The organism is Hyphobacterium lacteum (assembly GCF_036330345.1).
GTDB lineage: Bacteria > Pseudomonadota > Alphaproteobacteria > Caulobacterales > Maricaulaceae > Hyphobacterium > Hyphobacterium lacteum.
On sequence record NZ_JAZDRP010000004.1, the window covers coordinates 56,974 to 168,180 of the forward strand.

General features: G+C 61.2%; 114 protein-coding genes, 1 tRNA gene, 1 other RNA gene and 1 CRISPR repeat array (2 of these 117 cut by a window edge). Of the genes, 42 read left to right on the forward strand and 74 right to left on the reverse strand.

Annotation, left to right across the window (positions count from 1 at the left end; all coding sequences use genetic code 11):
• The 4 genes from flgG to V0U79_RS07415 all read left to right on the forward strand — a co-directional run.
• Positions 1-737, forward strand: the 3' portion of a protein-coding gene (gene flgG, locus V0U79_RS07400) for a flagellar basal-body rod protein FlgG (protein ID WP_330198851.1). 49 nt of this gene lie to the left of the window's left edge; the window shows 737 of its 786 coding nt (coding positions 50-786); its start codon lies off the left edge, out of view; its stop codon occupies positions 735-737.
• 8 nt (positions 738-745) lie between these two features.
• Complete coding sequence (flgA, locus tag V0U79_RS07405) at positions 746-1,672, forward strand: flagellar basal body P-ring formation chaperone FlgA (RefSeq protein WP_330198852.1); 927 nt, start codon at positions 746-748, stop codon at positions 1,670-1,672.
• A 136-nt stretch (positions 1,673-1,808) separates the two neighbouring features.
• Positions 1,809-2,669, forward strand: coding sequence for a flagellar basal body L-ring protein FlgH (gene flgH / locus V0U79_RS07410; protein ID WP_330198853.1), 861 nt, complete (start codon positions 1,809-1,811; stop codon positions 2,667-2,669).
• Positions 2,670-2,860: 191 nt separating this feature from the next.
• Complete coding sequence (locus tag V0U79_RS07415) at positions 2,861-3,160, forward strand: GIY-YIG nuclease family protein (protein WP_330198854.1); 300 nt, start codon at positions 2,861-2,863, stop codon at positions 3,158-3,160.
• Positions 3,161-3,390: 230 nt separating this feature from the next.
• On the opposite strand, the gene V0U79_RS07420 is transcribed toward V0U79_RS07415, so the two are convergent.
• The 3 genes from V0U79_RS07420 to V0U79_RS07430 form a co-directional block, all read right to left on the reverse strand.
• Complete coding sequence (locus V0U79_RS07420; RefSeq protein ID WP_330198855.1) at positions 3,391-3,804, reverse strand: hypothetical protein; 414 nt, start codon at positions 3,802-3,804, stop codon at positions 3,391-3,393.
• Between the two features lie 369 nt (positions 3,805-4,173).
• Complete coding sequence (gene dksA / locus V0U79_RS07425) at positions 4,174-4,617, reverse strand: RNA polymerase-binding protein DksA (protein ID WP_330198856.1); 444 nt, start codon at positions 4,615-4,617, stop codon at positions 4,174-4,176.
• A 146-nt stretch (positions 4,618-4,763) separates the two neighbouring features.
• A complete protein-coding gene (locus V0U79_RS07430) occupies positions 4,764-5,177 on the reverse strand; it encodes a flagellar assembly protein FliX (RefSeq protein ID WP_330198857.1) in 414 nt (137 codons plus the stop codon).
• 239 nt (positions 5,178-5,416) lie between these two features.
• Here V0U79_RS07430 and V0U79_RS07435 point away from each other — a divergent pair, with 239 nt between their 5' ends.
• The 3 genes from V0U79_RS07435 to V0U79_RS07445 are packed head-to-tail and all read left to right on the forward strand — an operon-like array spanning position 5,417 to position 7,312.
• The gene (locus V0U79_RS07435; protein ID WP_330198858.1) at positions 5,417-6,535 is read left to right on the forward strand and encodes a flagellar basal body P-ring protein FlgI; all 1,119 of its coding nucleotides are present in this window, start codon (positions 5,417-5,419) and stop codon (positions 6,533-6,535) included.
• A gap of 1 nt (position 6,536) precedes the next feature.
• Complete coding sequence (locus V0U79_RS07440) at positions 6,537-6,869, forward strand: rod-binding protein (protein ID WP_330198859.1); 333 nt, start codon at positions 6,537-6,539, stop codon at positions 6,867-6,869.
• Positions 6,866-7,312 carry a flagellar basal-body protein FlbY gene (locus V0U79_RS07445; protein ID WP_330198860.1) on the forward strand — a complete coding sequence of 149 codons (447 nt, stop codon included), beginning with the start codon at positions 6,866-6,868 and terminating at the stop codon, positions 7,310-7,312. Before V0U79_RS07440 ends, V0U79_RS07445 begins: the two co-directional genes overlap by 4 nt.
• Before the next feature lie 112 nt (positions 7,313-7,424).
• On the opposite strand, the gene V0U79_RS07450 is transcribed toward V0U79_RS07445, so the two are convergent.
• Together V0U79_RS07450 and V0U79_RS07455 are read right to left on the reverse strand one after the other, a co-directional pair.
• Positions 7,425-10,178 carry a hypothetical protein gene (locus V0U79_RS07450; RefSeq protein WP_330198861.1) on the reverse strand — a complete coding sequence of 918 codons (2,754 nt, stop codon included), beginning with the start codon at positions 10,176-10,178 and terminating at the stop codon, positions 7,425-7,427.
• 82 nt (positions 10,179-10,260) lie between these two features.
• Positions 10,261-11,040: a glycosyltransferase family protein gene (locus tag V0U79_RS07455; protein WP_330198862.1), complete on the reverse strand. Its 780-nt coding sequence runs from the start codon at positions 11,038-11,040 to the stop codon at positions 10,261-10,263.
• A 106-nt stretch (positions 11,041-11,146) separates the two neighbouring features.
• Between V0U79_RS07455 and pseB the strand changes: the two genes are divergently transcribed.
• The 3 genes from pseB to V0U79_RS07470 are packed head-to-tail and all read left to right on the forward strand — an operon-like array spanning position 11,147 to position 14,245.
• The gene (pseB, locus tag V0U79_RS07460; RefSeq protein ID WP_330198863.1) at positions 11,147-12,232 is read left to right on the forward strand and encodes a UDP-N-acetylglucosamine 4,6-dehydratase (inverting); all 1,086 of its coding nucleotides are present in this window, start codon (positions 11,147-11,149) and stop codon (positions 12,230-12,232) included.
• Between the two features lie 2 nt (positions 12,233-12,234).
• Positions 12,235-13,041, forward strand: a complete 807-nt coding sequence (locus V0U79_RS07465; protein WP_330198864.1) for a phytanoyl-CoA dioxygenase family protein — start codon at positions 12,235-12,237, stop codon at positions 13,039-13,041.
• Complete coding sequence (locus V0U79_RS07470; RefSeq protein WP_330198865.1) at positions 13,028-14,245, forward strand: class I SAM-dependent methyltransferase; 1,218 nt, start codon at positions 13,028-13,030, stop codon at positions 14,243-14,245. The genes V0U79_RS07465 and V0U79_RS07470 overlap by 14 nt, the downstream gene beginning before the upstream one ends.
• A 105-nt stretch (positions 14,246-14,350) precedes the next feature.
• On the opposite strand, the gene V0U79_RS07475 is transcribed toward V0U79_RS07470, so the two are convergent.
• The 17 genes from V0U79_RS07475 to V0U79_RS07555 form a co-directional block, all read right to left on the reverse strand.
• Positions 14,351-14,974: a pseudaminic acid biosynthesis-associated methylase gene (locus tag V0U79_RS07475; RefSeq protein ID WP_330198866.1), complete on the reverse strand. Its 624-nt coding sequence runs from the start codon at positions 14,972-14,974 to the stop codon at positions 14,351-14,353.
• On the reverse strand, positions 14,971-15,666 hold the full coding sequence (locus V0U79_RS07480) for an acylneuraminate cytidylyltransferase family protein (protein WP_330198867.1): 696 nt from the start codon (positions 15,664-15,666) through the stop codon (positions 14,971-14,973). Before V0U79_RS07480 ends, V0U79_RS07475 begins: the two co-directional genes overlap by 4 nt.
• Positions 15,663-16,385: a WbqC family protein gene (locus tag V0U79_RS07485; RefSeq protein ID WP_330198868.1), complete on the reverse strand. Its 723-nt coding sequence runs from the start codon at positions 16,383-16,385 to the stop codon at positions 15,663-15,665. Before V0U79_RS07485 ends, V0U79_RS07480 begins: the two co-directional genes overlap by 4 nt.
• Positions 16,382-17,272 carry a glycoside hydrolase family protein gene (locus V0U79_RS07490; RefSeq protein WP_330198869.1) on the reverse strand — a complete coding sequence of 297 codons (891 nt, stop codon included), beginning with the start codon at positions 17,270-17,272 and terminating at the stop codon, positions 16,382-16,384. The genes V0U79_RS07485 and V0U79_RS07490 overlap by 4 nt, the downstream gene beginning before the upstream one ends.
• Positions 17,265-17,963, reverse strand: a complete 699-nt coding sequence (locus V0U79_RS07495) for an acetyltransferase (RefSeq protein WP_330198870.1) — start codon at positions 17,961-17,963, stop codon at positions 17,265-17,267. The genes V0U79_RS07490 and V0U79_RS07495 overlap by 8 nt, the downstream gene beginning before the upstream one ends.
• Positions 17,956-19,029: a pseudaminic acid synthase gene (gene pseI / locus V0U79_RS07500; protein ID WP_330198871.1), complete on the reverse strand. Its 1,074-nt coding sequence runs from the start codon at positions 19,027-19,029 to the stop codon at positions 17,956-17,958. The genes V0U79_RS07495 and pseI overlap by 8 nt, the downstream gene beginning before the upstream one ends.
• Positions 19,030-19,078: 49 nt before the next feature.
• A complete protein-coding gene (locus V0U79_RS07505) occupies positions 19,079-20,068 on the reverse strand; it encodes a hypothetical protein (protein ID WP_330198872.1) in 990 nt (329 codons plus the stop codon).
• Complete coding sequence (gene pseC, locus V0U79_RS07510; protein WP_330198873.1) at positions 20,065-21,231, reverse strand: UDP-4-amino-4,6-dideoxy-N-acetyl-beta-L-altrosamine transaminase; 1,167 nt, start codon at positions 21,229-21,231, stop codon at positions 20,065-20,067. The genes V0U79_RS07505 and pseC overlap by 4 nt, the downstream gene beginning before the upstream one ends.
• A 90-nt stretch (positions 21,232-21,321) precedes the next feature.
• Positions 21,322-22,158 (reverse strand): flagellin, encoded by an 837-nt coding sequence (locus V0U79_RS07515; protein ID WP_330198874.1) that lies wholly within the window; start codon positions 22,156-22,158, stop codon positions 21,322-21,324.
• A gap of 212 nt (positions 22,159-22,370) precedes the next feature.
• Complete coding sequence (locus tag V0U79_RS07520) at positions 22,371-22,730, reverse strand: flagellar protein FlaG (RefSeq protein WP_330198875.1); 360 nt, start codon at positions 22,728-22,730, stop codon at positions 22,371-22,373.
• A 115-nt stretch (positions 22,731-22,845) separates the two neighbouring features.
• Positions 22,846-23,670: a flagellin gene (locus V0U79_RS07525; protein WP_330198876.1), complete on the reverse strand. Its 825-nt coding sequence runs from the start codon at positions 23,668-23,670 to the stop codon at positions 22,846-22,848.
• Between the two features lie 97 nt (positions 23,671-23,767).
• Positions 23,768-24,592: a flagellin gene (locus tag V0U79_RS07530; RefSeq protein WP_330198877.1), complete on the reverse strand. Its 825-nt coding sequence runs from the start codon at positions 24,590-24,592 to the stop codon at positions 23,768-23,770.
• 102 nt (positions 24,593-24,694) lie between these two features.
• The gene (locus V0U79_RS07535; protein WP_330198878.1) at positions 24,695-25,522 is read right to left on the reverse strand and encodes a flagellin; all 828 of its coding nucleotides are present in this window, start codon (positions 25,520-25,522) and stop codon (positions 24,695-24,697) included.
• 312 nt (positions 25,523-25,834) lie between these two features.
• Positions 25,835-26,668, reverse strand: coding sequence for a flagellin (locus V0U79_RS07540; protein WP_330198879.1), 834 nt, complete (start codon positions 26,666-26,668; stop codon positions 25,835-25,837).
• 220 nt (positions 26,669-26,888) lie between these two features.
• A complete protein-coding gene (flaF, locus tag V0U79_RS07545; protein WP_330198880.1) occupies positions 26,889-27,269 on the reverse strand; it encodes a flagellar biosynthesis regulator FlaF in 381 nt (126 codons plus the stop codon).
• Positions 27,259-27,654 carry a flagellar biosynthesis repressor FlbT gene (flbT, locus tag V0U79_RS07550; RefSeq protein ID WP_330198881.1) on the reverse strand — a complete coding sequence of 132 codons (396 nt, stop codon included), beginning with the start codon at positions 27,652-27,654 and terminating at the stop codon, positions 27,259-27,261. Before flbT ends, flaF begins: the two co-directional genes overlap by 11 nt.
• 80 nt (positions 27,655-27,734) lie before the next feature.
• On the reverse strand, positions 27,735-28,469 hold the full coding sequence (locus tag V0U79_RS07555) for an SDR family NAD(P)-dependent oxidoreductase (protein ID WP_330198882.1): 735 nt from the start codon (positions 28,467-28,469) through the stop codon (positions 27,735-27,737).
• A 97-nt stretch (positions 28,470-28,566) separates the two neighbouring features.
• Here V0U79_RS07555 and V0U79_RS07560 point away from each other — a divergent pair, with 97 nt between their 5' ends.
• The 3 genes from V0U79_RS07560 to V0U79_RS07570 all read left to right on the forward strand — a co-directional run bounded on the left by V0U79_RS07560 (position 28,567) and on the right by V0U79_RS07570 (position 31,990).
• Positions 28,567-30,366 (forward strand): tetratricopeptide repeat protein, encoded by a 1,800-nt coding sequence (locus tag V0U79_RS07560; protein WP_330198883.1) that lies wholly within the window; start codon positions 28,567-28,569, stop codon positions 30,364-30,366.
• Positions 30,367-30,463: 97 nt separating this feature from the next.
• Positions 30,464-31,357 carry an AAA family ATPase gene (locus V0U79_RS07565; protein ID WP_330198884.1) on the forward strand — a complete coding sequence of 298 codons (894 nt, stop codon included), beginning with the start codon at positions 30,464-30,466 and terminating at the stop codon, positions 31,355-31,357.
• A 3-nt stretch (positions 31,358-31,360) separates the two neighbouring features.
• Positions 31,361-31,990: a CatB-related O-acetyltransferase gene (locus V0U79_RS07570; protein ID WP_330198885.1), complete on the forward strand. Its 630-nt coding sequence runs from the start codon at positions 31,361-31,363 to the stop codon at positions 31,988-31,990.
• Here the strand turns inward: V0U79_RS07570 and V0U79_RS07575 are convergent.
• Positions 31,987-32,865 carry a tetratricopeptide repeat protein gene (locus V0U79_RS07575; RefSeq protein WP_330198886.1) on the reverse strand — a complete coding sequence of 293 codons (879 nt, stop codon included), beginning with the start codon at positions 32,863-32,865 and terminating at the stop codon, positions 31,987-31,989. The genes V0U79_RS07570 and V0U79_RS07575 overlap by 4 nt on opposite strands.
• Positions 32,866-33,281: 416 nt before the next feature.
• On the opposite strand from V0U79_RS07575, the gene V0U79_RS07580 reads away from it, so the two are divergent.
• Complete coding sequence (locus V0U79_RS07580; protein ID WP_330198887.1) at positions 33,282-34,457, forward strand: vWA domain-containing protein; 1,176 nt, start codon at positions 33,282-33,284, stop codon at positions 34,455-34,457.
• On the opposite strand, the gene V0U79_RS07585 is transcribed toward V0U79_RS07580, so the two are convergent.
• A complete protein-coding gene (locus V0U79_RS07585; RefSeq protein WP_330198888.1) occupies positions 34,454-35,068 on the reverse strand; it encodes a glutathione S-transferase family protein in 615 nt (204 codons plus the stop codon). The genes V0U79_RS07580 and V0U79_RS07585 overlap by 4 nt on opposite strands.
• A gap of 161 nt (positions 35,069-35,229) precedes the next feature.
• Between V0U79_RS07585 and V0U79_RS07590 the strand changes: the two genes are divergently transcribed.
• The gene (locus V0U79_RS07590) at positions 35,230-35,502 is read left to right on the forward strand and encodes a chorismate mutase (protein WP_330198889.1); all 273 of its coding nucleotides are present in this window, start codon (positions 35,230-35,232) and stop codon (positions 35,500-35,502) included.
• Here the strand turns inward: V0U79_RS07590 and V0U79_RS07595 are convergent.
• The gene (locus V0U79_RS07595; protein WP_330198890.1) at positions 35,499-35,813 is read right to left on the reverse strand and encodes an Hpt domain-containing protein; all 315 of its coding nucleotides are present in this window, start codon (positions 35,811-35,813) and stop codon (positions 35,499-35,501) included. The two genes, V0U79_RS07590 and V0U79_RS07595, sit on opposite strands and share 4 nt — an antisense overlap.
• A 146-nt stretch (positions 35,814-35,959) precedes the next feature.
• On the opposite strand from V0U79_RS07595, the gene V0U79_RS07600 reads away from it, so the two are divergent.
• Positions 35,960-36,035, forward strand: a tRNA-Lys gene (locus V0U79_RS07600).
• 215 nt (positions 36,036-36,250) lie between these two features.
• A CRISPR array of direct repeats spans positions 36,251-36,813; the repeat unit is 36 nt; unit sequence GTTGCGGCTGGACCTCGATCTCTAAGCGGCTAAGCT.
• A 74-nt stretch (positions 36,814-36,887) separates the two neighbouring features.
• On the opposite strand, the gene cas2 is transcribed toward V0U79_RS07600, so the two are convergent.
• From cas2 to V0U79_RS07645, 9 genes are all read right to left on the reverse strand, one after another.
• Complete coding sequence (gene cas2 / locus V0U79_RS07605; protein WP_330198891.1) at positions 36,888-37,229, reverse strand: CRISPR-associated endonuclease Cas2; 342 nt, start codon at positions 37,227-37,229, stop codon at positions 36,888-36,890.
• A 1-nt stretch (position 37,230) separates the two neighbouring features.
• A complete protein-coding gene (gene cas1 / locus V0U79_RS07610) occupies positions 37,231-38,130 on the reverse strand; it encodes a type II CRISPR-associated endonuclease Cas1 (RefSeq protein ID WP_330198892.1) in 900 nt (299 codons plus the stop codon).
• Positions 38,130-41,429 (reverse strand): type II CRISPR RNA-guided endonuclease Cas9, encoded by a 3,300-nt coding sequence (gene cas9, locus V0U79_RS07615; RefSeq protein WP_330198893.1) that lies wholly within the window; start codon positions 41,427-41,429, stop codon positions 38,130-38,132. Before cas9 ends, cas1 begins: the two co-directional genes overlap by 1 nt.
• A gap of 384 nt (positions 41,430-41,813) precedes the next feature.
• Positions 41,814-42,032, reverse strand: a complete 219-nt coding sequence (locus tag V0U79_RS07620; protein WP_330198894.1) for a hypothetical protein — start codon at positions 42,030-42,032, stop codon at positions 41,814-41,816.
• 76 nt (positions 42,033-42,108) lie between these two features.
• The gene (locus V0U79_RS07625; RefSeq protein WP_330198895.1) at positions 42,109-42,618 is read right to left on the reverse strand and encodes a DUF5681 domain-containing protein; all 510 of its coding nucleotides are present in this window, start codon (positions 42,616-42,618) and stop codon (positions 42,109-42,111) included.
• The gene (locus V0U79_RS07630; protein ID WP_330198896.1) at positions 42,596-42,841 is read right to left on the reverse strand and encodes a hypothetical protein; all 246 of its coding nucleotides are present in this window, start codon (positions 42,839-42,841) and stop codon (positions 42,596-42,598) included. The genes V0U79_RS07625 and V0U79_RS07630 overlap by 23 nt, the downstream gene beginning before the upstream one ends.
• 323 nt (positions 42,842-43,164) lie before the next feature.
• Positions 43,165-43,356 carry a helix-turn-helix transcriptional regulator gene (locus tag V0U79_RS07635; protein WP_330198897.1) on the reverse strand — a complete coding sequence of 64 codons (192 nt, stop codon included), beginning with the start codon at positions 43,354-43,356 and terminating at the stop codon, positions 43,165-43,167.
• 115 nt (positions 43,357-43,471) lie between these two features.
• Positions 43,472-44,149 (reverse strand): hypothetical protein, encoded by a 678-nt coding sequence (locus V0U79_RS07640; RefSeq protein ID WP_330198898.1) that lies wholly within the window; start codon positions 44,147-44,149, stop codon positions 43,472-43,474.
• Positions 44,149-45,363, reverse strand: a complete 1,215-nt coding sequence (locus V0U79_RS07645; RefSeq protein WP_330198899.1) for a site-specific integrase — start codon at positions 45,361-45,363, stop codon at positions 44,149-44,151. Before V0U79_RS07645 ends, V0U79_RS07640 begins: the two co-directional genes overlap by 1 nt.
• 543 nt (positions 45,364-45,906) lie before the next feature.
• Here V0U79_RS07645 and V0U79_RS07650 point away from each other — a divergent pair.
• The gene (locus V0U79_RS07650; RefSeq protein WP_330198900.1) at positions 45,907-53,766 is read left to right on the forward strand and encodes a YadA-like family protein; all 7,860 of its coding nucleotides are present in this window, start codon (positions 45,907-45,909) and stop codon (positions 53,764-53,766) included.
• A gap of 9 nt (positions 53,767-53,775) precedes the next feature.
• Here the strand turns inward: V0U79_RS07650 and V0U79_RS07655 are convergent, their stop codons facing one another.
• Entirely contained in the window at positions 53,776-56,250 is a 2,475-nt protein-coding gene (locus tag V0U79_RS07655; RefSeq protein WP_330198901.1) for a zinc-dependent metalloprotease, read from the reverse strand.
• 195 nt (positions 56,251-56,445) lie between these two features.
• On the opposite strand from V0U79_RS07655, the gene V0U79_RS07660 reads away from it, so the two are divergent.
• The 3 genes from V0U79_RS07660 to V0U79_RS07670 are packed head-to-tail and all read left to right on the forward strand — an operon-like array spanning position 56,446 to position 58,610.
• Positions 56,446-57,075, forward strand: a complete 630-nt coding sequence (locus V0U79_RS07660; RefSeq protein WP_330198902.1) for an RluA family pseudouridine synthase — start codon at positions 56,446-56,448, stop codon at positions 57,073-57,075.
• Between the two features lie 60 nt (positions 57,076-57,135).
• Positions 57,136-58,158, forward strand: coding sequence for a Vgb family protein (locus tag V0U79_RS07665; protein ID WP_330198903.1), 1,023 nt, complete (start codon positions 57,136-57,138; stop codon positions 58,156-58,158).
• Positions 58,155-58,610, forward strand: coding sequence for a choice-of-anchor V domain-containing protein (locus V0U79_RS07670; protein WP_330198904.1), 456 nt, complete (start codon positions 58,155-58,157; stop codon positions 58,608-58,610). Before V0U79_RS07665 ends, V0U79_RS07670 begins: the two co-directional genes overlap by 4 nt.
• Here the strand turns inward: V0U79_RS07670 and V0U79_RS07675 are convergent.
• Positions 58,607-59,350: a class I SAM-dependent methyltransferase gene (locus V0U79_RS07675; RefSeq protein ID WP_330198905.1), complete on the reverse strand. Its 744-nt coding sequence runs from the start codon at positions 59,348-59,350 to the stop codon at positions 58,607-58,609. The genes V0U79_RS07670 and V0U79_RS07675 overlap by 4 nt on opposite strands.
• A 130-nt stretch (positions 59,351-59,480) precedes the next feature.
• Here V0U79_RS07675 and ppa point away from each other — a divergent pair, with 130 nt between their 5' ends.
• From ppa to V0U79_RS07690, 3 genes are all read left to right on the forward strand, one after another.
• A complete protein-coding gene (ppa, locus tag V0U79_RS07680) occupies positions 59,481-60,011 on the forward strand; it encodes an inorganic diphosphatase (protein WP_330198906.1) in 531 nt (176 codons plus the stop codon).
• Between the two features lie 68 nt (positions 60,012-60,079).
• A complete protein-coding gene (locus V0U79_RS07685; RefSeq protein WP_330198907.1) occupies positions 60,080-60,997 on the forward strand; it encodes a branched-chain amino acid transaminase in 918 nt (305 codons plus the stop codon).
• A 4-nt stretch (positions 60,998-61,001) separates the two neighbouring features.
• Entirely contained in the window at positions 61,002-61,451 is a 450-nt protein-coding gene (locus tag V0U79_RS07690; RefSeq protein WP_330198908.1) for a MaoC family dehydratase, read from the forward strand.
• Here the strand turns inward: V0U79_RS07690 and V0U79_RS07695 are convergent.
• Both V0U79_RS07695 and hppD read right to left on the reverse strand, forming a co-directional pair.
• Complete coding sequence (locus V0U79_RS07695; RefSeq protein WP_330198909.1) at positions 61,448-61,903, reverse strand: MarR family winged helix-turn-helix transcriptional regulator; 456 nt, start codon at positions 61,901-61,903, stop codon at positions 61,448-61,450. The genes V0U79_RS07690 and V0U79_RS07695 overlap by 4 nt on opposite strands.
• Positions 61,904-61,911: 8 nt before the next feature.
• Positions 61,912-62,964 (reverse strand): 4-hydroxyphenylpyruvate dioxygenase, encoded by a 1,053-nt coding sequence (hppD, locus tag V0U79_RS07700; protein WP_330198910.1) that lies wholly within the window; start codon positions 62,962-62,964, stop codon positions 61,912-61,914.
• 145 nt (positions 62,965-63,109) lie between these two features.
• Between hppD and V0U79_RS07705 the strand changes: the two genes are divergently transcribed.
• Positions 63,110-63,760, forward strand: a complete 651-nt coding sequence (locus V0U79_RS07705) for a fumarylacetoacetate hydrolase family protein (RefSeq protein WP_330198911.1) — start codon at positions 63,110-63,112, stop codon at positions 63,758-63,760.
• 4 nt (positions 63,761-63,764) lie between these two features.
• On the forward strand, positions 63,765-64,418 hold the full coding sequence (maiA, locus tag V0U79_RS07710; protein ID WP_330198912.1) for a maleylacetoacetate isomerase: 654 nt from the start codon (positions 63,765-63,767) through the stop codon (positions 64,416-64,418).
• Here the strand turns inward: maiA and V0U79_RS07715 are convergent.
• Positions 64,415-65,641, reverse strand: coding sequence for a DUF418 domain-containing protein (locus V0U79_RS07715; protein ID WP_330198913.1), 1,227 nt, complete (start codon positions 65,639-65,641; stop codon positions 64,415-64,417). The genes maiA and V0U79_RS07715 overlap by 4 nt on opposite strands.
• A gap of 144 nt (positions 65,642-65,785) precedes the next feature.
• On the opposite strand from V0U79_RS07715, the gene V0U79_RS07720 reads away from it, so the two are divergent.
• Both V0U79_RS07720 and V0U79_RS07725 read left to right on the forward strand, forming a co-directional pair.
• The gene (locus tag V0U79_RS07720; RefSeq protein ID WP_330198914.1) at positions 65,786-66,004 is read left to right on the forward strand and encodes a hypothetical protein; all 219 of its coding nucleotides are present in this window, start codon (positions 65,786-65,788) and stop codon (positions 66,002-66,004) included.
• Positions 66,005-66,119: 115 nt separating this feature from the next.
• A complete protein-coding gene (locus tag V0U79_RS07725) occupies positions 66,120-68,033 on the forward strand; it encodes a coiled-coil domain-containing protein (RefSeq protein WP_330198915.1) in 1,914 nt (637 codons plus the stop codon).
• Positions 68,034-68,039: 6 nt separating this feature from the next.
• On the opposite strand, the gene V0U79_RS07730 is transcribed toward V0U79_RS07725, so the two are convergent.
• From V0U79_RS07730 to V0U79_RS07750, 5 genes are read right to left on the reverse strand one after another with little or no spacing between them, the layout of a single operon-like run.
• Entirely contained in the window at positions 68,040-68,678 is a 639-nt protein-coding gene (locus V0U79_RS07730; protein ID WP_330198916.1) for an ABC-type transport auxiliary lipoprotein family protein, read from the reverse strand.
• Entirely contained in the window at positions 68,675-69,631 is a 957-nt protein-coding gene (locus V0U79_RS07735) for an MlaD family protein (protein ID WP_330198917.1), read from the reverse strand. The genes V0U79_RS07730 and V0U79_RS07735 overlap by 4 nt, the downstream gene beginning before the upstream one ends.
• Before the next feature lie 3 nt (positions 69,632-69,634).
• The gene (locus tag V0U79_RS07740; protein WP_330198918.1) at positions 69,635-70,408 is read right to left on the reverse strand and encodes an ABC transporter ATP-binding protein; all 774 of its coding nucleotides are present in this window, start codon (positions 70,406-70,408) and stop codon (positions 69,635-69,637) included.
• Complete coding sequence (locus V0U79_RS07745; RefSeq protein WP_330198919.1) at positions 70,405-71,547, reverse strand: ABC transporter permease; 1,143 nt, start codon at positions 71,545-71,547, stop codon at positions 70,405-70,407. Before V0U79_RS07745 ends, V0U79_RS07740 begins: the two co-directional genes overlap by 4 nt.
• A 41-nt stretch (positions 71,548-71,588) precedes the next feature.
• Positions 71,589-72,743 (reverse strand): MFS transporter, encoded by a 1,155-nt coding sequence (locus V0U79_RS07750; RefSeq protein WP_330198920.1) that lies wholly within the window; start codon positions 72,741-72,743, stop codon positions 71,589-71,591.
• 112 nt (positions 72,744-72,855) lie between these two features.
• Here V0U79_RS07750 and V0U79_RS07755 point away from each other — a divergent pair, with 112 nt between their 5' ends.
• From V0U79_RS07755 to V0U79_RS07765, 3 genes are read left to right on the forward strand one after another with little or no spacing between them, the layout of a single operon-like run.
• Positions 72,856-74,157, forward strand: coding sequence for a glycosyltransferase family 4 protein (locus V0U79_RS07755; RefSeq protein ID WP_330198921.1), 1,302 nt, complete (start codon positions 72,856-72,858; stop codon positions 74,155-74,157).
• Positions 74,151-74,867, forward strand: a complete 717-nt coding sequence (locus tag V0U79_RS07760) for a class I SAM-dependent methyltransferase (RefSeq protein WP_330198922.1) — start codon at positions 74,151-74,153, stop codon at positions 74,865-74,867. The genes V0U79_RS07755 and V0U79_RS07760 overlap by 7 nt, the downstream gene beginning before the upstream one ends.
• Positions 74,864-75,946 carry a prenyltransferase/squalene oxidase repeat-containing protein gene (locus V0U79_RS07765; RefSeq protein ID WP_330198923.1) on the forward strand — a complete coding sequence of 361 codons (1,083 nt, stop codon included), beginning with the start codon at positions 74,864-74,866 and terminating at the stop codon, positions 75,944-75,946. Before V0U79_RS07760 ends, V0U79_RS07765 begins: the two co-directional genes overlap by 4 nt.
• Here the strand turns inward: V0U79_RS07765 and V0U79_RS07770 are convergent.
• Together V0U79_RS07770 and V0U79_RS07775 are read right to left on the reverse strand one after the other, a co-directional pair.
• Positions 75,906-76,517: a class I SAM-dependent methyltransferase gene (locus V0U79_RS07770; RefSeq protein ID WP_330198924.1), complete on the reverse strand. Its 612-nt coding sequence runs from the start codon at positions 76,515-76,517 to the stop codon at positions 75,906-75,908. The two genes, V0U79_RS07765 and V0U79_RS07770, sit on opposite strands and share 41 nt — an antisense overlap.
• Positions 76,518-76,522: 5 nt before the next feature.
• Positions 76,523-77,146 (reverse strand): hypothetical protein, encoded by a 624-nt coding sequence (locus tag V0U79_RS07775; protein WP_330198925.1) that lies wholly within the window; start codon positions 77,144-77,146, stop codon positions 76,523-76,525.
• Between the two features lie 133 nt (positions 77,147-77,279).
• Between V0U79_RS07775 and pip the strand changes: the two genes are divergently transcribed.
• The gene (gene pip, locus V0U79_RS07780) at positions 77,280-78,248 is read left to right on the forward strand and encodes a prolyl aminopeptidase (RefSeq protein WP_330198926.1); all 969 of its coding nucleotides are present in this window, start codon (positions 77,280-77,282) and stop codon (positions 78,246-78,248) included.
• Here the strand turns inward: pip and V0U79_RS07785 are convergent.
• From V0U79_RS07785 to hflK, 14 genes are all read right to left on the reverse strand, one after another.
• Positions 78,245-79,597, reverse strand: a complete 1,353-nt coding sequence (locus tag V0U79_RS07785) for a sodium-dependent transporter (protein WP_330198927.1) — start codon at positions 79,595-79,597, stop codon at positions 78,245-78,247. The genes pip and V0U79_RS07785 overlap by 4 nt on opposite strands.
• Before the next feature lie 92 nt (positions 79,598-79,689).
• Entirely contained in the window at positions 79,690-80,835 is a 1,146-nt protein-coding gene (gene rodA, locus V0U79_RS07790; protein WP_330198928.1) for a rod shape-determining protein RodA, read from the reverse strand.
• Complete coding sequence (gene mrdA, locus V0U79_RS07795) at positions 80,835-82,694, reverse strand: penicillin-binding protein 2 (RefSeq protein ID WP_330198929.1); 1,860 nt, start codon at positions 82,692-82,694, stop codon at positions 80,835-80,837. The genes rodA and mrdA overlap by 1 nt, the downstream gene beginning before the upstream one ends.
• 4 nt (positions 82,695-82,698) lie before the next feature.
• Positions 82,699-83,211: a rod shape-determining protein MreD gene (gene mreD, locus V0U79_RS07800; RefSeq protein ID WP_330198930.1), complete on the reverse strand. Its 513-nt coding sequence runs from the start codon at positions 83,209-83,211 to the stop codon at positions 82,699-82,701.
• Positions 83,208-84,119, reverse strand: a complete 912-nt coding sequence (mreC, locus tag V0U79_RS07805) for a rod shape-determining protein MreC (RefSeq protein WP_330198931.1) — start codon at positions 84,117-84,119, stop codon at positions 83,208-83,210. Before mreC ends, mreD begins: the two co-directional genes overlap by 4 nt.
• A 30-nt stretch (positions 84,120-84,149) precedes the next feature.
• Positions 84,150-85,190, reverse strand: a complete 1,041-nt coding sequence (locus V0U79_RS07810) for a rod shape-determining protein (RefSeq protein ID WP_330198932.1) — start codon at positions 85,188-85,190, stop codon at positions 84,150-84,152.
• 107 nt (positions 85,191-85,297) lie between these two features.
• Positions 85,298-86,014 (reverse strand): TVP38/TMEM64 family protein, encoded by a 717-nt coding sequence (locus V0U79_RS07815; RefSeq protein ID WP_330198933.1) that lies wholly within the window; start codon positions 86,012-86,014, stop codon positions 85,298-85,300.
• A gap of 53 nt (positions 86,015-86,067) precedes the next feature.
• Positions 86,068-86,583, reverse strand: a complete 516-nt coding sequence (locus V0U79_RS07820) for a hypothetical protein (protein ID WP_330198934.1) — start codon at positions 86,581-86,583, stop codon at positions 86,068-86,070.
• A 74-nt stretch (positions 86,584-86,657) separates the two neighbouring features.
• Positions 86,658-87,113, reverse strand: a complete 456-nt coding sequence (locus tag V0U79_RS07825; RefSeq protein ID WP_330198935.1) for a YybH family protein — start codon at positions 87,111-87,113, stop codon at positions 86,658-86,660.
• Between the two features lie 39 nt (positions 87,114-87,152).
• On the reverse strand, positions 87,153-88,076 hold the full coding sequence (gene miaA, locus V0U79_RS07830; protein WP_330198936.1) for a tRNA (adenosine(37)-N6)-dimethylallyltransferase MiaA: 924 nt from the start codon (positions 88,074-88,076) through the stop codon (positions 87,153-87,155).
• The gene (locus V0U79_RS07835; RefSeq protein ID WP_330198937.1) at positions 88,073-89,458 is read right to left on the reverse strand and encodes a Do family serine endopeptidase; all 1,386 of its coding nucleotides are present in this window, start codon (positions 89,456-89,458) and stop codon (positions 88,073-88,075) included. The genes miaA and V0U79_RS07835 overlap by 4 nt, the downstream gene beginning before the upstream one ends.
• A gap of 92 nt (positions 89,459-89,550) precedes the next feature.
• Entirely contained in the window at positions 89,551-89,748 is a 198-nt protein-coding gene (locus V0U79_RS07840; RefSeq protein WP_330198938.1) for a DUF2065 domain-containing protein, read from the reverse strand.
• Positions 89,748-90,647, reverse strand: coding sequence for a protease modulator HflC (gene hflC / locus V0U79_RS07845; protein ID WP_330198939.1), 900 nt, complete (start codon positions 90,645-90,647; stop codon positions 89,748-89,750). The genes V0U79_RS07840 and hflC overlap by 1 nt, the downstream gene beginning before the upstream one ends.
• Entirely contained in the window at positions 90,647-91,792 is a 1,146-nt protein-coding gene (hflK, locus tag V0U79_RS07850; protein ID WP_330198940.1) for an FtsH protease activity modulator HflK, read from the reverse strand. Before hflK ends, hflC begins: the two co-directional genes overlap by 1 nt.
• A gap of 185 nt (positions 91,793-91,977) precedes the next feature.
• Here hflK and V0U79_RS07855 point away from each other — a divergent pair, with 185 nt between their 5' ends.
• Positions 91,978-92,916, forward strand: a complete 939-nt coding sequence (locus V0U79_RS07855; RefSeq protein ID WP_330198941.1) for a carbon-nitrogen hydrolase family protein — start codon at positions 91,978-91,980, stop codon at positions 92,914-92,916.
• A gap of 49 nt (positions 92,917-92,965) precedes the next feature.
• On the opposite strand, the gene V0U79_RS07860 is transcribed toward V0U79_RS07855, so the two are convergent.
• The 7 genes from V0U79_RS07860 to V0U79_RS07890 form a co-directional block, all read right to left on the reverse strand.
• On the reverse strand, positions 92,966-93,391 hold the full coding sequence (locus V0U79_RS07860; RefSeq protein WP_330198942.1) for a hypothetical protein: 426 nt from the start codon (positions 93,389-93,391) through the stop codon (positions 92,966-92,968).
• 728 nt (positions 93,392-94,119) lie between these two features.
• A complete protein-coding gene (locus V0U79_RS07865) occupies positions 94,120-94,449 on the reverse strand; it encodes a hypothetical protein (protein WP_330198943.1) in 330 nt (109 codons plus the stop codon).
• Positions 94,442-94,969 carry a dihydrofolate reductase gene (locus V0U79_RS07870; RefSeq protein ID WP_330198944.1) on the reverse strand — a complete coding sequence of 176 codons (528 nt, stop codon included), beginning with the start codon at positions 94,967-94,969 and terminating at the stop codon, positions 94,442-94,444. Before V0U79_RS07870 ends, V0U79_RS07865 begins: the two co-directional genes overlap by 8 nt.
• Complete coding sequence (locus V0U79_RS07875) at positions 94,969-95,349, reverse strand: hypothetical protein (protein WP_330198945.1); 381 nt, start codon at positions 95,347-95,349, stop codon at positions 94,969-94,971. The genes V0U79_RS07870 and V0U79_RS07875 overlap by 1 nt, the downstream gene beginning before the upstream one ends.
• Positions 95,325-95,741, reverse strand: coding sequence for a HEPN domain-containing protein (locus tag V0U79_RS07880; RefSeq protein WP_330198946.1), 417 nt, complete (start codon positions 95,739-95,741; stop codon positions 95,325-95,327). Before V0U79_RS07880 ends, V0U79_RS07875 begins: the two co-directional genes overlap by 25 nt.
• Before the next feature lie 55 nt (positions 95,742-95,796).
• A complete protein-coding gene (locus V0U79_RS07885; protein ID WP_330198947.1) occupies positions 95,797-96,225 on the reverse strand; it encodes a RipA family octameric membrane protein in 429 nt (142 codons plus the stop codon).
• The gene (locus tag V0U79_RS07890; protein WP_330198948.1) at positions 96,222-97,076 is read right to left on the reverse strand and encodes a thymidylate synthase; all 855 of its coding nucleotides are present in this window, start codon (positions 97,074-97,076) and stop codon (positions 96,222-96,224) included. The genes V0U79_RS07885 and V0U79_RS07890 overlap by 4 nt, the downstream gene beginning before the upstream one ends.
• Positions 97,077-97,228: 152 nt before the next feature.
• Between V0U79_RS07890 and V0U79_RS07895 the strand changes: the two genes are divergently transcribed.
• The gene (locus V0U79_RS07895) at positions 97,229-97,612 is read left to right on the forward strand and encodes a VOC family protein (protein WP_330198949.1); all 384 of its coding nucleotides are present in this window, start codon (positions 97,229-97,231) and stop codon (positions 97,610-97,612) included.
• On the opposite strand, the gene V0U79_RS07900 is transcribed toward V0U79_RS07895, so the two are convergent.
• Entirely contained in the window at positions 97,609-98,094 is a 486-nt protein-coding gene (locus tag V0U79_RS07900; protein ID WP_330198950.1) for a hypothetical protein, read from the reverse strand. The genes V0U79_RS07895 and V0U79_RS07900 overlap by 4 nt on opposite strands.
• The gene (locus tag V0U79_RS07905) at positions 98,091-98,690 is read right to left on the reverse strand and encodes a response regulator (protein WP_330198951.1); all 600 of its coding nucleotides are present in this window, start codon (positions 98,688-98,690) and stop codon (positions 98,091-98,093) included. The genes V0U79_RS07900 and V0U79_RS07905 overlap by 4 nt, the downstream gene beginning before the upstream one ends.
• Before the next feature lie 215 nt (positions 98,691-98,905).
• Between V0U79_RS07905 and V0U79_RS07910 the strand changes: the two genes are divergently transcribed.
• Positions 98,906-99,832, forward strand: coding sequence for a DUF3667 domain-containing protein (locus V0U79_RS07910; RefSeq protein WP_330198952.1), 927 nt, complete (start codon positions 98,906-98,908; stop codon positions 99,830-99,832).
• Positions 99,833-99,847: 15 nt separating this feature from the next.
• Positions 99,848-100,212: a transfer-messenger RNA gene (gene ssrA / locus V0U79_RS07915) on the forward strand.
• Here the strand turns inward: ssrA and V0U79_RS07920 are convergent.
• Complete coding sequence (locus tag V0U79_RS07920) at positions 100,212-101,486, reverse strand: cytochrome P450 (RefSeq protein WP_330198953.1); 1,275 nt, start codon at positions 101,484-101,486, stop codon at positions 100,212-100,214. The genes ssrA and V0U79_RS07920 overlap by 1 nt on opposite strands.
• A 229-nt stretch (positions 101,487-101,715) precedes the next feature.
• On the opposite strand from V0U79_RS07920, the gene V0U79_RS07925 reads away from it, so the two are divergent.
• Genes V0U79_RS07925 through V0U79_RS07935 form a run of 3 tightly spaced genes read left to right on the forward strand, consistent with a single transcriptional unit; the run spans position 101,716 to position 103,881 of the window.
• Complete coding sequence (locus tag V0U79_RS07925) at positions 101,716-102,231, forward strand: SspB family protein (protein WP_373696456.1); 516 nt, start codon at positions 101,716-101,718, stop codon at positions 102,229-102,231.
• A complete protein-coding gene (locus tag V0U79_RS07930; protein WP_330198955.1) occupies positions 102,228-102,704 on the forward strand; it encodes a PaaI family thioesterase in 477 nt (158 codons plus the stop codon). The genes V0U79_RS07925 and V0U79_RS07930 overlap by 4 nt, the downstream gene beginning before the upstream one ends.
• Complete coding sequence (locus V0U79_RS07935; protein ID WP_330198956.1) at positions 102,694-103,881, forward strand: MFS transporter; 1,188 nt, start codon at positions 102,694-102,696, stop codon at positions 103,879-103,881. The genes V0U79_RS07930 and V0U79_RS07935 overlap by 11 nt, the downstream gene beginning before the upstream one ends.
• Here V0U79_RS07935 and V0U79_RS07940 read toward each other — a convergent pair.
• Positions 103,878-104,204 carry a RusA family crossover junction endodeoxyribonuclease gene (locus V0U79_RS07940; RefSeq protein WP_330198957.1) on the reverse strand — a complete coding sequence of 109 codons (327 nt, stop codon included), beginning with the start codon at positions 104,202-104,204 and terminating at the stop codon, positions 103,878-103,880. The two genes, V0U79_RS07935 and V0U79_RS07940, sit on opposite strands and share 4 nt — an antisense overlap.
• A 134-nt stretch (positions 104,205-104,338) precedes the next feature.
• Between V0U79_RS07940 and fumC the strand changes: the two genes are divergently transcribed.
• The gene (gene fumC / locus V0U79_RS07945) at positions 104,339-105,730 is read left to right on the forward strand and encodes a class II fumarate hydratase (RefSeq protein WP_330198958.1); all 1,392 of its coding nucleotides are present in this window, start codon (positions 104,339-104,341) and stop codon (positions 105,728-105,730) included.
• 145 nt (positions 105,731-105,875) lie between these two features.
• On the opposite strand, the gene V0U79_RS07950 is transcribed toward fumC, so the two are convergent.
• From V0U79_RS07950 to V0U79_RS07960, 3 genes are all read right to left on the reverse strand, one after another.
• On the reverse strand, positions 105,876-107,309 hold the full coding sequence (locus V0U79_RS07950; RefSeq protein WP_330198959.1) for a S41 family peptidase: 1,434 nt from the start codon (positions 107,307-107,309) through the stop codon (positions 105,876-105,878).
• A gap of 73 nt (positions 107,310-107,382) precedes the next feature.
• The gene (locus tag V0U79_RS07955) at positions 107,383-108,051 is read right to left on the reverse strand and encodes a DNA-3-methyladenine glycosylase I (RefSeq protein WP_330198960.1); all 669 of its coding nucleotides are present in this window, start codon (positions 108,049-108,051) and stop codon (positions 107,383-107,385) included.
• A gap of 32 nt (positions 108,052-108,083) precedes the next feature.
• A complete protein-coding gene (locus V0U79_RS07960) occupies positions 108,084-108,719 on the reverse strand; it encodes a hypothetical protein (RefSeq protein ID WP_330198961.1) in 636 nt (211 codons plus the stop codon).
• 166 nt (positions 108,720-108,885) lie between these two features.
• Here V0U79_RS07960 and V0U79_RS07965 point away from each other — a divergent pair, with 166 nt between their 5' ends.
• The 3 genes from V0U79_RS07965 to V0U79_RS07975 form a co-directional block, all read left to right on the forward strand.
• Positions 108,886-109,104, forward strand: a complete 219-nt coding sequence (locus V0U79_RS07965) for a ribbon-helix-helix domain-containing protein (protein WP_330198962.1) — start codon at positions 108,886-108,888, stop codon at positions 109,102-109,104.
• Positions 109,105-109,163: 59 nt separating this feature from the next.
• Complete coding sequence (locus tag V0U79_RS07970; RefSeq protein ID WP_330198963.1) at positions 109,164-110,399, forward strand: MFS transporter; 1,236 nt, start codon at positions 109,164-109,166, stop codon at positions 110,397-110,399.
• A 124-nt stretch (positions 110,400-110,523) separates the two neighbouring features.
• On the forward strand, positions 110,524-111,207 hold the 5' end (the start) of the coding sequence (locus V0U79_RS07975) for a chloride channel protein (protein WP_330198964.1). It continues 858 nt past the right edge of the window; only the first 684 of its 1,542 coding nucleotides appear in the window; the start codon lies at positions 110,524-110,526; the stop codon falls past the right edge of the window.

A 111,207-nucleotide genomic window follows, 5' to 3' on the forward strand; every position in this document is an offset into this window, starting at 1 on the left:
ATGTCGAGGTTATCTCGAACAACATCGCCAACATGAACACCACTGCCTTCCAGAGGCAGCGGGCCGAGTTCCAGGACCTGATCTATCAGAGCGTCGAGCGCATGGGCGCCTCGTCATCTGATGCCGGCACGATCGTGCCGACCGGGGTCCAGGTGGGCCTGGGTGTGCAGGCCGCTTCGGTCTACCGCATCACCGAACAGGGCAGCCTGATCCAGACCGGAAACCGCTACGATCTGGCGATTTCGGGCCGCGGATATTTCCGCATCCAGCTGCCCTCGGGCGCTGATGCCTATACCCGCGCCGGCAATTTCGCTGTCAGCCCGGACGGACAGCTGGTGACCACGGACGGCTATACGGTCGCGCCGGGTATCGCCATTCCGCAGGGCGCGCGCGATGTCGCCATCAACCAGCAGGGCCAGGTCCAGGCCCTGATCGATGGCCAGACCGATCCGCAGATTGTCGGCCAGCTGGAATTGTCGACCTTCTTCAATGATGCCGGGCTGGAAGCCATGGGGGATAATCTCTTCATGGAAACCGCCGCGTCAGGCGCCCCCACCACGGGCACGCCGGGCTCGACCGGCTTCGGCGTCGTCCGCCAGGGCTTTGTCGAGGGCGCGAACGTCAACGCGGTCTCGGAAATCACCGCCCTGATCCAGGCCCAGCGTGCATATGAAATGAATGCCCGCGTGATCTCGGCGTCCGACGAGATGCTGGCCGCCAGCTCGAACCTGCGCTGAGGATTGTCATGAGAACCGTCCTCTTCGCCCTCGCCCTCGTCCTCGCCCCGCCGCCGCAGCTGGCCTTCGCGGACGATCCCGTCATGCTGCGCGAAACCCTGCGCGTCGATGGTCCCGTCATCACGCTGGGCGATCTGTTCGCCATCGATGGAGAGGCCGCCAGCGTGGTCATCGCCCGCGCACCCGAGCCAGGCCGCCGCACCTCGATCGATCCGAACTATGTGCGCAACCAGGCGTTCGAACACGGCTTGTCCTGGTCGAACCCGAACCGCCTGCCGCGCATCACGGTGGAACGCGCCAGCCGCATTATCGATACCGACATCATCGCGGAAATGGTGGCCGGCGAGCTCTACTCCCGCGACGGCAATGAATACGATGTCGCCCTGTCCGGCGTCACCGCACTTCATGCCCCGCTGGACAGTTCCGGCCTTCCGCAGATCATCTCCTTCGACCATGCCGCTTCCAGCGGTGTCTTCCAGGCCGAGCTGATCGCCTATGAGGGCGCCGCGCCGATCCGCATCAATGGCCGCGCCTATGCGACCATCGAGGTGCCAGTGCTGACCCGCGCCATTCCCGCCGGTCATGTCATCAGCGATGGCGATCTTGACTGGCAATCGGTCCGCGCCGACCGGCTGCGCGCCGATGCCATCACCTCGCCCGACATGATGATCGGACAGGAAGCCCGCCGTGCCCTGCGCCCCGGTGAGGCGGTCCGCGGATACGATCTGCAATCGCCTGTCGTCGTGCATCGCGGCGACATTGTCAGCCTGGTCTTCAACGTTCCCGGCCTCACCCTCACCGCTCGCGCCCGGGCGCTGGAGGATGCCGGATCGGACGAGATCGCCCGCTTTGTGAACCTTCAGTCCAACCGCACGGTGGACGCGATGGTGGAAGGCCCGGGCCGCGCCCGCGTCGTCACCGCCGGACCGTCCTGACGAGGACAGGACTCCTACTACGGAAGCGATTTCGTCTCCTCCTCCTACTACTACTACTACGACTCCAACCACTCCGACGCTGCCAACCAAGACCAAGAAGAACACGAAAACGCCAAGACAGAACTGGGAAAACGCCATGATCCGCAAAATCGCTCTTGTCGCCGCCGCGCTGTCCCTCGGTGCCTGTTCCACCGCCCAGCGCCTTTCCGAAGTGGGCTCCACACCGGCCCTGTCGCCGATCGAGAACCCGGCGCTCTATGCCACCGGCCCCAATGCCCGCTCGGCCAGTCACAATGCCCAGGGACAATACGGGGGCCAGTCCGGAGGCCAGTATACGCCCCCGCCATCCCATGGCGGACAAAGCACGGCGCAGACACCGCAATATGCCCCGCCGCAATACGCCGCGAACACGCATGCGCCGGCCTATGACAACTCGCCGACCAACTCGCTGTGGACCGCCGGCCGCCAGACCTTCTTCGGCGATCCGCGCGCGGCCAATCCGGGCGATATCCTGACGGTGAATATCAATATTGCCGACAGCGCCAATGTGCAGAATTCCACCAACCGCGCCCGCACCAGCGCGGAAGACAGCGACCTCACCAACTTCCTCGGCGGGGAAGCCGCACTGTCGAGCTTCTTCAATGACGCGATCGATCCCACCTCGATTGCCAGCTTCGGCTCGTCCGGCTCGCACACCGGCAGCGGCGCGGTGACCCGGGCCGAGACCATCAATCTCTCGATTGCCGCCGTCGTCACCGACCGTATGCCGAACGGTAACCTGGCCATTGCCGGGCGCCAGGAAGTGCGCATCAACAACGAGATCCGCGAATTGCTGGTCTCCGGCGTGGTCCGCCCGCAGGACATCGCCTCGGACAATACGATCCGGCACACCCAGATCGCCGAGGCCCGCATCTCCTATGGCGGCCGCGGCCATATTTCCGACGTCCAGCGCCCGCGCATGGGACAGGAAGTCTTCGATATTCTCTGGCCCTTCTGAGGATCAGAGTCACAGCCCACCACCCAGTGGCGCACCTTGGCCCCTGCCGTTTCGACGGCAGGGGTTATTTTTTTGATTTTTTCCTTCTTACCTCATGGTGAGGTGCTTTCCGCCAGGAAAGCCTCGAACCACGCACCAAGTACAACACGCATAAATTGTGCTACTGTGTATCCATGCAGCAGTATCCGAAAATGATCTGGGTCTACATTCTGCGGTGTTCCGATGGCTCCTATTACACCGGTACACATCGCGGCGAGGACATGGAACAGCGCGTTGCCGAACATCAGGCCGGAACGTTTGGCGGCTACACGGCCGCGCGGCGGCCGGTGGAATTGGTGTGGGCAGACTGGAGCTTTCAGCTGGCTGATGCTGTCGCTTTCGAACGCCAGATCAAAGGTTGGTCGCGCGCCAAGAAAGAGGCCTTCATGGCCAGCGACTGGAGGGGGCTCCGCCAGCTATCAAAGCGGCGTGGCGGCAAATCGTCCAGCTAACTGGTTTGGGTCCTTCGAGGCTCCCCCGGATCCAGTCCGGGGTCGCACCTCAGGATGAGGTGAATTGAAAGTTCCTAACCTACCTCATGGTGAGGTGCTGTTTTCGGCAGGCCCAGCCTGCCCAAAGCGCGACTGCGCGTTCGCAGCGAGACCGGCTTGTCCGGTCGGAAGCGAGGAGCGAGGGCCCGGATGGGCCTGAGCACAATAGGGAAACCTCGAACCACCCACCCCTATTCCGGCCTCACATAATCATCCAGATCGCGGCCATTGATCAGATTGACCCGCGCCGGGCATGGATCCTCGATCAGGGTGAAGGTGAAACCGCCCGCGCGGTCGGTGATCTCGTAAACACCATCATTGTCCAGCGCGCAGGCGGCCTGCTCTTCCGGGAAGAAGGCGGGCGGCGAGATATCGCGCAGCGCCATCACGCCCTCGTCGATGGAATAGCGGTAAATGGCCGCCGTCACATTGCTGGAATTGACGACGATGGAGAGATAGCCATCCCCGGTGAAGGTGAAAGTGCCAAAGCCGGCGCGGTAGATGCCCGGAAACCCGTTCAGCTGTTCTTGTCCACGCCCGTGATGGTCGGCCTGCACGCTGGCGGCAAGGCCCAGGGCGATAATGGCGGCGGTGAAGTATTTCATGCGGCGCTCCCCTTTGCTGGCCGGCATTAGGAAGCGGATGCGGGTGGGTGGCAAGACCCCTCACCCTCGCACCCGCCTTCCTGCCGGAAGCCGGGCGCTCTTCCCTCTCCCCTTTCGAAGGGGAGAGGGAAAGGGTGCGAAATCGCATAGCGATGAGCATCCGGGTGAGGGGTTTTGTTTTGCCGTGCCCAGAAAACCTACCTCATGGTGAGGTGCCCGGCGTCAGCCGGGCCTCGAACCACGCAGCGCACTGGACCGGGTCCTTCGAGGCCCACTTCGTGGGCTCCTCAGGATGAGGTGGAATGATGATATTCGATTGCACCCCAGCGCACGGCCGGCATGACGAATTCTACTATAAGTTAGAAGACCCTAATCGTCCCGGTGCACCCGTTCGGAGCGCTCATGGCGTTCCTGGGCTTCGAGCGAGAGTGTTGCGACGGGCCGGGCGTCGAGGCGCTTCAGGCTGATCGGCTCGCCGGTTTCCTCGCAATAGCCGTAAGTGCCTTCATCGATGCGGCGCAGGGCCGAGTCGATCTTGGAGATCAGCTTGCGCTGGCGATCGCGGGCGCGCAGTTCAAGCGAGCGATCGGTTTCCGCCGAGGCGCGGTCGGCAATGTCCGGCTGGGTGCCGACATCGGACTGCAACGTCTCGATGGTCGACTTGCTTTCGCGGATGATCTCTTCTTTCCAGGCTTCCAGCTTGCGTCGGAAGTATTCCTGCTGCCGTTCATTCATGAACGGCTCTTTCGTCGTGGGCTTGTAACCGGCCGGAAGCTCGATGGAAGAGGATGATGCGTCCGTCTTCTTCGCCATAACGCCAACTCCGATGTCTATCTGCCCCTCTCACAGGCGCGCCCGAAATGACTCAAGCCGCCGCTCAAGTCAACGCGCGAGTGCTGTGGGAACCGGTAAAATCCCCGTCATTGTCCACAGCATTTACAGAGGGTTGTCGAGGCCGATCAGGCTTCGAGCTTGGCGAGCTCGACCGCGGCGCGGGTCTCGACCTCGTCCAGCATCTGCTCGAGGCGCGGATCCTGGGTATTGTCCCGGCGCGATTGCAGAAGATCCATCAGCGCTACCAGCTTGGCGCGCGGAATGCCGCCATCGAGCAGGGCCAGCTTCAGGTCATCCAGCACGTCCAGCATGGTGAAGGCACGCTCGGTGGCCTTCTTCTTGGCCTCGGTGAAATCACCGACCGATTGCAGGGCCAGGATGGCATCCACCGAGGTCAGTGCACTGGCACCGCTGGTGGCTGCAACAGAGGCCTGCCCGCCGGCCTGCGGCGTTTCCACGGAAAAGCCCTCGCCGCCGGTCTTGCCGGTGCGGCGCTTGGAAGAAACGGAAGCGGTGGAACCCGGTCCGGTGACTTTCATTTCTGGTCTTTCCCCGATGCGGAACATTGCGTGGGATGAAACTCCGATGCTTCGGCTTAACAAGCATTTAAGGCTGTCGGCGGGCTGGGCAAAACTTGCCGCGGCGGGCGGTTTTGCCGACCAGGGCGGCCGATAGCGTGAATTATTTGCACATGATTTCAATGCGTTGCGCGTTAACCCTGTTGGCACGGTTTTCGCACCTTCGCCTGCGAGAAACAAATTGGGGAGAACCCCGGACCATGCGCCGCGCCACTTACGCCTTTGCCATCCTTACCTTCGTCCTCGGCCTTGCCGTGCTGACGGCCCCGGCCCACGCCAACTCCCGCATCAAGGACATTACCGACGTTGAAGGTGTCCGCGAGAACCAGCTGGTCGGTTATGGCCTGGTGGTCGGTCTCGACGGCTCCGGCGACAGCTTGCGCAACGCCGCTTTCACCCGCCAGTCGCTGTCGGCAATGCTGGAACGCTTCGATGTGAATACGCGCGATGCGACGCTGAACACGCGCAACACCGCCGCGGTCATCGTCACCGCGCATCTGCCGCCCTTTTCCACGCAGGGCACGCGCGTTGACATCACCGTCTCGGCGATTGGCGATGCCTCCTCGCTGCAGGGCGGCACGCTGATTGCCACGCCGCTGATCGGCGCGGACGGACAGGTCTATGCCGTAGGCCAGGGTCAGGTCGCTGTCGGCGGGTTTGCCGCGGAAGGCGATGGCGCCTCGATCACGCGCGGCGTGCCGACCGCCGGCCGCATCGCCAATGGCGCGCTGGTTGAACGCGAAATCGCCTATGACATCGCCAACCGTTCGGCCATTCGCCTCGCCCTGCGCAATCCGGATTTCACCACCGCCCGCCGCACCGCCGAGGCGATCAATAATTATCTCGGCTCAGATGCCGCCCGCGCTGCCGACCCCGCCACGGTCGTTCTTACCCGCCCGGACTATTATGAAGGCGACATGGTCGCCCTCCTGTCCGAGGTGGAGCTTCTGCGCGTCGAGCCGGACCTGCCCGCCCGTGTCATCATCGACGAGGCCACGGGCACGATCGTGATGGGCGAGAATGTGCGCGTCTCCACCGTTGCGATTGCGCAGGGCAATCTGACCATTTCGGTCACCGAGAGCCCGGTTGCCAGTCAGCCCGCCCCCTTCTCCGAGGGCGGCGAGACAGTGGTTCTGCCGCGCACCAATGTCTCGGTGGAAGAGGACATGACGCAGCTGGGCTTGCTGGATGAGGGTGTCTCCCTCTCCGATCTCGTCGACGGGCTGAACGCGCTCGGCGTTAGCCCGCGCGACATGATTGCCATCTTGCAGGCGATTGCCGCTTCCGGCGCGCTGCAGGCCGAGATCGAGGTCCTGTAAAATGGAGAACCTCCTCGCCCCCGACGCCCAGCTGGCGACTGCGCTTTCCGGTGCCTCCGGCGGCCGCGAGCCGCAGCTGCGCCAGGTCTCCAGCGAGGAGGAAGCGCGCCAGGTTGCCGAGGAATTCGAGTCCTTCTTCATCTCGCAGATGATCGAGGCGATGTTCCAGGGCGTGGGCGAGAATAATCCGTTCGGCGGCGGCGCCGGCGAGAGCGCCTTCCGTGGCCTCTTGCACGAGGAATATGCCCGCGTCATGGCCGGCACGGGCGGGCTGGGCCTGGCTGACAATCTGACCGCCGAGATCCTGCGCTATCAGGAAGGGGACGATGCATGAGCCTGCTCGCTGCCAATTCTCCCGCCGAACGCGCCGAGGCGCTGATCCTTCTGACCACGCGCCTGACCGAGCTGATCGAGAAGGAAACCGCCCTGTTTGAATCGCGCCGTCCGCTGGAAGCGCGCACCTTCCAGGACGAGAAGTCCAAGCTGGCCACCATCTACCGGCGCGAGATCGCGGCGGTGAAAGCCGAACCGGCCCGGCTGGAGGCCGCTCCCGAAGCGCTGAAAATCCAGCTGAAGGATGTCACCGCACACTTCACCAACGCGCTGGAGGCCAATGGCCGCGCCGTTGATGCGCTGCGCGTTCTGACCGAGGGCGTCGTCAAATCCGTCGCCGATGAAGCCGCGCGCCTGCGCGACAAGGATGCCGGCTATGGCCCGGGCTCGAAGCTGCGCTCGGGCGCGTCCACGCCCGCGATCGCGGTGAATCAAAGGGCTTAGGCCCCTCACCCTGACCACTCATCGCTGCGCGATTTCGTGCTCTTCCCTCTCCCTCGAGGGAGAGGGAAAGAATGCGAGCCTCGCCGAGGCGAGTATTCGAGGGTGAAGGGGCTTAAAAATACGCCGTTGCGCTTGCGCCGCTACCCGCCTGAAGACGGGCGAGACCGGCGGAATAGTTCGAGATCTGGGCAGTGAGATAGGCCGGCACAGTGCCGTTGCGGTTGCCCTTGCCATCACCGTTGAGCAGATCCTTCAGCGCCTGCGGCGTGGTCAGATCGCGATAGGCGCGCTGGACGATACTCATCGCTTCTTCCAGCGCCTTGGCGGCCAGCGCCGCGCGGTCCTTGCTGGCCAGTGACATGTCATTGCCGAGCTCGAGCGCGAAAACCTTGGGTGCGGCCGACGTCTTGTCCTTGTCGAGGAAGCTTTCCTTGCCGGTCACGGCCCCCGCCGTCAGGCCCAGCCCGGCCAGCGCATCGCGGCCCTCGGTCCCCGAGAACAGCTCCACGGTGACATTCGGCTTGGGCGTGATGCGCAGGACATCACCTTCCTTGGAGCGGCGCACATCGGCCGCGCCATCCAGCACCAGGGCGGCGTTGATCTTGAAGGTCAGGGCGCGCAGCGTGTCATTGGCATCGACGGTAATCTTTTTGCGGCGCCCGCCATCCACCGAGATGTAGAAAAAATCGCCATCACGTACCGAGGTGCGGTCGGTCACAACGCGCGTATCGGCGTAAGCGAGCGTGCCCGAAGGCAGGCCGAGATCATCGAGAATGCTGTCACCCCCGGCGTCCACGGCAATGCCGGCGGCTTCGGAAATCCCGCCGCGTCCGGAAATCTGGGTGGCGAAGTTCACAGTGCCGGTGGTGGCATCAATCGAGGCCGCATAGGCATTGCGGGTGCCGTTCTGGGTGGCGCCGGACAGTTCGCCCGTCGTCTTGCCCGAGATGTAGACCGTTCCGGACACCACCTGCACGGCGGCGGCGCTGTCATCAGCGTTCGAGCCGACGAATTGCGTCCACTGCGTGGCCGGTGTGGCACCGTCGGTGATTTTCACCACCACCGCATCGCGGCCGCCGGCATGGGCGGTCAGCGGGGCGGACGGGGCAAAGCTGGCGCCGGCCGAACCGGCAAAATAGATGTCATTGCCATCGACGGTCAGACCACCGATCGCGCCATTCTCCAGATCGCCCAGATCCATTTCCCAGACTGCGGCGCTGTTGCCGTCGGCGCTGTCATACTTGCGCAGGATGGCCCGGCCATCCTCTTCGCTGGCGACCAGCAATCCGCCATCGCTGGCCACGGCCACGGCTTTGGCGCTTTCCTCTCCGGTGGCGCCGATGCGGCGCGTCCAGGACAGGGTGCCGTTCGTGTCATAGGCGCGGACATAACCGTCCGTCTGGCCACCCTGATGGGTCTGGTTGCCAAAGGGCGACCCCGCCTCGCCAGCGACGAAGATGGTGCCATCCGCGGCGACCGTCACCGAGGTCGGGCTGTCATCATCCGTGCCGCCAAAACGCTTCAGCCATTGCTCGACACCGGCGGTATCGAACTTGGCCACGAAACTGTCCGTACCCCCGACCGCCGTGGTATCGCCCAGCGCGCCCTGAACCGTTCCGGCGACGACGATATCGCCATTGCCATCGACCGCGAGCGAGGCGCCACTGGCCTCGCTGGCCGCGCCCAGCGTGCGGGTCCAGATCACCTTGCCGGTGGAATCCAGCTTTTGCAGGACCAGATCGCTCTCGCCCTTCACGATCCGGCCATCAATATCGGCGCTGGTCTCGCCCAGAACATAGAGCGCGCCATCGGCGCCCAGTACGCTGGCTTTCAGGGTCAGCGGATTGGCCTCGGTGGAAGTTTTCTCCTCGCCATCATCATTGACCGTGGTGACCTCGTCCGCACTGGCTTCCAGGCGGCGGGTAAATTCGGTGGTGGGGGTACCGGAGGCAATATCGGTCAGCTTGACCACCTGCCCGCCGGCATCATCTCCTATGCCGGATGTGCCGGCGATATAGACAGCCGGCTGTGATACCGCAGCGGTGAAGGTCAGAACCTCTGTCGAGGCACCGGAAATCTTGAAGCCGAAATCATTGCCCGGAATGATGCCGTTCTCGTCCTTTTCGCCCAGCTTAACGCGCTCGAAGGTCGAGATCATGCCGGCCGCTTCCAGCTGGGTGTTGATGTGGGCCGCGATGTTATCGAGATTGCGCACTGTCGCGCCCATATCGGCGAGATTGATGTTTATATCCGTCGTTGTGCCGGACTTCTTCACCGAGATGGTGAACTGGACATCGCCGGTCAGGCTGGCCACTTCGGCATCAAAAGTGCCGGAATGGATAACACCGGTCGTGTATTCCGAAAGGCCGCGCTTGATGGCGATATCGGACTCGGCCTTGGACAATTCCTCGCCCTTCAGCACGTTGACGCCCTGCAGATCCATACCCTGGAAGAAACTGTCCAGCTGGCTGACGCCCTCCAGGAAACGGCGATTCAGGAAATCGCGGCGCGAGTCGATCGTGGTCTTGTCGGCGGCCTCATTGGCCAGCGCGAACATGCGGCGCAGGCCCTGATGCATGCCAAACAGCGTCTTGATATCGGTCGAGGCGTCCGTATTCGAAAATTCCGAAAGCTTGCTGTCGAAGAACAGGCCGGAGGCCAGCACCTTGCGGCTGACCTCGTCGAGACCGGTGATTTCCCCGCGCACATCCCAGGGCGGCAGCACGCCATCGCCCTGCCGCGCGGCCGGATTGTCCGTGCCCGCTGTCACGCCCGAGGCTTGCGGCGACAGGCTGGCAAGACGGGCTGCCGTCTTGGCCTGGTACCAGCCGCCCAGGGCGGAAAAATCGAAGGGCAGGATATTCACCCGCGGACACTCCTCTCAGTTGACCCTGGAGTATCCGCTCAATGCATTGGGAAAGTGTTTATTTTGATGGTAAATGCGCCGCTTACGCCGCCACGCTCAATGCCATGGGCGGGGTGGAGAATTCCGGCTCTCCGACCGGCTCCTCGGCATGGGCCAGGGCGGCATTGAGGCGGGTGATGTCCGGACGGCGCAAGCAGAGCGCCGCCAGTTCGGCGGCACTGACCATCGGGGCCCGCTCGGCCAGCTCGGCATAGACCGCCGCGCAAAAATCCAGGTCTTCCGGTTCTTCCAGCGACCAGCGCAGGTTCTCAAGACCATTGCCCGGCCCGGTCAGCGCTACTTTCCTCATTCTGGGATGGGTGCGGATCCAGCTGGTCACCGAAGCCCGGTCGAAAGGCTTCGTCGCATTGCGCTCGGCCTCATGCAGGACCAGCGCCGGAAAAGCCTCGCATTGCAGCCCGTCAGGAAATTTCATCGGCATGTTATTGCAGGCAAAATCGGCATGCGTGTCGTTCAGCAGATGGACCACACGCGAACAGATTTGCGGGTCGATGAAGGGGTGATGACCCGAAACACGCAGAATGGTTTCCGCACTGGCCTCCCGGACAGCGCGGGCCACCCGCGCCAGCACATCATCCTCCGGTCCACGCGTAACCATGTAGCCGGCATCTGTCGCCTCCTCGGCGATCTCGTCATTTTCCGCACCGTCAGGAATGGCGGCGACGACCAGTTCGGCGCCATCGATCTGGCGGCAGCGATCCATGCAGCGCAATAGCGCACTGCGCTCGCCCAGGGATTCCAGCAATTTCAACGGAATTCGGGAGGATGCGGCGCGAGCCTGCACGATGACTGCGAGCGTCATGGCGATCCCCCTTGTGTCATGGAGAAAGAGGATCGCGCTTTCCGCCTAACGGCGCGTTAACCGGAGCACTCAAAGCTTTGACAAAATCGATTCGTCAGGACCTTGCATGGCCACGCTCGCAACACTTTCTTCCGCCGATATTGAAGGCCTGTTTTCGGGCCGCGATTTCCGCCAGCCCCGCATTGATCTGGACGGCCAGACCATACTGGTCACCGGTGGCACGGGATCGTTCGGAAAGCGCTTCGTGAAGACGGTGCTGGACGAGTACAAGCCGAAAAAGCTGATCATCTTTTCCCGTGACGAGCTGAAGCAGTACGAGATGGCGCAGGAGTTTTCTCCGGCCGACTTTCCCTGTCTTCGCTATTTTATCGGTGATGTGCGCGAAGAAACCCGGCTCGACATGGCGATGCGCGATGTCGACATCGTGGTTCACGCCGCCGCGCTGAAGCATGTGCCGATTGCCGAATACAATCCGTTCGAATGCATCAAGACGAACGTGATGGGGGCGGAAAACGTGGTGCGCGCCTGCATCAAGCGCGGTGTGAAGCGCGTTGTGGCCTTGTCCACCGACAAGGCGGCCAGCCCGATCAATCTCTATGGCGCGTCCAAGCTGGCGTCCGACAAGATTTTCACCGCTGCCCAGCATATGGGCGGGCGCAATGGTCCGGTCTTCTGTGTGGTGCGCTATGGCAATGTCATCGGTTCGCGCGGCTCTGTCGTGCCCTTCTTCAAGAAGCTGATCGCTGATGGTGCTACGGAATTGCCGATCACCGATGATCGCATGACGCGTTTCTGGATCACGCTGGACCAGGGCGTGAACTTCGTCCTGTCCAGCCTGGAAATGGCCAAGGGCGGCGAGGTTTTCGTGCCCAAGATCGCCTCCATGTCGATTACCGAGCTGGCCCATGCCATGGCCCCGGACCTGCCGCACAAAATCATCGGCATCCGTCCCGGCGAGAAACTGCACGAAGTGATGGTGCCGATGGATGACAGCCGCCAGACGGTGGAACTGGAAGATCGCTATGCCATCCTGCCCGCTCTGGAAGCCGAGATGCGTGTGCGTTACCTCGCCGAAGGCGCAAAAGCCGTCGCCGAGGACTTCGCCTATGCCTCTGACAGCAATCCGGAAATCATGGATGCCCGCGCACTGCAGGGCCTGGTCGAGCAACGGCTGAAATCCCTGCAGGCCTGATCATGAGCGGCGCGGATCCCTTCGCGAATTTCGAGCGCGACGGGTTTGCGCTGGTCAGACATCCCGACATTGCCGCGGCCAAGGACGCGCTGCGTGATGCCCTGATGGACACCGCGCAATTCATTGCACGGCGGGTCCTGACAGAGGAGGCGTTGGCATCCCTGCCGGCAGATCAGGGTTTTGATGCCTTCCTGGATGCGGTTCATGCCGCCGAGACCGGCAATGCGGTTACCCGCGCTTTATATGAAGTCTTCCCTTCCCTGCCCTCCATCATTTCGATGCTGGATGCGCCTTTCGTGCTGGACCTGGTCAGGCGCGCAGGCGTGGCGCGCCCGGTGGCCGGGACACTACCGCTGATCCGGCTGGACCGCCCAAACGACACGAAGTTCTCGACGCCCGCGCATCAGGACAGCTGGTATTCCATGCTGTCGCCGAATGCGGTGACGTTGTGGACGCCGCTCTGCCACATGGATGCGGATATGGGCCTTCTCGGTGTCGTGCCGGGCAGTCACCGGAAGGGCGTGTGCGGGTTCAAACCCTATGAGGCCGGACATGAATGGTTCGAGACCGCCGAGCCGGTTGGCGAAAATGATCTGACGCCTGTGGCGGTTGGCCATGACGAGATCCTGATCTTCAACCAGTCCCTCATCCACAAGAGCGGGTTCAATGCCTCGCAGCGGGTGCGGATCTCCGTGCAGCTTCGCTATAATGATCTGGCGACGGCGCAATCCCTGACGCGGACCTATACGCCCTCGCTCTCAGCCTGGGTGCTCGACCAGCAAAAGGCGCGGCTTGATGACCTCCACTGACCGCCCGCTCCGCCAGGCCATCTGGTCGACCGCTGCCTGCGATTTGTGCGGCTGCGAGGCGCTGGAGGTGCTGGGCGAACGCCACATCACGGTGCGGGGCCGGTCAGCCGATTTTGCCATGGACTTCACCGATGCGGCCTGTCCGCAATGCGGCTTCGTGCAGGCGCTGAACAGGCCCGATGAAGCCTTCCTGATGGATTATTATCGCGATGCGCATATCGGCCATCGCGGCGGCGAATTGCATTTCAATGCTGAGAAGCGGGTCGCGACGGTGGCCTCACGGGTGCCCGCCGGCGGGCGGATCATCGAGATCGGCGCCAATGACGGCGCCTTCTGTGCGGAACTGGCCAGGGCCGGCTTTGATGCGTTTGGCTTCGATCCGGTCGAGGCCGATGAGGCCGCCAGTGTCGAGAAAGGTTTCCTTGAGGCCGGCGTGGCCTCGGTGGCGCCGAAGTCCGCCGACGCCGTGATTGCCTATTATGTGCTCGAGCATGTCATCAATGCCGGGGAATGGCTGCGCTCGGCCCTCGCCCTGCTCAAAGATGGCGGGGTGCTGGTGCTGGAAGTGCCGGATTATTCAACGCATCCGCAGGATTCGCTGAATGTCGAACATTTGCTCCATTTCACACCGGAGTCCTTGCGGGAGCTATTGGAACAGCACGGGCTGAGCGTCGAACAGGCGGGCGATATCGGTCCGACGGTCGCCTATGGGCAGGCCATTGTGGCGCGGCTGACGGATCGCGCACTGGCGGAAACGCCGAGACCGGCGTCGGCGGGTTTTCTGGCCGGTGGCGCCAAACGGCTGGCGGCGGCCAGGGCATCCTATGCCGAAGCAAAGGCGGATCGCGACCGGCGGCAGCAGGCAGCGGAAGACGCCGCCAGACTGGCCAGCGAGGCCGATCCGTCAGGCGACGCCAGCGTCTTCATCTGGGGCGCGAATGAATACGCCGAGCGGGCCGCGCCTCTGGTGGCGCAGGCTTTCGCCAAGACGTTCGTCGCGGACAAATCACCCAGCAAGATCGGCACGCCCTTCCCGGGCCTGACTGCGCCCATCGTCCATCCGGATGAAGCGGCTCAGGCGGACCAGCGCATCTTCCTGCTCTGCTCTCCGAACTGGAATGCGCAGATCGCCGCGGAGATTTCGGCTGCCGGGTGGGACGCGCTGGCGGTGATTGATGCGGTCAGCGGTGAACGGCTCGCATAGCCTAAAATTTTCGTCTTCATCCGGCTTGACCGGATGATCTCTTGAGGCCCTCCGATCAAGTCGGAGGGAAACGACGTTTTATGTGACGACGAGCGCGGCGGCTGTCTACCGCTTCTCCAGCAGGAACCATGTCCCGTCATCCGACCGTGCAATCGGGTCGCGGTGATAGAAGAAGCCGTAATCCTTAAGCTCCAGCTTTCCGTTGAACCGGTCGAGCATTTCCCCGGCCCAGTCGCGCTTGAACAGGCGGCCCTCATGGCCGCGGTAATTCACTTCGACAGGCGTCGGATTGTAGTATTCGAACAGCAAAATGTGCCGGTTGGAGGCCGAGAACAGCACGTCATAGACCTGCGGTAGAACCTCCGGATTGAGGTGGATCAGAACCCCGCAGATCATGGTGAGGTCATAGGTGCGCTGCGGCAGGTATTCGAGCACGGAAGCGTTCTCGACCTTCGCCACGCCCAGCTCGTTGGCAAGGCGCGCGGATTCGGCGTTGATCTCTATCGCCTCGATCTCGATGGCCGGCGAAACCCGGTTCAGGGCCATCAAATTGAGGCCGATATTGCAGCCGATCTCGAAGGCTGAACCCACGGGCGCAGCCTTTCGGAGCATGTGCGCCATGCAAGTCGTGCGGGCGGCGACCAGCTCGGGTTCCAGCGAGCAGCGCTCGCGGTATTCATCGCCAAACTGCCCGGCCCAGAAGGCTTCCTGCTCGGTCTTGTAGCTCATTGTCTTTTCCTTGCAGCATGCAGGCGTTCGGCAAACGCCCAATCATCTTCAGTGTCGATATCGATGGCCTTCAGCCGGTCCAGAAGGAAGGGCCGGAAGTGCAGCGGCTTCGCGCCATCTTCCTCGGCCAGCAGGCTGGGCGCGGAGAAGATGCCGAACGCACCGGCATCCTGAAAGGCCGGGGTCAGATCCTGCGTGCGGCTGGCGAATTTTGCTTCATCAGCGGTTTTCAGAAGACCGCCCTGCTCGACGAAGAGCTTTTCGATCGCAGTGCCAACCGGCGTAACCGCGAGAACGGGATGGGTGCGGCGGGTCTCAAACTCCCGCACGGCGCCGGCGATATCATCCGGCTCAACGAAGAAGGCGGTGGCGTAGAGTAGCGCCGCCGTCTCGAAGGAGTTCCCGCGCTTTTTATACTCGCGTAGCGTCCAGCCCATGACGGTGCGGATCGGCGTGAAATCATCAGCGATGGCGGCCTCGCGCAGGAAATCCGGCCGATGGCCGGCGGCACCGGCCACCGCAGCGATCTCCGGATCATCCGTCGAGACGTGGATCGTATCAAACAGGCCGGTCGCCTCGGCAGATTTCAGGATATGGGTCAGGGCGGGCTGACCGCCGAAAGGGCGGATATTCTTGCGTGGAATGCGTTTCGAGCCGCCGCGCGCCGGGATGATGGCGATACGCCGGCTCACGTCTTCATCCCCGAGCGAAGGATGGTGCCCGCTTCAGGCCCTGCATTCACCAAGAGGTCGAGCGCGCTCATATAGGGCTCGAACGCGCCGTGAAGCTGCGTGTATTCAGGGTGGTCGTACTCGAAATACTCCAGCGCAATTCCGGCCTTCTCGAACGCATCGCTATCCTCGAGATAGGCTTTCGAGCCCGGCGGTGACAGATAATCTGTGACGCCATGCGCCCGGCAGAGATCAACCAGCCTGTCCGCCTTGGCGCTGCTCACCGGGGATTGCGAGGAGCGGATAGTGGGCGTGGCGATGCCGAGCTCGTGCGCCATCCAGTTGATGATGGCGATGTTCAGTTCACCGACAAGGCTGGTGTGCGCCGCCATGATGTCGTGCAGGGCCGGCAGGTAGCGATCGGCAAAAGGCGCCCTGGCGAAATTCATCTCGATCGTGCGCCACATCGCGTCCGGGAATTTTGCATCGGGCTGGATTTCGGCGTCTGCGATGGTCTGGTCCCGGCGGCCCTTGGTCAGCACCGGCACGGTCAGCCAGACAATCCCGTTGGGCGTCTTGATCCGGTTACGCTGTTGCCAGGAGCGCTTGTCGAACTGGACATCATCCAGGAAGACGAAGAGATCGACCGCCTCCATCAGCGCGAAATAGCCGACCCAGGGCAGGAAGGTCGGCTGCATGATCGCCGCGCGCTTCGGTGCGGTTTCGGCAGCAGGCATCATTCTTCCACCGCGGCGAGCACGCCGCCCTTGCCGTAATCATTGCCATTGTAGAAGACGATGCGCTGGCCCTTATGGGTCAGGACCACGGCGTATTCCACCATGTCGCTGTCCTCGCCCTCGCCCGGTTCCAGCCCCGGCGGATCAAGGCGCGTCCAGTTCAGCCCGTCGGCCGAGACCGCTTCCTGCAGGCGGTAGGCCTCGCCCTTGGAGGCAAACCACATCCGCCACATCTCGCCATCATGCCAGACATAGGGCCGCGCCAGAGCGTTTTCGCCGGGCTCGAAATCGATCGCCACACGGCCATCGCGCTGCCAGTCCAGCCCGTCCCTGGAGGTGGCGATCTGGATGTTGTAGCGCGGCAGATCGGCATGCACCCATTCCACCCCGGCGACATAATACATGCGCCAGCCCATGGGCGTTTTCACTACCCATGGCGCGGTATTGATGAAGGGATTGGCCTTGCAGCGTTCAATGATCGGCGCTTCCGACCAGCGCACGAACCGGTCAGCGCCATCGGGCCTGATGGCCAGCCCGCCATAGAGGTCCATGCGCGTCGTGCCGCCCGGCTTGAAGCCGATATAATAAAGCCGCGTCTCGCCGCCGGTGCGAATGACGCAGGAGGGCAGAACGCCATTATCATCGAAACTGCCAAGGCGGCCCGGCGTCAGCTCCGGCTCTTTCGCGCGTTCCAGTTCAACATCGGGCGTTTCCAGATCGATCAGCGACCAACCAATATGGGACTGGTTCTGATCGTTCCGCCCGCCCCACCAGATCCGCCAGAGCGACCCCTCGACGTTCTCGGGCGCAGGCAGCATGGCGTGCGTGCGCCCCCACCAGGTGTCCGGATCCGGCCGGATGACGATGCCGAGTTTTCTCCAGCTAGTCATCGAGGCCGAAATAATTGTTGCGTATCCTGCGGCCCTTGGGATCGTCCGGCCCGAACACGGTGGCCGGTGCGCCCAGCACGACCGAGCCCGCCTCGACATCCTTTGTCAGGCTGGCATCCATGGCGATGAAGGCCTCATCGCCCACTTTCAGGAAATCCCGCAGCGTGGCGTTGACGCCGAAAAAGCAGCGCTCGCCGATGCGGCAATGTCCGGACACCACGATGTGCGAGGCAAAATAGGTATGGCTGCCGATATGGGTGCCATGGCCGATATGGTTGCCCGACCACAGCATGACATTGTCGCCCAGCTTCACGGTTGGCTGGATGGTCTGGTTTTCCAGGATGAAGCAATTCTCGCCCATCACCAGGTCCGGCCAGGTCGCCGATCGCGAGCAGATATAGCTGGCCAGCGAATAACCTGCCGCCTTGGCCTGCTCGAACTTGGCCTGCCGCAACCGGTTCAGCTTCATATAGGAGAGCGCCACATGCATGCCGTATTGGTCCGGCGGGAAGCGGGTGACGGCTTCCGACCAGGGCACGATGGGCAGGCCGTTGAATGTGTCGCCCTCGACATAGGCGTCATCGACGGTGAAGGCGACGATCTCGTGCTCGCTGTCATGTTTGAAATAGAAGTGCGCCAGCTCGGCGATTTCCGCCGAGCCGAAAATGACGAGCCGTTTCTTGTCACTCATCGACCGCCTCCCAGGTGACGGGTTCATGCGCGGGAATCGCCAAGGCCGCTTTTGTGCCGAACAGACGTTCGAAATCTCGCGCGGCAATGCCCTTGCGGGCGCGGATGGCCTTCACATTGTGCGGGCCGATTTCCTCGCCCGCCGCAATGTCGCGCGTGGCATAGAAATGACGGCGATAGATGGGCGATTTCGTCTCGGCGTCCTTCATGCCGAATTGCGGCCCGCCAAGCGCGGCATGGGCATCGCGCACGGTCTCGCACAGGCGGCGCAATTCATCCGGCTCGATGGCGAAGGAGCTGTCCGGTCCGCCCTCGGAACGGTCGAGGACGAAGTGCTTTTCAATGATGGCTGCTCCCAGAGATGTGGCCACGACAGGCGCGGTAATATCCAGCGTGTGATCGGAAAAGCCGACGGGCACCGGGAAACGTTCTCGCAGCGCCGTGATATTGCGCATATGGGCCGCTTCGATCGGGGCCGGATAAGCACTGACACAGTGCAGCAGGGCGTAATCCGTCACCCCCTCGCGCTCCAGGAACGCTACCGTGTCGTCAATCTCGGCCAGCGTGGCCGTGCCGGTCGACAGGATGAGCGGCTTGCCGGTCTTTGCGGCATATCGGATCAGCGGCCAGTCGGTGAACTCGTTCGAGGCGATCTTGTGCGCGGGCGCATCCAGGCGCTCGAGCAAATCGACCGCATCATTGTCGAAGGGCGAGGAAAACACGGTGATCCCGCGTGCCTTGGCATGGTCGAACAGGGCCGGAAACCATTCGTACGGCGTGGCGGCTTCCTGATAGAGCTGGTGCAGATTGTAGCCGGCCCAGGTGCCGGTGGTGATCTGGAAGTCCGGCTTGTTGCTGGGAAGGGTCAGGCTGTCAGCGGTATAGGTCTGGAATTTGACGGCATCAGCGCCGCATTCGGCGGCCACATCGATCATCTTCAGCGCTTTGGCCAAATCCTTGTTATGATTGCCGGAAACCTCGGCGATCACATAGGGCGCATGACCATCGCCGATCTCTCGTCCGGCAATCGCAAAGGCGGCTCGGGGCGGGTTGGAATGGCTCGTCATTCAACTCTTCCAGCTTTCAGGGAAAGTCTCGCGCGATTCGCCTTAATGATTACTCGCCAAGATATTTCGAGATTACCTGCGCCGCGCGGCCAGCGCCCTGCCCGTCAATGATGGCGGGCCAGCGCGGCACTGTGGTCAGGGCTCGTGCAATCGCGCCTGACAAAGCCTCGGCAAAATCGGGCCGTCCCGAGTTCAGCACTTCGGCGAGGCCGGCATCAATGAAGGCCGACTGCGTCGCCACGAACTGATCGCCGGGGCTGATAATGACGGCGGGTGTCCGGGTGGCCACGGCTTCATACTTGACCAGGCCCGGCCCGATCAGGGCGGCGCGGGATTGCATGAAAAGCGGCTGAAGCGTGGGAGGCGCATGCTCGATGCGGGCGCCAAGATCTTCCGCCATTTTCGAAATCTTCCTGGCCCGGTCCGGCGGGATGCTGCCACCGATCACGACGACAAGCTTCTCACCGAAGGGCTGGCTGACCGCCAGAACCTCTTCGGTCAGGTGCCAGGGATCGGAACCGGACATCATCATCAGGATGGATGACCGGGCCTCGAGATCAGAAGGCGGCGCGGAATACTCGCCGCCCAGAACGGCATAGGCACCACCCCCGATCCAGTTGGTTCCATGATGATCCCGCCGGGCCTCCGCCCCCAGATAAGGCGTGATTACCAGATCCGGCGATGCGGGGCCGGGATAGGCTTCATGATCCAGCCCCTCGATCAGCGCGACCTTGCGGCCGTCTGCCTTCAGCGCCGCGACCAGGTCAGACAGGCCGGACTGGATGGTCGGGTTGGAAAGATCCAGCACGATATTCCCGTCGGGATAGCGCGCAGCTTCCTTTACAAGCGGAATGCCGGGCCGGATCACGACATGATGGAGACCTTCCTCTTCGACGCGGCGGATGAAGCCTCCGGCATCTTCATCGAGGACAAGCCCCACCTCAACACCCTGTTTTTCCAAGGCTTTGGTCAGGGTGAAGCAGCGCGCAGCATGCCCGGTACCGATCTCCAGGCCGAGGCGGCAGCGCAGCCAGATCATAAGGCTTTCAGCCCGAGCACATCGCCAATGGCGCGGACAACGAAGTGCGCGTCCTCGTCACTCATGCCGACAAAGAGCGGGATGGACAGGCAGGTGCGATAGTATTCCGCCGCTCCCGGATAGGCGCCCGGATCATCGTAGATTTTCTGGGTGTGGACCGGGATGTAATGAACCTGCGTGCCAACGCCGCGCTCGCGCAGCCCATTCATAACCTCGATGCGGCTGGTGCCGAGGGCCTCGAAATCGATGCGCAGCACATAGAGGTGCCAGCACGGATTTTGCTCCGGCATCCGGGCGATGGGGCGAACATGGTCATCAAAGCGGGCAAAGCCCTTGTCATAAATCGCGGCGAGTTCGCGCCGGCGGGCCGCGAAGACCTCCAACTTTGACAATTGCGAGCGGACCAGCGCGGCATTGATATCCGGCAGACGGTAATTCCAGCCGAGATCATGGAATTCCTGCCGCCAGGGCTCGCCCGGATTTCCTATAAATTCCTGACGGTTACGGGTGATACCATGCGAGCGAAGACGGCGCATGGTCTCGGCAAGTTCCGGATCATTGGTGGTGACCGCCCCACCCTCGCCCGCCGCAATTGTCTTGACCGGGTGGAAGGAAAACGCTGCGGCGTCGGCAAATTTGCCATCGCCGACCTTGCCGCCCGCGCGTTCGGTGCCGATGGCATGGCAGGAATCCTCAACGATGACCGCGCCGCTTTCGCGCGCCAGATCAGCGATGGCTGCCATGTCACAGCTCTGCCCGCCCAGATGCACCGGCAATATGGCCTTTACCGGACCGCTGGCGCGCGCCATAGCATCGGCCAGCGTGTTGCGCGTCATCAGCCCGGTGTCCGGATCGACATCGGCGAAGACCACCTTGCCGCCGCAATAGCGCACAGCATTCGCGGTCGCCATGAAGGTGATGGTCGGCACGATGCAGCGATCGCCCTCGCCGACGCCCAGCCCGGCCAGTGGCAGGTGCAGCGCCGTGGTTCCATTGGAACAGGCCACGGCTTCGGCCGCGCCAGTGACCTTGGCGAAATCGCGCTCGAAGGCCTCGATCTCCGGACCGGTGGTCAGGAAGTCGGATTTGAGGACGCGGGTGACCGCTTCGATATCGGCCTCGTCGATCAATTGACGGCCATAGGGCAGGAAGCGCTGGCTCATGATGTATCTCTGGCGGGAGTCGCAAAAAAGAAAAAGCGGCGAGCCGGAGCCCGCCGCCTGTTTTCCGCATGAAATCTATGTCTGTAAGGCCTAACCGCCCTGCAGCAGATTGAGGATGATCTGCGGCTGGGAGTTGGCAATCGACAGGGATTGCACGCCCAGCTGCTGTTTCACCTGCAAGGCCTGAAGTCTCGCGCTCTCCTTGGCGAGGTCCGCATCAACCAGATTGCCGACGCCGACAGTGAGCGAGTCCATCAGCTTGCCGACAAAGCCGCGATGCGCCTCCATCTTCTTGGCATCGGAGCCGAGATTGGCGAGCGCCTGGTTCACATTGTCCAGGCTGGTCTGGATGGCCGAAACCGCAGCCGTCGCCAGGGTAACCGTGCCGAGGCTGGCCGTGGTCGCCAGCGTGATGATTGAACCGCCGAGGCTGAGATCCTGCGAGCGCAGCGTGATCGAGCGCGAGGCGTCGGCATCCGCGAGGAAGGCGATACCGCCGGTGATCGAGCCATTGAGAATGTTGGCACCATCGAACTCGGCGTTCTGGAGAATGACCGAGATCTGGTCGATCAGCGCTTTGAAGTCGGCGTCATAGGCCTGGCGCGAGAAGGTATCGATGGACGGGTCCATCGCGGCCGTGGCTTTTTCGCGCATCTCGACCAGCAGGTCGGAGATGGATTCACCGGCCGCCAGGGCGACGTCAGCGATCGACACGGACCGGTCAAGGCTCGACTGGACCGCCGAGAGAGCGCGGATGTCCGAGCGCATGCCCTGCGCCACGGCATAGACGGCAGCATTGTCCTTGGCGCCGCCGACCTTGAGCCCGGTATTCAGCTTGGTCTGGACGTCGGACAGCTCATTGCTGGTCTTGTTGAGGTTTTGCAGCGCGACCATGGCCGCGGCATTGGTATGAATAGAGAGGGTCATGCGGTTCCCCTTTGCAATGTCCTTCGGACGGGCCGGAAGATCAGCCTTCCGGTGTTCGCAGGCGAAGTCGCAAAGGGCGTGCCGAAATGGCCGCAAAAATTGTTCAATGATTTCAATAGTTAATTCAGGGCGCAATTTGCCCGTTCAGCCAATCGGCTAAAATTGCCGGGCTGTTTGACGCCTACTGGTCCGCCTTTGCCGGGCGGAATGCGTCAGACGCGCTGATCGACCAGGCCACCCTGTTTGGTGCGCAGATATTCCCGCAGGGACAGCATGTCCTCGGTGGGCCACTGGCGCACGACGCTGCCATTCTGGCTGTCGACAAGGCGGTAGACGAAGGTGTTTGCGCCTTCGTGCTTTTCTATCGCCAGCTTGGATTCGGCGAAGACTTGCTGGGCCATCCGGTCCACAGAAGCCTTCAACTCCTCGAAGCTCAATGCCGCGGGCGTGTTCTGATCCTTGGCGTCGGTGTCATTTTTTGCAGGCGAGGCTTTCACAGGCGCGGGCGCTGCCCTGAAGCCGACCGCTGCGGCGGATGAGGCTGAATTTATTTTCTGTACCAACTCATTCATTTCAAGCTGATGCCGGGGACGCCGTCATCACCTCCTTGTTCTGAGGATACGCGCTGGCGCGGAATGGGTGACCGGGACGGAACCCCTTCAATCCCGGCCACCCGAAATCCCGCGACTAGCGGAAGTATCCGAGAATCGCGCTCGGTGCGGAATTCGCAATCGAGAGCGCCTGGATGCCCAGCTGCTGCTTGACTTGCAGCGACTGGAGACGGGCGCTTTCCTTGGCGAGATCCGCATCGACGAGATTGCCGATACCCTTCTCAAGGGCGTCTGACAGCTTGCCAACGAACGTCTTGTGGATTTCCAGCGCCTTGGAGCCGGTACCCAGACGGGCCAGCGAGGCACTGAGGTTATCCAGGGATGTGCCGATCTGGCTGGCCAGATTGTCGGCCTGGGTTGCCGTCGTGAACGCCGCATTGGTGGCGATCGTGATGATGGAACCCGAGAGCGACAGGTCTTCGTCAGCAACCGTGATGTTGTTCGAACCGTCAGCATTGGCCAGGGCCGAAATGCCGGTGGTCGAACCATCGATCAGGTTGGTGCCGTTGAACTCGGCATTCGCGATGATCGTCTTGAGTTGATCACGCATAGCCGTGAAGTCAGCGTTCAGGGCGGTCCGCGATGCGGTATCGAGCGAAGAGTCAGCCGCAGCAAGCGCCTTTTCCTTCATCTCGACCAGCATGTCGGACAGCGCTTCACCTGCTGCCAAGGCAACATCAACCGTCGACACAGAGAGGTCGATAGAGTTGCCAACCGCCTTGTAACCCGCGACGTCGGCGCGCATCGACTGGGCAATAGCGAACACGCCGCCATTGTCCTTGGCCGATGCCACGGCGAGACCCGTGTTGATCCGGCTTTGAACCTGTTCCAGCTCCATATTGGTGCGGTTCAGGTTTTGCAGGGCGATCATCGCCCCAGCATTGGTATTGATAGTAGCCATTTTCTTGGCCTTTCCCTTTCTGGTTATGTCGCCGGCTTTTTGCCGGCCTTTATCCAGCGGCTATTTGCGTCCGCTGAATTCCCACCCTTCCGGTCAATTACCGGAAGTATCCGAGGATCGCCGAAGGCGCGGAATTGGCGATCGCCAGCGCCTGGATGCCCAGCTGCTGCTTGACTTGCAGCGACTGGAGACGGGCGCTTTCCTTGGCCAGGTCCGCATCAACGAGATTGCCGATGCCCTTCTCGAGGGCGTCCGACAGCTTGCCAACAAACGTCTTGTGGATTTCCAGCGACTTGGAGCCGGTACCCAGACGCGCCAGCGAAGCGCTCAGATTGTTCAGTGACGTACCGATGGCCGTGGCTTGCGTGGAGGCCGCAGCCGCCGTTGCAAACGAAGCCGTCGCCGCAACCGTGACAACACCGCCGCCCAGAGACAGGTTCTCGTCGAGGACGGTGATCGTGTTCGAGCCGTCAGCATTGGCCAGGGCCGAGATGCTGGTGACCGAGTTGTTGATCAAATTGGTGCCATTGAACTCGGCATTCGAGACGATGGTCGCAATCTGGTCGCGCAAAGCCTTGAAGTCTTCGTTCAGGGCGGTCCGCGATGCAGTGTCGAGCGAGGAATCCGCACCAGCCAGTGCCTTTTCCTTCATCTCGATCAGGATGTCGGAGATCGCCTCGCCTGCTGCCAGGGCAACATCGACGGTCGATACCGCCAGGTCGATGGAGTTTCCGACAGCCTTGTAGCCTGCTACGTCAGCACGCATGGACTGGGCGATCGCGTAAACGCCGCCATTGTCCTTGGCCGACGAAACCGCCAGGCCGGTGTTGATGCGTGTCTGGACCTGCTCCAGCTCCATATTGGTGCGGTTCAGGTTCTGCAGGGCGATCATCGCGCCCGCATTGGTATTGATGGTAGCCATTTCTTGGCCCTTTCCATTACTGGTTTTCAGACCGGCGTTTTGCCGGCCGGGTTATCCAGCGGTGGCAGTATCGCCACCGCCGAATTCTGCTAAACCGCTGAATTAGCGGAAGTATCCGAGGATCGCCCGGGGCGCCGAATTGGCGATGCCCAGTGCCTGGATGCCCAGCTGCTGCTTGACCTGCAGCGACTGGAGGCGGGCACTTTCCTTGGCGAGATCCGCATCGACGAGATTGCCGATGCCCTTTTCGAGGGCATCAGACAGCTTGCCGATAAAGGTGTTGTGGATTTCCAGCGCCTTTGAGCCGGTACCCAGACGGGCCAGCGACGAATTCAGGTTATCCAGGGACGTTCCGATCTGGCTGGCAAGCGTGTCGGCCTGCGTAGCCGTCGCGAACGACGATGTGGCGGAGATGGTCAGCGTCGTACCCGTCAAGGACAGGTCTTCGGCCTGGACCGTGATGGTGTTGGAACCGTCAGCATTGGCCAGCGCAGTGATATTGCCGGCACCGTTGGAGATCAGATTGGTTCCGTTGAACTCGGCATTGGCGACGATCGTGGCGATCTGATCGCGGAGTGCTGTGAAGTCAGCGTTCAGCGCCGTGCGCGACGCTGCATCCAGCGAAGTGTCGGCACCGGCCAGAGCCTTCTCCTTCATCTCGACGAGAATATCGGAAATGGCTTCACCGGCGGCCAGCGCCACATCAACCGTGGACTGGGCCAGGTCGATGGAGTTGGAGACAGCCTTATAGCCCGCCACATCAGCCCGCATGGACTGTGCAATGGCATAAATGCCGCCATTATCTTTTGCCGAGGAAACTGCGAGACCCGTGTTGATCCGGGTTTGAACCTGCTCAAGCTCCATATTGGTCTTGTTGAGGTTCTGCAGGGCGATCATCGCACCCGCATTGGTGTTGATGGTAGCAGCCACTTCTTGGCCCTCCCTTTCTGGTCGTTACGCCAGCGTTTTGCCGGCAGGGACTTCTGTCCCATGGGCGGACTCGCAAGGAGGGGGCCATTTCGCCGCCGCTCAGGCGGGCGGGCGGGCTAAGTTGTTGATTTTGAGCCGAAGATAATTATCCGTCTGAAATTACGTGATTTTTCGCTCGGCAATTCTTGCCGGGAAAATTCTGTTTCTGTCGGCAAAAGCTGCCTATCGGCACAAGATTCCGCCTAACAGGCACTTAAAAAGATTCAAAAAAATGGGGCCGCCCGTGGTGGGAGGCGGCCCCGAATTCTCCTCCTACTGGAAGAAGGACAGAATCGCTTGCGGGCGCTGATTGGCAATGCCCAGAGCCTGGATCCCCAGCTGCTGCTTGACTTGCAGCGACTGGAGCTTGGCGCTTTCTCTTGCCAGGTCGGCATCCACAAGGTTTCCGATCCCGGTTTCCAGCGCATCGGTCAGCTTGGTCACGAAGGTCTGGTGAATACCCAGGGCCTTCGATTGCGTGCCGAGCCGTGCGAGGGCAGCGTTGACATTGTCGAGCGAGGTCCCCAGCTGGCTCGCGATGTTGTCGGCCTGCGTCGCCGTTGAATAGGACGCATTGGACGCGATCGTGATGAGCGAGCTGCCGGCCCCCAGAACGAAATTCTCATCTGCCACCGTGATCGTGTTGGACCCGTCTGCATTCGCCAGCGCCGTGATCGACGTGACGGAGTTGTTGAGCAGGTTGGTGCCGTTGAATTCGGCATTGGTGACAATCGTCTTGATCTGGTCGCGCAAGGCCGTGAAGTCTTCGTTCAGGGCCGTCCGCGATGCCGTATCAAGCGAGGTGTCAGCCGCCGCCAGGGCCTTTTCCTTCATCTCGATGATGAGATCGGAAATGGCTTCACCGGCCGCCAGTGCCACGTCTACAGCCGACTGGGCCCGATTGATCGAGTCCGTTACCGCGCCATAGCCGCTGACCTGGGACCGCATCCGCTGGGCAATGGCATAGATACCGCCATTGTCCTTGGCACCGGCCACTTCAAGGCCGGTATTGATGCGGTTCTGGGTCTGCTCAAGCTGCATGTTGGTCTTGTTCAGATTCTGGAGAGCGATCATCGCTCCCGGATTGGTGTTGACAGAAAGTGTCATTGTTGGGGTTCCTCCGTTCTGGAAGCTGTGGTCCCGCCTTTTGCCGGACCTCCAGGACGTTTTGTCCTGCCCACGGAGGCGCAAGAATCACGCCATGATGGCGCGCCCGCGGCTCGACTTATTCTTTTGATTTTATGGTGGTTTTTATAACAGGCCTGATCCCGGCAAGAAAAGCAGGGTCATTCCGGCGGGCAAAGACTGCCGGGTGGGTGGATTTGGCCTACCCCGCAGCCGGTTGCGGTGCGGCTTCCTGTTGGGGCTGAAGCCCCTGCATGATGGTGCGGTTGATCTCGATCAGGATGTCCATCTCGCCGCCCGACCGCATGATCTCGGAAGACTGCTTGGAAACGAAGATAGAGAGCGAGATGATGGCCGCCCGCAGGCCTTCCGGCAGCTTGTTGCCGGCATCGGCGCAATCAAGCGCAAAGGCACTCCACACACGGCGATTCCAGTCGAGCGCTGCCGAGCGCGTCTTCATGTCGGTGACGTCGGCCTTGTCGGCATCCATCAATGCACGGGTCACCTGGGCAAACAGGCGGTATTCCGTGTTGCGCGGGTCTTCGGCCCGCGTCGCGGCATTCTGGTAAGCGTTAAGAGACACCCTTCAGCCTCTCTTCCTCGTAGGCGATCAGCTTCCGGCAGCGCATCAGCGCCTTGTAGTATTCGCCGGCCATGACATCGCGGGAAATGGTCACGCAATGCTGCAGCATTTCCGGAGCGGAAATGGCATTCATGAATTCCGTCATGCGCAGGACAAATTCGTCATACGCCTTGTCGTCCGTCTTGTCGGACAGATACATCACCATGATCGGGAAGTAGACGCGCTTGGCGGGTGTATCGACCTCATGCTCCTGCATGATGTCCTTCTCGCGCAGCACGGACGCCTTGTTTTGCAGCACCAGCGTCGCGCGGCGGTCGCCATTCTGCATGACGGCGCCGTTGAGAACGAATTTCTCACCGGGCTTTAGCGACAGTTTGAGCGGCATACGCCTTCCCCTCCGATACCGGTTGATCACCGATTCCGGGCGAAGCTAGCCAGAGTTGAGTGAATAAAGGGTTTCAGCCGTTACCAATCGATGCGCTGGCCATCCCAGGCATAGCTGAAACCGCTGTCAGACGGTGTCAGGCCGGAGAGCACATCCAGCAGCTTTCCCGCCGAATGGTCCGGCGTGAACAGCTTTCCGTCCGGCACATTTCGCTGGAAGGGCTGTGACAGGCCGGTATCGACCGTGCCCGGATGCAGCGCCACACAGATCGTCTGCTTGCGCTTGCGGCCCAGCTCGATCGCGAAATTCCGGATCAGCATGTTCAGGGCCGCCTTCGAGGCGCGATAGCTGTGCCAGCCACCGAGGCGGTTATCCCCGATGGAGCCAACCCGTGCCGACAAGGCGGCGAAGATGGCCGGTTCCTCGCGCGGCAGGTGTTCCAGCATGTGTTTGGCAATCAACGCCGGCCCGATGGTGTTCAGTGCGAAAATGTGAGCCATGGTGTCGGGATCCAGCTCACGCCAGGAGCGTTCCGGCCCGAAGCTTTCACCGTGCAGGATACCGGTCGCCACAAAGACCAGATGGACGGGCCCCTGACGGGTGATGTCCTGCGCGGCGCTGGCGATGCTGTTCTCGTCCTGCAGGTCGAAGGTGAAAGGCGTAACCTTGCCCTGCCCCGCTGCGGGCTTTCGAGCGCCCGCCCAGACCCGGCCACAGCGCGGATCACCGGCCAGGCTCTGCGTGATCGCGCGGCCTATGCCGCCGCTGGCACCGAAGACCACGGCGGTGAAGTTATCCGGCAGGTTTTCCAGCATGTCTTGCCTCCTTTTCCGCCAGCTAGTCCGCGTTAACGCGACATCAAGCGAAGCAGTCATCTCTGGCATGAAAGCCGACGACCGGAGCGCCTGCGCAATGACGAAATTGAAGCTTGATGATCTGCTGGCCCAGCCCGAGGAAGCCGCCAAGCGGGACATGCATGATGCGGCTAAGGGAGATCGCGGACCGGATTTCAGGAAAGCGGTTGAAAACGCCAGCCCGGCCGAGCGCAAGAAATTGCGCCGCGCCGCTGATGCACTGCGCCGCGCGGTCAAGCTGGCCCATTCCGGGCATGGCACCCAGGCCGCCAGGCTGGCCATGGGCGTTCTGGAAAAGGACCCCGACAGCGCACTGGCCAATCATGTCATGGGGGTGGCGCTGGAAGAGCTGGGCCGCTTGTCTCTGGCCCTGGAATTCTATCAGCGTTCCTATGAGAAAGATCCCAATTCGCCGGACATCTACCAGTCGCTCTCCATGGTCGCCTGGAAGCTGGACATGCTGCCAGCGGCAGAGAAATTCCTGCGCGTCTTCCTGCAGATGATCCCGGGCAATGTGGACGGCACGATCAATCTGGCCGGCGTGCTGCGCGATCAGGGCAAATATAGCGATGCCATCGATATCCTGCGCAACGCCATCTATGTGCATGCCGAGCATCATGATCTGTGGAATGCGCTGGGCACGGTGCTGATCGAATCCGGCGATCCGGTGCAGGCCGCCACCTTCTATCAGGAGAGCCTGCGGCTGAAGCCGGATTTCGGGCGCGCCTGGAACAACCTGGCCTATGCGCATGACCTTGTCGGCGAGATGGAGCAATCCATCGAAGCCTTCGACAAGGCCATTGATTATGCGGCCCACGCCAAGGACACGGCAACCATGCGCCATGGCCGCGCCCTCTCCTATCTGGGCCTGGGCGATCTGGAGCGCGGCTGGGCAGAGTATGATGTCCGCCTTGATCCGAACTACAAGGATGCCACGCTGTTCGAGATCGGCCTGCCCCGCTGGGACGGCACCGATCCGGCCGAGCTGAAGGGCAAGACCGTGATTATGGTCGGCGAACAGGGCCTGGGCGACGAGATCATGTTCATGAATGCCGCGAAGGACGTGATCGAGGCAGTCGGCCCCGAAGGCGAGGTGCGGATCGCCTGTACCAAGCGGCTGATTCCGCTCTTCCGCCGCTCCTTCCCGGACGTCATGATCGAGCCGCATGCCTCGGCCCAGCTGGAAGGCCGCGACTGGCGCGTGGCCAATGCGGTGACAGACGATCTGCCGCCGGCCGATCTGTGGTTCCCGATGGGCAATGCCTGCCGCGCCTTCCGGTCTTCGCTGGATGCTTTCCCGCAAGAGCCCTTCCTGACCGCTGACGAGGAGGCGGTGGCGCACTGGCGTAACGTGCTGGCCGGCTTCGGTCCGGGTCTGAAAGTCGGCCTGTTGTGGAAGTCGCTGAAGATGACGGCCAAGCGGTCCAAGTATTTCTCGGCCTTCGATGCCTGGAAGCCGGTCCTGCAGACGCCGGGCATCACCTTTGTCAATCTCCAGTATGGCGATGTCGGGGAGGATATCGCCCGCGCCGAAAAGGAATTCGGCATCACCATCCACCTTCCGCCGGAGATTGATCTGCGCAATGACCTCGACGGCGTCGCCGCGCTTGGCAAGGCGCTGGACGTGGTAGTCGGCACGATGAATGCCTCGGTCAATCTGGCCTGCTCGGTGGGCGGTGAAGCGCTGGTCGCCACGCCGACAGCGCGCGGCTGGTCTCGCCTCGGCTCGGACGGCCTGCCCTGGTATCCGGGCGCGAAAGTGTTTGCCTGCGAGCCCTTCGGAAACTGGGATACGCCGATCCGGCAAATCGCCGCCGAGCTGGAAGCCCGCGCGAAAAAGGCGAAGAAAGCGGCCTGATACGCCTTCCGCAACTTGCCGCGAACGTCAACGTCTCCGGCGCTTTACGCCCTGCCTGACCGCCCTATGCTCCCTTTCAAACAGGGAGCAGGCCAAAATGCGTTTTGAAGGCACCGACCATTATGTCGCCGATAGCGAGCTGCAGGCTGCGGTCAACGCTGCCATCGCGCTGGAACGTCCGCTGCTGGTGAAGGGCGAGCCCGGAACCGGCAAGACCGAGCTGGCGCGGCAGGTGGCCCTGGCGACGGGCGCACCGCTGATCGAGTGGCACATCAAGTCGACGACCAAGGCCCAGCAGGGTCTTTATGAGTACGACGCCGTCTCGCGTCTGCGCGACAGCCAGCTGGGCGATGACCGTGTCTCCGACATCGCCAACTACATCAAGAAGGGCAAGCTGTGGCAGGCCTTCGTCGCCGAAGAGCGCCCTGTGCTGCTGATCGACGAGATCGACAAGGCGGATATCGAATTTCCCAACGACCTCCTGCTCGAGCTCGACCGGATGGAGTTCCACGTCTACGAGACCGGCGAGACCATCAAGGCGAAGCAGCGCCCGATCGTCATCATCACCTCGAACAATGAGAAGGAATTGCCGGACGCTTTCCTGCGCCGCTGTTTCTTCCACTACATCGCCTTCCCGGACGAGGAGACGATGCGCGCCATTGTCGAGGTCCACTTCCCCAAGCTGAAAAGCCGCCTGCTGGCCAATGCGCTGAAGACCTTCTTCGAGATCCGCGACGTGCCGGGCCTGAAGAAGAAGCCCTCGACCTCGGAATTGCTGGACTGGCTGAAACTGTTGCTGGTCGAGGATATCGATCCGGATCTTCTCAACGAGAAGGACCCGAACAAGCTGATCCCGCCGCTGCATGGCGCGCTGCTTAAAAACGAGCAGGACGTGATGCTTTTTGAAAAGCTGGCCTTCATGCACCGCCGCCAGCAGCGCGGGCCGCAAGGTCCGGGCGGACCATCGGGACCCACCGGGCCGGTGGCGTAATGCATGCCCCTCTCCCCTGACCTCCTGCGTCCCGTAGAAGCCGCACCGTCCATTGTTTTCCTGAAGCCGTTATTGAAGGACCACCCCAAGGCCGAGGCCGGGGATTATTCCTACTTTCACTCCTTTGATGATCCGGAGAGCTTTCCGGACAACATCAAATACGCCTTCGATTTCATCGAGGACCGGCTGGTCATCGGCAAGTTCTGCTCGATCGCGCACGGGTCGAGCTTTGTCCTCAATGGCGGCAATCACTTTGCCGACCGCTTGTCGACCTTCCCCTTCCCGATCTTCGGCGAGGCATTCGGCGCGCCCGATCCCGGCCCCTGGCCGAACAAGGGCGGGATCACAATCGGCCATGATGTCTGGATCGGCTGGGATGCGACCATTCTGCCCGGCGTCAGCGTCGGCCATGGCGCCATCATCGCCACCAAGGCGGTCGTGGCCTCTGACGTGCCGCCTTACGCAATCGTTGCGGGCAATCCCGCGAAGATCGTGAAGTACCGCCTGCCCAAGGCCGATATCGCCAAGCTGCTGGACATCGCCTGGTGGGACTGGCCTATGGAGAAAATCGCGAAAGCGTCAGACGCGCTGATGCAGCAGGATGTGGCGGCGTTGGAGGGAATGGCGATCTAGTTGCCGTCGTTAGAAACGATGGCTCTCGACGAGTTTATGTCTCTCAATTCTCGACACCAATGTTGGGTTTCGTCGGCTGTAAACACCGCTTCGGGGTCGTCGAATACAAACCATTCCGCGTCACCCAGTACTTCATAGCGATTTTGGCATATGCCTTCGATCGCCAGGAAAAAACCGCGCTCGGCCGAATGCGCCATGTATCGGCGAAAATACTCGATATCCCCAACACTCGGAAGCGGGCGAATCCGCCGCAAAGCAAGCAGATAACCCGCCAGACCATTTCCTTGTGCTGCAGCGAGTTCATAATGGGCGGTGGCAAGTTCTTGCGATTCCTCGACGATATTGCCGCGATCATATTCCCTTGCGAGAAGAAGCGACGCTGATCCCACTCCGGCTTCAAAAGCCGCTCGCAAATATCGCAGCCCGGTCTCAATGCTGGGATCAACACCAATCCCGCCGAGACGTGTGTTTCCTGACAAATGACGTGCTCCGACATCCGCCATCGCAAGCGGCATGGCGTCATCCGCCAAGGCCAACATGTAGCGCAAGGCCGCCTGCTTCGACTCGAATTGAACACCGGGTTGATACAAGAACCAGAATGACAACAGAAAAAGAGCGGCTCTGTCCCCTTGGTCGGCCATGTCAAATACATCTGAACAGCCATCAGGAGCGTGAACTACATTGCAGTCGGAGATCGCCTCTGCGAGATCAGCAGATATCTCCAGCGTGTTCCCGCCCGAAAAGCGGATGATTTCCTGCCCGTTCGCCGCACCCGAAAGAATGGCAATCAGGAACGCCATGATCACGCGCGGAAAATAGCTCAACAAGCAACCTACATGTTGCCTCCTGATACGATGCAACGAGCCGAGGCTCATCTTCGCCTCTTTTAGAATGACCAGAATGCGTCTTTTTCCGGGTCCCTTCCATATGACCACATCAGCAAATTGTAGAACCCATTAGGCCGAAGCAACGCAATCGACAGGACGGACGTGCCGCCAAAAAACAGAAACGCCCACATGTCGTGAATTGGCATATACAGATACGAAAGCAGCCAACCCCCGCATCCCCAGACCATGAAAATAAGGATCACAGCCAGTGTTCTCATCGTCTAACTTCACTATCTTTGGTTACTTTCGGATCCGGCACAATCGATAAACTATCTCCTGGTTGAAAGCCACATTTCGTTGAACCGGAACGAGCACGCGTACATCGGCAAAAGCGAGCGCGAATTCGCCGTGCTTGACCCGTTCGGGGTGCTGGCTACCTTCGGGACAGACCTAGAAAGACGCTAATGCTCCACCAGTTCTTCACCCATCTGCGCGCTGCGAAAATTCCGGTCACGACGCGGGAATACCTGACGCTTCTGGAAGCGCTGGATAAAGGCGCGGTGCGACCTGAGCTGGATCATTTCTATTCGGTCAGCCGCGCCGCCCTGGTGAAGGACGAGCGCAATTACGACAAGTTCGATGCTGTGTTCGGCCACGTCTTCAAGGGTGTCGAGGCGCTGAACATCCTTTTCCAGACCGAGGACATCCCTGCCGAATGGCTGCGCCAGGCGATGGAAAAACTGCTCACCCCCGAAGAGATGGAGGCGATGGAAGCGCTCTCCTTCGAAGAGTTGATGGAGACGCTGAAAAAGCGGCTGGAAGAACAGGATGAGCGTCATGAGGGGGGCTCGAAATGGATCGGCACGGGCGGCACCTCGCCCTTCGGTCATGGCGGCTACAACCCGTCCGGTGTCCGCATTGGCGGAAAATCGAAGCACAAGAAAGGCGCCAAGGTCTGGGAACAGCGGCGCTACAAGGACCTGGACGGCGAGCGGGAGCTGGGCACTCGCAATCTGAAAGTCGCGCTGCGGCGCTTGCGCAAGTTTTCCCGCGACAGTGCGCTGGAAGAGTTCGATTTGGACAACACGATTGACGCCACGGCGCGTCAGGGCTGGCTGGACGTCAGGATGCGCCCGGAAAAGCGCAATGCGATCAAGGTTCTGGCCCTGTTCGATGTCGGTGGATCGATGGATCCCTTCGTGCGCTCGTGCGAGGAATTGTTCTCGGCAGCCCGTTCGACCTTCAAGAATCTCGAATATTATTACTTCCACAATTGCGTCTATGACGGGATGTGGAAGTCCAATCTGCGCCGCCGGTCAGAGACCGTGCCGACGCGGGAAATCCTGCGCACCTATGGCCGGGACTGGAAAGTGGTGGTCGTCGGTGATGCCTCGATGGCGCCCTATGAGATTACCCATGCCGGCGGTTCGGTCGAAGGCTGGAACGAGGAAGCCGGCGCGGTCTGGCTGAACCGGCTGGTCGAACATTATCCGGATCTGGTCTGGCTGAACCCCGAACCCGAGAAATGGTGGCAGCACGCCTATTCCATCCGGCTGGTGCAGGACATTATCGGGGCGCACCGCATGTTCCCGCTGACGCTGGAAGGCGTTGACAATGCGATGAAGGAATTGGGCCGCTAGGCCAGTTCTTCCTCGGCAATCGTATCCAGACCCAGCTCCCGCTCCACCCGGTGCACCCAGGCGCGCACGGCGGGGAAATCCTGCAGATCGAAGCCGCCCTCATGGGCCACACGCGTGTAGGCGACCAGCGCCACATCCGCGAGCGTCAGAGTCTCGCCGACAAAGAAGTCGCGCGCCATCAGCCGCAATTCCATCACGCCCAGCGCGCGGCGGCCTTTCTGCATCAGCATCGGGTCGATATCGTCCTCGGACACGCCCATGAACATTTTCTGCGCCCGGCGCACGGCGATGGCGGGCTCGTGGCTGTATTGCTCCCAGAACATCCATTCCATCATCTTGGCGCGATCAAAGGCGTCGGCGGGAATCAGGTCGGAGCCCTCGGCCAGATACAGCATGATGGCATTGGACTGGGCGAGGATGCGGCCATCGACGCGGACCATACAGGGCACCTGACCGGCCGGGTTGATGGCGAGATATTCGTCGGTTCGTGTGTCGCCCGCGAACACATCCATCTCCACCCAGTCATAGGCAATGCCCATCTTGTCGGCGATCCAGCGCGTCTTGAGGCAATTGCCGCTGGTGGATGCGCCATAAAGGGTGATCTTGGACATGGATGTATTCTCCTCGCTTGCGGCCGAACCTAGCGTGGCCACGCGCCGCAGGCCACAGGCTTGGCGCGGCTGTCACATCGCCATAGAAGGAAGACCTATCAGAAGCGAGCCAATTTTCCGTGACCCAGTCCGAACCCAAGCGCCCCGAAGATTGCCAGGATATGAGCGAGGTCCGCACCGGCGTGGATGCCATCGATCGCGAGCTCGTGCGCCTTCTGGCCACCCGCTCGGCCTATATGGAGGCGGCCGCCCGCATCAAGCCGGATCGCGGCGCGGTGCGCGATGAATGGCGCAAGCAGGACGTGTTGTCGAAAGTGCGTGCCGCGGCAAAGGAAAATGGCGTACCGTTGTCCATCGTCGACACCACCTGGGAGGCCCTGGTGGAAGCCTCGATCGCCTATGAATTCACGGTCTGGGACAAGACAAGAAATTAGGCGGCGAGGGTTTCCTCGATGACCTCGAAGGCGGCATCGGCCGCCCGGCGCACCTCGATGACGGCCACCGGCCAGGCCGCTTGCGGTGCGTCTTCGGCACGCTGACAGGCCTCGCCCAGTTCAAACGCGCCGACACCCCGCGCAGCCCCTTTCAGCGTATGCGCGGCGGCTTTCCAGGCATTGGCATCGCTGGCGGCTTCCATCGCCGCCAGACAGCGCTGGGCCTGCTCTCGCAACAGACCGACCAGTTCGGCTTCAAGAGCCGCATCGCCGGCCGTGTAACGGGCGAGATGATCGCGATCGAATACCATGGGCTTACCCTCTGGATTTTACAGGAAAGACCAGTCCTAGCGCATAGCTGTTATGATTTTCTTGCGGGTATCGCGAAATGTCTTGATTTCGTCATTTTCGGGCGTATGTTCCGCCGCCTTCCCGTGAGGGGCCTCCCCTTGCCGGCGCGCCTATAGCTCAGTTGGTAGAGCAGCTGACTCTTAATCAGCGGGTCCAAGGTTCGAATCCTTGTGGGCGCACCAATTATTGCAATCACTTAGACACGATCTCAGAAAGCCTCGGTTTTAGCATGCTACCGAAATGCTACCTCTCGAGCTGCCTACCCTTGGCCTGCCCCTGTTTAGTGGCCCATGGTTTAGGTTGGGGTCCGACGGGTTATGTGCGGCTTATCTGCCGTCACGGGTTGATCGTAGGGCGGCAGATAAGCCGCTGGCATCGGCGCGCCGAGCGGGAATAAGTTGCGGCTGGACCTCGATCTCTAAGCGGCTAAGCTTAAAGATATGGTTCAGCGGTCGCACGAGATGTTGCGGCTGGACCTCGATCTCTAAGCGGCTAAGCTCGGTCGTATCGCCCGCCGCAAGCGTAAAGCGTTGCGGCTGGACCTCGATCTCTAAGCGGCTAAGCTCGCGCTTCGCTTTCCATGATCGAAGCGCTCGTTGCGGCTGGACCTCGATCTCTAAGCGGCTAAGCTTTGTGCGATTATCTAAGTCAAGTGCGAGACGTTGCGGCTGGACCTCGATCTCTAAGCGGCTAAGCTGACGGCTTCGAGAGACCGGCGCGCCATATAGTTGCGGCTGGACCTCGATCTCTAAGCGGCTAAGCTCCACCTGATAATTGCGCAGCGCTTCATTGGTTGCGGCTGGACCTCGATCTCTAAGCGGCTAAGCTCCATAGCGGATAACCCGCCCAAGCCCGGAGGTTGCGGCTGGACCTCGATCTCTAAGCGGCTAAGCTGAAACGGTTCATGATATGCAATACAGCTATGTTGCGGCTGGACCTCGATCTCTAAGCGGCTAAGCTAGATACTCGACCAAGCCCCAGATTTTACGGGGCTTTTTTTCTTCTCAGGTGCAGAAATGCACCGTTCGCAATCATCAGAAAAGCGCCAGCTGATCGGGATTTTTTGCAGGGCGTTCGCCTTTTCTTCCGGTAAAGATACGCGCATTTCCATACTGCTTGTCGGTCAGGGCGACGATATGCACCTTGCCCTTCTTGGGAAGAGCGTCAGCGACTCGCCGGATATGGGTTTCGGCCGCTCCCTTGCTCTCTGCAAAACGAAGGTAGACAGAAAACTGGGCCATCTCGAAACCCCGATCAAGCAGGAATTTGCGGAATTTCGTGGCCGCCTTGCGTTCACCGGGCGTTCCCACGGGCAGGTCAAACATTACATAGAGCCACATCATCCTGTATCCGCTGAGGGCTGGCCGCTTTTCCATGTCAGGCTTCCAGTGGCAAAATCCGCCGGGGCAGATCAAGACTTCTGGCGTCGCCGGCAAAGCAATTGACGAGAGACTGGGCGGCACGTTGCAGGCATAGCCCAACCGGACTGACACCCTGTGTCGTGCTCATATCGGTAACGAGGATGCGCGCCAGACCGGCCTTGGTTTCCTTGTTAACCTCGTTAGCGCCATTGTTGACCAGATCATGGATCAGAAGATCGGCCAGCGGCCTGAAGGGCTCCATCAGATCATCTGCCAGAGCGAAAGCATTTCCCCGTTGGCGGTGGGCGAGCCCGAAGCTGGGGTGAAGACCAGCCGACATGATGGCTCGCGCCGTTCCCGCTCGTAAAACAGTGTAGGTGTAATTCAGCATGGCGTTGACACCGTCCGATGACCGGTCGCGGCGGAATTTCTTGCCAAACAATAGCGGCCAGTAGCGGCGGGCCGCCTGCGCCTCAACATTATCCGGATCGCCGGACCGGACCTTGCGCGACAGGAGATGAAATCCCTGATGCGGTGCCTTGACGGCTTCCAGCGTCGCGCTTTGGCTTTCGATCTTGGCGGCGACGAGCTGCGCCCAGAGGCGTTTTTTAAGCGGTTTTCCAGCGCCGGCCTGATCGGCCATGCGCCCGGCCTGCTCATGATGGCCTTCCACGCTCCATAGGAAGGCGGCAGGACGATGATTGGCCGCACAGAATACGACCGGTGCGCAGCGTTCGGCGAGGGCGACCAGCAGATTGTTAGAATATGTGATGCCATGCGCCGAAGCGATAACGGCGGTCACATCATCCAGCGGAATGCGGCCGATCTCCGCCCCATCGCCACTGACGGTAAGGAAACCGCGCGATTTCGCTAGATGGCGCCCGTCCTCGGCAATCTCGACAATGCGGCCGATCATCAGGCGTCCCGCACCGGACAGACACGGCCAATGGGGTCGACGCGAACGCGGCGTGCACCGGCTTTTTTCAAGCTCGCATAAGATGGGAATGCCTGACGAAATGGATCATTCGGGTCAGCATGTCTTTGTGCAAAGGTGCCAGATTCACTGTGGGCTGCAATCACAATCAGATTTGCGGATGGCCGCAACTGATATATCCGAAAAATACTTCGGCCATTTCCGAAGTCCGCTTCGACCATGTCGCCATTGTGTACCCGCATGACGAGCCGAGCATAGGGATGGGCCTTCCGCCAAGCTGGCGTGAAATCTGGCTGATTAGCGTCAAATACGGTCACACCTTCACCAGCCCAGCTTCCGTCTGGCAGTTCGTAAATTTCAATACGGTGATTATCGCCGGGCGAATAGGCTTTGGTGAAGCCCCCGCCATGTCTGACTGTCCGCACGGATTTCTCGGTTTTCAGAATCCGCACCCTGTGAATGCCGCGCTTGCTCGCGAATCCGGCCAGTGCCTCGTTCAGCTTTACGCCGTCGCGTTTGGCCTCGTAGGCGAGGGCTTGCAATTCCTCGCGCAAGGCTGCGTCACGTACCCGGCCGATTTCGCCCTCGGTCAGACCCGTCACCGGCTTGCGGGCTACCAGATTATAGCGTTTGCCGTCGATTTCCTCATCAACACGTCCATAGGCCGTTTCCTCATGCAGTTGGCCGGATGTGACATGCACATTGCCCTGCCCCCCCGGCGGAATGCCGTGATCGGGCTTGTGGCTGACAATTAGGGTTTCCAGTCGCTTCCGCAGTTTTTCACGATAGCCATCAAAGGGTTCGGGGAAGCTGTCTTTTGGGAATAGCCGGTCAATGTCGAGATTCCCGGCCTTGCCGGAGGCCTGCGCCAGCCGGTTCAGCAGCCCCCTGTCGGTGCACGCCACGACGAAGGCGTCAATGGCGTGGTGACGGTGATCCTTCCGGTTCTTCGGCTGGTTGGCATCGGCAAAATTATGATCCGGCAAGAGATCGTTCAGCGCCCATTTGTGCCGCAACATGGCCGTCAGCCGGCCCGGTGAAGCCCAAACCTGTTTCGATACCAGTTCCAGATACCTTCTCGCCATGCGGGCCATGTGCTGGGTATCCGTCAATTGCCGGGCCAAAAAACCGCCATCCTCGGCGAAGCGTTCCATGGCACCGGGCTGGAAACGCCAGGCCTTTTTCAGGAAAAGCCGTTCGGCGCGTCCAACGATTTCCTGCAATTCGCTGCCGGACCAGGCTTCGGCGGGTGCCCGGTTGCGTTTGATCCGGTTGGCGGCCGCTGTGCACAGCACCTTGTTCATGAAGCTGTCGTCGAGCGTTTTCGAATAGGGCAGAATATGGTCGATGTCCACCGATCCATCAAACAAGCGTTCGACGTTCAGGGGAGCTCCGGAATAGACACAAACCCTTTCGTCGGCGGGCAGTTCTTCGAATAGGCGCATCCGCAGCCTTGAATCAAACGTGTCAGCAACGCCGAGATTCGCTAACTTAGCCTTGATGTCTTCATTGCGTTTCTGATTCTGGTTGTTCTCGCGCTGGATTTCGTCCTTGCGTTTCTTGTTCAGCTTCAGCTCGCGCGCCAATTCCACGACGATTTCATCCATATCGCCATATTCATCAATCAGCGTATTGACGATTTTGCGAAGCTGGTTGAGCGCGATGTGTACTGTGGGGTTCGGCACTCGCCCGATGGCATCCTGACTGCCAGCGGGGGCGCCCGATTTAGCAATGACATCGCTGGCCATGGCCTCTCCATAATAGGGCAGACGTTTCGCTTCGCCGCCGCGACGTCTGTCCGAGTGATGGAGGCCCAGCTCTGCGACGGCCTCGTCAAAGTTCAGCGGCCGGGCATAGATTTCGCCCGTATCGGGATCGACGGCGTCTTCCTTGCTCCCGGTCTCCATGACCCTAACCAGATCGTTCAGGATACCACGGCCAAAGCGGCCATGACCCTGGGGCAAACGTGCCTTTGACACTGCTTCGGCGGTCTCCTCGTCCATGCCGAAAGTGTCGGTCAGCCAGGCTTTCAGCTCTTCCGGATTTTCGGTTTTGAGAAGCCGCTCCACAATTTCGATTTGGCGTTCGCGGGGAAAATTGCGCCATGCCTTCCCGAACAGTTTTGTTGCTCCGAGTTTCACGGCGGTCTGGTCTGGATCAAACCCCTTGCGGCCGAAATGTTCGTAATTGAATCGGGCGTCGTCCGGCAGTTTCAGCGCGCCGCGCAGCTTTTCGAAAGTGCAGGCAGACGCGCTCTTGCTCATCAGGATGTTGGCCAGCGCATCGCGTTCCTGAATAGTTAGATAGCGGGCCTGTCCCCCTGCGCGGGCAATCCTCAGCTGACACAGATCCTGTAAAATCCTGAAACGCTGGAACAGGGGGTGGGCCTTTGGCGCACGTTCACCAAAATCGACTTCGCCCAGCCGGTCATAAGCAGGGCGTTTATCGGTTTCAGGTTTCAGCGAACAACGCCCGACATCCGGTTTCTTCAGGGGGCGTTGCTCGATAATGATGCGCTTGAGGCGCGCCAGAAGCTCATCCGTCAATTCCGGGTGATGCGGTGACTGCCGTTTCCAGATGGCGTCCAGCTCGTCCGCGACCATCTGCCGTTCGGGATAGAAATTATAGGTGTTTTTGGTGCCTTCCGTGGCAGGCCGGAAGCGGACTTGTTTCGGATGGGCATGGCCTGTTGCTGTTTCCAGCCGTCTCCCATGACGGTCTCGTGCGTGGCGCCGTGCCAGCAATTCGCCCAGTGTCCGCGCATTCTCTTCTGTCATCGCGGCATGAAGCGCCTTCATGCCAGTCTTCATCGCGCCATCTTCCTTGTCATCCCCGTCCGCCAACCGGTTTGATTTGAAGCCACGCCGTTGGTTGAGGTGGAAGATGATGCGGCCGAGTTCATGGAGCGGCAGGGTTTCATCCAGCGCGGCCGCCCTTAGATGATAGGGGTCAAGCGATTCCAGTGCTTTGCGGTCGTCTCTGTCCGCCGGCATCAGCCCTGCCGTGATCAGGGTTTCCATTAGCCTTTTCTGGCGGCGGATAAAGCGGTCGCGCCTGCGGCGTGTGGATCGTGCCTCGCGCCGGTCCGCCGCCAACGAGACTTTCGATTTCGGATCGCGGCCTGCTTCCTCCTTCGGTGTCAGGATGCGGACACCGGCATCTATCACACCGCAAGGGCGGAAGACCGGTGATCCGTCCGGGCGTTTTCCAGTTTCCTCAAGCTCGATCAGACACCAGCCAATCGAGTTTGTTCCCATGTCCAGACCCAGTCTTTGTGGCATGGTTGTCTCCCGTCTCCAGTTTCAGGAAACAGTTGACACCGGGAATTGTATGTTTGACAACCATGGAGGGAGACCAAAGCTTAGCCGCTTAGAGATCGAGGTCCACCCGTTAACAAGCACTCTAGAGTGCACAAAATTCTCTATTTGTAGAGACGAGCGGCGGGCTGCGGCCCGCCGTTTCGTTTTCGGTGCCGGTATTACTCGGCGAAAACCACCACAAATGAATACCTTTGTTATTACATCCAAAACTCTGCAACATCGCGGTTCGGAACAATTCCATGCCGTCCTACAGAGCTTCGCCGCTTGGCTTGCTCTTTTATTTTGAGAGTTCGACCGCTTGCCGGCTGAGCACCCTTCGAGAAGGGAGTTCTGCTCGAGGCGGAGTTAGGACCGCGTTTGATCTCGAAGCCACCAAGCGCGAAGATCCGGCGTTATCTCTCGAAACGACGAAATCGCTGGAAAGGCCAGTTCAATTTCGTCGAGAGCGGCTTCATCGTCTCGAAGTACCGCCCTCACCCAGTTGGAAGCCGGGCTATCTTTAGGGTCGTGATCAAAGCTTCCATTAGAAATCGCGTATCTGGCGATACGGTCAAAACGCTCCATGATCCGCTCCAGCGCGCCATCATCACCGGCTGACGAATTGGCCTCCCTCTGCAGTCGCTCCAGCCGCGAAATTCGATCACGAAGTCGCAATACCCTGCCCCCCAGACTCCAGGCTGATGATGCGGGCCTCCAGTTCCGAAGTTTCCAAAGCGCGGCGGCAAAACTCCACCAGCCGCATAATGCGCTCGCCTTCGGAAGGTGTGATGGTGGCTGTGGCTACCGCCTTCAGGATCGAGGCCGCAACGTCGCTTATATCTGCCGCTGAGGCCATAGGCGGAAGGAAGAATAGAACGGCGTCATCTTTCTTCGGGGGAACGATGCGTTCGAGGCATAACCGTAGGGCGGTTACGTCACCGTCCAGCGCCAATTCAACCGCCTTCCGAGAGAGAGCTTCGGCCTCACCTTCGAGCAGGGTCTGAGCCGCCCGTGTTGCCTTGTGCCGTGCGCCCTTCGGTTTACCTGGGTTGCCCGGTCCGAAGGTACCATCCGAATTGCGGCCGTATTTACGGCGACCAGCTTTCTTGCGACCAAGATCGGATTTTTTGTTTTCCATGAGACCGCCTTCACGTTTCACGGCGCTGTTCATCGGCGAAGGCACCAATCTCACTCGCGCGATGCAAAAGGCGCGTCAGGCTCTCCACATCGCGCGTTGTCATGCGCAGTGGAGCATAAGACGCCGCGCCATCAGGTGTGTGCTGAAAGGTAATGAGTTCGATCGTACCAATTGATCCTGGCCGAACATGAACTTCAACAAAGACCCGCCCGGATAAGCAAACTCGACCAATGCGGCTTTTTGATCTGACTTTCATCTTCAACTCCTGTGAGCGAGCTCATTGGTGAGGTCGCGGATTGGGCCAAGCGGAGCTATCCCAAGGCCTGAAAATTGCCCTGGTGCTCCGCCAGCCCAGATCGTCTTGCCAAGCTCATCGGAGCCGGCCGCTTTCATGGGCACCCCCACTGCTCGCGTACAAACGCGGGGGTCTGCGAGCTACTTCTCGAGGGCTATACGCACCCCCGGCTGGCCATCGGCTCCTCGCTAAAGCGCGCCGTTCTGGTTCATGCCAGCAATCCCACGGTTCCAGTTACAACCTGCGGCGCCGCCGTTTCTCACCGACCACAGCAGGAGGTTTGATCACTTGTCGCTGGTGCTGGCTTGTAGGTGTTGTTCGAACCAGGCCTCGACATCTGACCACCGGTAGAGCACACGGCGTCCAATCTTGATGAAATGAGGGCCGTCACCGGTCAGGCGCCTTTTGGTCCAGGTGCTGGCAGCTATTCCAGTGTGTTCAGCAAGCCTGGACGTATCAACATAAATGTCGCGCATTCCCGCTCCTTCCCAATCAACGCTTGGCCAATTCGCCATGCATTGAGGAAGCTACGAATCCGGAAATGTTTTGCCTATCGGACGCTTTCAGCGCTTTCTTAGGGGTGATAAGCACCTATGACTCAAGCATTTCAAAACCGGACTTTTTTAGGCGCTTTATTCGGGCTGACTGGTTCTTTCTTAGGACAGCAATCTGCTTTTCATACCCATCTTGCGTCGCTAACTCATCGGCCATTTGGCCCAAAATTCTTTCTACGAATCGAGCAAAAATGCTTGTTTCGGTCTGGGTTCTTTGGTCGTAGTAAACGGTCGGCTTGATACCTATCTCATCCGCGACATGAGCGAGACCACAGATTAATCGATCCAGCCAGAAATCTGTCTTGCGCCCGGTCCGTGAATCGCTCGTCGACCTCTTTATCAACTGCCGCCTGACAGCGTCCGCTCGACACCTGAGGTCTTCAAGATAATTTGTTGTATGGACGGCTGAAGGAGAGCTCTGCACATCTGGCAATAAGAAGAGGGCATCGACCAGCTTACCGAGCTCCGCTTCCAATCGTCCGAAATTGTCGATTGATTTATCAAGGCCATCTAGCATCTCGAGCGCTGGCTCGATCGAAAAGGCCTCATTCTCATAGAAGTCGACAAACGTTCGAGCCTGATGGTTCATCATTGCGCGGATGCGCTGATTGATCACGATCTCCAGATCGTTTTGGAGTTCATCTAGAAATTCATCGTCCAAATAAACGCGCTCGTTTGACCAGGCGCCTCCCGGTCGGATCTTGCGGCCTGCCATTATTTCAAAGCCACAATTCGTGCTGATGTACCATCGAGTGCGGCAGCAATGGTTCCGCTGATCCGATCAACCGCCTGGTGAAGAGGATCATTAGCCAAATGAGCATACCGCTCGGTCGTTGCACTCTGCTTGTGACCTAACAATGCACCGATGATGGGCAGGGAATGACCGCCGGCTGCGCCGAAGCTGGCAAAGGTGTGCCGCAAATCGTGCAACCGCACATCCGATAACGCCGCCTTGTCGCGAACTGCGCGCCAAAGCTTACCGAGTCCCTGATAATGCCCATCGCCGCGCATGGCTGGAAAAACCCAAGGCGAACCTTCGATCCGTTTTTCGGTGCTTAAGATCTCCAATGCTGGAGCGGCTAGCGGTATCGACCGTTGCCCCGTCTTTGAGTCCTGCAAATGGATCGCCCGCCGCTCTAAGTCGACCTCATCCCAGCGCAGAGCCTCAATCTCTGAGCGTCGTGCGCCGGTGAACATGAGAAGGCGAATGATCGAAAGCCCGTAGCTATTGTAACCTTCCAACTCCGCGTCAATGAGTGCTTCTCCCAGCGCCTTGACCTCATCCGTTGAGAGATATCGCTTCCGAGCCTTTTCCTTAAACTTGTCCACGTGGCGACAAACAGTCGACCCGTGCGGACAGACCCCCCAGCGCTCTGCCGTCGAGAGCATGTGTGAAATGAGCGCCAGGCAGCGATTGGCCAGATACGGCGTTCCCTGTTTAGATCGATGAAAACGCGCCACGTCTTCGCGTGTGATTTCGCGCAACTTCATATTACCTAACACCGGCAGGATGTGGAGCTTCAGATTGCGCTTCGCCTCCTTGACAGATTTCGGCTTGTTCCTGACCTCTGCATGCTCCGCAATATATCGCTCTGAAAACTGGGCAAGCGTTTCGGCCTCTCGGGCCGTTTTCTTCTCAAGAGCGGGGTCCGCCCCATCACGAACACGCCCCATGAGCCGCAACGCCTCATCCCGCGCAGCGCTCGGCGTCCAGACCGCGCCACGCTTCGCTTGAAGTTCCACGGGCATGGGTTGGCCGTGCTGCCCGAGGGTGATCCATCGTTGCTTGCCGCGCGCCCTATATTTCAGGACATAGCTCCTGGTTCCGCCCGGGGATACCCGAAGGCCAAATCCGCGCAACTCGCCATCCCAAATGGTTTCACCCGGCCTGGCGCCGTCAATGACCCGCTTTGTCAGTTTTCCGCTCATGATGCGACTCCGGTGGTAGCAAATAAGAACGTGCTACCACTTTGCTACACCACTTGAAGAAAGCTAGGGAGACTTGAGAAACGTCAAACCCCTTATTTTATGTGGATTTCCTGCATATCGGCATCTTGGGGAAACGCCAGAAAACCGGCCCCTTCAAACTCTTAATCAGCGGGTCCAAGGTTCGAATCCTTGTGGGCGCACCAATTTCCTGATCCTCCCTCGCATCCGCCCGGTCGGTCCTCGCTGACGCTATGGGTGCAGTCGCGCTTGTAAGCCCTGTGGGCCCGGCACCTCGTCCTTGCGGAAAAGGCCCGCTCGACATCCGTAAATCTCGAATAAATATTGGAAAATACTTGCCTTATGCGGTCCCCGCAAAATAGGGTTAAAAAAGTATTGATACGCTGTTCGGGGGGATAATCGTGCAATCAAGTGAAATCACGGCGAAAAACCGGGCCGGACTACGTTCCGGAGTATCCTCGCTCGCACTTGCCGCTGTCCTGTCGACGGCGGCATTTTTGTCTGTGACGTCTGCGGCAGGGGCTGATGAATATACGCTTCGCACGGCTGCGGCCGAAACAGACAACACCGCCACCGGCACGCCCCCCCTGCCCGGCCTCGGGCCAGGATTCGACAGCGGTTGGCGCTGATTCAACCGCCAGTCAGATAAATTCGACCGCGCTCGGCAGTCTGGCCAGCGCGACCGGTACAAGCTCTCTCGCGGTAGGTGCTTCAGCCGGGGCGTCAGGCAATAGTTCTGTGGCCATTGGACAAAGCAGTTCAGCCAGCGGCCTGGAATCCGTTGCCATCGGCCAGTCGACCACCGCCAATTCATCGGGCGCAACTGCCGTTGGCCAGAACGCCAATGCAGGCTCGTTCGGCGTGGGCATCGGTCAGGATTCCAATGCCTCCGGCTCCAGCGGTGTTGCAGTTGGCAATTCCAGTACGGCGTCAGGTTCCCTCGCTACTGCGCTCGGCACAAACGCCACAGCCTCCGGCGACAATTCCATTGCGTTGGCGAATGCGACCGCAAGTCAGGTGCGGACTATCGCCATAGGCCATGATGCCACCAGTTCCGGCATCAATTCCATTGCCGTTGGCTATCTGGCGAATGTGAACAATCTGGGAGCGGTCGCCATCGGCGAGCTGACCGATAGTACGGGCGATGGCTCAATTGCCATTGGCGGCGACGGCACTGATACCGGCTCTGATGGCGCACAAGCGATCGGAAATGGCGACGTGGCGGTTGGCAGGGACACTCTGGCGGAAGGCGGCAATTCCGTCGCGCTCGGCAATCTAGCCACCGCCAGTGGTGGTTCGGCGATCAGTATCGGCAACAATTCATCTGCGGCCAATCTTGAGTCTATTGCTGTCGGCATCAGTTCCTCCGCGACCAATTCCTATGCTGTCGCCATTGGCCGGCAGGCCGCCGCATCGGGTGTTGCGTCCATTGCCCTTGGTGAAGGAACCTCGGCTGCGGGTATTAACGCCCTGGCTTTGGGCCGCGACGCCGCGACCAATGCCGATGAGGCTATCGCCGTGGGCGAAAATGCATCGGCGACAGGCATCGCCTCCATTGCCATTGGTTCGGACAATAATGGCAACGGCACAGGCGCATCCGCATCCGGCGCTTCTGCTATTGCGATCGGGCGCGATGCTACTTCGGCAGGCGTTTTTGCCTCCAGCCTCGGAGTCAATGCTTCGGCAGGCGGCGTATCCGCCATCGCGATCGGCACGAATGCCAGCGCCAGCCCGGACCAGAGCATTGCCATTGGAGCGACGAGCTCTGTGTCCGGCACCTCCTCAATCGCGATAGGCAGCGACGGCTCTGACGTCGGCACCGATGGCGCGTCTGCGACAGGCTCCTACAGCGTCGCCCTTGGCGCGGATGCCCTGGCCGGCACGACATACACAACGGCCATCGGCTTCGCCGCATCGGCGAGCGGTCTCTATGCCACCGCAATCGGAAGTGAAGCCAGCGCGGCGGCATCGGCTATAGCCCTAGGGCGCAGGGCCGATGCCAGCGGTGGCGGCACCGCGCTTGGCGTGGACAGCGCAGCGGGCGATTTCGCCGTGGGCGTTGGTGGTGCGAGTAACGCATCCGGAACGCAATCTGTTTCGATCGGATTGTTTTCTGACGCGACCGGCACTTCCGGCATCGCGATAGGTGGCGACGGGACGGATGCCGGTGGTGATGGAGCCCAGTCAACCGGGAATTATGCCATTGCCGTGGGCGCTGATGCCGCGTCGTCCGGCACGAGCGCAATTGCAGTCGGCACCCAGTCATCCACCTCCGGCGATTACGGTATCGCCATTGGCAGCGATGGTGCCACCGATGCCGATACCATTGGCGCAACATCGTCTGGCACCGGAGCAATCGCGATTGGGCAGGATTCCGCATCAACCGGCAATGATACAGTGGCGCTCGGGGCACGCGCCACGGTCTCTAATGTTGGCGGGATTGCAATCGGCGGAGATACATCTGCCACCAATTTTGCAGTCGGAATTGGAAACTCCAGCACCGCCTCCGGCAATTCCGCGATCGCAATCGGGGCCTCGAGCGATGCAACGGCTTCGGATTCTATTGCGATAGGCGCCGATGGAGGCGATGCAGGTTCTGACGGCGCCCGGGCAACGCAGATCAACGCGATCGCACTTGGCACGGATACACTCGCTAATGCCACCAATGCCGTCGCGATCGGCAGTAGTGCGTCGGCCGCCGCGGCCGATGCAATGGCGCTTGGTCAGTCCGCTTCGGCCAGCGGCACCAATGCCGTTGCAATTGGCGCTGATACCGTCGCCAGCAATACAAGCACAATCGCGATTGGTGACAGTGCCGATGCGACAGGACTGGAATCCCTGGCGATCGGTGATGGTGCGCAGGCGACGTCCAATTCCACCGTTGCGCTGGGCCGCGGCGCGAATGCCAGCAATTCCTCCGGCACGGCGATCGGTTCCTTCTCCACAGCCAGTGGTGTGGGATCGGGTGCTTTCGCCGGCGGCACGGCATCCGGAACGGATTCCGTTGCCCTGGGTACGAATTCCGATGCCAGCGCCTCCCGGGCGATAGCCGCCGGCCTTCTGGCCGAGGCGTCAGGTGTTGAAGCGGTTGCGCTTGGCTACAATTCCGGCGCAACGGCCGAGAACGCTATTGCCATTGGCGGAGATTACACCGACGGCGACATTCTTGGCGCCCAAGCCACGGCGGATGGCGCAATTGCGCTGGGCGGGGATGCAACCTCCACCCAGATCGGCAATGTCGCATTGGGTACATCGGCGGATGCCACGGGCTCCAACGCCGTGGCCATCGGCCTCTCGGCGCAAGCGGCACAGAATAATGCCACGGCGATTGGTACGACAGCGAACGCGGCCGGTGTCCAGTCGTCTGCCATTGGCTCGCTGGCGAATGCCAGCGCCGCCTCGGCATCGGCCATCGGTTCGCAGGCCAGCGCGACCGGCCTCGCCTCCACAGCGATCGGCCGGGAAGCCACCGCCTCGGCGGACAATGCCACGGCGATCGGAGCCTTTTCTGAAGCCACCACCGCCAATTCGACTGCCATCGGCATCTTCTCGGATGCCACCGGCAATAATGCGTCAGCGATCGGATCGGCTTCCGTCGCCAATGCGGAAAGTGCCACGGCAGCAGGGCGAGCCAGCCGGGCGACCGGCACCTACGCCTCCTCGCTGGGCCGCTCGGCGAATGCCTCGGCCACGGGCAGTTCCGCGCTGGGGGCCTTCTCGGAAGCCACGGCCGGCGATGCCACAGCGGTTGGCTTCCTCGCGGATGCCACGGCAGCCGGATCGACCTCGCTCGGACGTTCGGCGGCGGCCACTGGCATCAACAGCCTGGCGCTCGGACGCAGCGCCAGTGCCGGCTTCGATAATTCCGTTGCCATTGGTGCGAACACCTCCACCACTTTCGCCCACCAGATCCTGCTGGGTCTCTCGACCAGCTTCTACACGCTGCCGGGCCTTGTGGACGGCGCCAACATCATTGGTGCCGGATCGGCCAGCTATGTCGTGGTGACCGATGGCTCGGGCAATCTGAAATCCGTCGATATCAGCGCCTTCTCGCTGGCCCCTGATGGCGGGCCGGCGCCTGCTTTCACACTGGCTTCCGCAGCCGGGCTTGATGGCACATTCGACACGACGCCGGCCTGTAATGAAAACGGAACCGGCGGCACAACCTCCCTCGAATGCGGACGCAATTCGACGGCGAGTGGCTTCAGCGGCGCGACCGCTGTCGGTGCGAACTCCAATGCCACCGGATCCGAGAGCACAGCGCTTGGTGAGGGTGCCGATGCGACGCGCTCCCAGTCCACATCGGTAGGCGAAGATAGCACGGCCACCGAATTTGACGCGACGGCACTTGGAAACAGCGCCGATGCGACAGGAGAGGATGCCACAGCTGTTGGCGCCGATGCTTTCGCCAGCGGGGTCGATTCCACCGCGATCGGCGCCAGCTCGAGCGCGACCGGGGCCCAGTCGGTCGCCGTGGGCAATCTGGCCAATGCCGACTTTACCGACACCACCGCCGTCGGCCACAGCGCGGACGTCGGTGGCACCGGTGCCGTCTCAGTGGGCGCGGATGCCAATGCCGCAGCTGAAAACAGCATCTCCATTGGCGCCCAGTCCGCAGCCAGCGGCACAGCCGCCGTGGCTATCGGCGGGGACAGCAATGACGGCGATACGGTCGGTGCCCAGGCGACGGGCGATTACTCAACTGCACTGGGTAGCGATGCGGTGGCCAGCGGTGCCAGTTCCACATCAGTCGGCGAAGGCGCGGCGGCAACGGCTAGTGCCAGCGTTGCGGTAGGAACAGGAGCCCGTTCGACCGGGGTGCAGGAATCGACAGCGGTTGGCTATGCAGCGAATGCAGGCGCCCGTGATGCGACATCGATCGGCAGCAATTCGGATGCGACCGCTGAAGGGGCGACGGCACTCGGCCAGAACGCCGGCGCGTCGGGCACAGGCGCAATCAGTATTGGCCGCGACGCAGCGGCAAGCGATACCGGCGCCATCAGTCTCGGTCAGGCCGCTGCTGCCGGCGGTAATGGTGCGGTTGCCATTGGCATTAACTCCAATGCGCCCGGCGATGATGCCATCGCGCTCGGCAACCTGACGGACGCAGGAACGCGCAGCATAGCCATTGGTGCAGACGGCACCGACGGAGACAGTCTGGGAGCCCAGGCCACAGGGGCCGACACAATTGCCATCGGTACGGATTCCGAAGCGACCCTGCTCTCCAACGCGCTGGGAACCGGCGCTACGGCGACGGGCAACCGATCCACTGCCATCGGCAATGATTCCAACAGCACCGGCACGTCCAGCGTGGCGATCGGGTCCCTCGTCACGGCCAGTGGCGAACGCGCCATGGCGTTCGGCGTGTCCACCTCTGCAACGCAGGAAGGCAGTATCGCGATTGGCGGCGGTACGTTGGCGACCGGCCTGCGCAGCGTGGCCATCGGTGACGGCGCGGATTCGACCAGCACCGACACCGTGGCCGTGGGCGAGAACGCCCAGGCGACCGGCAGCAATGCGGCGGCTTTTGGTGGTAATGCGACGGCTAGCGGTGGCGGCAGCCTTGCGGTCGGCAACAACACTGTTGCTTCGAATGCCAACGCGACGGCCGTCGGCTTCGGTGCCGACGCCACCCAAGGCCAGTCAAGCGCGCTGGGGTCCAACGCCCAGGCCACAGCCGCGGGTGCCACCGCCGTCGGTGATCAGGCCAATGCTTCAGGTCTGGAGGCCATCTCGATCGGCAATCAAAGCGATGCGACCGGAGCCGGCGCGATCGCCATCGGTGGTGATGACAGCGATGGCGTCTCTGACGGCGCTCAGGCCACGGCAGACGGCGCGATTGCTATTGGCGCCGATGCGAATACGGCAGGGCAGGACGCCATCGTGCTGGGACGCGCATCGACAGCAGACAGCACAGGCAATGTCGCGATTGGCGTGAACTCCAATGCCGGTGGAGACGATTCCACGGCCATCGGTGAAAACGCTGATGCGTCTGCCAGTGCCGGTTCAACCGCCATAGGCGCCAATTCGGATGCCTCCGCGACAGGCGCTACCGCCATTGGCCGGTTGGCAACTGCTACCAATCAGGGGGTCGCACTCGGCGAATTCGCCAATTCCAGTTCGAGTGCGGTCGCCCTTGGACAGTCGGCAAACGCCAGTTCTTCCCGGGCCATCTCGATCGGCCGGAATTCGGCATCCTCCGCTACCGATGCGATTGCCATAGGCTACAGCGCTGGCGCGTCGGGCTTGAATGCGATCTCCATTGGCGAGGAGTCCCTGGCATCCGGGGCCTATTCGGTTGCGATAGGTGGCGATGGCGGTGATGGTGACACTCTTGGTGCGCAGGCCGTCGGCTCACTTTCCGTAGCGATCGGATCGGATGCACAGACCAGCGCGAGTAATACCGTGGCACTGGGGACGCGTTCCATCGCGTCAGGCGGACAATCCGCCGCGCTTGGCCCTTATGCCGTCAGTTCCGGCCTGGAATCACTTGCTGTGGGCTATACGTCGGACGCTACGGGATTGCGCTCCACCGCTGTCGGTTCCTATGCCGAAGCATCGGGCGATGAATCCATAGCCTTTGGCCGTAGTGCCGTCGGCTCTGGAACTTCGGCCATTTCAATTGGTTATTTCTCTAGGGCGAATGCGACTGCCGCCATAGCGTTGGGGCAACGGTCCGATGCGACGGCGAACGGAGCGATTGCGCTGGGCGGAGATTACACCGACGCGAATTTCCTAGGTGCCCAGGCCACGGCGGCCGGCGCCATAGCCCTGGGCGCTGATGCAACCTCCACACAGATCGGCAATGTCGCGCTCGGCACATCAGCGGATGCCACCGGGTCCAATGCCGTGGCCATCGGCCTTTCGGCTCAGGCCGCACAGAATAATGCGACGGCGATCGGTACCACTGCCAATGCTGCGGGAATCCAGTCCTCGGCGATTGGCTCCCTTTCCACTGCCTCGGCAGATTCTGCCTCGGCTATCGGCTCGCAGGCGACAGCGTCCGGTCTGGCATCTACCGCCATAGGGCGTTCAGCTGTCGCTTCAGCTGACAATGCCACGGCGATCGGCGCCTTTTCCGAAGCCACGACCGCCAACTCGACCGCTATCGGAATCTTCTCGGATGCCACCGGCAATAATGCATCGGCTATTGGTTCTTCATCTGTCGCCAGTGCCGAGAGTGCGACGGCCGTTGGCCGCTTAAGCCGAGCGACTGGCAACTATGGAACGTCCGTAGGCCGGTCGGCGAATGCCTCGGCGATCGGCAGCACAGCGCTCGGGGCGATTTCCGAAGCAACGGCCGGCGATTCCACAGCCGTCGGTTTCCTTGCGGACGCTACCGGGGTGGGTTCAACTGCGCTGGGTCGGTCTTCAGTAGCGACCGGCTATTACAGCCTGGCACTCGGACGCAGCGCCAGTGCAGGCTTCGATAATTCCGTTGCCATTGGTGCGAACACCTCCACCACCTTTGCCAACCAGATCCTGCTGGGCCTTTCGACCAGCTTCTACACGCTGCCGGGCCTGTCGAATGCGGCGAATATCATTTCGGCGGGCTCGGCGGATTATGTCATCACCGCTGACGGTTCGGGCAATCTGAAATCTGTCGCCATCAGCGAATTCCAGCTGGCCGGAGCGGATAGTGGCCCTCTGCCGGCGGCGAATGCCGCCGCCAGCACGGCCGCCAGCGCCGAAGTGGCCGCGATGCGCGCCGAAATGGAAGCGATGCGGGCCGAAATGGCCGCTATGCGTGAGGAAATGCGCCGGATGATGACCGGTGAAGTTCCGGACACGACCCAGGTCGCCTCGGCCCGGACGTCGGAAGGCTATGAGGATGACGGCCGCCGCGGCGAAGGCTTCAATGATGGCTCTGACGACCTTGGCGGGGGTGATGGCGGATTGCCGGGTGGCGGCGATGCCGGACTGCCCGGTGGCAATCCGGGCGGCGGCGAAGGCTATACGGGCTGGCGTGGCTCGCCCTCACGCATACCGGCGATCAACCCGAACTATCCCAATGCCACACCGATCGCGCAGAACGCAGCGGCCATTGCCCAGAACACGTCCGACATTGCAGCCCTGCAGCTGGACTTCGCGGAATTCCAGACCGACTTCTCGAGCCTGTCGAACGTGGTCGTGACCAATTCCGGAGACATCAAGACCAATACGGATGGTGTTGCCCTGGCGCTCGCCATGGCGGGCGTGACGAGCCTCAATTCGAACGAGAACTACTCCTTCTCGGCCAATTGGGGCTTCTTCAATGACAGCCATGCCCTCGCCTTCTCAGGCGCGGCGCGTGTGAACGAGACCTTCTCGATCAATGCGGGCTTCGGCTTCGGCGCCGACACGGGAGAAGTCGGCGGCCGCGCAGGCGTGCGCTGGGGCTGGTAAGGGCGGGGGCTAGTCCCCCAGCCCGACCAGCCTGCCGCTGTCGCAATGCCAGCAGCTATCCGCCCCGATGGGGCTGCCCGGCGGAATATCGGTGTCGATGGCTTCGAGATCCTCACCGGCATCGATGCGGGCGAGACCGGCCTCGATCTGACGTGCCAGCCAGAAGAAGTGATTGTTCGATCGGTTGCGACCCCAGCGCTCCGCATAATCTTCCAGACCGGCGCGGGCCGGAGCCGCCGCTGACGGCGTGTCCGATGCCGCAACGCGCAAGAGCTGGAGCACGAACTCGGTCTGGACCGCCTGCCGGATGGCCGTGAGGCGGGCCGATTCTCCGCGCGGCACGTCAATGATTGCCGTGTGCAGCGCGTTCAGCACCTCCGATGGCGACAATTGTGTTTCATCCCGCGCCGCCTGATCGCTCATGCGGGCGAGGCGGGCCGGTGACAACATGGCCTGCAGCGTATTGCGCGCCGCCGCGGCGGCGGCATTGGTGCGACTGAAAGCGGGATACTGGTCGCTCTCGAAATGCTCGCGCTGGGCAATCGGGTCGTAATCGACATAGGGCGAGGGCGAAAGCAAGGCCAGCGTGGCATCGCTGATATCGAGCTGCGCGGGTTGCAGGGTCTCGATGAGTGCCGCCAAGGCCCGTCGCTGTTCAGCGGCATCATAGGCCGAAACGCCCGCCACGCCGGAATGATTGTTTTCATAGGCGAACATCACACCGCCCAGAGACGAGGCGGCAGCCTCAACCTGATAGCGGTGGTACAGATAGATGGGCGGGAAGGCATCGCGGATCGACGACAGCGGCCAGCCCTCTTGCATGACGTGCGGACCAAACGCAGCCAGTGCCTGCTCGCGAACGTCCAGTGTGGCCAGCAATTCGTCGGTTGGATTGGCGCCGTTATCCCAGAGATTGGCCAGCGGATGACCGGAATCATTGCCGCGGGCGTGACGGTCGGAAATATACATCAGGCCATCGCTGCGCGCCTGATCCAGAATGGCTTCCAGACCGGCGGCTTCATCTGCCGGATCGGCGAATTGCGAATAGAGCCAGCGGACCGAAGCAATGTCCCACTCGCCAATGCCCACATCATAGGCGGCGGAAACATCCATTACGCCGCCCTCGCCCACGCGGACGAGCGGAGCCGGATAATCCATCACCGAAGCGCGGTCGCTGACACTGGCCGCAAAATTGTGCATCAGGCCGATTGTATGGCCGATCTCATGAGCCGAGAGCTGACGGACGCGGTCGAGCGCCAGTTCCAGCGGATCATCATCGGCGCCCGTCCCTGTACCGGCCCGGCCCAGCAGGCCTTCGAAAATCATCCGGTCCTGACGCACGCGCTGGCTGCCCAGAAGGACATGGCCCTTGATGATCTCGCCCGTACGCGGGTCGTAGACAGACCCCCCATAGGACCAGCCGCGGGTCTGACGGTGGACCCACTGGATGACATTGTAGCGGACATCGAGCGGATGGACGCCTTCGGGCAGGACCTCGACGCGGAACGCCTCTTCAAACCCGGCTGCGGCGAAGGCCTCGGCCCACCAGTTTCCGCCCTCGATCAGCGCATCGCGGATAATGTCCGGCGTGCCGCGATCAACATAATAGACAATCGGCTCGACAACGGGACCTGACGGAGCGGACGGATCCACCCGTTCCAGCCGGTGACGCAGGGCCAGCTGGCGCCGGATCGGCTGATCCAGCGGTGCGGCCATATCATAGACTTCTACCGGAATGGCGGCGGAGCGCTCATCGGCTTCGCGCACCTGATAGCCGGCCTCCGGCAGTGCCACAAAAGAGTGATGCACGGTCAGGGTAATGGAATCCGCATCCGGCGTAACGGCAGCCACTTCGCCGCCTTCCGGCGAACCGGACAGGGTGATCAGCGCATCAATCTCGACATTTTGCGGGAAGGCCATGGCGCTTGCCGGCAAGGGTGCGGAGCGGTCGCCATCGACGCTGTAGGTGCCCTCACCGGCATTGGAGAGGTAGCCCGCCGTGTCGACCTGGTCGCGGGTCAGGAAGGCTGAGAGATCGATCAGGACATTGCCGTCATCTTCGGCGACGATATCCGTGCTCCAGACAATGGAGCGGGCAAAGGATTGCCGCGTCGCATTGGCCTCGTCCGCTCCGGCGCCGTCAGCGCGATAGCGCGTGTTTTCGAACTCGGCATAAATGCGGTTACCCACACGGGTAAAGCGCAGGACTTCCGAGGACGAGCCCAGCCCGCGGTCTATACCGACCGGGTTGGACCCGAGGCCCGACGTCATCCGGGCGGTGTAGATCATGCGGCCATAATCACCGTCCGCGCCCTCGCTGAGCCGCGCCAGGATGCGGCCGTCACTGTCATCGACATATAGCGGGACAAAACCGTCGCGCAGCTCCAGCCCGGCAATGGTGTCGGCATAGCTGACCGGTTCGTCCTGGGCGGAAGCCAGGCCGGCAAAGGACATGGCGATCAGGGCAGTGATCAGGGTTTTCATGGCGCTCCCCGCGTATTGGTCCGTGATGGTGACGGGACGCTAGCCGATGATTCCGGAGAGGTATAGCGGAAGGCTATCAACATTGGCGCCGCGCCGTATATCCGGCTAGAAGCCGCCAGACTGCCAAGATCCGGAGCATCTGCCATCCCTGCCCGCCTGCCTGACCTGCCAAAAGACTTCGTCTACCGTCCACCGGTGCGCGGCCTGCTGCCCGTCATCCATGCCGATGACCACATACTGGTGCTGGACAAGCCGGCGGGTCTGCTAAGCGTGCCGGGCAAGACGCCGGACCGGGCCGATTGCCTGGAATCGCGGGCGCGCGAGGAATACCGCGCGGCGCGCATTATCCACCGGCTGGACATGGATACGTCCGGGGTCATTGTTCTCGCCCTGACCGCTAAGGCGCAGGCCACGATCGGACGGCAATTCGAGAAACGGGAGACGCAAAAACGGTATGTCGCGCTGGTGCGCGGCACACTGGAAGCGGACACAGGGCGCGTCGATGCGCCCATCATCACCGACTGGCCCAACCGCCCGCGCCAGCATATCGATCCGGTCAATGGCCGGCAGGCGATCACCGACTGGCGGGTTCTGGAGCGGGGGGGCGGGATCAGCCGTATGGCACTGACGCCGCTGACCGGACGCTCTCACCAGTTACGCCTTCACATGGCGCATATTGGTCATCCCATACTGGGCGATAATTTCTATGCCGATACAGAAACGCGTGCCCTGCGCGACCGGTTGTGCCTGCATGCCGAAAGTCTGGGCTTCATCCATCCGGAAAGCGGTGAACACTTGCGCTTTACCAGCCCGGCACCGTTCTGATTGACGACCCCCGCAGCGGCAATACAGTCTGGCCGCAAGCAATACCGGGGAGATTTTTGAATGCGTTCCTTGATTTTCACGACCCTGTCACTGGGCATGGCGGCCCCTGCTCTGGCACAGGATTTCACCAATGCCGGCTCCATGGGCGACGGTCAGGTGCTGATCGAGGAGTGGACCATCCCCTACGAGGACACGCGGCCGCGCGATCCCTTCACGACTGATGGCGAGCGTGTCTGGTTTGTCGGTCAGCGCGGCGATTATCTGGGATGGCTTGAACCGGAAAGCGGCGAGATCGGCCGCTGGGACATGCCGGAAGGCACGGGACCGCATAATCAGGTGGTCGATGCCGACGGTATGGTCTGGTTTGCCGGCAATCGCGACGCCTATATCGGCCGGTATGATCCGGAAACCGGACAATTGCTGCGCATCGACATGCCCAATGGCATTCCGCGCGATCCGCATACGCTGATCTTTGATCAGGGCGGCCAGTATCTGTGGTTCACCGCGCAGGGCGCCAACCGGATCGGACGGCTGAATGTCTCCACCTTCGATCTGGATGTCATCGATGTGCCGACCGAGAACGCCCGGCCCTATGGAATCGAGATCGACGCCAATGGCACGGTATGGGTGGTCCTGCTGGGCACCAACAAGCTGGCGGCCGTGAACCCGGACACGCTGCAACTGGCCGAGATCGTGCTCCCGCGCGAAGAGGCCCGTCCGCGCCGGATCGGCATCACGGACAATGGCTATATCTGGTATGTTGATTATGCGGGCGGTTATGTCGGTGGGTTCGATCCGGCGACCAATGCAGTGCAGGAATGGGCTGCTCCCGCCGGCGAAAACAGCCGCCCCTATGCGATGGCGGTCGATGATCAGAACAACATCTGGTTCGTCGAGACCGGCGTCCAGCCCAACAATTTCGTCGGCTTTGATCCGGCGAGTGGCGAATTCTTCTCCCAGACGCCTGTCCCCTCCGGCGGCGGCACGTTGCGCCACATGCAATTTTTCGAGCCGACAGGCGAAATCTGGTTCGGGGCCGATAGCAATACAATCGGCCGCGCAGTCGTGAGGCCACAGGAATGATGATTCTGACAACCCTTCTCGTCGCCGGTGGCGGCTTTCCGAACGCCCCGCCCTGGGGCCATTCCGGCCAGCCTGGCACCGATAACTGCACGGCCTGCCACTGGGACAATGACGCCCAGCTCGACAGTCCGCGCCTGCTGCTGGATGGCCTGCCGGATCATTTCGTACCTGGTGAAAGCTATGAGCTGACCGTCCGCCTGGCCGATGCGGGCGATGTGAACGGCTTCCAGCTGGTCACCAGTTCCGGCGAATTCGATTCCCCGGACCGGACAACGCGCTCACGAGATGCCGGTGCCCGCTCGACGCGGCCAGCCGGAGAATGGACGGTCACCTGGATTGCCGGCGACAGCGATGGGCCGGTGACCTTCTGGCTGGCGATCAATGATGCCAATGGCGATGGCAGCGAGTTCGGCGACACGATCCTACTGCAGAGCTTCGAGGTCTTGCGCTAGCGCGCGCGGCAAGCCAGCAGGACTTCCGAGAAGGGTTTGACCTGATCGGCGTCGCGCAAAGCGTCGGCGAGAACCGTCATGGCGACGAAGAAGCGGCCGTCTTCCTGCAAGCGCTTGTCCGCCGATTTCCGCATGCCCTCGCAGAACCATGGATTAATGAAAGTTCCGACGGTATGGGCGATCTCGAAACCCGCCTTCGCCAGCAGGCTTTCGTGAAAATCGAGCGTGCGGGTGCAGGAATTCGGGCCGGTATGCGGCTGAAAGCCGCTGGGTGAAAGGTAGAAATCGCTGTTCAGCACGGACACGAAAAACCAGCCATTCGGCTTCAGACCACCGCGGACATCTGTAAAGATCCGCAGCTCCTCGTCCTCATCCAGCACATGCACAATCATGCCATTGCAGGCAACATTGTCCGGCGGCGAGGGGAGCGCTGCAATACGCCCGCTGCCGCCATGCTCGGCTTTCCCGAGCCGGTTGCGCGCCTGTTCGATCACGTCGGCATTGACGTCCAGCCCGGTGACGTCCGAAAGGCCCAGCGCCTGCCAGTTGTCAGCCCATGATCCATAGGAACAGCCCAGATCGACCGATTTGCCCTCGCGTTTCGCGCCGGTGAGCTCGAGTGCGCGGCGCCAGGCATTCAGGCGGTTCGTGTTCAGAAACTCGCCATAGGCTCCAACATCCTGGAATGTATAGCTGATCTGCCCGCGATTCCGGATAAAACTGGGTGAGGATTCCGTCATGCCGAAGTCTTTCCCTTCTACCGGATCCGGCGCTGCCGGAAACGAAATCCGCAAAATCCAGCCGGAACCCGCTTGCCCTCGGCCGCTCCCGGCGGTATGCCGCGCCTCCTTCTGAGCAGGACGCAGACCCATGAATATCGATGCCATTTCCATCGGAGAAAATCCACCCGACGATTTCAACATGATTGTCGAGGTGCCGCTCGGCGGTGACCCGGTCAAATACGAGATGGACAAGGCGTCCGGCGCGATCTTCGTCGACCGATTCCTGCACACGCCGATGCGCTATCCGTGCAATTACGGCTTCATCCCGCACACACTGTCGGATGATGGCGATCCGGCGGACGTTCTGTGCATCGGCTCGACCACTCTGGTGCCGGGCAGCGTCGTGCGTTGCCGCCCGATCGGCGTTCTGCTCATGGAAGATGAAAGCGGCACGGACGAGAAAATCCTCGCCGCACCGCACCCCAAGCTGACGCCCTTTTACGACCAGGTGAAAAGCTATTCCGACATTCCCGCGGGACAGCTGGCGCGCATCACCCACTTTTTCGAGCACTACAAGGATCTCGAGCCCAACAAATGGGTGAATGTGAAGGGCTGGCAGGGTGTTGACGTCGCCCGCGAGCTGATCACCAAGGCGATCGAGCAGGCGAAGAAGGGCTAGCCCCCTTCGCCTTTGCGGCCTTTTGGCGTATCTCTTCCCGCGAACCCCACTCCGCAGGAGGACATGCGTTGAAAAAAGCCGACTATATCTGGATGGACGGAGAGCTTCGCCGCTGGGAGGACTGCACGGTCCACGTGATGAGCCATGCCCTGCATTACGGCTCGTCGGTGTTTGAAGGCATCCGCGCCTATGACACGCCGGACGGCCCGGCCATCTTCCGGCTGGAAGATCATATCAAGCGGCTCTACCGCTCGGCTCGCATGTACCGGATCGAGATCCCCTATGATTTCGAGACCGTCTGTGCAGCCTGCATCGAAGCAGTGCGCGAAAACAAGCTGACCTCCGGATATATCCGCCCGCTGGCGTTTCGTGGCGCCGGGTCAGTCGGTGTGACGGCACGCGATACGCCGATCCATCTGATGATCGCGGCTTTCCCCTGGGGCACCTATCTGGGCGAGGACGCGTTGAAGAATGGCGTCGATGTGGCTGTCTCCAGCTGGAACCGGCTGGCGCCCAATACCATCCCGCCGGGCATGAAGGCGGGCGGAAATTATCTCTCCTCCATGCTGATCGGTTACGAGGCCAAGGATCGCGGCGTCGCCGAAGGCATCGGGCTGGGCCGCGATGGTCTGTTGTCGGAAGGCTCGGGCGAGAACCTCTTCCTGATCGAGGATGGTGTGATCCGCACCCCGCCGGGCGCGGCCTCGATCCTGAAGGGCATCACTCGCGATACGGTCATCAAGCTGCTCGCCGATATGGGCCATGACGTGCAGGAACAACCCCTGCCCCGCGAAGCGCTGTACACGGCGGATGAGATCTTCTTTACCGGCACTGCCGCCGAGGTGACCCCGGTGAAAAAGGTCGACGGGCTGGATGTTGGCAATGGTGATTATCCCGTCACCAGGTCTGTTCAGGACGCGTTTTTCGGGCTTTTCTCGGGCCAGACCAAAGACACGCGTGGCTGGCTGCGCCACGTTCAGGAGTAATACCATGAGCATGGATGATTATGTCACCAGGGTCGGTGAGACCTTCACCTCGGACTGGTTCGAGATGAGCCAGGACCGGGTCAACCAGTTCGCCGACCTGACCATTGACCACAATTTCATCCATGTGGACGTCGAGCGCAGCAAGGCGGAAACGCCCTTCGGCGGGACGATCGCGCACGGCTATTTCACTCTGTCCATGCTCTCGCATCTCGGGGCCACCTGCCTGCCGGGCTTTCCGCCGGGCATGATCCCGATGAATTACGGTTTTGAAAAACTGCGCTTTTCCGCACCGACGCCGGTCGGCAAGCGGATCCGCGCACATTTCAAGCTGTCGAAAGTGGAAGAGCGCAAGCCCGGCCAGTGGCTGTCACACTGGGATGTCACGGTGGAAGTGGAAGGTCAGGACGGGCCGGCCATCCGCGCCCACTGGCTGACGCTGCTGTTGCAGGGCTAATCCCCCGCCAGATCCTCGGCGCGCTTCTCGATGCGTTCGAGCAGGGCCGTCAGCTGATCGATCTCTTCCGCCGAGAAACCATCAAGCAGATCAGCCTCATGCTGCAACGCGACCGGCGCGACCTCTTCATAGACGCTGCGGCCCGGCCCGGTCAGTTCGAGGAAGGCCGAGCGGCCATCGCTTTCATGCTTTTTGCGGGCAACCAGCCCCCGCTCGATCAGCGCATTGACGGCGCGCGAGACCGTCACCTTGTCCATGGCCGTTGCCGTGGCGAGGTCCTGCGCGGTCAGGCGTTCGGCCCCGCCCAGCACGGCGATCACGCGCCATTGCCAGATCGACAGGCCGAACTTCGCCTCATAGGAGCGCGCGACCCAGCGGCTGGCGCGATTGGACGCCACAGACAGGCGGTAAGGCAGGTAGGCCTCAAGCCGGAGTGTAGCGTCCCTTGGCATGGCCGGTCTTAGGCCAGGACGCCGCGGCGTTCCTGGTCGAGCTCGATGGATTCGAACAGGGCCTTGAAATTACCCTCGCCGAAGCCCTCATTGCCCTTGCGCTGGATAATCTCGAAGAAGACCGGGCCAATCACCGTCTGGGTGAAGATCTGCAACAGCAGGCCCTGCTCGTTCTCGACATCGCCATCCAGCAGGATGCGGCGCTTGGCCAGTTCCTCCACCGGTTCGCCATGGCCCGGCACACGGGCATCGATCAGCTCGTAATAGGTGTCCGGCGTGTCCTGGAAGATCACGCCGTTTTCGCGCAGCTTGTCGACCGTACCGTAGACATCCTCGGTCGTCAGGGCGATGTGCTGGATGCCTTCGCCATTGTAATCGCGCAGGAATTCAGCGATCTGGGACTTGTCGTCCTGGCTTTCATTCAGCGGAATACGCAGCTTGCCGCACGGGCCGGTCATGGCCTTGGAGAACAGGCCGGTCTGCTTGCCCTTGATGTCGAAATAGCGGATTTCGCGGAAGTTGAAGACGTTCTCGTAGAAGTCCGCCCAGACTTTCATCTGGCCCTGGTGCACATTGTGCGTGAGGTGGTCGAGGATTTCGAGGCCGACGCCGCCATTGTCAGTCTCGCCCGTCGGTTCGAAATCGCCATAGATGTCGCCATTGGCGCCATATTTGTCGACGAGATAGAGAACCGAACCACCAATACCCTTAATGGCCGGCACTTCATCCGTGTTCGTCCAGACACCATCGCCGAACGGTTCCGCGCCGCGCTTGAGGGCTTCCTCATAGGCGAATTTGGCATCCTTCACACGGAAGGCCATGGCGTTGGCCGACTGGCCGTGGACCTTGGCGAAATCGGCCGCCTGGCCGGTCTTTTCGCGGTTCAGGATGAAATTGATGTCGCCTTGCTTGAAGCGGACAATGTCTTTTGTCTTGTGCTTCGAAACGGCGGCAAAACCGAGCTGGCGAAACAGTTTTTCCAGGGCATCGGTATCCGGACCGGTATATTCGACAAATTCGAAACCGTCGGTTCCAAGCGGGTTTTCAAACAGATCGGCCATGGCCTTGCTCCTTCATATCCGGCGGACAGCGAGGGGGCGTAATGCCCGCGCCTCGAAACTCGCCCCTTGATGGCGGAAATTAGTTACATTTGCAACTAAATTGTCGTCTCGACGCAAAGTTCAAGGGGCGCTAAGTCCGGCAGTCATGAGTTTCCTCTTCGAGCCCGCTCCCGTTACCGCCCTGCCTGTCGAAGGCGGCGGCGAATTCCCGGTCAGCCGCATTTTCTGTGTCGGCCAGAATTATGCCGAGCATATCCGCGAGATGGGCGGAACCGACACTAGCATCGAACCGGTCCTGTTCATGAAACCGTCCAGTGCCATCTCGACGGGCCCGGACGTGCCCTACCCGCCCGTGACGACCGATCTGCATCACGAGGTCGAACTGGTCGCCGCGATCGGCCCGGAGGGCGTGATCGCGTCCGGTGTCGGTATCGATCTGACGCGGCGCGATCTGCAGGGCATGGCCAAGAAGCGCGGCGGCCCCTGGGAGATCGGCAAGGCGTTCGACAATGGCGCCGTGATGGGCTTGCTGACGCCCGGCCAGCCGCCAGCCGCCGGCGCTATCCGGCTCAGCGTCAATGGTGAAATCCGGCAGGATGGTGACCTTTCCCAGATGAACCGCTCTCTGCCCGAATTGCTGGCGCTGATCGGCAAGTATTTTACGCTCCGCGCCGGTGACCTGGTCTTCACCGGAACGCCTTCGGGTGTCGGCCCGCTGTTGCCGGGCGACCGGGTCGAGGCCGAAATCGCCGGCCTGCCGCCACTTTCTTTCAAGATGACCGACCGAAAGGTGTGAGACGATGACCCTGTTGCATGGCTACTGGCGTTCCAGCGCTGCCTACCGTTTGCGGATCGCCCTCAACCTGAAGGGCGTCAGCTATGACCAGCTATCGGTCAATCTGAAGGACGGGCATCAGCGCGAGGCGAAACACAAAGCGCTTCATCCGCAAGGCTTCGTGCCGGTGCTCAACATTGATGGCGAACAGCTGATCCAATCGCCCGCCATCCTGGAATATCTGGACGAACGCTTCCCGGACCCGTCCTTCCTGCCCGGCACGATGGCGGAACGGGCCCGGATCCGCGCTTATGCGGCTGTGATCGGTTGCGACATCCACCCGATCCAGAATCTGCGCGTTTTGCAGCATATTCGGACGGAATACGGACAGGATGGTGACGGTGTGAGAGCCTGGTGCCAGCGCTGGATCGGAGATGGCCTGACCGCTCTGGAGAAAATGGCTGATTCGGACGGCCGCGAAGGTCCCTATCTATGGGGAAAGCAGCCGACCATGGCCGACATATACCTGGTGCCACAAATGTATAATGCGAGCCGGTGGGGCGTGGATCTATCCGCCTTTCCGCGTCTCGCTGCAGCCGATGAAACCGCCCGCAAACACCCGGCCTTCGAGGCCGCCCGGCCGGAGAACCAGCCGGACGCACCCGAAGACGGTCACTAGCCGCCCGGCGGCGAGGGTTCGGCGGAAACCGGTGCGGTCTTCCGCATTGGCTGGAACTTCCAGTAGGTCAGCGAACGCCACACCCATTCCAATGGCCCGAAGCGGAAAACACTCAGCCAGAGCGGTGAGATGATCAGCTGGGCAATCCATACCGCGATCACGATCTTGAGCTGATCGACGCGCTCCACAGTGCCGATCAGTCCGAGGCCCGGCGAGCCGACGAAAATGTATGTCATGATCAGGGTCTGGGTCAGATAATTGGTGAAAGCCATCCGGCCGGCCGCAGTGAAGGGATGCAGCAACATCCGGAACAGGCCGAACTTGCACATCAGCATCACCACAGACGCGTAACCGAAAGCGACAATCGGGCTGAGGAAGTAGTTGGCCGATTCCCCGATCCAGATCTGATCCAGCGCAAAGCCGGTTTCAATGTGGTGCATCGAACTCCACCAGGTCAGCGGAATGCCGATACCCAATGCGAGGATGGCCGAGATGGCATACTGGGTCACCGACCAGCGCAGGGTGAGGAAACCCATCTTGAACAGCGCCATACCGACCAGCATCGCACCGGCCAGACGCGGAGCGAAAAAGGTGACCTGCATCACTTCAGCTTCTGCAGTCGTCGCCATGTTCTCACCGAGGCGCGCCAGGAAGCCCTGCTGATAGAGGGCCACGGTTTCGGATACCATTTCCGGTGTCGGAAGCAGCATTGCCTGTAACTGTTCTTCCTCCATCATCGGAATGAACATCATGCCGAGCGTCATTAGCGCACCGGCAATCGCGATCAGGGCAAGGCCGAAAATCATCAGGCCGGTGGCACTCATCCGGCGCGCAAAAACGACTAGCATGCCCATTACCGCATAAGGCACGAGGATATCGCCCCACCAGAAAATCCAGGCATGGATCAGGCCGATTACGAGCAGCCAGATCATGCGCCGGTAATGCACACCGATACGGGCTTGCTTCTCATCGCCAAGCATCAGGATGATGCCCGCCCCGAACAGGGTGGAGAAGATCGTCATCGCCTTCATGGCGAAGAAGACGTGCGAAAAGAACCAGACATCCTGGTTGGCGCCCGAAAAATCCATATGAGCAAGCGGGTTGGAATAAGCCTGCATCACCATGGCAAAGCCCTGGATGTTCATGATCAATATGCCCAGCACGGCAAACCCGCGAAGCGTGTCTATCGAGGTGTGGCGCTCGGCCTTTGGTGCAGCATTCATGGATGTCTTCTCCCGCTCGCCCACCCTTGTCTTACAAAGATTTCATGGGCGGTAACGGGATTGTGGGTTGAACTTTCCCCCTCGATCAAGGCATAGACCTGATTTATTGAAGCCATAGACAAAATTTTTCGGTGCGAGGGACCGATGGTTCAGTTTCTGCTCAATCTCTTCGAGGCTTTTGCCGGTTTTGCAATGTTGTCGCTGGGTCTGTCCTTTACGGCAGAGATCGACACTTGCGTGATGGAAGTCGAACTGATCCCAGCCCAGTATTACGCAGCCGATTTTGCGATTGAGCCAGATGCGCGCGCCTGCGTCACCAGCGGCGAAGCCGAATCCGAAGCGACGGAAGTTTTCCGCATCTGATCGCGCGATTACCGACTCACACTCTTCGAATAGTAGCTAGAATGCGATAGAACACCGGAACTGCGTTATTCCGCAGGCGGAATGACGCTGCAAACTTGCAAGGACCGGACGCCAAATGGCCGATAGCGAAACAATCGATCGCGATACATCCAATGATTCCCTGATGGCGGCTTTCACCGGCCGCGACGGTGATCATCCTGTGACGACACCGCGTCCGGCCGCAGCCACTGCGCACGCCGTTCCGCCTCGCCGTCATGGCTGGTATCTGTTCTTCGGATTTACGGCTGCCCTGATCTGGGCGGCCGGAACGATTGCCTATCTGACTGCCTATGCCGGAGTGGACATCACCAATCCGCTGGCCAGTCACACGCCGGCCCAGCTTGCCGGGCTGGCCATTTTCGCTCTGGGTCCGTCGCTTCTGTTCATCATGGCCGCGCTGATCATGCGCGAATTGCGCCAGACAGTGGACCGCACGCGGGGCGTCGAGGCTGCGCTGGCGCGTCTGGCTGCACCAGCCGAAGCGGCCGAAGCCGAAGTCCGCAGCCTGTCCGGCGCGATCTCAGGCGAAATCGACCGGATCAATTCCTCGCTGGAAAGCGCACTGGCCCGCCTCGCAGCGATGGAAGAGGTGATCCGTCACCATGCCGATACGCTTGAACAGTCCGCAGGCGATGCGCGCGACCGGGCCGAAGGCCTGCTGATGTCACTGCGCGAGGAACGCGAGCGCTTGCAGGCGGTGTCGGATTCCATGGATGACAAGGCTGCGCTGATCGCCGCGGCAATATCCGACCAGTCGAAAATGATTGCGGCTGCAGCAGAGTTGGCCGGCGAAACTGCGACGGATGCCGAGCGCCGGGTCCGCGACAGCGCCGAAGTTCTCACCGGCGTGGGCCAGGTTCTGGCCGACAGCGCACAGTCGGCGGCGGGCAAGATCGAATCCCGTATTGCCGAATTGCGGCAATTGTCGAGTGAGCTGGATGAGCGGACTGACGGGCTGGAGACAGCCTACCAGTCGCACCGCGGCCGGCTCGGCGAAGCGGGAGAAGCGCTGCGGCAGGAACAGGAAAAGATCGCGGCTGCGCTGGATTTCCATCGTGCCGAGCTGGAGATCATATCCAAGACGGCCCGCGAAGGCGCCAATGCGCTCAATGATGCAGCCAAGCAAGGGTCGGGCACGTTCAGCGAGACCGTCGATGCGGCTCTCGAACGCGCCCGCAAGATGGCCGAGGACGTTCGCGCCGAAGCCGAAAAGGCCAGCGAGGCTCACCGCAAGGCGCTGGATGATCTGCAGTCGGCTTCCGAAAATGCGGGCAAGGCGTCCCGCGCCGCCAGCGAAGCGCTGGAGGAACAGACCCGTCTGGTGTCCGCACGGATCGAGGAAATCAACGAGAAGTCCTTCGATGCCGCGCGCAAGGCCGACGACGCCTTCTCCGCCCGCTTGAAGGAGGCCGAGAAGCTGACCTCGCGTGCGGCCCTGGCCGCGGACGAGGCCGCGGAATCGGTCAAGCGCCGTCTTGCAACCGTTCTGGAAACCGCGCGCGAGGAATCCTCGGCCATTGAACGCGAGATCGAAAAACTGTCGGACAAGCTCGCCGAGTTGCCCGCGGCGGCTCAGCAGCGCGCGAAGGAGGCTTCGGATGCCCTGCGCAGCGGATTGGAGGGCCTGAATGCCGCAGCCCTTGCCGCGGCTGAAGAAGCCCAGGAAATCGATGCGGCTTTCCAGTCGCGGATCCGTCAGAATTACGAATTACTGAGCGACTTCATGCTGAAGATGGGTTCGGTTGCTGGCGGGCGCCGGGCGCTGGATCTGCCATCAAACGAGCTGCCCAATCCGCTTTCCGGCCGCAAGCCGAAGGATGAGGCCGCCAGCGAATCTGCCAAGTCAGCAGCCGAGACACCCAAGCGCGACACGGTCGCCTTTCCCGAGCGCGGCAAGTCGGGCGAACCCGGCTGGCGCTGGAAGGATCTGCTGTCCAGCATGCCTGATCCGGATCCGCGGTCGCGCAGCCGTGATGACGATGAAAACTGACGCGTTCTAGTGGTCGTGTTCGGGGTCGTGATGAGCCGCGACCTGTTCAGCCGTCCATTGCGCAACGGACGCCATTGCCTCCTGTGAGGCCGCGTCGAAAGCGCCGACAATGTCGCCAATCCTGTTGGAACGCGCCGCAGACTGGGCGCCAATGGCATCGACAGCCACCAGACGCCGGTCGCTGGACCGGATCAGGCGGGCGCGCAATCGCACGATGACGGTCGGCGCCGCATCGGGGCCATTGAGATAATTGGCCTCAAAGGAACGCAGCTCGGTCGCCAGCTCGAACTCCGCACGGACACCGTCCTCCGGTCGCGCCGCTATCAGAGTCGGTTCGAAGGCGTCCATCGATTCAACGATCAGATCCTGGACCAGGCGAGGCACAGGTGTGATCCATTCCGCCCCGTCGATAAAAACCAACTGGCCGCGGCTTTGTGACATGGCGATCATGTCGGTGGACAAGGCGCGCGGCGTCAGTGGACGCTGAACGCCCACTATCACGGCCTCCTCGCGAACTTCACCGGATGGTTCCGGTGTCGACAGCCGGTAAATCGTGGCCGGCGTGACTTCCGGCAGGACACTGATGCAGCCCGCCAGGAGGGTGGCCGAGCCCAGGAGGCCGGCGGTAAGAAGCTTGCGGATCATTGGGGCACCTCCACAGTGCGGCGGGGTTCGCCTGAAATGAAGCCGGTCGGGTTGTCCTCGATCTCAAGAGCGATGCGATCAAGCGTGGCGATGAGGCGTCGCAGATCTTCCATGGTCCGGGTGATTTCCTCGGTTCCCTCTTCCGACAAACGCTCGACAGCAGGCTGCAAGGTCGACATCAGCTCCTGAGCCTGGCGGCCGGCGATATCGATCTGCTGGGCAGCCACGGAGACATCGATCGAAGCCTGGGCCAGCTGGTTGTTGGCGAGCTCCGTTGCGTCGCGGCCGAACACTTCCAGCGATCGCGCCGCGGCACCGACCTCGACCGCTGTCAGCTCGAGCTGCTGAACCGCACTGCGGACATCTTCCACCAGCGCATCCTCTCCCGCGAGGCGTTCGGTAATGGCTTCGATATTATCGAGCGTATCGGAGATACGTTCGAGATTTTCGCTGTTGAGCAGGGTCGACACCTGGATCAAGGCCAGACGCGCCGCTTCCAGTGCATCCTCGCCACCTGCCACCAGCGATTCGATCTGCGCCTGCTCGGCATAGATCCGGGGCGGATCCCCGCGGCTGGTCGACAATAATCGCTGCGCCTCGGCGGTACCGCCGGACAGCTGGATATAGGACAGGCCGGTCAGGCCCTGCGGTTCGAGCTGGGCGCTGGAATCGACCCGCACCGGTGTTTCGGCCTGCAGGCGGATGCGGGCAATCACCCGGTTGGGGTTTTGCGGATCGAGCGAGATTTGTGTGACCTCGCCCACCTGGATGCCGTTGAACCGGACTTCGCCCGCTTCGCGCAGGCCGCGGACCGGCCCGTCGAAAACAACATCGTAATAGGAATAGTCCTGCTGGAAGGTCTGTTGACCCAGCCAGAGCACGAAGAAGCCGCCCGCCATGACGAGAAAGACGACGAAAAAGCCGACGAGGGCGTGATGGGCTTTGGTTTCCATGACCTAGCCTCCCTGCACACTGGCCGCGATCCGGCCGCGCGGCCCGTGGAAATATTCCTGGATCCAAGGATGGGAATGCTGTTCCAGTTCCTTGATCGGTGCAACTGCCGCCACGCGCTTGTCAGCCAGAACAGCGACGCGATCGCAGATCGAATAAAGACTGTCGAGATCGTGGGTCACCATGAAGACGGTGAGGCCCAGCGTCTCGCTGAGGTCCTTGATGAGCATGTCAAAGGCGGCGGCGCCGATCGGGTCAAGGCCGGCGGTCGGCTCGTCAAGGAAAAGGATTTCCGGGTCCAGCGCCAGCGCCCGTGCGAGCCCCGCACGCTTCTTCATGCCTCCGGACAGTTCGGACGGATATTTGGGACCGGCTTCCTGCCCCAGCCCGGACAGGGCGATCTTCATGTCGGCGATCTCGACCATCAGCCGGCGCGGCATTTTCAGATGCTCCCGCAGCGGCGCCATCACGTTTTCCCGCACGGTCAGCGAGGAAAACAGGGCGCCATTCTGGAACAGCACACCCCAGCTGGACTCCAGCGCGCGTCTTTGTTCGCTACTCATCGAATTGAGCCGCTGGCCGTTGAAAAAGATTTCCCCGGCATCAGGGCGTTTCAGCCCGATAATCGTGTTCATCAGCACAGACTTGCCCGTGCCCGAACCGCCAACCAGCCCCAGAACCTCGCCGCGCCGGACCTTCAGGTCCAGCCCGTCATGAATGACATGCGATCCGAAGGCGGTCTTGATCCCGCGAACCTCGATGATGATGTCTTCGCTCATATGTCGAGCTCCAGATACATCATGGCGAAAATGGCATCGACGACGATGACCATGAAGATCGACTGCACAACGGAAGCGGTCACCCGGCGGCCCAGCGATTCCACATCACCGCCCACCTGCATGCCCTGTTTGCAGCCGATAATGGCGATGATCAGCCCGAAGACCGGCGCTTTCGACATGCCGACCCAGAAATTGCTGACCGTAATCGAATCATTCATCCGAGCGATGAAGAAGCCGGGCGAGATATCCAGCGTTGCCCAGCTGACCATCATACCGCCGAAAATTCCGGCCATCATGGCACCGAAGGTCAACAGCGGTGCCATTACCACACAGGCAAAGACGCGCGGGATGACCAGCGCTTCGTATGGGTCCAGCCCCAGCACGCGCATGGCATCGATTTCCTGTTGCATCTTCATCGATCCGATCGCCGCGGTGAAGGCGGAATCCGATCGGCCCGCCAGCATGATGGCGGTGATCAGCACGCCGAATTCGCGCAAGACCGCGATTCCGACAAGTTCGACGGTAAAGACCGAGGCCCCGAAGGTTTCGAGCAGGTTGGCGCCCATGAAAGCGACGACCGCGCCGATGAAAAAGGTCAGGACCGCGATGATCGGCAGAGCGTTCACGCCCGCCTCTTCCATCACATAAAAGGCCGGCGTCCATCGGAAGCGATTGGGCCGCAGCAGGATCGAACCAAAAGTCAGAATGGTCCGTCCGAAAAAGCCGAACGTCTCCACCGCTTCCTGATAAGCCGCTTCGAGCCCGGCACCGATCCGTTCGAACGCCCGGACAAAGCCATAGCGCTCCTCGGGCATTTCCGGCTCGCAATAGATAGCGCGTTCGATCAATTCGAGGATCAGCCGCTTGGCCGTGGGATGAGAGCCGCGGAAATGCGCTTCAGACTTTGGTGAACCGCTTTCATGGATGGTCCGCCCCAGAAGGAAGGCGCCGGAGGTATCTATGCGCCCGATACCGGAAACATCGATTGTAACGGTATTGGCATCATAGCTGGACTCGATCCGCTCGACCTCGCGGAACACGCGTCCGATTGTCGAAACCCGCCAGTCACCTGTTGGTTCGATGATGACGTTCCGCCCGTCCTGGCGGACATTGATTTCGGCAGAGCGGTCCGTTGCCATGCAATCTCCCCTTGCCACTGTCTTAATCGATTCAGCCGGGCTTAGGGAGTGCGCCGGCGCAACAATAACAGGGCACAAATGCCACCCGCAGCGGCGGGTATGGCCATGAAGGCAAATCCGGCCGTTCCGAAATGATCATAGGCGGGTCCGGACAGAGCGCTGACCGCCGCCAGAGCAATCCCGCCGGAAAGCGCCGAATTGGCGGCCTGTGTGCTGGCCTGAAGCCGGTCAGGCGCGTTGTCGGCAGCGAATCTCAGAATACCGAGATAAGCCGCAGCGAACGTCAGGGCGTGGCTGATCTGAAGCAGAAACAGCAATGGCAAGGCCGGCGACATCGCAGTCAGTGACCATCGGATTACAGCGGCGGCCGCCGCGATCAGCATGAGTTGCCCCGGCTGGAACCGCATGAGGTACCGGCCGGATACGGTGAGGAAAATGATTTCCGCCAGAACGCCGGTGGACCAGAGCACGCCGACGGTTTCGGCCGGAATACCCTGCGCCTGCCAGGCGATGGCCGAGAAGACATAGTAAAATCCATGACTTGACTGGATCAGCGCGGAGGCCCCCAACGCCAGCATGAAAGGCGGAGTCAATAACAGGCTGAAGGGTATCGGGTCTGTCCCGGGTGCCGGCTTGTCGCGTTCACCGACAGGCAGGAAATAGGCCGCCGCTACAGCCAAGGCCGCGCCAGCGGTCATCCAGACCAGGGCGGCTTCTCCGCCATAGCGCGAAATCAGCGCACCGGTCGCGATATTGCCGATAATGAACATGGCCGAGCCAAAGGCGCGTTGCGGGCCGAAGGCAAACCCTTCCTTTCGCGATGACCAGGCCGCAAAGGCGTCCATCAACGGGATCTGGGCGCTGAACAAGGCGCCCGCCAGTGCTGCGAGAATTGTCAGCAACGCCGCATCGCGGAAGGGCGACATCAACAGGAAACCGGCCAGCCCTGCCCAGGCAAAACCGATGACCGCATCGCGCCGGCGGCTGGCCGAATCCATCCAGGCCGCCCCGACAGGCGCCAGAAGCGTGCGGCCGATCATGCCGCCAGCGAGCGCAATGCCGATCAATTCGGATGAAAGGCTGCGAGCTTCAAGCCAGACCGGCAGATAGGGAAGAAAGGCGCCGAAAGCGATGTAGAAGGCGCCATAATGCGCGGCAAAGCGGATGCCCGCCGGATGAATGATCCGCCCGTCCATGCCTGCGGCGATAGCGGGTCCCGGGCCAAATGGAAAGCCTGTTGCATTCCTTTCTTTGCAGTGCAGCAAAGCATCGCTAGGTTCGCCCCAGCAAAAGGGGTGAACACCGTTCATGGATGGAGCTGTTGCCGAAATCGGGCGCCTTTCCGGCGCCTCGCCCGAGACCGAAGGCGAGACGCTGGCCCTGCGTCCGCGGCGGGTGCTGCTGTCCGGATACCGCTCGCATCCGCATGTCGGCGGACAGGGGGTCTATCTGCGTGAACTGGCCATCGGCCTGCGCGATCTGGGCCACCATGTGACAATCGCCTCTGGCCCGCCCTATCCGGACGTTCCGGAGGGTGTGAACCTCGTGGAATTTCCTTCGCTAAACCTGTTTGAGGAATCCAACGCCTTCATGGCGCTGCGCTGGAAGCATTTGCTGTCCAAGGCCGACCGTTCGGAATGGCTCGCACACAATACCGGCGCGTTCGGGGAGCTGAAGGCGTTTGCCTACCGGCTGCGCGATTGGATCTCCCGGCATGGCGGCGATTTCGACGTGATCCATGACAACCAGACGCTGGCGACGCCCTTCATCGACATCCAGCGGCAAATCCCGGTGGTTGCGACCATCCACCATCCGGTGGCGATTGACCGTGAGTTTGCGGTCGATGGCGCCCAAAAGCGCGTCGATAAATGGCTGACCCGGCGCTGGTATGGCTTCACCGACATGCAGGCCCGCACCGTCCGTGCCCTGCCGCATCTGCTGGCCGTCTCGGATGCGGCCCGGACCAGTCATGCCGAGCATTACGGCATGGCCGATGGCAAGGCGGTTGTTGCCTTTAACGGGATTGATCACGCCGTTTTCTGCCCGGATGAAACCGTTAAACGCCAATCCCGGCTGATCGCAGCCACCGCCAGTGCCGATGTGCCGATCAAGGGTCTGGATGTGCTGATGACGGCTTTTGTCGCTCTGGCCAGGCACGATCGGGATGTCCGGCTGGAAATGATCGGCCAGCTGCGCGATGGACCGGCGAAAGCCCTGCTGGAAAAACACCGGCTGATGGATCGGGTCACAGCCCGCTCCGGCGTTACACGCGAGGTAATTGCCGACCTCTACCGCCGGGCCAATGTCGTTGTTTGTCCCGCCCGGTTCGAGGGCTTCGGTTTCCCGGCAGCCGAAGCCATGGCGTGCGGCGCGCCTGTGATTGCCAGCGATGGTGGCGCCCTGCCGGAAGTGGTCGGCGAGGCCGGGCGGATTGTCCCGGCGGGCGATGCCGCGGCCCTGGAAATCGCCATCCGCAGTGTTTTCAACGAGCCTGAACTGGCTTCGGACATGTCCCGCGCGGGCGCTGAGCGCGCCCGGAATGTCTTTTGCTGGCGCAATCATGCGCTGGCCGCGAGCGCGCTTTATGAAAAGGCGATCGGCGCGTGCTGACCATCGACCTGGAACGCCTGAAGCTGGAGGACGGCAATCGTGTGCTGGATCTCGGCTGCGGACGCGGCCGACACACGCATGCGCTCTACTGGCAGGACACGCCGCTTCACGTTACCGGGCTGGACCTGTCCGAGACCGACATCATGGCAACCGCCAACGGTTTTTTTGACCTCCCACCGCCGCCCGCTTCCCCTGACCGGTCCGGAACGCTCGCCGCTGGCGACGCCCACCGCCTGCCCTTCCGTTCGGAAAGCTTTGATGCGGTGATCTGTTCGGAAGTTCTCGAACATGTCGGCAATCCCGACCGGGTGATCCGGGAGATAGACCGGATCACGAAGCCGGGCGGGCGCGTCGCCTTGTCCGTGCCACGCTACTGGCCGGAATGGATTTGCTGGAAGCTGTCGGAAGGTTATCGGAACACGCCGGGCGGCCATGTCCGGATTTTCCGTCACGACCAGCTGCACGCCGCCGCATTACGGGCCGGATTGCGCAAGACGGGACATCACTGGGCGCATGCACTGCACAGCCCGTACTGGTGGCTGCAATGCGCGCTCTGGGACATTCGGGAGGACCACGGGCTGATCAGAGCCTACCGGCGCTTCCTTGAGTGGGATCTGCTCAAGGCCCCGCCCCTGACCCGCGGACTGGAAACAATGCTCAACCCGGTCATGGGCAAGAGCCTCGTCATGTATTTCGTGAAGCCTGTATGAGCCGCCTGATCGACATAAGACAGGCCGCCGGCCGCATCGAAGCCCTGCAACAGGGCGATGGTGCCATTCCCTGGATCGAGACCGGGCTGTGGGATCCGTGGAACCATGGCGAAAGCGCGATGGCGCTGGCGGTGGCCGGGCGCGAACAGGCATGCGAACGCGCGCTGACGGCGATGTTCGACCGCCAAAATGAGGATGGGAGCTGGACCGGAGAGCTGGGCGCCGGTGTACCGCTGGATGAGACCAATCGCTATCTGGTGGTTGAAAACCCGGCGACCGCGAAGGATACGAATTTTACCGGCTATGCTGCGGTGACGCTGTTGCGCAGTGCGCTGGCGATGGACCGCCCCGACTGGCTGAAACGCTATGCCGACCCTGTGCGCCGTGCCATTCGGGCGGTCCTCGACTGCCAGACACCGGAAGGTGATATCGTCTGGCGCCAGCCCGATCCGGGCGAGGATATCGGCCTCGTGGATTCCCTGCGAGCTGGCAATGCCTGTCTCTACAAGAGTCTGGAATGTGCCATCCGGCTCGAGCGCCTTCTGGGTGGAGATACCGGATCACTGATTATTGCGCGTGCCCGGCTGGCCGATGCGCTGCATGACAAGGACTGGCGCTTTGACCGGAAGTCGACCGACCGGCGGCGCTATGCGATGGACTGGTATTATCCGGTGCTGTGCGGCGTTCATACGCTGGAGGAATCGCGCCGCCGGCTCGAAGCCGGCTGGGCGCGCTATGTCATCGACGGTCTGGGCTGCCGCTGCGTGGCGGACGAACCCTGGGTCACGGCTGCCGAAACGGCAGAGCTGGCACTGGCCTGTCAGGCCGTTGGCTGGACCAGCAAGGCGCGAAAGCTGATTGCCGATCTGGCGCCACTGGCCGCACGCTCTGGCGGCTACTGGATGGGTTGGCAGTTCCAGGAGAACATACTCTGGCCGCAGGAACGCCCGTCCTGGACATCAGGGGCCGTCATTCTCGCCGCTGATGCGATCGAGAAGCTGACGCCGGGGCACGATCTGCTGGTAACGTCACTGACGATCAGGCCGGATCAACGCGGCGAAGCACCTCAAGCGTCCTGACCCGCTCGACCGGCTCGAAATGGCCGGATTCCACGGCCTGCTTCCAGATTTCATACGGTGGCCGGCCACCGTCTTCAGGGTTCGGGAAGACATCGTGGATGGCCAGGATGCCCCCCGGCGCCACCTTTGGCGCCCAGCCGTCATAATCAGCCTGTGCGGCTTCCATGGAATGCCCGCCATCAATGAAGACAAAGCCCAACGGTGTGGTCCAGTAGCGCGCAATGTCCGAGGACTTGCCGACAAGAGCGATCACATGCGGCTCCAGTCCCGCCGCAAGCACATTGCGCCGAAAGGATGGGAGCGTGTCGACCGCTCCGGCAATGCCGTCATAGAGCTCGGGGTCGAAATAGCCTTCGCCCGGCTGATGCTCCTCCGAGCCACGATGATGATCGATGGAGAAGAGATGTGTACCGGAATCACGCGCCGTTGCACCCAGATAGAGGGCGGACTTGCCGCAATAGCCGCCGATTTCCAGAAACGGACCTTTTTCGGCCATGGGCGCGGCATACCGGCAGAGCGCGGCGCCTTCCCCGGGATCGAGGAACCCCTTGACGGATTGCGGATCGATCAAAGCGCTTAGCCGGTCGCCGACGTACGCAAAGTCCGGCGGCGGCTCGCCATGGCATCTGCGGTGACGCCAACATGTTCCACAGCCTGCGCCAGCGCGCCTATCGCTTCACCGAGATCTCCGCCTTCAGCGGCATCCTCATTGACGAGTTCGAAGAGAGCCAGCGCCTGACTGGATTCCCCGATCACCTGCTCCAGCGCAGCGATATCGGCCGACAGGGTACGCGGCGTGACACCCGGCTCGGCAAGGACGGCTTCGCCGGCACCGACGATTGCCAGCACCAGATGCGTAGCTTGTGCGAGATCCGCACGCGCCACTTCGATAATACGGACTGCATCGGCGGTCTCCAGACCTGCCGCTTCATAATAGACATCCAGACGGCGCGGCCGGTCGTTATCATCGCGGCCATTCATCAGCATGCCGGTCAGCCGCATGATGGCGGCACCGTGATCTTCAGAAACCCAGCCGGCTTCATGGAAGCGATGATCGAGTTCTTCGGCCTGACGCCGCAGCTCCACCTGGGAGGCCGGCAGACTTTGCGAACCACCGATAAAACTGGTCGGAGCCGAAGGTGTCGCCACACAGGCGGTCAGTCCCGCCAGGCAGGCACAAATCAGACCGATACGAAACATCTTGTCTCCAACCCAAACAGACGCGGCTTTTCATGCAACCGCCTTGCCAACAATCGTTTGCCAGCTCTTGCCCCTTCGCTAGTGTGGGACAAGAAGGCCCTGCGTTGCAAGGCCAATCAAGCAGGACTGTCCATTGCAAAATCGTGAAACCCGGCGCGGATACTACCCTCCGATTGAACCTCACCGGCACTTCTACTTGCCGGTGTCAGGCGGGCACGAGCTCTATGTCGAGGAATGCGGGCAAAAAGATGGCCTTGCCGTCATCGCGCTTCACGGTGGCCCCGGCGGTGGTTGCAGCCCGCTGATGCGGCGTTTCTTTGATCCGGCGAAATACCGGATCGTCCTGTTCGATCAGCGTGGATGCGGCCGCTCGAAGCCTCACGCTTCGCTCGATCAGAATACGACCTGGGATCTGGTTCGCGATATCGAGGCGATCCGCGAGGAACTGGGCATCGAGAAGTGGGTCGTGTTCGGCGGTTCCTGGGGCTCGACCCTGTCGCTGGCCTATGCCCAGACGCATCCGGATCGGACAATAGCCCTTGTGCTTCGCGGCATATTCCTGAACACGCAGGCCGAGCTGGACTGGTTCTACAAGGACGGCGCCAGCCGCATTTTCCCGGACGCGTGGGACAAGCTTGTCTCGCGCCTCGGCGAAGCAGAGCGGGCCGATGTCCTGCAAAGCTATCATGACCGGCTGATGCAGGATGATGTGAAAGCGCGCCGCGAAGACGCTGTCGCCTGGGCCGACTGGGAGACCTCGCTGATCTCGTTTGCCTCACCCGAACCGCCGGCCGGAAAACATCCCCAGCGCGCCGATGCGATTGCGCGGATTGAGACCCATTACTTCGTCAACAAGGGGTTCTTCGAGAGTGATAACCAGCTTTTGGAGAATATGGACCGGATACAGCACATTCCCGGCTATATCGCTCAAGGCCGGTATGACGTGATTACACCACCTGCCTGCGCGTGGAAGCTGGCCAATGCCTGGCAAGGAAATGCCCGGCTCGAGTTCATCCCCGATGCCGGGCATTCCGCCGGTGAACCCGGAACGGTCGACGCCCTCGTCCGGTTTACGGACGAGGTCGCCAAGCGTTACGGCTAGCCAAGGCCCAACATGGCGTTCAGGGCGCCGTTGTTGAAGCGGGCATCAAGGCCGAGCAGCAGGACAATCCCCACGGCGAACGGCACGATGTAGCGCATCATGATGTGGAAGAAGGCGAACATGCCGTTGGAGGCATGTTGCATTTCTTCTCTCAGAAGCTTCTTGGGAACGACCCAGCCCACAAAAACGGCGATCAGGAAGCCGCCGAACGGCAGCAGGATCTCTCCCGAAAGGACATCCACGAACTGACCAGCGAAGTCCGAAGACCAGACAGCACCGGCACCAATCATGAAGGCGAAGCCGCCAAACAACCATGCGATCTGAGCGCGCCCGAAATCCGAGTGTTCGTCCACAAACGCCACCGTCGCTTCGAGCAGCGAGATCGACGAGGTCAGCGCGGCGATGAAGGCCAGGAAGAAGAAGGCTCCCCCGATAATATTGCCGCCCGGCATACCCGCGAACACATTCGGAAGCGCTTCAAAAATCAGACCCATGCCAGCCGCCGGATCAACACCGAAGGCGAAGACAATCGGGAAGATCATCATGCCCGCGATCAAAGCCACCAGCGTATCGGCACCAGAAATAATGATACCGGACGAAGCGATATTGGTATCCCGCGACAGATAGGAGCCGTAAGTGATCATGATCGCCGACGCGACACCAACCGAGAAGAAGGCCTGGCCAAGCGCAGAGACGAATGTACCGCCATCAACCTGCGAGAAGTCAGGGGTAAACAGGTAAGCGAAAGCTTCTCCTGTCGCGCCCGACTCCAGACCGGTCGTAATCGCGTAGATCGTCAAACCGATCAGCGTGATGAAGAAGAGCGGCATCAGTATGGTGACCACCCGCTCAATACCACCTTTCAGCCCCTGGGCCACGATCAGAACGGTGACAAACATGAAGAGCGCGTGCCAACCCAGGCCCCACCAGTTGGAGCCCATGAACGGCATGCTCTCCTGACCGAAACCGCCGGCAAAGCCCGCCGCGGAAAAGGCCATAACCTGTCCCGCGATCACCGAATAGGTCGTCAGAACAAGGAAGCCACCGGCCATACAGACCCAGCCGACAAAGGACCAGTTCGCCGACCTGCCGGCATCCTGAGCCATTTTTCGCGTCGAAGAGACGGCTGATTTCTGGGCATGCCGGCCGATGGCGAATTCTGACATCAGAACCGGCAGGGCAATGAAGGCCACACAGGCAATATAGATGATAACGAAAGCGGATCCGCCATTGGCGCCCGTCTGGAACGGAAAGCGCCAGAGATTACCCAGACCGACGGCTGAACCGACAGCCGCCATGATAAATGCAAACCGCGAAGACCACTGGGCGTGCCCCACTGCTCCAGCCATGTTATTCTCCCCATGATTTTCGGCGGAGACGCCCGCCGGAATTGGGCTGGAGCCTTCCCTATCCTTGGTGTCTGGTCAAGAAACTCTGTCGGTTATCCGAACAGGCCGGCACCGCGCGGCGGATCAGCGTTCCGGTGGATGTGAGCGCCCAGTATCAAGCCGAATCCAAAGAGTACCGCCATCATCACCGTACCCCCGTAGGAAATCAGCGGCAGCGGCACACCGACCACCGGCAACATGCCGGTGACCATGCCGACATTGATGAAGACATAGAGGGCAAAAGTGGTAGCAATTCCCATCACCATCAGGCGCAGGAAAACCGACTTGCACGACGCGGCGATGGCCACTGCATTGGCCAGCACCAGAGCATAGAGCGCCAGAACGGCAAGCCCGCCAACCAGGCCGAATTCCTCTCCCAGAATCGTGAAGATGAAGTCGGTCTGCTTTTCCGGAAGGAAGTTAAGCTGGGTTTGCGTGCCTTGCACGAATCCCCTGCCCGTCAGCCCTCCCGAGCCCAGCGCGATCTTCGACTGGATGATGTGATAGCCCGCCCCCTGGGGGTCGGCCTCCGGATTGAGGAAAGTCAGGATGCGCTGACGCTGATAGTCGGCGATACCGAAATTGAGGAAGCCGATAACCCCCGCAAAACCAGCCACGCCGCCGGCAATAATGATTTTCCAGCTCAGGCCGGACAGGAAAACGATCGCGCCGCCGGTGACGGCGACCAGAACGGCCGTTCCGAGGTCCGGCTGGTGCAGGATCAGGGCCACTGGTGCACCGATCAGAAAGGCCGGCACCAACAGGCCGTAAGGCGAGTTCACCTTGTCCGGCGGCAGATCATGGTAGAAACGCGCCAGTGCAAGCACCTGCGCGATCTTCATGATCTCGGAGGGCTGCATGCGGATCGGCCCGACGTCCAGCCAGCGTTGTGCACCATTGATGGTGACCCCGAACAGCTCGACGCCAACCAGCAAGGCTAATGCTCCGAAATAGATCGGATAGGCCATGCCCATCCAGAAGCGCGGCGGAAACAGCGCAATCGACAACATTACGGTAATGCCGATGCTGAATCGGACAAGATGCCGGCTGGCCCAGGGATTCCACTGCCCCTCGGCAGCGGAATAGAGCATCGCCACACCGACACCGCCCAGAAGCAGAAGCAGGAGAACGACACTCCAGTTCAGCTCGAACAGCTTTTCCTGGAAGGTACGGGGGACGGTTTCACGGAAGACGGCCATCAGGTGGGGCTGCTCCCGCTTTCCATTGCCACAAACGGGCCGGCCGACGCCGGATCACGCTCGATCAGCAGGCGCAGGATATCCCGCGCCGGGCGGGCCGCGGCCCGGGAGCCGCCGCCGCCATGTTCCACGACAGTGGCCACGGCATAGCGCGGGCGATCCGCCGGCGCATAACAGATGAACATGCCGTGATCCCGCAAGCGCCAGGGCAGCTCGTTCTGGGTGCGGACACCGGCTTCGCGTTCCTCGGCCGTGATCGAATAAACCTGGGCGGTGCCGGTCTTGCCGGCCATTTCCACTCCGTCGACCCCGAGCCCGCCAAGCGTGTAATAGGACGTTCCGCCCGGCTCGTGCACGACGGCGCGCAATCCGTCCCTGACCAGCGCCATATGCGCATCATTGATCGCCAGCGGTTCACCGCGATCGACCGGCTGGTCCTGGTAGAGCCGCGGAGAGACCGAGCGGCCGGATGCCAGCCGGGCCGTCATGATCGCCATCTGCAGCGGCGAAGTCAGCATGAAGCCCTGCCCGATGGCGGTGATCAGCGTCTCGCCCTGCGCCCAGGGCTGACCGTAGCGCGACAACTTCCATTGCGGGTCCGGAACAATGCCGCGGGAGACACCGGCGAGACCGATTTCCGGCGCGCTGCCCAGGCCAAAACGGCGGGCCGCCTGTGCAATCCTTTCAATGCCCAGCCGCTGGGCAATCTCGTAGAAATAGACGTCGCAAGACGTCTTGACCGCATCGCGCAGATTGACGCGGCCATGACCTTCGCGGCGCCAGCAGTGAAACTCCCGGTCGCCAAAGGGAATACTGCCGCGGCAGGTGAAGCGCTCCTCCGGGCGGACCACACCCGCTTCCAGCGCAGCCAGTGCTACAACCGCCTTGAAGGTCGATGCCGGCGGATAGGTGCCTTGCAGCGCCTTATTGTAGAGCGGCCGGTATTCATTCTGATTCAATGCGTTGAAATCTGTCTGCGAGATGCCAGTCACAAACTGGTTGGGGTCGAAGCCCGGCGTGGAAACCAGCGCCAGCAAATCTCCGTTCTCGACATCCATGGCGACGGCGGCCGCGCTTTCTCCGGCGAGGCGTTCATGGGCGAAACGCTGGACTTCAGCGTCGATCGTCAGGCGCACATCCTCACCCGGAGTGGCGGGGATGGACTGATCCGGCAATTCGCGGATGACCCGTCCGAAGGCGTTGACCTCGACCTTCAGTGAACCGCGTTCTCCACGCAGCGTATCTTCGCGTGCTGCTTCGGCACCAGTCCGGCCGATGCGGAAGCCGGGATGACGCAACAGCGGATCATCGCCCGCCACAGATTCCGGTGCAGGCTGCACATAGCCGAGGATATGCGCGAAAGACGAACCGGACGGATAGTCCCTGATTTCAACGACTTCCGGGATAATGCCGGGCAATTCCGGAGTCTCGAGATTGATCGCTGCAAAGCTGCGCCAGTCGAGGTCCTCACGAATGGTGACCGGGCGGAAAGACGGGGAGCGCTGTACATTGCGCAGGATACGGTCGCGCTGCTCGGGCGTGATGTCGATGACGCGGCCCAGCCGGTCGAGCGCTTCCTCTGCATTGCCGGCCTGTTCAGGGATCATCACCACGCGATAGCTGTCCCGATTATCCGCCACCGGCACGCCAAAACGGTCAAGGATGCGCCCGCGCGACGGCGGCGTCAGAAGGAAATTGAACTGATTGTCTTCCGACAACAGGCGGTAGCGCTCGGTATCAATCACCTGCAGCTGGTGCAGGCGGGCGGCGAGCGCCGTGAAAACCAGCGCACCGCCACCCCCCATCATCAGGGCCCGGCGGGTAAATTTGAGCTGCTGTTCCTGGAGATCGGCTTTCATGGCGTCACGACCCGAAAGCGCCGCGCGGACGGCGGCGAATGAACAGGAGCGCAATCAGCGGGAACATCAATGCCGAAGCGACAGATTCGATTAGCAGAGGCCGCACGGGTGCCATCTGTCCGATCACCAGGCTGCCAGCACCCCAGGCGATGGGCACAGCGATGATCAGCGTGACCAGGAAGCGGATCCAGACCGGCCCGATTTCCCGCGTCGGACCTTCCTCCTCGCGGCTGCGGGTTATGGTCATCGCCGACAGATAGGCCAGCGCCCAGATCCCCATGACGCCACCGCTCAGAACGTCCTGCAGGAGGCCGACGACAAAGATCACGATGGGCGGAATGAAACGCGGCCGCACGGTCGACCAGATAAACAGCGTGATCAGCGGCAGCATGGGCATCAGGTCCGGCCCGCCGGCGATCCGCAATGGCGCGGCATAAAAAGCCAGCGATCCCATCAGGCTGATGACGGCCCAGGCAATCAGCCCAAAGGGCGGACGGGTCTCGATCGGCGGCCTCATTGACCGGCCTCCGCTGTCTGCTCCTCGTCACCATCAGGCTGAGTGTCCTCGACGGCTTCGGTTTCTGTCACAGGCGGCGGGATGGGTGTGAACGGAAAAACCCAGACAAAATCGATCGGCGCCTGATCAGAGAACAGACGGACCCGCCAGCGGCCCTGACGGTCGCGTTGGGCCAGGCCCACAGGCAGGCCGCGCGGCATACGGCCATCATCGCCGGATGTGACAATGCGGTCGCCATCCTGGAGGTCGGCGTCGCGGGTCAGGAATTCCAGCCGCGGATAGGCCGTGTTGTCGCCCACAAGGACGGCACGCGCATTGGAGCGGTCAGCCATGACGGGAATACGGCTATTGAGGTCAGTCAGCATCAGAACGCGTGAAGAGACCTGGCCCGTCTCCACCACCCGGCCAATCATTCCATAGACGTTGAGGACCGGATCACCATCCTCGACACCGCTACGCGCGCCAGCCCCGATCAGCCGCGATTGCACAAATGGCCCGTCACTGTCGCCCAGCGTCCAGGCGCCGATGCGCTCTTCCATGGCCTGAGATTCTACATTCAGCGCCTGCTCGTAGACTTCACGCTGGTCGCGGAGTTGCAAGGCAAGGTCACGCCAATAGCGTGTCTCGTCCAGTCGGCGGCGAAGCTCGGCATTCTCCTCGGCGAGACGCCCCTGGTTCCGCCAATAAGGCTCGATATTCCCGACCGCCCGCACCGGCGCAGCGGCGAGGTCCAGCAAAGGAGCGGACAAATCGGTAATCGTTGTGCGGATACCGGACAGAAGCGGGGGCCGTGATTGCGGCCGGTCAAACGCGATCAGGATGATGGACAAAAGGAAGAGCGCGACCGTGAATGTCCGCGAGAAACGGACATCGTCATCATTTCGCCTGGAGGATCCACCGATCGCCAAGGCGATGCTCCTTTTGCCAATAAACGAGGATTAAACTGCCTCGGACAGGATAGGCCGCCAAGTCCTAAGGTTTTCTACCGCCTTGCCGCAGCCCATCACAACACAGGAGAGGGGCTCGTCAGCGAGGCTGACGGGAAGGCCGGTCCGCTCGCGCAGCTCGGTGTCGAGATTGCGCAGCAACGCGCCACCACCGGTGAGCACAATGCCCTTGTCGACAATGTCGGCCGCCAGTTCCGGCGGTGTGGCTTCCAGCGCCTGCTTGACGGCTTCGACAATTTGCTCGACCGGCTCGGACAGGCTGTCGGCGATCATGGCTTCGGTGACGGCGATCTCGCGCGGCACGCCATTCATCAGATCGCGGCCCTTGATCTCCAGCGACAGGCCTTCGCCCTTGGGCGGGGGCATTGCGGAACCGATTTCCTTCTTGATCCGCTCGGCAGAGGTTTCACCAATCAAAAGGTTCGCGGAGCGGCGAATATAATTGATGATCGCCTCATCCATTTTGTCACCGCCGACGCGGACCGAACGCGAATAGACGATGCCCGACAGCGACATGACCGCAACTTCCGTGGTGCCGCCGCCAATATCCACGATCATCGAACCGGTGGGCTCGTCGATCGGCAGGCCGGCACCAACTGCCGCGGCCATCGGCTCGTCAATCAGATAGACTTTGCGGGCGCCGGCAAGGCGCGCGGATTCGTGAATGGCCCGGCGCTCAACCGCTGTGGCGCCCGACGGCACGCAGATCACGACCTGCGGCGAAACAAAGCTCTGCCGGTTATGCACCTTGCGCACGAAGTAGCGGATCATTTCCTCGGCGACATCGAAGTCGGCGATCACGCCATCGCGCATCGGGCGGATCGCCTCGACATTGCCCGGCGTCTTGCCCAGCATCATCTTGGCTTCGGCGCCGACGGCCTGGACATGCTTGCGGCCCTTCTCGACCTTGTAGGCCACAACGGAAGGTTCATTCAGCACCACACCCCTGCCCTTCACATAGACCAGCGTATTGGCCGTTCCGAGATCGATGGCGATGTCAGCTGAAAGAAGTCCGAAGACACTGTTGAACATGGGCGCGCGTTCGTTTCTTGGATCGCCTCACAGGCGATCTGGTTATCCTGAAATACCCTTGTGCGATGCTGCAGCGCGGAATGCAAGCGCAGCGTTGCAGAAGGGGTTCACGACTTGTCTTCGTGTTCCTCGGGCACTGGCAGGCGGCGGCGTGCCGCAAGCATGATCACCAGCCAGATGATCAGCGCTGCCACCAGCAATCCGCCAGCCATGAGCAAATTCTCGCCTGTCAGGAGAGTCAGCAGGCTCTGGCCGGTCAGGCCAACCACCAGGATTTTCGGTGCCGTGCCCAGCGCTGCGCCGGCAATGAAGGCCCAGAAGGGCGTTCTGGAGGCGCCAAACGCCATGTTCACCACAATGAACGGTCCGGATGGCACGATCCGGACCAGCGCGCTGGCCATCAGCCCGTTACGGCCGACGAATTCGGCAGCGCGGTTCATCCAGTCGCCGCCGAAGCGCTGGAGGAGTTTTGCGCCAAAGCTGCGGCCCATCCAGAAATTCACGGTGCAGGAACACAGGGTGGCAATCCACGAATAGGCAAAACCATAGACCGGGCCGAAGGCAACCATGGTGGCCGCCATCAACACGAATTGCGGCGCGCCGAACAGGGACATCAGCACATAGATCAGAATGGTCAGTGGCAGCGCGTACCACTGGCTGGCGGCTGCCGCGAAGACCTCTCCGAGATCATCGGCGCTGGCATCCAGGAACAGCTTTCCGAAGACGAAAACCATCGCCACCGAGGCGAGCAGCATGATCGATACCATGGCCGCGCGCTGGGCGCGGGCGTCCATGTTCAGAATGAATTCGATAATGCGTTTCATGGCTCAGGGCCCAGCGGTTTCGTTGCGCCCCCATATCATGCCGGAAAGTCTAATCAATCTTTCTCGCCACGCAGGCGCGCATCCGGGTCGCGTTCGCCGGCTGCAATACGCGCCAGCTTGGAACGCTGCCGGGCCAGAACAGCCAGCTGCTGATCCAGCACTTTGAGGATTTCGCGCGCCTCCTGCTCATCGATCTCGCCGGGCGAACGCTCGGTTTCGCTAAGCGAATCCATAAGGGCGGCGATATTGCGCGCATGTTTCTGGCTGGCCTCTCCGGCAAGCGCCAGCCAGTTGTCGTCCTCGGATTCTTCCAGCGGCATGAAGATGCCGCCCGCCAGATAGGCCAGATCCTTGGCCGCGGCCGTCGCCCCGGTCGCTTCCGTCAGGCGGGCGACACGCGAATAGGAGATCTCGTTGGTGGCATCGGGATCGGCCAACGCATAGACGCGGGTACGGGACAATTCCAGCATATCCATAACGGCGGGTACGCCGCCCGCTTCTTCGAAAAGAGCCGCAACGACCGATTTCGGATCACCGTATGGACGTTCCTTGACGGGCTTGAAAGCCATGCGACTCGCGCTCCTGCCTCATATTGCACTGCGGCAAACCTAGCCGAATTGCTCAGGGTCGCAAGTTAACCGTGCTATTCTTCGCTGCTTGCCGTCGGCGGCGTGTTTACCGTTCCCGTGTCCAGCACATACCGCCAGCCCTCCGGCGTCAGCCGCCAGACCGAAGTGTAATCCCCGGTGGCGACCGGATCGGCGTTGCGATCTCCGTCCGGATAATAGCTCCAGTCGCCATAGGTCACAGCGAAATCGCCCGCCTCACCGGCATAGCCGCCGCGCGGCTCCCAGTGCAGCAGGCCGGACGCATTGGCCCGCGATTGCAGGATAGCTTCGCGTCCCACAACATCGTCAGAATTGGCCTGGATCAGGCGCGCATCCTCGGCGGCGTAATAGTGAAATGCCGCAGCGATACCGTGTTCAGCCGCATGGGCCGCAAAATCGCGATCTGTTTGCATAGCCGCCTCGATGGCGGTGTCGGCATTCTGCATGTTGGCCAGAGCCAGAAGGCCTGCGGCAAAAGAAACGAATGACATGGCAGTCCCCTCTTCAGGATGAACCGAGTATCGGGCTGCTCAGCCGATCCGTGAAATCACATCTTCGGTATCGATCTGACCATTCTGCAAGGTGATGCGCGGCCAGTCGGTCATCCGGTTGCGGAACCAGGTCAGTTGACGCTTGGCATAGCGGCGGCTGTCCTGTTTGGCGCGGGCGATGGCATCTTCCAGCTTGATCAGACATTGCGAAGCCGCAATCAGTGGCGGCACACCAATCGCCTTCATCGACGGCAGGGAGGCTTCCAGCCCGCGTGCCGCCAGCGCCCGGGCCTCGTCCAGCGCACCTGCCGCCATCATCGCATCAAAGCGCTGTTCGATACGCTCGTAGAGAAGGTCACGGTCAAGATCGATGACGAGACCGGTCCAATCGCTTGCCGCCAGCATAGGCCGGGTCTCACTCTGGAATTCGGAAATCGGGCGCCCGGTCTCGATCCCGATCTCCACAATCCGGCGCAGGCGCTGATTATCGTTAGGCTTGATCTTCGCTGTCGCTTCAGGGTCGTGTTGATCTGCCGCAATGCGCAGGGCATCGCCGCCATCCGCCTCAACGGCATCGGCTTTCGCGCGGGTGGCGGGCGAGATTTCCGGCATCACCGCCAGACCCTGTGTCAGGGCTTCGAAATAAAGCCCCGTGCCGCCCACAATTATCGGGCGATTTCCTCGCGCGCGGATGTCCGCGATCGCATCCATCGCGGCGCGCGCCCACCAGCCCGTGGAAGCGCGCTCGCCAGCGTCAAGCACACCGAAGAGATGATGGGGAATGCCGGCCTGCTCATCCTCGCCCGGGCGGGCCGAGAGGATTTTCAGATCAGCATAGATCTGCATGGAATCGGCATTGATGATCTCGCCGTCCAGCACCCGGGCGAGCGCGATGGACAGGCCGGTCTTGCCGGAGGCCGTCGGTCCGGCCAGCAGGATGACAGGCTTGGGCGCCGAACTCACCGGCGGATCGACTGGAAGACGAACTGGCCGCCGCGATTCAGCTGGAACAGGGCGACTTCCCCATCCTCATAACCGTTCAACAATTCGACCGCCGATGCCAGATCCTCGACGCGCGTATAGGCAATTTCCTCGATGACATCGCCGGCGCGGGCCTTGCCGGCAGCATCGCTGAGCGGATCAACCGCGACGATCAGCACGCCTTCGGCATCCGGATGAACACGGTAGCGGCGGCGGGAAGCCGGGTTCAGTTCGGCCAGGGTGAGGCCGAAAATCTGGTCTTCCACGACTTCGCTGGATGTTTCCGCGGGCCGGGCGGGTCCATCCGGACGCTCCTCGGCCAGACGGGCGATCGTCGCGGTCAGGGTCAGCGGCTCGCCACGGCGCAGGATCTCGATGCGTACCTGCTGGCCGACTTCGGATTCGGCTGCAAGGCGCGAGAGAACGCGGTCATCGGCGATCTCGAACGTATCGAAAGTCAGAACGATATCGCCGACCTGCAGTCCGGCTTGCGCCGCCGGTCCACCGGCGACAATGCTGCGGACAATGGCACCGCGCGGGCGGGACATGCCGATGCTCTCGGCCATCTCGGAGGTGACGCGCTGGGCGGACACGCCCAGATAGCCACGGCGGGTCTCGCCATATTCAATCAGCTGACCGACCACGCGCTCGGCAATGGTCGAGGGAATAGAGAAGCTGATACCGACACTGGCCCCCGTTGGCGAATAGATCAGCGTGTTGATGCCGATGACATCGCCGTCGAGATTGAAGAGCGGGCCTCCGGAATTGCCTGTATTGATAGACACATCGGACTGGATGTAATCATCATAACGACCGCCGACATCGCGGCCACGCGCGGAGATGACGCCTGCGGTCAGAGACCCGCCAAAGCCGAACGGATTGCCGATCGCGATCACCCAGTCGCCGACGCGCGCGGCATCGGAATCGCCGAAAGCTACCGCCGGAAAATTCTCCGAAGTCGAAAGAATGCGCAGGACGGCCAGATCGGTGACCGGGTCGCGCCCGACCAGTTCGGCTGGCAGGGTACGGCCATCGGTCAGCGTCACCTCGATCTCGTCGGCATCCTCGATGACGTGATTATTGGTGACGACGATACCGGAGGGATCAATGATGAAGCCGGATCCCAGCGAGTTGGCGATCCGCGGGGCGTCACCAAAAAACTCGTTGAAGCGTTCCAGCGGCGAACCTTCCGGAAAGTCGGGCAGATTGCCACCTTCATCGCCGATGCGCTGGGCCGTGGAGATATTGACGACCGCCGGCGACAGGCGATCGTTCAGATCGGCAAACCCTTCTGTCGGGAAATGCTGGGCATGGGCCCCGGCCGCCACAACAAGGATCAGCGAAATCACTGCCAGTACGCGCATTTTGGTCTCCGAATGGTCCGGCACCAGTCATGCCGCGAAGTGCCGGTCAGGGCAAGCTGACTGACGAATTCGTCAACAATATGAGCGATGCGTCAGGTGAGGAAACTCTGGGCCAGCGCCACAATCGCCACGCCGAGTGCAAGAGCGAAGAGCCCGGCGAGGCGCAAGGCGCCCGCCGGACTGTTCAGAACTTCCGCCATCATGCGTTTCATCGCGCCGGGCGCGGCGGCATAGGCCAGGCCTTCAACCGCCAGCGCCAGGCCGATACCCAGCAGGATATAGCCGAGCATTAGTTGCCCGTATTATTTCCGCGCTCGGCACCGAAATACTCGAAGAATTCCGAGTCCGGCGGGATGACGATCGGCGTGCCGTTCTGGATCGCCGCTTCATAGGCCAGCATGGAGCGATAGAAGGCGAAGAACTCCGTATCGCGGTTGTAGGCCTCAGCATAGATGGCATTCCGCTGGGCATCACCGGCACCCCGGATGCGCTGGGCTTCAGCGCGGGCTTCAGCCCGGATGATCGCAGCATCGCGATCGGCTTCAGCACGGATTTCCTGAGCGACCTGCTCACCCTCAGCGCGGATACCTGCGGCTTCCTGCTCACGCTCGGAGCGCATCCGCTGGAAGACCCGCTCGGCAATTGTCGGCGGCAGGTCAGCCCGCAGGATTCGGACGTCGATTACCTCAATGCCTAGATCCTGGGTCGCGACCTGCGCCTCCACAGCGGCCTGGACCCGGTCCATCAAAGCGGACCGCTGACCCGAGATCACGTCCTGGGACGGGATCGACGCGATCACACCGCGCAAGCTGTCATTCATGATCGAGCGCAGACGCCCGCGGGCTCCCGACTCGTCACGAACCGTCTGATAGAAGCGCAACGGGTTGTTGATGCGGTAGCGCAGGAATGCATCCACCACCAGGCGTTCCTGGTCGGCGGCCTGGATTTCCTCCGGCTGCATGTCGAACTCGATATTGCGCCGGTCGAAATAAAGGACCTGCGTTATGAACGGCATCTTGAAATGAAGGCCGGCCTGATCCTCGCCAACGCGGTTGATCACATTGATCGGATTACCGAATTGCAGGATCAGTGCGCTCTGGCGCTCATTCACGGTGAAAAGGCTTTGAGAAAGCACAATCGCGCCACCAACACCGATGATGATGACAAGGGTTGAAAGAATACGTCCCATTACTGGCCTCCCTGCCCGCGATTGCGGCCGAGTTGGTCAAGCGGAAGATAGGGCACCGCATTTCCTTCCTGGTCGAGAATGATCAGCTCGGAATTTCCGAGGATCCGTTCCATGGTTTCAAGATACATCCGGCGGCGGGTTACTTCCGGCGACAGGGCGTATTCGTCATAGATCGCAACAAAGCGGTCGGCTTCACCCTGGGCTTCGGCAATTACCGAGTCCCGGTAGGCTTGGGCCGATTGGGTAATCTGGGCCGCTTCACCGCGGGCTTCAGGGATGACCCTGTTGGCGTGAGCGGTCGCGTTCAAACGAGCGCGTTCCGCATCCTGAGCCGCCGAATCCACATCGCGGAAAGCGTCGATCACCGATTGCGGCGCCTGCGAGCGTTCCAAATTGACCTGCAGGATCTGAATGCCGGCCTCGTACTCGTCGAGCGTCTGTTGCATCACTTCGCGCGTCCGCTGGGAGACTTCGGCCCGGGCCGTGGTGATAATCGGCACCAGGTCCGATGTGCCGACGACCTCACGCATGGCACTTTCGGCCACGGCACGGACGGCCTCTTCCTGATTGCGGACATTGAAGACAAAGTCAGCGATATTCGCCGTATCAACACGCCACTGAACCTCGAACGCGATATCGACGATATTCTCGTCGCGGGTCAGCATCTGGCTTTCGCCGATATTGTTGGCGCCGATGGAAATGGTGCGGGTCTCGGTGACGTTCGGCAGCTCGACCGTCTCGATCGGCCAGGGCAGTTTGAGGTTCAGGCCCGGCGGTGCGGTGCGCACATATTCGCCAAAACGCATGACCACGCCGACCTGTTCGGGCTGGACCTGGTAGACCGCTCGGCCCGGCCAGATGATCACACCAAAGCCGATGACCAGCGCCACGAGGATGGCGCCGAAAATACCGCCGCCGCTGCCGCCCTTGCCACCGGAACGGCCACCGCCGCCACCGCCGAACATGCCGCGCAAGCCGTCCTGCAGCTTGCCCACCAATTCATCGAGATCCGGGGGTTCCTGACCGTCGCGGCCACCGCCGCCACCGCCATTCTGTCCCCAGGGATTGTTACGGTTTCCACCGCCATTGCCGCCGGAGCCCCAAGGGCCTCCGCCGCCTCCACCTGCATTGTCATTCCAAGGCATAAGGGAGTTTTCCTCCATCAAACGGATATTGGGGGCATATCTGGACGCACTTGCTCCGCACTTCAAGCGGAATGGCTGCGCCGGGAATCCCCCGTTACAGGAAAATCGTGCCTTCCGGGCGGCGAAATTTGACACTTTACGGAAAAGCGTGCCCCGTTCGCAGGCGCTTGCAAGGGGAGCCCGCCATGACAAGAATTGCCGTCGTCCAGGAACCGCCCGTCTATATGGATCTGGCTGCCAGCATGGAGCGGGCGGTCGGACTGGTCGAGAAAGCCGCATCCGAAGGCGCCCAAATGCTGGTCTTCCCCGAGGCCTGGTTTGCGGGATACCCGACCTTTGTCTGGCGGCTGGCCCCGGGGGCCGGCATGGGCAAGACAGACGATTTGTTTGCCGCGATGCAGACCAATGCCGTCAATCTTACCAGGAACGGCTTTGCACCATTGCAGGAAGCCGCACGGGAACACGCCATAGTGATCGTCGCCGGCTATAACGAGATTGATGGCGAGGTTTCCGGTTCCACCCTGTTCAATTCCTGCGTCATCATCGATGCAGATGGCTCCATCGCCAATAATCACCGCAAGCTGATGCCGACCAATCCGGAGCGCATGGTCTGGGGGTTTGGCGACGGTTCGGGCCTGAACGTTGTCGAGACGGCTATTGGCCGGGTTGGCGCCCTGATCTGTTGGGAAAACTACATGCCGCTGGCCCGCTATGCCCTCTACGGGCAGGATATCGATATCTATGTCGCCCCGACCTGGGACAGCGGCGACACATGGATGGCGACGATGCAGCATATTGCCCGCGAAGGCGGCTGCTGGGTGATCGGCTGTGCGACCTCGCTGGAAGTGTCAGACATCCCGACGGACATTCCGCATTTCGACGAGCTGTTTCCGAACAAGGATGAATGGGTCAATCCGGGCGATGCCGTCGTCTACAAGCCGTTCGGCGGTGTGGCCGCCGGGCCCATGCACAGGGAGAAAGGCTTGTTGATCGCCGACATTGATGTCGACGCCGCCCGCGCATCGCGGCGGAAGTTCGATGTCGCCGGGCATTACGCCCGCCCGGACGTGTTTTCCCTCACGGTTGACCGGAGCGCCAAGCGGCCGGTGACGTTCGAAAGCTGACTGGTCAGCAGGTAGCGGCTGGAGCGTAGCGCGTTCCTCCGGTCTAACTTCAACTAAGCCGCGGGCGTCGGTCGAGCTCCTGCCAATTCTGTTCCAGTTGCTGCAACCTTTTGATGGCCTGCGCGGATTCAGGTTTACTCAATTCGCTAGTGCCAGTGACAGATTCTTCAAAAATACTGACCAGCGCTGCCGGGTCAAAGTTGTGTTTGAACTGACCGCACACTTCAAAATTCCAAAGCTGGCCGCGCGGACGAGTCCTCGCCATTCCCGAAAACTGGAATCGCCTATCCGACCAAACAGTGAGTTCGAAACGGATCGTAATTGGGCCGAGCGCATCATAGTCGGCGAAAAACTCGACTTCGGCTTCATCATTCGGATTGTGAAAACCGAACTCAAACCGCTTCGCATGATACCGGATTGCTTTTTGCCGACGTGCGAATGCTGCGTTGAGGTCATTCCAGAATGGATCGCTCAAAGTGCGTCCTGCCGCTCGAGAATTCTGAAGACAAATCCGTGATCAGGCGTCGTCCGTTGAGTACATATGAAGCGTACGATACTGGATCGGAAATCGATCCAGCAGATCGAATAGCTCCTGCTGTTCTCCTGGGTTCAAATCTTCAGGCCTATCAATTTCCAATTCAGAAATGAACTCGTCGACAAAATATCCGAGTTCTTTCAAATGCTTTTCTAATTCGGCCTTAAACGTGTTCCAATCAGAAAAACGGCCTAGGAACCATCCATAACCCCCGGCAATCCCGTTTCCATGGGCCTCAGTTTGGGGGAGCGATCTAAAATGTAACTTTATTGCGAAATTAGCCATTCCAGTCGAGATACTGATGATGCATTTCGAATTAATTAGTCGTACCATTTGCGCAGTCAGCATGGAAGTGAAGTCGCTAGTCTGGATTGCCAATGATTGTATCTGGTCGGGCGCCGCCACCTCGGCGTCTTTCGATTAGAGCCTGGCGCAAGATCAGCTATCTCATCCATTCATGAATCTGCCCCTTATGCACGTCACCGGCTGTTTCCCAAAATGTTTCCTGGCCCGCGATCAAGTTTTGCGAATGCGTGTTATTCGCAAAACATCGAGCGGGCGTTTCTAGTGAGGTCTATGTATAAATTTCCAGGATGCAGCAATCAGCAGAAGGTAATCTCAGAAAAACTCGCATTCAGGGCCGATCAGCCCATTCGACGAATGGATTTTCAATAGTCGGGGATGTAACCGCAATCTGCCAATAGAGCTTTCAGATCTGGATACCAAGAATCGTTCGAACCAAAATATTTTTGACCGGAAAAAACCAGTCCCCACGGGTAGCCAAGCGCGCCATGTCCACCCTCACAATAAGCAATTTCTACTTTCCGCTCGCCAACCTCTGCGACGATCCAGGCCCGGATCGGATTGCTCTCTCCATATTCCCAGAGCAATTCGATCTTGCGTGGCCTAACAAGGCGAGAATCCAACCAATCGCGATGGCTAACGTCGTCGATCTCGGCGATTTGCCGGGCAAGGATATCGGCTATTGCTTCAGTCATTCATTGCTGATGTTGATCGCTCCAACACCTTGAATGTGAATGCGTGATCATCATCCGGCCCTGCCGGATACGCCTCCGAGTGCACTTCCTGCCAGATGTCCGGGTCGAATGGATCGAGGTGGGCATCCCCTTGGGGTTCGGCATCGACCTCGGTCAGATAGATACGGTCGGCCACCTCGCGGGTGGCGGCGTAGATCTGTGCGCCGCCGATGACGCAGACCTCGTCCACATCATCCATGTCGGCGCGCATATGTGCTTCATCAAAGGCCGCGCCCAAATCGCCGACAACAATAGCCCCTTCGGCGAAATAGCCGGGCGAGCGCGTCACCACGATATTCATGCGCTTGGGCAGCGGTTTGAAGGGCAGGCTTTCCCAGGTCTTGCGGCCCATGATGACCGGCTTGCCCAGCGTGTTTTTCTTGAACAGCTGCAGATCGGTCTTCAGCCGCCAGGGCAAATCACCATTGACGCCGATGACGCCATTCTTTGCGGCCGCGACGACCAGGCTTATGCGGGCCATCAATTGATCGCCATTCTATAGATATAGGCGTCATCCACATACTGCCCATTGAAGGTGTTGCGCGATGTTCGGACGCCCCCGATCCCGTCTACCCGGATCAATTTACTGAGCGCATGGATGATGGGCTTGTGTCGGTCCAGAAGACGGATGTCGCCAATGTCGAAGTCCTGGACATCACGATTGATCAGTTTTGAAAGTTCCAGCAAAAACGCCTTGCGCTCCTGATCGTCCCGATGCGGCACGACGATATATTTCCAGCCTTGGGAATCGCCCTCGTACAGCCAGAAGGCGGCATCGAACCCGATGTTCGAGCGATCCATCGCATGGGCAAGCTTCTTGCCGACTTCGATTTCGCTCACTGCCAGTGACTCTTTATCCATTCCAAAATCCCGTCGTCACCGTCGATTGCCTCAACAAGGTCTGTGGCTTCGGACTCGTTCGTGGTCTGATACCGGCTCGCCTCTGTCCATGCCGACACGATACCCCAATTTGCCGAAAAATTCGCATCTTCTTTGGCCCGCTTCAATTCGTTCGCCAGACCTGCCAGCGATGACAGCTCTGACAAATTGTGCGTGTAAGCCGCTTGCACAAGTCCTTTGTCTGGCAAGGACTCCGCCGCGAACTGCCGGCACAACACGGCTTTCAGCGCACATTCGACCGCATATCCGCCGAGATGATAAGCGTTGGAAAACCGCCGGGCTTCAAGCAGAAATTTCGCGTCGCCTGCATGCAGCAGGGCCAGATCCCGAAACTCCTGAGCAGACGTCGGCATGTTTCACCAGCGAATATCCAATTTCGCCCAGCAAAGCCGATTCACGCAAAGGTTGTCAAATCATGCCCCAGACCCGGTCGACGGCGAAGACGATCCAGATGATCGCCACGGCAATCGGGATGCCGAAGGTGAAGGCGCTGGGCCCGAATTTGCGCATGCCCTGGGACGGAATAGCTTTCCGGTAGGCAACATAGCCCGGCAGCTTGTCGCGGACGAGTGCGGCGGCGGTGCGCATTTCCTGCAACTGGCGGGCATTCACGATCCACCACAAAACGGACATGACAGCGCCGGTGATGATGCTGCCCAGCACGGCCAGCTCGCTGAGATATTCGATCGCCGTGACTGCAAAGACCAGCAGCATGGCGTGGGCAATCAGGAAATAGCCGGAGCGTTCATTCAGCACGCGCTCTTCATGCAGGGCCAGTTCCCAGAGCCGGTCCAGTTCACGCTGATCCAGCGGGATGTCTTCTGTGCCTTCGCTCACACGGCCACCGGGGCGGAAATGCGCGGATGCGGATCATAGCCCTCCAGCGCAATATCCTCGTATTCGAAGTCGAAGAGATCGGTCTTGTCAGGATTGACCTTCAGCTTCGGCAGGGCGCGCGGCGTGCGCGAGAGCTGTTCGCGCACCTGGTCCATATGATTGGTGTAAATGTGCGCATCACCAAAAGTGTGGATGTATTCGCCCACTTCCAGGCCGCAGACCTGCGCCATCAGATGGGTCAGCAGCGCGTAGGAGGCGATGTTGAACGGCACGCCCAGGAACATGTCCGCCGAGCGCTGATAGAGCTGGCAGGAGAGTTTCCCGTCCGCGACGTTGAACTGGTAAAGCGTGTGGCAGGGCGGCAAAGCCATGTTGGGCACATCCGCCGGGTTCCAGCCCGAGACGATCAACCGGCGCGAGGCGGGATTGTTGCGGATCTGGTCGATAATGCCGGTCAGCTGGTCGATCTCGGTGCCGTCCGGCCCCTCCCAGCGGCGCCATTGCTTGCCATAGACCGGGCCGAGATCGCCGTTTTCATCGGCCCATTCATCCCAGATGGAGACGCCCCGTTCCTGCAACCAGCGGACATTCGTCTCGCCGCGCAGGAACCAGAAAAGCTCGATGGCAATCGACTTGAAATGCACCTTCTTGGTGGTCAGCAGCGGAAAGCCCTTCGACAGGTCACACCGCAACTGGCGGCCAAAGACCGAGAGCGTGCCGACGCCGGTACGGTCGTCCTGGCGCGCGCCGTTTTCCAGAATATCCTCCAGCAGGTCGAGATAGGCGCTCTCCACATCCGAGCCGCCCGTGCGGTCGGGCCGGAAATCACTGAACTGCTCGATATTCGCCATACTCGCCTCCTGTCAGGAAAACACTCTAGTGATTCGCGGCGCCGTGGCGCACGTCCTTTCACCGGACTTTCCACAAATTCATCAGAAAGTGACTCGCCAAGCGGGGCCATTCGTGTACTGTGCCCGGAAAGGAACATATGAGGAACATGTAAATGCTGGGTTATGTGACACTGGGGACAAACGACATCCAGAAAGCGGCGGCGTTTTACGACAAGCTGCTGGAATCCATCGGCGTCGGTCGGATGATGGGCGACGAGAATTTCATTGCCTGGGGCAAGCCGGGCGGCGGTGCCGGGATCGGTCTGACCAAGCCGTTCAATGGCGAGCCCGCCACGGTCGGCAATGGCGTGATGGCAGCGATCCAGGTGGAAACACCGGAAGATGTCGACCGCGTCTACAAGCTGGCCATGGATCTGGGCGCGCAGGATGAAGGTCCGGCGGGCGCCCGCAGTGACTGGTTCTATGCCGGCTATTTCCGCGATCCGGACGGCAACAAGCTGAATGTGTTCTGCATGACCGGCGAGATGGGCGCCTAGGCGGCATCCTCATCAGGCAGCGGATAGCGGGCCTGATAGATATCGGTCAGACGGTGGAGGCGTGCGACCAGGGTCTGCGCCTCCTCCTCGGTCATCCGCGGGCCTTTTTCATGGGCGAGGCGGATACTGTCGATAAAGACCGGGATCGGTGCCGTGTCGCCAGCTTCCGCCTCCAGCATCCATTCGGCAAATTCGATCAGGGCTGCAGCGGTGGTCATGGTCAGCTTCTGACCGGTGACGCCTGCGAGCGTGACGATGTCGGAGGCTTTCATGGAGGCCGTGCGGAAAGTCTCCCCTGCCGTATCGCAGACCGGCATGGCCTGGATTTCCTTGACCCGTGCCTTAAGCCGCTTTTCGAACTCGCCGCGCTTCTGGGTCATCTGGTATTTGGCACGCGCCAGGGCGGCCCGCGCCGGCATACCGCCGGGCTGTGACATCACCGCGCCAAGGCGGTTCTCGGGCTTGTAGAAACGCTTGCTCATCCGGCGCTTGCCCTTTGCGTCTTCAACATGGCGTCGATCTCGTCCTGATCCAGATTATCGGAAGCCGCCTCGCCCAGCTCACCATGAATATCTGTCTCGCGGCGGCCGTCGGTGCCGGCCGGCGGCCCTTCAAAGCGCATGCGCCGGTCGGGTCCGCAGAATTCCTCGGATTCAACGAATGTCAGGTCGAGCCCTGCCACCCAGAGAACCCGCGGCAACAGCACATCCGGCGAGACCGGCTTGGTAATGGCAAAGCTGGCGCCCGCATCCCGCGCGCGTTCGAGGGCGCGGCTGGTGAAGTTCGAAGAAATGAAGAAGACCGGCGCGGTGCGATTTTCATGCATGGCGCTGCGGCGGATCCAGCGGATCAGATCATACCCGTCGCCGCTATCCACGTGATAGTCGACAAAAATGATATGAAATTCCTGGCCCTCAAGCTGCCGCTTGGCGTCTTCGACATTGGAAAACCTGGAGAAATCGCGAACACCGAATCCGGCGATCAGCGGAGACAGCACTTCCAGCCCGTCATTACTGGCGGCGATGGCAATCACCCTCGTCGATTCGAGATTCAGATTCGAATTGAGATCGAAAGACATGACGCGCTTCGTGGAATAGTCGACAGATCCAGCCTGCCTTCTACGCCTTGATGTCTAAGATATGGTTAGCCTGCCTGCGCCCGATTGTCCGGCCACCCCTCTCGTCTTGTCAGCGCATTCGGGCTAGCCTTTTCCGCGGAGCCCGGAGGTGTTTGCGACATCGCCGGGCCGGGCTTCACAGGTGTGGACCTCCCGTGTGCGAATGAAGGCGCCCGATGACGACGACCGGACCACCCAAATCGCGTTGCGCCAATTGCGGCACGGACATGTCGGACGAGTTCTGCCCGCACTGCGGTCAGTCGAGTGCCGATGTGAAACGCAATTTCATTCCACTCCTGAATGATACGCTGGACGGGCTGTTCCAGTGGGATGGCCGGCTGGTCACGACGGTCCGCGAGGTCGTTTCACGGCCCGGGCAGGTCGCAAGGGATTATATGGAAGGAAGGCGGGCCCGGTACACGCCGCCCGTCCGTCTCTATCTGATCGCCAGCCTGATCTTTTTTATCGGCATCGCACTGTCTGGTGTGCGGATTGTCGCCATTGATGCCGAGGTAATCGAACAGGGACCAAGCATCACGATCGAATTACTGCAAGGCGGTACCCCCTCTCCTCCACTGGATATCAGTGACGAAGAAATCGAGGAATTCTACGCGAATAGCGAAGATATCGGGATCAGCCGGGCCCTGTCGGAACTGGCCATGGAAGCGGCGCTGAACCCGGAAACCGTCGAAAACCGGATCACCGCGCTGGCCAGCCAGGGACAGATCCTGATGGTCTTCTTCTTTGCGCTGTTCAATTTCCTGTTGCATCCGCGCCGCAAGCTGATCGAGCATCTGGTTTATGCGCTATATTTCCACGCCGCCATCCTGCCCCTGCTGATGGTTCTGGTGGCCGGAACAGCCCAGATTCCTGAAAACTTTTTTCAGCTCGCGAGTGGCGAGCCCCGGAATATCTGGATTGCTGTTACAATTGGTGCTGTCTCCTATTTCGGTTTCTCGGCTCTGATATGGCTGCATGATCGCGGCTTCTATCGATCCAGCTGGTGGGGTGCTGCATTACGGTCGCAGGCGCTGATCATTCTCTATCTGTTTGCGACAGCGTTCCTGGCCTTCGGCCTCGTCGCGATCGGGGTGATTTTCTGACCAAAGCGCATGTCTTCACTTCAAATTCACCCCGGGGATGCCTATATTGGCGGTGCTGGCTTGCCAGCTATGACGATAAACGGTGCGTGTAATAACCGGACTGGACCCGGGTGCGATTCCCGGCAGCTCCACCAATTTCCCCGCCCCTGAAATTCAGGCGCGGGTTCTTATGGGGCTGATCAGGATCGACAGACGGCTAAAGGCGTTTCTTTCGTCCGCATGGGTACCGTTAAATGCCCGTCTAAGTAGTTGCAAATGACAACTATGCTGAAGAGGTCGCTCTCGCTGCGTAATGCGGTGCGAGTATCTCGCTTTAAAGTCCTGAGACCTTAGCGATCTCAGGCGGGGTCCGGGGGCGCCTGGCAACAGAAGCCCCCACTTATCTTTTCTCGACATTCAGCGGCAGACCGCCTTCGGGGCGTAACGTCACGGTCATGACCGGATAGGGTTCATACCCATCCGGTACCGAGAATCGGCAACGGCGCACGAGGCTGGACAGGATGATCACCGCCTCGGTCAAGGCAAAGCCGGAACCGATACAGGCGCGCGGCCCGCCACCGAAAGGTTTGAACTGCCAGGGATCAGAAGGGCGATTATCCAACGAGAACCGCTCCGGATCAAAGACATCCGGTTCCGGCCAGTAACGGTGATGCCGGTGCAGGGCATAGAAGGCGAGAAGGGCGACATCGCCCTTTTTCACTTCGCGCTCGCAGATCTGCGTATTCCGGATGGCCTGCCGCCCGATCAATGGCGCCGGCGGGTAAAGCCGCAGCGTTTCGTGGATGATCTGACGGGCAAAGACCAGCTGCGGCAAATGGTGCGCCTCCAGCGGATGATCTCCCGCAATAGACATGACTTCATCGCGAACCCTGTCCTGCCAGTCGGGCCGGCGGGCGAGGATGTAGAGCGCCCAGCCGATGGCGATGGCCGTTGTCTCATGACCGGCAATCACCAGGCTGAGGACATTGTCGCGCACATCAATGTCCGACAGGAAGCGCCCATCCTCGGCCTGCGCCTCCAATAGTAATTGCAGCAGATCATCGCGGGTTTCACCGCCGCGGCGGCGGGCGATCTCTGCGGCAACTGCGTCGCGAAGGATTTTCCGGGCATTGAGGGCTTTCGGGCCCAGGATTCGCGGCGCGGATTCCGGCAAGGGCAGCAGATCGGAGAACCGCGTGCGTCCGGTTTCCTCGAAAACGCTTTCAATGGCGGCCCTGATTTTCGCCCGGTCGAAATTGTCGGGCCGCGTGAAAAGCGCGGCCTCGATGACGCTGAGCGCGGCATGATTGAGCGCGGGCGTTACATCAACGGGGCCATCCGCCTGCAAAAGCGAGTCGGCTGCGGCCTCGGCCGATGCGCTCATATCCGGTATCAGCGCTTGTATCCGCAGGCGCACAAAGCCCGGCTGCATGGCCTTGCGCTGGATTTTCCACCAGTCGCCATGGGCCGTGAGGATGGCGTTCCCGAGAATGGGCCGCAGGATTCGCTGGATCAGGGGAGATTTGCGCCAGGCGTCCGGATCATCGGCCAGCACCGCCTTCAGCTCCTCCGGACCGGAAAGCGTGTGAATCGTGCGTCCGAGAAAGGGCGCGGAAATCCGTGTGAATAGAAACGCTTCCTGCGGAAGGATCTCGACCGGTGAATGGCGCAGCACGCGCGCCGCTCCCCATAAACCCAGCGGCCGCTTCTGCCGCGGCGGCATGGGAGGAGTAAAAGCCCTTTCATTCATAGGGTTAAACCGGCTGCTGTTGCGACTGTGTCTCAATCTAACCGAATAGCAGGAAAAAGCAGTGCGACATTAGAGTCTGCGTTGACGGCGCAAGAGGCTGGGCTACCCTTGGGCTCGCAATTGAACGGGGGAGTACATCGTGGCGACTGATCTGATGCGCTACGATCTGCTGGCGCAAGAAGCGCTACGCGGCGTCATTCGCGAAGCCTTGATACGTGCCGCCGGGCCCGACGGCCTGCCGGGGGCCCACCACTTCTACATCAGCTTCAAGACCGAGGCGGCAGGCGTCGATATCGACGAGACGCTGAAGGAAAAATACCCTGAGGAGATGACGATCGTCCTCGAACACCAGTTCTGGGACCTCAATCCGCAGGATGATTTCTTCGAAGTGACTCTGAAATTCGGTGGCGTGCCGAAATATCTGAAAGTCCCCTATTCCGCCGTGAACCGTTTCCATGACCCGTCTGTCGGATTCCATCTCCAGTTCGAGCCAATGATGGAGGCCATTGCCGCCGAGACGGCAGGTGAAGCTGCCGAACCCGCAAAGCTGGAAACCAAGGCCAAGAAAAAGACAAAGAAGAAAGAGCCGGCCGAGAGTGGTGCGACGTCTGCCAAGGCATCAGGCGACGGCGCCGAAGTGGTCAGTCTCGACAGCTTCCGGAAGAAATGAAATTTCCCAAGCCGCCCTGGGATGAAGCGACCATCAGGCGCTTTTTCACGGAAGTTCCCAACCAGCTCTTCTACGCTGAAATGCTGGGCTTCAAATTCGTCGATCTTGATATGGACGAACACTGGTTTGCTGCCACGTGGGAGCCGGATCAACGCTCGGTCACGCCCACTGGCGCGGTCCAGGGCGGGCTGATCACGGCAATGCTGGATGATGTCATGTCACTGGCCGCGATCACGGTGACCGGGTTTGACGGCGTTGTCCCGACGCTGGAAATGAAGACCAGCTTCATCTCGCCGGTCTGGCCGGGAAAGGTCCGCGCGCGTGGTCAGGTCATCCGCAAGGGCAAGCAATTCTTCTTCACCGAGGGATGGCTCTGGGATGGCGACGACAAGCTGCTGGCCAAGGCCAGCGCCACCTGTTTCCATCGCTCCCATTCCGAGGTGAAGCGGATCAAGGAAGAGCGTGGGCTCTAGGCCCTTATCCATCACATTGATCACGCTGGCACAGGTGCTGGCGCTCTCGGTCTGGTTTGCCGGTACGGCGGCCTTGCCGGCCATGATGGCGGCGGCCGAAATTAGCCGCTTCGCCCAGGCCGCACTGACCAGTTCCGTTCAGATCGGTTTTGTCGCCGGTGCGCTGACCAGTGCCGCCCTCGGCCTGGCCGACCGGTTCGACGCCAGACGGATATTCGCGATTGGCGCTGCCGTGGCGGCATTGGCGAGCTTTCTTGCGATGACCACCGAGCCCGGCAGTGCCGGCATGATCGCCTTACGCGCCCTGACCGGTGCGTCCCTGGCTCTGGTTTATCCGGTGGGCATGAAGCTGGCGGCCAGCTGGGCAAGAGGCGATGCCGGCCTGTTGGTGGGCTTGTTGGTTGGCGCTCTGACACTGGGGTCAGCGACACCCTTCGCCTTCAACCTGCTGGCCGATGGCACGCAATGGCATATGCCTTTCCTGTTCAGTGCCGCCGCCGCGATGGCCGCGGCCGTCCTGATCCTTGTCTGCCAACAGGGGCCGGCGTTCAAGACGGGAATTGGCTTCGATCCGGGGGCGGCCCTGCTTGCCTTTCGCGACCCGGGGCTGCGCTATGCCAATCTCGGCTATCTCGGCCATATGTGGGAGCTCTATGCCATGTGGGCCTGGGTGCCGGTCTTCCTGCACGCCTATTTCACTGACGCCTTTACCGCCGATCTGACGGCTTTCGCCGTGGTCGCCATCGGTGCGGCCGGCTGTCTTTATGCGGGCTGGGCTGCCGACCGGTACGGGCGAACCACCATCACCATGGCTGCCATGGCCGTCAGCGGGAGCTGCGCGCTGGTATCCGGCTTCCTGTTCGGGGCGCCCGCCTGGCTGCTGGTGCCGGTGCTGCTGATCTGGGGGATCAGCGTGATCGCGGACAGCGCCCAGTTTTCCGCCTCGATTGCCGAGCTGGCTCCGCCGGAGCGGGCCGGAACGCTATTGACCCTGCAGACCGCGATGGGGTTCGCCCTGACGGCGCTGATGATCCAGCTCCTGCCGCTGTGGATCGACTTTGCCGGTTGGACATATGCCTTCATCCCGCTGGCGATCGGACCGGCCTTTGGCGTCTGGGCGATGTGGCGATTGCGGCGGCTGCCGCAGGCGGCAAAGCTGGCGGGTGGTCGGCGCTAGGCCGCTTCGCGATTGAGCGGCCGTGCCCGAACCTTCACGCGGGCGCGGTCTGACAGGACTTTCTCGACCATCAGCTTCTCGACCTGGCTGTCATCGTGGAAGACACAGCCGGTGAGCGCGTCCAATACCGCCTTGGCGACATTGTCGACATCATGGACGGGGCTGTTTTCGGTCCGCTCGATCCGGATCTCGACTTCATAGGGTCCGTATTTCGGACGCACACGCTTGAATTCGGTGCGGAAAAATTCGCCGATGAGTGTCTTGAAGCGCTTGGACTGCGAGGTCAGCGCGTCGACGCGAAGATGAAGACTGTCCCCAGACATGGCGGCCTGCACCCGTCCTTTCCCGATCCAATCCAGTGCGCCGTCTTGATCCATAACGCCCCGGTGCTACACGTCCATTCGAATCACGCTTAACCATCCGCCGCACTGGCTGCTGGCGCAAGGAGGCTCTCCCGATGAGCGAAACCCGCACAGAAACCGACAGCTTTGGTCCATTGGACGTTCCTGCCGACAAGCTTTACGGCGCCCAGTCCGCCCGGTCACTGATCAACTTCGCAATAGGTGTGGAAACAATGCCCGCACCGATGATCCGGGCGCTCGGCATCATCAAGCGCTCGGCCGCCCGCGTGAACAAGCAATTGGGCAATCTGGAGCCGGAGCTTGCGGACGCCATAGCCCAGGCCGCCGAAGAAGTCGCCGAAGGCAAGTGGAATGACCATTTCCCCCTGTCGGTCTGGCAGACGGGGTCGGGCACGCAGTCGAACATGAATACGAATGAGGTGGTCTCCAACCGGGCGATCCAGATCCTCGGCGGCGTGGTGGGTTCCAAGGACCCGGTCCACCCCAATGATCACGTCAACCGCTCGCAATCGTCCAACGACACTTTCCCTACAGCCATGCACATCGCGGCAGCCGAGGAAATGCATCACAGCTTGCTGCCCGCCCTGCAGACCCTGCGCAATGCGCTGAACGACAAGGCGGAAGCCTTCAAGGACATCATCAAGATCGGCCGGACGCACCTTCAGGATGCCACGCCGCTGACGCTCGGCCAGGAATTTTCCGGCTATGTGGCGCAGCTGGATATGGGCATTATGCGCGTGCGGGAAGGCTTGAATTATCTCTTCTTCCTGGCCCAGGGCGGCACAGCGGTCGGCACCGGCATCAACGCCAAGCCGGGCTTTGACAAGGCGTTTGCCGAAGACGTCGCCAACTATACCCAGCTGCCGTTCAAGACCGCGCCGAACAAGTTTGAGGCTCTGGCCGCGCACGACGCCTATGTCTCGGCGCACGGCGCGCTGAACACGCTGGCGGCCTCGCTGAACAAGATCGCCAATGACATCCGGCTTCTGGGATCCGGTCCGCGCTGCGGTCTGGGCGAGATATCGCTGCCGGAGAACGAGCCGGGCTCGTCCATCATGCCGGGCAAGGTGAACCCGACCCAGTGCGAGGCCATGACCATGGTCTGCGCCCAGGTGATGGGCAATCATGTCGCCATCACGGTTGGCGGCGCGCAGGGTCATTTCGAACTGAACGTGTTCAAGCCGATGATGGCCTACAACATGATCCAGTCGATCCGCCTGTTGTCGGATGCCTGTGCCTCCTTCACCGACAAATGCGTCGTGGGCATCAAGGCCAATGAAGAGCGCATCACCGATCTGATGGAAAAATCCCTGATGCTGGTGACGGCCCTGGCGCCGACGATCGGCTATGATAATGCCACCAAGGTCGCCAAGACCGCGCACAAGAACGGCACGACGCTTAAGGAAGAAGCGGTGAAGCTGGGCTTTGTGACGGCCGAAGAATTCGACAAGGCCGTCATCCCGGCCGAGATGATCAAGCCGAAATAGAGCCCAATCCCCTCGCCCCTTTCCAAGGGGAGAGGGAGGAGAAAGGCAGTCACGCCTGTGACTGGATTTCGAGGGTGAGAGGTTGCCGCAACGCCGCACCCCCTCACCCCAATCCTCTCCCCCAAGGGGGAGAGGCAGAAATCATTTATCCCCCGATATCCGACAGCACCGCCTCCATGGCCGGATCGTGTCCGGCCGCATAGGCCTCGAAGGTCAGCGGCGCGGCGATATCCACGTCGAGATCATCGACGATCACCGGGAAGATGTGCAGGCTGCCCCAATGGCAGATGAAAATGCCGTGGCAGCCATTCTGCAGATCATAGAAACCGGTTGAATAGCGGGCGCGGAAGCCGGAATTGGGCAACGAATACCAGAAGCCCTCCGCCCAGAATTGCAGCCGGTCGCCGATCTCCTCGCCCACGATCACGGTGCGGCCCGGCGCGCTTTCCCTGGCCATCGCCAGGTTGACAATGCCCGCCGAGAAGGTGTTGCCGGACGTCAGAAGGTAAATCCGCCCGTCCTCGCCAACGATGTCGCCCAGCGCGCTCATCAGCGGTTCGGTCTGGGTCAGATCGCCACCACCATTGAAGCGCTGGTCAACGATGACGAAGCGGGGCGCCAGCTCGCGAATTTCCGCTTCGGCACGGGCAACCCACGCCCGCAGGCTTTCACCGCTGTCATCATCGAGATTGGACCGGATTGAAATGTATACCGTCTCACCTCCCGGCAGGAGCTCGAACCAGTAATCATTGTCCGGATTCGTCAGATAAAGCGGCCGGGCCGATGGTGCCAGCACCGACCAGCGATCGCTCTCGCGTATCCAGGTGAGGGGCAGATCACCGGGATAGATGCGGCGCGCGTCTTCAGCAGGCGCTACGGCCTCCAGCGCCCGTGTCTCCTCGCGGCCATCCGGCAAGACCAGGCCGAGCGTTGTCACCTCTGCTCCCATGCCCACGGCTTCAAGGTAATCCGGTGTTTCCACCAGAAGCGGCGCAAAAATCATGAAATGCGCGTCATTCCCGCCAAATGCGTCGCGGAAGGCCATCAGGGCATCGCGTGCGGCAACGCCATTGATCGACACGATCCGGGCGCCCAGCAGGTCTTCAGCATCGGGCAAGGCCCGCAGGATACGCAGCTCACCATCCATCCAGGCCGCCCGGATCGGCAGGCGGGCGAAAGGTTCGACCATCCGCGTGGCAGACGCATTGGAATGGCCATTGTCGATCATCGCCTGGATGCGGGCGAGCTCAAGCTGGAAGCCGGCATCGCTCAGCGTTCCTGCCCGCCGCGCGAGCTCATCCATCGCGGCTTGCAAACCGGCGCGTTGATCGGCCGTCAGCGAGCGCTCATTTCGGCGCACATGCTGGAAATGTTCGATGTCCTGAAGCCGCGCCTCGGCGACAGTCTCCGGCTCGCCCTGGAAGAGAGGCGGGATCGGTATCGGGTGGAAAGCAATGATGGTCGCAATGATCAGAAGGATATTGCGCCCCAGCCACCCCAGAACGGCAAGAATGATCAGATATCCCCACCAGGGAATGATGCGGAATGGGAATGTGATGGCGCGCCAGAAACGTCTCATATCGACCAACCTTTCAGTTCGTGTCGGCCTAATGATGCGCAATAATTCATCAACGGATGCAGGTTGCCCGAATTTATCCTACACTCAACGCCAGTATTCGTGAAATTTCCGTCTGCGACCGGCCTGTTTCTTCTGTCCAATGGTTGAAGGCGTCCTGGACCCTCTTCGTTCCGCCCTTGGAGGTCGGCGGTTTATCGATCACGCCCTCGCGAACCAATGCTTTCACGACATCGCCTGACGCGATGAAGGCATCCCATCCGGCAAAGCGCAGGACATACTGGCCGGTTGCCCCGCCGAGCCGGGAACCGCGCTTTGCAAAGACGTCCAGAAGACCGATCTGGTCGCTCGCCGGCCAGTTCGCGACGAACGCGCCGAAACCGCCATGCTCGCCGGCAATCTCCTGCACGAACTGGGCATTCCGGACTGTGGCCGTGATCTTCTGTCCGTTGCGGACAATGCGTTCGTCGGACGCCAGCCGGGCAATGTCATCATCGGAATAAAGCGCGACCTTGCCCGGATCGAATCCGTCAAAAGCGGCTTCGAACCCGTCCCATTTCGCTTCGATGACTTTCCAGACGAATCCGGCCGAAAACACGGCCCTGGTCATGCCCGATAGCCAGCGGTCATCGGGGATAGAGGCCAATTGCTCAGCAGATTTCGGACGGCCGAGCTTTGCTTCTACGGCCTCTTCCGAGCCATGATGCTGGATCGCGAGGGCCTCAATTTCCGAAAACGCGCGCATGGAGACCTCCCGGCCGTTATCGCCCCTTCCCGCTAGCGGGCGTAGCTGCCACCGCTGATCGCTGCGTCCACATCCGGATAGGCGGCATTGACCAGCAGGGCGCTATCCGTGCCGCAATTGAAGTCTGGCGCGATCCGGTCGGCAGCATCCTGCGCGATCCGGTTGGCATTGCTGACGCTATCGGCCTCGACATGGGCGACCATACACGTGCCGCCAGCCGCTTCATCGCGCAGGGCCGACACCGTCAACGTGCTGATCCGGCTCCAGGTTACGCCGTCATCATCCAGCGCATTGGCATAATAACGATGGATGGCGGCATAGGCCGGACCGCCCTCGCCGCGCGTACGCCATTCGATCACGGTATGGAATTCACCGAAATTGCCGCGCGAATAGGGATAGTTGAAGACCTCCGGACGCTGATCATCCGGGATCGGTGCAGCATTGGTGCGGAAGGTCGAGCGCTGGCCATGCTCGCCGCCGTCGAGATGCAAAGCCCAGCCGTCATAACCGGGACAGACGGCATAGAAATAGAAGCCCCCGTCCGCTTCTTCCTCGAGTGTCGTGCAGACATCGCCGTCTGTGCGCGTGTAGGCGCTGAAGGCCTCTTGTGCGGACAACGGTGCCGAGATCAGACCGGCCAGACCGATGGCGAATAGCGTGTTTTTCATATTCTTCCCCCGAACCTTAATTCCGAAAAAGGATGAACCGGACGGAGAGCGAAACCAAGCGCTTTCTGGCCGGTCTTGACCGGATCATGCGATACAGGCTTCAAACAGGGGCAAGTCCGGCCCGCCGGCCTCTCTCCCGGCCCGGGCATTCAAAAAGGCAAGCCATATGCTCGTGAAACGCTCGATCTCGATCGCCGGACACCGGACCAGCCTGGCACTGGAGCCCGAATTCTGGGCCGTTCTGGATCACGCAGCTGAGCAGCGCGGCCTGGCGTTCGCGGCGCTGATCCGGGATATCGACGAGCAGCGGGCGGCGCACGATCCGGACCAGCCGCTATCCTCGGCCTGCCGTGTATTTGCATTGAGCGAAGCACAGAAGGCCTGAGGTCCGGCCTTCGCTGCCATGGCGCTTGACGCGGATCATCCGAGGCGTAGTTAGCGTCCATGTCCTTGGCCGACTCATCCCAGCCGCAATGGGCCATTTTCCGGCATACGCCCTACCTTATCTACTGGCTGGCACGGTCGATGACCTCGTTCGCCATCCAGATCCAGGTCGTGGCGCTCGGTTGGCAGGTCTACGACATTACCCGCAACCCGCTTGATCTCGGCCTGATCGGCCTGTCTCAGTTTGCGCCAGCCCTCATCCTGGTGCTCGTGACCGGAGCCGTTGCCGACCGGTTCCCGCGGCGCGCCATCATGATCGTGACGCTGCTGGTCTCGGCGTTGATCTCCGCGGCGCTTCTGGGGCTGACCGTGATTGGCAACCAGCAGGTCTGGCTGATTTTCGGACTTCTGGTGGTTTTCGGAACCGCCCGCGCCTTCCGGGGCCCCGCCGTGCAGGCGCTTTTGCCGAATATTGTTCCGCCCAGCATGCTGTCGCGCGCCATCGCGCTGAACTCCTCGGCCTGGCAGCTGACCATGATCCTCGGCCCGGTCGCCGGCGGGCTGCTGTATGGCGTATCGCCTCTGGCGGCCTACGGCACCGCGACAGCGCTGCTGGTCATTGCCGCCCTTCTGGCCACACAAATCCCCAAACCGGAACAGCATAGCGAAAGCGAACCGCAAAGCTGGGACACGATCCTCGCGGGCTTCAAATACATCTGGAAAGAAAAGATCGTTCTGGGCGCCTTGTCGCTGGACCTCTTTGCCGTACTGGTCGGTGGCGCGGTCGCCCTGTTGCCGGTTTTCGCGCGGGATATTCTGGAAGTTGGCCCGGTCGGGCTGGGCCTTCTGCGCTCCAGCCAGGGTATCGGCGCGGTGCTGGTGGCGATCTATCTCGCGGTCAATCCGATCCGCAATCATGCCGGGCTTTTCCTGTTTGCCTTTGTCGCCCTGTTCGGCCTGGCCATCATTGTCTTTGGCCTGTCCGAACTGGTCTGGCTGTCCGTACTGGCGCTGGCCATTGCTGGCGGCGCCGACATGATCAGCGTCTATATCCGCGAAACCCTCATCCAGCTGTGGACGCCCGACCGGCTGCGCGGTCGGGTGAATGCAGTGAATATGCTGTTCATTGGTGCCTCGAACGAGCTGGGCGAGTTCCGGGCCGGCATGACCGCCTTCCTGATCGGAGCCAAGGCCACCGTAATTGCGGGTGGCGTCGGCACCGTCGCGATTGCCGTAATCTGGGCCAGACTGTTCCCGGAACTGCGCCAGGCAAAACATCTCGACGGCCGCCCTTGACGCTGTCCCCGCCGAGGCGTTGAACAGAAATGTGACCGGCTCTAACCGATTCCCCGCCCTCCACTGGATCGTGCATCAATGGAAGGATGGTCGCTCGCCCGCGCTCTGGCTTCTGGGTGCAATGATGGGTGTGCTCGCCGGCTATGCCGCTTTGGGACTGATCCTGGCAATCGAGCTGACCAGCTATCTGGTGTTCGGTTCGGATCATGAGTTGCTGGTTTCCGGCGTGTCCGGACTTCCAGCTTGGCAAATCATGCTGGCGCCGGTCGGAGGCGGCATCGTCGTCTCCGCCTTGCTCTATCTGGGCCGGTCGCGCGGCTGGCTGCAGGAAAACCGCTCCGGAGGCGTCGCCGATGTGATGGAGGCGCGCGCGGCGCGCAGCGGCCATATCACTGTCGCCAACGGGCTGTTGTCTGCCACGATCGCAGCGGTCTCTCTCGGATCGGGCGGCTCGGCCGGGCGGGAAGGTCCCGCTGTCCATCTGGGCGCTGCCATTGCCTCGCTGATCGCGCGTCTGCTGGGCCTGCCGCCCCGTGCTATCCGTATTCTGCTGGCCTGCGGGGCAGCTGCAGCTGTCGCTGCCAGCTTCAATGCGCCTGTCGCCGGGGCACTCTTTGCCTTCGAGATCGTGCTCGGCCATTACGCACTTCGGACGATTGCGCCTGTTGCGATCGCCAGCGTGACCGGCGCGCTGATCTCTCGCTTCCATCTTGGCGCCACGCCCGCCTTTGCCATGCCCGCCCTTTCGCCCGCCGGGCTGCTGGATCTGCCCGGCGTGATCGGGTTGGGCCTTTTGGCCGCTCTCCTG

Excerpts from the sequence above, each read along its gene's own strand:
- flgA (WP_330198852.1), top strand. The coding sequence starts at position 746 with ATGAGAACCGTCCTCTTCGCCCTCGCCCTCGTCCTCGCCCCGCCGCCG.
- flgH (WP_330198853.1), top strand. The coding sequence starts at position 1,809 with ATGATCCGCAAAATCGCTCTTGTCGCCGCCGCGCTGTCCCTCGGTGCC.
- V0U79_RS07415 (WP_330198854.1), top strand. The coding sequence starts at position 2,861 with ATGATCTGGGTCTACATTCTGCGGTGTTCCGATGGCTCCTATTACACC.
- V0U79_RS07420 (WP_330198855.1), bottom strand. The coding sequence starts at position 3,804 with ATGAAATACTTCACCGCCGCCATTATCGCCCTGGGCCTTGCCGCCAGC.
- dksA (WP_330198856.1), bottom strand. The coding sequence starts at position 4,617 with ATGGCGAAGAAGACGGACGCATCATCCTCTTCCATCGAGCTTCCGGCC.
- V0U79_RS07430 (WP_330198857.1), bottom strand. The coding sequence starts at position 5,177 with ATGAAAGTCACCGGACCGGGTTCCACCGCTTCCGTTTCTTCCAAGCGC.
- V0U79_RS07435 (WP_330198858.1), top strand. The coding sequence starts at position 5,417 with ATGCGCCGCGCCACTTACGCCTTTGCCATCCTTACCTTCGTCCTCGGC.
- V0U79_RS07440 (WP_330198859.1), top strand. The coding sequence starts at position 6,537 with ATGGAGAACCTCCTCGCCCCCGACGCCCAGCTGGCGACTGCGCTTTCC.
- V0U79_RS07445 (WP_330198860.1), top strand. The coding sequence starts at position 6,866 with ATGAGCCTGCTCGCTGCCAATTCTCCCGCCGAACGCGCCGAGGCGCTG.
- V0U79_RS07455 (WP_330198862.1), bottom strand. The coding sequence starts at position 11,040 with ATGACGCTCGCAGTCATCGTGCAGGCTCGCGCCGCATCCTCCCGAATT.
- pseB (WP_330198863.1), top strand. The coding sequence starts at position 11,147 with ATGGCCACGCTCGCAACACTTTCTTCCGCCGATATTGAAGGCCTGTTT.
- V0U79_RS07465 (WP_330198864.1), top strand. The coding sequence starts at position 12,235 with ATGAGCGGCGCGGATCCCTTCGCGAATTTCGAGCGCGACGGGTTTGCG.
- V0U79_RS07470 (WP_330198865.1), top strand. The coding sequence starts at position 13,028 with ATGACCTCCACTGACCGCCCGCTCCGCCAGGCCATCTGGTCGACCGCT.
- V0U79_RS07475 (WP_330198866.1), bottom strand. The coding sequence starts at position 14,974 with ATGAGCTACAAGACCGAGCAGGAAGCCTTCTGGGCCGGGCAGTTTGGC.
- V0U79_RS07485 (WP_330198868.1), bottom strand. The coding sequence starts at position 16,385 with ATGATGCCTGCTGCCGAAACCGCACCGAAGCGCGCGGCGATCATGCAG.
- V0U79_RS07490 (WP_330198869.1), bottom strand. The coding sequence starts at position 17,272 with ATGACTAGCTGGAGAAAACTCGGCATCGTCATCCGGCCGGATCCGGAC.
- V0U79_RS07495 (WP_330198870.1), bottom strand. The coding sequence starts at position 17,963 with ATGAGTGACAAGAAACGGCTCGTCATTTTCGGCTCGGCGGAAATCGCC.
- pseI (WP_330198871.1), bottom strand. The coding sequence starts at position 19,029 with ATGACGAGCCATTCCAACCCGCCCCGAGCCGCCTTTGCGATTGCCGGA.
- V0U79_RS07505 (WP_330198872.1), bottom strand. The coding sequence starts at position 20,068 with ATGATCTGGCTGCGCTGCCGCCTCGGCCTGGAGATCGGTACCGGGCAT.
- pseC (WP_330198873.1), bottom strand. The coding sequence starts at position 21,231 with ATGAGCCAGCGCTTCCTGCCCTATGGCCGTCAATTGATCGACGAGGCC.
- V0U79_RS07515 (WP_330198874.1), bottom strand. The coding sequence starts at position 22,158 with ATGACCCTCTCTATTCATACCAATGCCGCGGCCATGGTCGCGCTGCAA.
- V0U79_RS07520 (WP_330198875.1), bottom strand. The coding sequence starts at position 22,730 with ATGAATGAGTTGGTACAGAAAATAAATTCAGCCTCATCCGCCGCAGCG.
- V0U79_RS07525 (WP_330198876.1), bottom strand. The coding sequence starts at position 23,670 with ATGGCTACTATCAATACCAATGCTGGGGCGATGATCGCCCTGCAAAAC.
- V0U79_RS07530 (WP_330198877.1), bottom strand. The coding sequence starts at position 24,592 with ATGGCTACCATCAATACCAATGCGGGCGCGATGATCGCCCTGCAGAAC.
- V0U79_RS07540 (WP_330198879.1), bottom strand. The coding sequence starts at position 26,668 with ATGACACTTTCTGTCAACACCAATCCGGGAGCGATGATCGCTCTCCAG.
- flbT (WP_330198881.1), bottom strand. The coding sequence starts at position 27,654 with ATGCCGCTCAAACTGTCGCTAAAGCCCGGTGAGAAATTCGTTCTCAAC.
- V0U79_RS07555 (WP_330198882.1), bottom strand. The coding sequence starts at position 28,469 with ATGCTGGAAAACCTGCCGGATAACTTCACCGCCGTGGTCTTCGGTGCC.
- V0U79_RS07560 (WP_330198883.1), top strand. The coding sequence starts at position 28,567 with ATGACGAAATTGAAGCTTGATGATCTGCTGGCCCAGCCCGAGGAAGCC.
- V0U79_RS07565 (WP_330198884.1), top strand. The coding sequence starts at position 30,464 with ATGCGTTTTGAAGGCACCGACCATTATGTCGCCGATAGCGAGCTGCAG.
- V0U79_RS07570 (WP_330198885.1), top strand. The coding sequence starts at position 31,361 with ATGCCCCTCTCCCCTGACCTCCTGCGTCCCGTAGAAGCCGCACCGTCC.
- V0U79_RS07575 (WP_330198886.1), bottom strand. The coding sequence starts at position 32,865 with ATGAGCCTCGGCTCGTTGCATCGTATCAGGAGGCAACATGTAGGTTGC.
- V0U79_RS07580 (WP_330198887.1), top strand. The coding sequence starts at position 33,282 with ATGCTCCACCAGTTCTTCACCCATCTGCGCGCTGCGAAAATTCCGGTC.
- V0U79_RS07585 (WP_330198888.1), bottom strand. The coding sequence starts at position 35,068 with ATGTCCAAGATCACCCTTTATGGCGCATCCACCAGCGGCAATTGCCTC.
- V0U79_RS07590 (WP_330198889.1), top strand. The coding sequence starts at position 35,230 with ATGAGCGAGGTCCGCACCGGCGTGGATGCCATCGATCGCGAGCTCGTG.
- V0U79_RS07595 (WP_330198890.1), bottom strand. The coding sequence starts at position 35,813 with ATGGTATTCGATCGCGATCATCTCGCCCGTTACACGGCCGGCGATGCG.
- cas2 (WP_330198891.1), bottom strand. The coding sequence starts at position 37,229 with ATGGAAAAGCGGCCAGCCCTCAGCGGATACAGGATGATGTGGCTCTAT.
- cas1 (WP_330198892.1), bottom strand. The coding sequence starts at position 38,130 with ATGATCGGCCGCATTGTCGAGATTGCCGAGGACGGGCGCCATCTAGCG.
- cas9 (WP_330198893.1), bottom strand. The coding sequence starts at position 41,429 with ATGCCACAAAGACTGGGTCTGGACATGGGAACAAACTCGATTGGCTGG.
- V0U79_RS07620 (WP_330198894.1), bottom strand. The coding sequence starts at position 42,032 with ATGGAGCGTTTTGACCGTATCGCCAGATACGCGATTTCTAATGGAAGC.
- V0U79_RS07625 (WP_330198895.1), bottom strand. The coding sequence starts at position 42,618 with ATGAACAGCGCCGTGAAACGTGAAGGCGGTCTCATGGAAAACAAAAAA.
- V0U79_RS07630 (WP_330198896.1), bottom strand. The coding sequence starts at position 42,841 with ATGAAAGTCAGATCAAAAAGCCGCATTGGTCGAGTTTGCTTATCCGGG.
- V0U79_RS07635 (WP_330198897.1), bottom strand. The coding sequence starts at position 43,356 with ATGCGCGACATTTATGTTGATACGTCCAGGCTTGCTGAACACACTGGA.
- V0U79_RS07640 (WP_330198898.1), bottom strand. The coding sequence starts at position 44,149 with ATGGCAGGCCGCAAGATCCGACCGGGAGGCGCCTGGTCAAACGAGCGC.
- V0U79_RS07645 (WP_330198899.1), bottom strand. The coding sequence starts at position 45,363 with ATGAGCGGAAAACTGACAAAGCGGGTCATTGACGGCGCCAGGCCGGGT.
- V0U79_RS07650 (WP_330198900.1), top strand. The coding sequence starts at position 45,907 with ATGAATATACGCTTCGCACGGCTGCGGCCGAAACAGACAACACCGCCA.
- V0U79_RS07655 (WP_330198901.1), bottom strand. The coding sequence starts at position 56,250 with ATGAAAACCCTGATCACTGCCCTGATCGCCATGTCCTTTGCCGGCCTG.
- V0U79_RS07665 (WP_330198903.1), top strand. The coding sequence starts at position 57,136 with ATGCGTTCCTTGATTTTCACGACCCTGTCACTGGGCATGGCGGCCCCT.
- V0U79_RS07670 (WP_330198904.1), top strand. The coding sequence starts at position 58,155 with ATGATGATTCTGACAACCCTTCTCGTCGCCGGTGGCGGCTTTCCGAAC.
- V0U79_RS07675 (WP_330198905.1), bottom strand. The coding sequence starts at position 59,350 with ATGACGGAATCCTCACCCAGTTTTATCCGGAATCGCGGGCAGATCAGC.
- ppa (WP_330198906.1), top strand. The coding sequence starts at position 59,481 with ATGAATATCGATGCCATTTCCATCGGAGAAAATCCACCCGACGATTTC.
- V0U79_RS07690 (WP_330198908.1), top strand. The coding sequence starts at position 61,002 with ATGAGCATGGATGATTATGTCACCAGGGTCGGTGAGACCTTCACCTCG.
- V0U79_RS07695 (WP_330198909.1), bottom strand. The coding sequence starts at position 61,903 with ATGCCAAGGGACGCTACACTCCGGCTTGAGGCCTACCTGCCTTACCGC.
- hppD (WP_330198910.1), bottom strand. The coding sequence starts at position 62,964 with ATGGCCGATCTGTTTGAAAACCCGCTTGGAACCGACGGTTTCGAATTT.
- V0U79_RS07705 (WP_330198911.1), top strand. The coding sequence starts at position 63,110 with ATGAGTTTCCTCTTCGAGCCCGCTCCCGTTACCGCCCTGCCTGTCGAA.
- maiA (WP_330198912.1), top strand. The coding sequence starts at position 63,765 with ATGACCCTGTTGCATGGCTACTGGCGTTCCAGCGCTGCCTACCGTTTG.
- V0U79_RS07715 (WP_330198913.1), bottom strand. The coding sequence starts at position 65,641 with ATGAATGCTGCACCAAAGGCCGAGCGCCACACCTCGATAGACACGCTT.
- V0U79_RS07720 (WP_330198914.1), top strand. The coding sequence starts at position 65,786 with ATGGTTCAGTTTCTGCTCAATCTCTTCGAGGCTTTTGCCGGTTTTGCA.
- V0U79_RS07725 (WP_330198915.1), top strand. The coding sequence starts at position 66,120 with ATGGCCGATAGCGAAACAATCGATCGCGATACATCCAATGATTCCCTG.
- V0U79_RS07730 (WP_330198916.1), bottom strand. The coding sequence starts at position 68,678 with ATGATCCGCAAGCTTCTTACCGCCGGCCTCCTGGGCTCGGCCACCCTC.
- V0U79_RS07735 (WP_330198917.1), bottom strand. The coding sequence starts at position 69,631 with ATGGAAACCAAAGCCCATCACGCCCTCGTCGGCTTTTTCGTCGTCTTT.
- V0U79_RS07740 (WP_330198918.1), bottom strand. The coding sequence starts at position 70,408 with ATGAGCGAAGACATCATCATCGAGGTTCGCGGGATCAAGACCGCCTTC.
- V0U79_RS07745 (WP_330198919.1), bottom strand. The coding sequence starts at position 71,547 with ATGGCAACGGACCGCTCTGCCGAAATCAATGTCCGCCAGGACGGGCGG.
- V0U79_RS07750 (WP_330198920.1), bottom strand. The coding sequence starts at position 72,743 with ATGGACGGGCGGATCATTCATCCGGCGGGCATCCGCTTTGCCGCGCAT.
- V0U79_RS07755 (WP_330198921.1), top strand. The coding sequence starts at position 72,856 with ATGGATGGAGCTGTTGCCGAAATCGGGCGCCTTTCCGGCGCCTCGCCC.
- V0U79_RS07765 (WP_330198923.1), top strand. The coding sequence starts at position 74,864 with ATGAGCCGCCTGATCGACATAAGACAGGCCGCCGGCCGCATCGAAGCC.
- V0U79_RS07775 (WP_330198925.1), bottom strand. The coding sequence starts at position 77,146 with ATGTTTCGTATCGGTCTGATTTGTGCCTGCCTGGCGGGACTGACCGCC.
- V0U79_RS07785 (WP_330198927.1), bottom strand. The coding sequence starts at position 79,597 with ATGGCTGGAGCAGTGGGGCACGCCCAGTGGTCTTCGCGGTTTGCATTT.
- rodA (WP_330198928.1), bottom strand. The coding sequence starts at position 80,835 with ATGGCCGTCTTCCGTGAAACCGTCCCCCGTACCTTCCAGGAAAAGCTG.
- mrdA (WP_330198929.1), bottom strand. The coding sequence starts at position 82,694 with ATGAAAGCCGATCTCCAGGAACAGCAGCTCAAATTTACCCGCCGGGCC.
- mreD (WP_330198930.1), bottom strand. The coding sequence starts at position 83,211 with ATGAGGCCGCCGATCGAGACCCGTCCGCCCTTTGGGCTGATTGCCTGG.
- V0U79_RS07810 (WP_330198932.1), bottom strand. The coding sequence starts at position 85,190 with ATGTTCAACAGTGTCTTCGGACTTCTTTCAGCTGACATCGCCATCGAT.
- V0U79_RS07815 (WP_330198933.1), bottom strand. The coding sequence starts at position 86,014 with ATGAAACGCATTATCGAATTCATTCTGAACATGGACGCCCGCGCCCAG.
- V0U79_RS07820 (WP_330198934.1), bottom strand. The coding sequence starts at position 86,583 with ATGGCTTTCAAGCCCGTCAAGGAACGTCCATACGGTGATCCGAAATCG.
- V0U79_RS07825 (WP_330198935.1), bottom strand. The coding sequence starts at position 87,113 with ATGTCATTCGTTTCTTTTGCCGCAGGCCTTCTGGCTCTGGCCAACATG.
- V0U79_RS07835 (WP_330198937.1), bottom strand. The coding sequence starts at position 89,458 with ATGCGCGTACTGGCAGTGATTTCGCTGATCCTTGTTGTGGCGGCCGGG.
- V0U79_RS07840 (WP_330198938.1), bottom strand. The coding sequence starts at position 89,748 with ATGCTCGGCTATATCCTGCTGGGTATCGGCCTGGCGCTGGCGGTTGAA.
- hflC (WP_330198939.1), bottom strand. The coding sequence starts at position 90,647 with ATGGGACGTATTCTTTCAACCCTTGTCATCATCATCGGTGTTGGTGGC.
- hflK (WP_330198940.1), bottom strand. The coding sequence starts at position 91,792 with ATGCCTTGGAATGACAATGCAGGTGGAGGCGGCGGAGGCCCTTGGGGC.
- V0U79_RS07855 (WP_330198941.1), top strand. The coding sequence starts at position 91,978 with ATGACAAGAATTGCCGTCGTCCAGGAACCGCCCGTCTATATGGATCTG.
- V0U79_RS07865 (WP_330198943.1), bottom strand. The coding sequence starts at position 94,449 with ATGACTGAAGCAATAGCCGATATCCTTGCCCGGCAAATCGCCGAGATC.
- V0U79_RS07870 (WP_330198944.1), bottom strand. The coding sequence starts at position 94,969 with ATGGCCCGCATAAGCCTGGTCGTCGCGGCCGCAAAGAATGGCGTCATC.
- V0U79_RS07875 (WP_330198945.1), bottom strand. The coding sequence starts at position 95,349 with ATGGATAAAGAGTCACTGGCAGTGAGCGAAATCGAAGTCGGCAAGAAG.
- V0U79_RS07880 (WP_330198946.1), bottom strand. The coding sequence starts at position 95,741 with ATGCCGACGTCTGCTCAGGAGTTTCGGGATCTGGCCCTGCTGCATGCA.
- V0U79_RS07890 (WP_330198948.1), bottom strand. The coding sequence starts at position 97,076 with ATGGCGAATATCGAGCAGTTCAGTGATTTCCGGCCCGACCGCACGGGC.
- V0U79_RS07895 (WP_330198949.1), top strand. The coding sequence starts at position 97,229 with ATGCTGGGTTATGTGACACTGGGGACAAACGACATCCAGAAAGCGGCG.
- V0U79_RS07900 (WP_330198950.1), bottom strand. The coding sequence starts at position 98,094 with ATGAGCAAGCGTTTCTACAAGCCCGAGAACCGCCTTGGCGCGGTGATG.
- V0U79_RS07905 (WP_330198951.1), bottom strand. The coding sequence starts at position 98,690 with ATGTCTTTCGATCTCAATTCGAATCTGAATCTCGAATCGACGAGGGTG.
- V0U79_RS07910 (WP_330198952.1), top strand. The coding sequence starts at position 98,906 with ATGACGACGACCGGACCACCCAAATCGCGTTGCGCCAATTGCGGCACG.
- V0U79_RS07925 (WP_373696456.1), top strand. The coding sequence starts at position 101,716 with ATGCGCTACGATCTGCTGGCGCAAGAAGCGCTACGCGGCGTCATTCGC.
- V0U79_RS07930 (WP_330198955.1), top strand. The coding sequence starts at position 102,228 with ATGAAATTTCCCAAGCCGCCCTGGGATGAAGCGACCATCAGGCGCTTT.
- V0U79_RS07940 (WP_330198957.1), bottom strand. The coding sequence starts at position 104,204 with ATGTCTGGGGACAGTCTTCATCTTCGCGTCGACGCGCTGACCTCGCAG.
- fumC (WP_330198958.1), top strand. The coding sequence starts at position 104,339 with ATGAGCGAAACCCGCACAGAAACCGACAGCTTTGGTCCATTGGACGTT.
- V0U79_RS07950 (WP_330198959.1), bottom strand. The coding sequence starts at position 107,309 with ATGAGACGTTTCTGGCGCGCCATCACATTCCCATTCCGCATCATTCCC.
- V0U79_RS07955 (WP_330198960.1), bottom strand. The coding sequence starts at position 108,051 with ATGCGCGCGTTTTCGGAAATTGAGGCCCTCGCGATCCAGCATCATGGC.
- V0U79_RS07960 (WP_330198961.1), bottom strand. The coding sequence starts at position 108,719 with ATGAAAAACACGCTATTCGCCATCGGTCTGGCCGGTCTGATCTCGGCA.
- V0U79_RS07965 (WP_330198962.1), top strand. The coding sequence starts at position 108,886 with ATGCTCGTGAAACGCTCGATCTCGATCGCCGGACACCGGACCAGCCTG.
- V0U79_RS07970 (WP_330198963.1), top strand. The coding sequence starts at position 109,164 with ATGTCCTTGGCCGACTCATCCCAGCCGCAATGGGCCATTTTCCGGCAT.